This is a genomic window from Pseudomonas sp. P4795 (assembly GCF_048822895.1).
Lineage (GTDB): Bacteria > Pseudomonadota > Gammaproteobacteria > Pseudomonadales > Pseudomonadaceae > Aquipseudomonas.
In genome coordinates this window covers 173014-285612 of sequence record NZ_JBMFBT010000006.1, presented here as the reverse complement: position 1 = coordinate 285612, position 112599 = coordinate 173014, and the positions used below count along the sequence as shown (strand labels likewise).

The 112599-nt window shown below is 59.0% G+C and carries 107 protein-coding genes and 4 tRNA genes (2 of these 111 cut by a window edge); 47 read left to right on the top strand and 64 right to left on the bottom strand.

What is annotated here, in order from left to right; genetic code table 11:
• Positions 1-770, bottom strand: partial view of an efflux RND transporter periplasmic adaptor subunit gene (locus ACOI8A_RS19310; RefSeq protein WP_420648986.1) — the 5' portion only. 445 nt of this gene lie to the left of the window's left edge; only the first 770 of its 1215 coding nucleotides appear in the window; its start codon is at positions 768-770; its stop codon lies beyond the left edge, outside the window.
• Between the two features lie 48 nt (positions 771-818).
• On the bottom strand, positions 819-2090 hold the full coding sequence (locus tag ACOI8A_RS19305; protein WP_420648987.1) for a TolC family protein: 1272 nt from the start codon (positions 2088-2090) through the stop codon (positions 819-821).
• 372 nt (positions 2091-2462) lie between these two features.
• Here ACOI8A_RS19305 and ACOI8A_RS19300 point away from each other — a divergent pair, with 372 nt between their 5' ends.
• The 6 genes from ACOI8A_RS19300 to ACOI8A_RS19275 all read left to right on the top strand — a co-directional run bounded on the left by ACOI8A_RS19300 (position 2463) and on the right by ACOI8A_RS19275 (position 8172).
• Entirely contained in the window at positions 2463-3137 is a 675-nt protein-coding gene (locus ACOI8A_RS19300) for a heavy metal response regulator transcription factor (RefSeq protein ID WP_420648988.1), read from the top strand.
• Positions 3134-4567, top strand: coding sequence for a heavy metal sensor histidine kinase (locus ACOI8A_RS19295; RefSeq protein WP_420648989.1), 1434 nt, complete (start codon positions 3134-3136; stop codon positions 4565-4567). Before ACOI8A_RS19300 ends, ACOI8A_RS19295 begins: the two co-directional genes overlap by 4 nt.
• Positions 4568-4945: 378 nt before the next feature.
• Positions 4946-5074 (top strand): hypothetical protein, encoded by a 129-nt coding sequence (locus ACOI8A_RS19290; protein ID WP_420648990.1) that lies wholly within the window; start codon positions 4946-4948, stop codon positions 5072-5074.
• Positions 5075-5123: 49 nt separating this feature from the next.
• The gene (locus ACOI8A_RS19285; protein WP_420648991.1) at positions 5124-6347 is read left to right on the top strand and encodes a YcaO-like family protein; all 1224 of its coding nucleotides are present in this window, start codon (positions 5124-5126) and stop codon (positions 6345-6347) included.
• Complete coding sequence (locus ACOI8A_RS19280; RefSeq protein ID WP_420648992.1) at positions 6344-7297, top strand: class I SAM-dependent methyltransferase; 954 nt, start codon at positions 6344-6346, stop codon at positions 7295-7297. The genes ACOI8A_RS19285 and ACOI8A_RS19280 overlap by 4 nt, the downstream gene beginning before the upstream one ends.
• Positions 7298-7326: 29 nt before the next feature.
• On the top strand, positions 7327-8172 hold the full coding sequence (locus tag ACOI8A_RS19275; protein ID WP_420648993.1) for an alpha/beta fold hydrolase: 846 nt from the start codon (positions 7327-7329) through the stop codon (positions 8170-8172).
• 43 nt (positions 8173-8215) lie between these two features.
• Here ACOI8A_RS19275 and ACOI8A_RS19270 read toward each other — a convergent pair whose 3' ends face one another.
• The 6 genes from ACOI8A_RS19270 to ACOI8A_RS19245 are packed head-to-tail and all read right to left on the bottom strand — an operon-like array spanning position 8216 to position 14171.
• Positions 8216-9958 (bottom strand): extracellular solute-binding protein, encoded by a 1743-nt coding sequence (locus ACOI8A_RS19270; protein WP_420648994.1) that lies wholly within the window; start codon positions 9956-9958, stop codon positions 8216-8218.
• 47 nt (positions 9959-10005) lie between these two features.
• Entirely contained in the window at positions 10006-10278 is a 273-nt protein-coding gene (locus ACOI8A_RS19265) for a DUF2160 domain-containing protein (RefSeq protein WP_420648995.1), read from the bottom strand.
• Positions 10279-10288: 10 nt separating this feature from the next.
• Complete coding sequence (locus ACOI8A_RS19260) at positions 10289-11089, bottom strand: carbohydrate ABC transporter permease (protein ID WP_420648996.1); 801 nt, start codon at positions 11087-11089, stop codon at positions 10289-10291.
• A gap of 9 nt (positions 11090-11098) precedes the next feature.
• Positions 11099-11965 (bottom strand): carbohydrate ABC transporter permease, encoded by an 867-nt coding sequence (locus ACOI8A_RS19255; protein ID WP_420648997.1) that lies wholly within the window; start codon positions 11963-11965, stop codon positions 11099-11101.
• Entirely contained in the window at positions 11962-13077 is a 1116-nt protein-coding gene (locus ACOI8A_RS19250; RefSeq protein WP_420648998.1) for an ABC transporter ATP-binding protein, read from the bottom strand. The genes ACOI8A_RS19255 and ACOI8A_RS19250 overlap by 4 nt, the downstream gene beginning before the upstream one ends.
• A complete protein-coding gene (locus ACOI8A_RS19245; protein ID WP_420648999.1) occupies positions 13077-14171 on the bottom strand; it encodes an ABC transporter ATP-binding protein in 1095 nt (364 codons plus the stop codon). Before ACOI8A_RS19245 ends, ACOI8A_RS19250 begins: the two co-directional genes overlap by 1 nt.
• A gap of 248 nt (positions 14172-14419) precedes the next feature.
• Here ACOI8A_RS19245 and ACOI8A_RS19240 point away from each other — a divergent pair, with 248 nt between their 5' ends.
• Complete coding sequence (locus ACOI8A_RS19240; protein ID WP_420651408.1) at positions 14420-16315, top strand: sigma-54-dependent Fis family transcriptional regulator; 1896 nt, start codon at positions 14420-14422, stop codon at positions 16313-16315.
• 12 nt (positions 16316-16327) lie between these two features.
• On the opposite strand, the gene ACOI8A_RS19235 is transcribed toward ACOI8A_RS19240, so the two are convergent.
• The 3 genes from ACOI8A_RS19235 to ACOI8A_RS19225 all read right to left on the bottom strand — a co-directional run bounded on the left by ACOI8A_RS19235 (position 16328) and on the right by ACOI8A_RS19225 (position 20988).
• Entirely contained in the window at positions 16328-17533 is a 1206-nt protein-coding gene (locus ACOI8A_RS19235) for an MFS transporter (protein WP_420649001.1), read from the bottom strand.
• A gap of 351 nt (positions 17534-17884) precedes the next feature.
• Complete coding sequence (gene cysS, locus ACOI8A_RS19230) at positions 17885-19267, bottom strand: cysteine--tRNA ligase (RefSeq protein ID WP_420649002.1); 1383 nt, start codon at positions 19265-19267, stop codon at positions 17885-17887.
• Between the two features lie 20 nt (positions 19268-19287).
• Positions 19288-20988, bottom strand: coding sequence for a glutamine--tRNA ligase/YqeY domain fusion protein (locus ACOI8A_RS19225; protein ID WP_420649003.1), 1701 nt, complete (start codon positions 20986-20988; stop codon positions 19288-19290).
• A 249-nt stretch (positions 20989-21237) separates the two neighbouring features.
• On the opposite strand from ACOI8A_RS19225, the gene ACOI8A_RS19220 reads away from it, so the two are divergent.
• Together ACOI8A_RS19220 and lpxH are read left to right on the top strand one after the other, a co-directional pair.
• On the top strand, positions 21238-21744 hold the full coding sequence (locus ACOI8A_RS19220) for a peptidylprolyl isomerase (RefSeq protein WP_420649004.1): 507 nt from the start codon (positions 21238-21240) through the stop codon (positions 21742-21744).
• Entirely contained in the window at positions 21741-22487 is a 747-nt protein-coding gene (gene lpxH, locus ACOI8A_RS19215) for a UDP-2,3-diacylglucosamine diphosphatase (protein WP_420649005.1), read from the top strand. The genes ACOI8A_RS19220 and lpxH overlap by 4 nt, the downstream gene beginning before the upstream one ends.
• Positions 22488-22687: 200 nt before the next feature.
• Here lpxH and ACOI8A_RS19210 read toward each other — a convergent pair whose 3' ends face one another.
• The 9 genes from ACOI8A_RS19210 to ACOI8A_RS19170 form a co-directional block, all read right to left on the bottom strand.
• Positions 22688-24217, bottom strand: a complete 1530-nt coding sequence (locus ACOI8A_RS19210) for a DHA2 family efflux MFS transporter permease subunit (RefSeq protein WP_420649006.1) — start codon at positions 24215-24217, stop codon at positions 22688-22690.
• 174 nt (positions 24218-24391) lie between these two features.
• Positions 24392-25594, bottom strand: coding sequence for an efflux RND transporter periplasmic adaptor subunit (locus ACOI8A_RS19205; RefSeq protein WP_420649007.1), 1203 nt, complete (start codon positions 25592-25594; stop codon positions 24392-24394).
• A gap of 15 nt (positions 25595-25609) precedes the next feature.
• The gene (locus ACOI8A_RS19200; RefSeq protein WP_420649008.1) at positions 25610-27079 is read right to left on the bottom strand and encodes an efflux transporter outer membrane subunit; all 1470 of its coding nucleotides are present in this window, start codon (positions 27077-27079) and stop codon (positions 25610-25612) included.
• Positions 27069-27551, bottom strand: a complete 483-nt coding sequence (locus tag ACOI8A_RS19195) for a MarR family winged helix-turn-helix transcriptional regulator (RefSeq protein ID WP_420649009.1) — start codon at positions 27549-27551, stop codon at positions 27069-27071. The genes ACOI8A_RS19200 and ACOI8A_RS19195 overlap by 11 nt, the downstream gene beginning before the upstream one ends.
• A 245-nt stretch (positions 27552-27796) precedes the next feature.
• Positions 27797-29119: a hypothetical protein gene (locus tag ACOI8A_RS19190; protein ID WP_420649010.1), complete on the bottom strand. Its 1323-nt coding sequence runs from the start codon at positions 29117-29119 to the stop codon at positions 27797-27799.
• Between the two features lie 114 nt (positions 29120-29233).
• On the bottom strand, positions 29234-32908 hold the full coding sequence (locus ACOI8A_RS19185) for a translocation/assembly module TamB domain-containing protein (protein ID WP_420649011.1): 3675 nt from the start codon (positions 32906-32908) through the stop codon (positions 29234-29236).
• Complete coding sequence (locus tag ACOI8A_RS19180) at positions 32905-34632, bottom strand: autotransporter assembly complex protein TamA (RefSeq protein ID WP_420649012.1); 1728 nt, start codon at positions 34630-34632, stop codon at positions 32905-32907. The genes ACOI8A_RS19185 and ACOI8A_RS19180 overlap by 4 nt, the downstream gene beginning before the upstream one ends.
• 66 nt (positions 34633-34698) lie before the next feature.
• Positions 34699-35349: a GNAT family N-acetyltransferase gene (locus ACOI8A_RS19175; RefSeq protein WP_420649013.1), complete on the bottom strand. Its 651-nt coding sequence runs from the start codon at positions 35347-35349 to the stop codon at positions 34699-34701.
• A 24-nt stretch (positions 35350-35373) separates the two neighbouring features.
• Positions 35374-35652, bottom strand: a complete 279-nt coding sequence (locus ACOI8A_RS19170; protein ID WP_420649014.1) for a hypothetical protein — start codon at positions 35650-35652, stop codon at positions 35374-35376.
• Here ACOI8A_RS19170 and xthA point away from each other — a divergent pair.
• Both xthA and ACOI8A_RS19160 read left to right on the top strand, forming a co-directional pair.
• A complete protein-coding gene (gene xthA / locus ACOI8A_RS19165; protein WP_420649015.1) occupies positions 35651-36463 on the top strand; it encodes an exodeoxyribonuclease III in 813 nt (270 codons plus the stop codon). The two genes, ACOI8A_RS19170 and xthA, sit on opposite strands and share 2 nt — an antisense overlap.
• Before the next feature lie 80 nt (positions 36464-36543).
• Entirely contained in the window at positions 36544-37878 is a 1335-nt protein-coding gene (locus tag ACOI8A_RS19160) for a substrate-binding domain-containing protein (protein WP_420649016.1), read from the top strand.
• 152 nt (positions 37879-38030) lie between these two features.
• Here the strand turns inward: ACOI8A_RS19160 and ACOI8A_RS19155 are convergent, their stop codons facing one another.
• Positions 38031-39260: an acyl-CoA dehydrogenase gene (locus ACOI8A_RS19155; RefSeq protein ID WP_420649017.1), complete on the bottom strand. Its 1230-nt coding sequence runs from the start codon at positions 39258-39260 to the stop codon at positions 38031-38033.
• Between the two features lie 167 nt (positions 39261-39427).
• On the opposite strand from ACOI8A_RS19155, the gene ACOI8A_RS19150 reads away from it, so the two are divergent.
• From ACOI8A_RS19150 to ACOI8A_RS19115, 8 genes are all read left to right on the top strand, one after another.
• Positions 39428-40372 (top strand): LysR family transcriptional regulator, encoded by a 945-nt coding sequence (locus ACOI8A_RS19150; RefSeq protein ID WP_420649018.1) that lies wholly within the window; start codon positions 39428-39430, stop codon positions 40370-40372.
• Between the two features lie 55 nt (positions 40373-40427).
• Positions 40428-40829, top strand: a complete 402-nt coding sequence (locus ACOI8A_RS19145; RefSeq protein WP_420649019.1) for a MerR family transcriptional regulator — start codon at positions 40428-40430, stop codon at positions 40827-40829.
• Between the two features lie 147 nt (positions 40830-40976).
• Positions 40977-41876, top strand: coding sequence for a hydroxymethylglutaryl-CoA lyase (locus ACOI8A_RS19140; protein ID WP_420649020.1), 900 nt, complete (start codon positions 40977-40979; stop codon positions 41874-41876).
• Between the two features lie 928 nt (positions 41877-42804).
• Positions 42805-43704, top strand: coding sequence for an abortive infection family protein (locus ACOI8A_RS19135; RefSeq protein ID WP_420657799.1), 900 nt, complete (start codon positions 42805-42807; stop codon positions 43702-43704).
• A 113-nt stretch (positions 43705-43817) separates the two neighbouring features.
• Positions 43818-44111: a phage major tail tube protein gene (locus ACOI8A_RS19130; protein WP_420657805.1), complete on the top strand. Its 294-nt coding sequence runs from the start codon at positions 43818-43820 to the stop codon at positions 44109-44111.
• A 377-nt stretch (positions 44112-44488) separates the two neighbouring features.
• Complete coding sequence (locus ACOI8A_RS19125; protein ID WP_420657798.1) at positions 44489-44878, top strand: hypothetical protein; 390 nt, start codon at positions 44489-44491, stop codon at positions 44876-44878.
• A gap of 55 nt (positions 44879-44933) precedes the next feature.
• Positions 44934-45575 (top strand): hypothetical protein, encoded by a 642-nt coding sequence (locus ACOI8A_RS19120; RefSeq protein ID WP_420657797.1) that lies wholly within the window; start codon positions 44934-44936, stop codon positions 45573-45575.
• Between the two features lie 41 nt (positions 45576-45616).
• Positions 45617-46537 carry a hypothetical protein gene (locus tag ACOI8A_RS19115; protein WP_420657796.1) on the top strand — a complete coding sequence of 307 codons (921 nt, stop codon included), beginning with the start codon at positions 45617-45619 and terminating at the stop codon, positions 46535-46537.
• 15 nt (positions 46538-46552) lie between these two features.
• Here ACOI8A_RS19115 and ACOI8A_RS19110 read toward each other — a convergent pair whose 3' ends face one another.
• From ACOI8A_RS19110 to ACOI8A_RS19100, 3 genes are read right to left on the bottom strand one after another with little or no spacing between them, the layout of a single operon-like run.
• Complete coding sequence (locus tag ACOI8A_RS19110; RefSeq protein WP_420657795.1) at positions 46553-47056, bottom strand: hypothetical protein; 504 nt, start codon at positions 47054-47056, stop codon at positions 46553-46555.
• 42 nt (positions 47057-47098) lie between these two features.
• Positions 47099-47554, bottom strand: a complete 456-nt coding sequence (locus tag ACOI8A_RS19105; RefSeq protein WP_420657794.1) for a hypothetical protein — start codon at positions 47552-47554, stop codon at positions 47099-47101.
• 12 nt (positions 47555-47566) lie between these two features.
• Complete coding sequence (locus tag ACOI8A_RS19100; RefSeq protein WP_420657793.1) at positions 47567-47761, bottom strand: hypothetical protein; 195 nt, start codon at positions 47759-47761, stop codon at positions 47567-47569.
• Positions 47762-48388: 627 nt separating this feature from the next.
• Here ACOI8A_RS19100 and ACOI8A_RS19095 point away from each other — a divergent pair.
• Together ACOI8A_RS19095 and ACOI8A_RS19090 are read left to right on the top strand one after the other, a co-directional pair.
• Entirely contained in the window at positions 48389-48754 is a 366-nt protein-coding gene (locus ACOI8A_RS19095) for a DUF6124 family protein (protein WP_420650101.1), read from the top strand.
• Between the two features lie 88 nt (positions 48755-48842).
• Positions 48843-49202, top strand: coding sequence for a DUF6124 family protein (locus ACOI8A_RS19090; RefSeq protein WP_420650102.1), 360 nt, complete (start codon positions 48843-48845; stop codon positions 49200-49202).
• Between the two features lie 109 nt (positions 49203-49311).
• Here the strand turns inward: ACOI8A_RS19090 and ACOI8A_RS19085 are convergent, their stop codons facing one another.
• Entirely contained in the window at positions 49312-51000 is a 1689-nt protein-coding gene (locus ACOI8A_RS19085) for an AMP-binding protein (protein ID WP_420650103.1), read from the bottom strand.
• A gap of 201 nt (positions 51001-51201) precedes the next feature.
• Here ACOI8A_RS19085 and ACOI8A_RS19080 point away from each other — a divergent pair, with 201 nt between their 5' ends.
• Genes ACOI8A_RS19080 through ACOI8A_RS19065 form a run of 4 tightly spaced genes read left to right on the top strand, consistent with a single transcriptional unit; the run spans position 51202 to position 56763 of the window.
• Entirely contained in the window at positions 51202-52365 is a 1164-nt protein-coding gene (locus ACOI8A_RS19080; protein ID WP_420650104.1) for an isovaleryl-CoA dehydrogenase, read from the top strand.
• Between the two features lie 12 nt (positions 52366-52377).
• A complete protein-coding gene (locus tag ACOI8A_RS19075; RefSeq protein WP_420650105.1) occupies positions 52378-53985 on the top strand; it encodes a carboxyl transferase domain-containing protein in 1608 nt (535 codons plus the stop codon).
• A gap of 13 nt (positions 53986-53998) precedes the next feature.
• The gene (locus tag ACOI8A_RS19070; protein ID WP_420650106.1) at positions 53999-54814 is read left to right on the top strand and encodes a gamma-carboxygeranoyl-CoA hydratase; all 816 of its coding nucleotides are present in this window, start codon (positions 53999-54001) and stop codon (positions 54812-54814) included.
• Positions 54814-56763 carry an acetyl/propionyl/methylcrotonyl-CoA carboxylase subunit alpha gene (locus ACOI8A_RS19065; protein WP_420650107.1) on the top strand — a complete coding sequence of 650 codons (1950 nt, stop codon included), beginning with the start codon at positions 54814-54816 and terminating at the stop codon, positions 56761-56763. Before ACOI8A_RS19070 ends, ACOI8A_RS19065 begins: the two co-directional genes overlap by 1 nt.
• A 39-nt stretch (positions 56764-56802) precedes the next feature.
• Here ACOI8A_RS19065 and ACOI8A_RS19060 read toward each other — a convergent pair whose 3' ends face one another.
• A complete protein-coding gene (locus ACOI8A_RS19060) occupies positions 56803-57462 on the bottom strand; it encodes a LexA family protein (RefSeq protein ID WP_420650108.1) in 660 nt (219 codons plus the stop codon).
• A 129-nt stretch (positions 57463-57591) separates the two neighbouring features.
• On the opposite strand from ACOI8A_RS19060, the gene ACOI8A_RS19055 reads away from it, so the two are divergent.
• On the top strand, positions 57592-57930 hold the full coding sequence (locus tag ACOI8A_RS19055; protein ID WP_420650109.1) for a DUF6124 family protein: 339 nt from the start codon (positions 57592-57594) through the stop codon (positions 57928-57930).
• Between the two features lie 163 nt (positions 57931-58093).
• Here the strand turns inward: ACOI8A_RS19055 and ACOI8A_RS19050 are convergent, their stop codons facing one another.
• Positions 58094-58312, bottom strand: a complete 219-nt coding sequence (locus tag ACOI8A_RS19050; RefSeq protein ID WP_420650110.1) for a hypothetical protein — start codon at positions 58310-58312, stop codon at positions 58094-58096.
• 97 nt (positions 58313-58409) lie between these two features.
• On the opposite strand from ACOI8A_RS19050, the gene ACOI8A_RS19045 reads away from it, so the two are divergent.
• A complete protein-coding gene (locus tag ACOI8A_RS19045; RefSeq protein WP_420650111.1) occupies positions 58410-59561 on the top strand; it encodes a M14 family metallopeptidase in 1152 nt (383 codons plus the stop codon).
• Between the two features lie 66 nt (positions 59562-59627).
• On the opposite strand, the gene ACOI8A_RS19040 is transcribed toward ACOI8A_RS19045, so the two are convergent.
• Complete coding sequence (locus ACOI8A_RS19040; RefSeq protein WP_420650112.1) at positions 59628-60173, bottom strand: cytochrome b; 546 nt, start codon at positions 60171-60173, stop codon at positions 59628-59630.
• Entirely contained in the window at positions 60170-61264 is a 1095-nt protein-coding gene (locus tag ACOI8A_RS19035) for a catalase family peroxidase (RefSeq protein WP_420650113.1), read from the bottom strand. Before ACOI8A_RS19035 ends, ACOI8A_RS19040 begins: the two co-directional genes overlap by 4 nt.
• Positions 61265-61421: 157 nt before the next feature.
• On the opposite strand from ACOI8A_RS19035, the gene ACOI8A_RS19030 reads away from it, so the two are divergent.
• Positions 61422-61928, top strand: coding sequence for a sigma-70 family RNA polymerase sigma factor (locus tag ACOI8A_RS19030; protein ID WP_420650114.1), 507 nt, complete (start codon positions 61422-61424; stop codon positions 61926-61928).
• Positions 61925-62677, top strand: a complete 753-nt coding sequence (locus tag ACOI8A_RS19025) for an anti-sigma factor family protein (RefSeq protein WP_420650115.1) — start codon at positions 61925-61927, stop codon at positions 62675-62677. Before ACOI8A_RS19030 ends, ACOI8A_RS19025 begins: the two co-directional genes overlap by 4 nt.
• 4 nt (positions 62678-62681) lie before the next feature.
• Here the strand turns inward: ACOI8A_RS19025 and ACOI8A_RS19020 are convergent, their stop codons facing one another.
• The 7 genes from ACOI8A_RS19020 to ACOI8A_RS18990 form a co-directional block, all read right to left on the bottom strand.
• On the bottom strand, positions 62682-63647 hold the full coding sequence (locus tag ACOI8A_RS19020) for a spore coat U domain-containing protein (RefSeq protein WP_420650116.1): 966 nt from the start codon (positions 63645-63647) through the stop codon (positions 62682-62684).
• On the bottom strand, positions 63644-66001 hold the full coding sequence (locus ACOI8A_RS19015) for a fimbria/pilus outer membrane usher protein (RefSeq protein ID WP_420650117.1): 2358 nt from the start codon (positions 65999-66001) through the stop codon (positions 63644-63646). The genes ACOI8A_RS19020 and ACOI8A_RS19015 overlap by 4 nt, the downstream gene beginning before the upstream one ends.
• A 101-nt stretch (positions 66002-66102) precedes the next feature.
• Positions 66103-66885: a molecular chaperone gene (locus ACOI8A_RS19010; protein ID WP_420650118.1), complete on the bottom strand. Its 783-nt coding sequence runs from the start codon at positions 66883-66885 to the stop codon at positions 66103-66105.
• A 23-nt stretch (positions 66886-66908) separates the two neighbouring features.
• Complete coding sequence (locus ACOI8A_RS19005) at positions 66909-67409, bottom strand: spore coat U domain-containing protein (protein ID WP_420650119.1); 501 nt, start codon at positions 67407-67409, stop codon at positions 66909-66911.
• 4 nt (positions 67410-67413) lie between these two features.
• A complete protein-coding gene (locus tag ACOI8A_RS19000) occupies positions 67414-67950 on the bottom strand; it encodes a spore coat U domain-containing protein (RefSeq protein WP_420650120.1) in 537 nt (178 codons plus the stop codon).
• Between the two features lie 20 nt (positions 67951-67970).
• Positions 67971-68501, bottom strand: coding sequence for a spore coat U domain-containing protein (locus tag ACOI8A_RS18995; RefSeq protein WP_420650121.1), 531 nt, complete (start codon positions 68499-68501; stop codon positions 67971-67973).
• Positions 68502-68607: 106 nt separating this feature from the next.
• Positions 68608-69129 (bottom strand): spore coat U domain-containing protein, encoded by a 522-nt coding sequence (locus tag ACOI8A_RS18990; RefSeq protein WP_420650122.1) that lies wholly within the window; start codon positions 69127-69129, stop codon positions 68608-68610.
• Positions 69130-69401: 272 nt separating this feature from the next.
• On the opposite strand from ACOI8A_RS18990, the gene zapE reads away from it, so the two are divergent.
• Both zapE and ACOI8A_RS18980 read left to right on the top strand, forming a co-directional pair.
• Positions 69402-70526 carry a cell division protein ZapE gene (gene zapE / locus ACOI8A_RS18985; protein ID WP_420650123.1) on the top strand — a complete coding sequence of 375 codons (1125 nt, stop codon included), beginning with the start codon at positions 69402-69404 and terminating at the stop codon, positions 70524-70526.
• Positions 70527-70598: 72 nt separating this feature from the next.
• The gene (locus ACOI8A_RS18980; protein ID WP_420650124.1) at positions 70599-71912 is read left to right on the top strand and encodes a leucine-rich repeat-containing protein kinase family protein; all 1314 of its coding nucleotides are present in this window, start codon (positions 70599-70601) and stop codon (positions 71910-71912) included.
• Positions 71913-72038: 126 nt separating this feature from the next.
• Here the strand turns inward: ACOI8A_RS18980 and ACOI8A_RS18975 are convergent, their stop codons facing one another.
• Positions 72039-72743 carry a YebC/PmpR family DNA-binding transcriptional regulator gene (locus ACOI8A_RS18975; RefSeq protein ID WP_420650125.1) on the bottom strand — a complete coding sequence of 235 codons (705 nt, stop codon included), beginning with the start codon at positions 72741-72743 and terminating at the stop codon, positions 72039-72041.
• A gap of 220 nt (positions 72744-72963) precedes the next feature.
• On the opposite strand from ACOI8A_RS18975, the gene ACOI8A_RS18970 reads away from it, so the two are divergent.
• Positions 72964-74343, top strand: coding sequence for a type VI secretion system Vgr family protein (locus ACOI8A_RS18970; RefSeq protein ID WP_420650126.1), 1380 nt, complete (start codon positions 72964-72966; stop codon positions 74341-74343).
• Positions 74344-74346: 3 nt separating this feature from the next.
• Here the strand turns inward: ACOI8A_RS18970 and ACOI8A_RS18965 are convergent, their stop codons facing one another.
• Positions 74347-75738 carry an FAD-dependent oxidoreductase gene (locus ACOI8A_RS18965; protein WP_420650127.1) on the bottom strand — a complete coding sequence of 464 codons (1392 nt, stop codon included), beginning with the start codon at positions 75736-75738 and terminating at the stop codon, positions 74347-74349.
• Between the two features lie 72 nt (positions 75739-75810).
• The gene (locus tag ACOI8A_RS18960) at positions 75811-77136 is read right to left on the bottom strand and encodes an MFS transporter (protein WP_420650128.1); all 1326 of its coding nucleotides are present in this window, start codon (positions 77134-77136) and stop codon (positions 75811-75813) included.
• A gap of 280 nt (positions 77137-77416) precedes the next feature.
• On the opposite strand from ACOI8A_RS18960, the gene ACOI8A_RS18955 reads away from it, so the two are divergent.
• Positions 77417-78289 carry a LysR family transcriptional regulator gene (locus ACOI8A_RS18955; protein WP_420650129.1) on the top strand — a complete coding sequence of 291 codons (873 nt, stop codon included), beginning with the start codon at positions 77417-77419 and terminating at the stop codon, positions 78287-78289.
• Positions 78290-78406: 117 nt separating this feature from the next.
• Here the strand turns inward: ACOI8A_RS18955 and ACOI8A_RS18950 are convergent, their stop codons facing one another.
• Complete coding sequence (locus ACOI8A_RS18950; protein WP_420650130.1) at positions 78407-79267, bottom strand: LysR substrate-binding domain-containing protein; 861 nt, start codon at positions 79265-79267, stop codon at positions 78407-78409.
• Positions 79268-79380: 113 nt separating this feature from the next.
• Between ACOI8A_RS18950 and ACOI8A_RS18945 the strand changes: the two genes are divergently transcribed.
• Entirely contained in the window at positions 79381-80490 is a 1110-nt protein-coding gene (locus tag ACOI8A_RS18945) for a 2-aminoethylphosphonate--pyruvate transaminase (protein ID WP_420650131.1), read from the top strand.
• Between the two features lie 49 nt (positions 80491-80539).
• Complete coding sequence (gene phnX / locus ACOI8A_RS18940; protein ID WP_420650132.1) at positions 80540-81367, top strand: phosphonoacetaldehyde hydrolase; 828 nt, start codon at positions 80540-80542, stop codon at positions 81365-81367.
• Positions 81368-81488: 121 nt separating this feature from the next.
• Here the strand turns inward: phnX and ACOI8A_RS18935 are convergent, their stop codons facing one another.
• Entirely contained in the window at positions 81489-82136 is a 648-nt protein-coding gene (locus ACOI8A_RS18935) for a hypothetical protein (RefSeq protein WP_420650133.1), read from the bottom strand.
• Between the two features lie 315 nt (positions 82137-82451).
• Between ACOI8A_RS18935 and ACOI8A_RS18930 the strand changes: the two genes are divergently transcribed.
• The gene (locus tag ACOI8A_RS18930) at positions 82452-83000 is read left to right on the top strand and encodes a cytochrome b (protein WP_420650134.1); all 549 of its coding nucleotides are present in this window, start codon (positions 82452-82454) and stop codon (positions 82998-83000) included.
• Here the strand turns inward: ACOI8A_RS18930 and ACOI8A_RS18925 are convergent.
• A complete protein-coding gene (locus ACOI8A_RS18925) occupies positions 82997-83923 on the bottom strand; it encodes a 1-aminocyclopropane-1-carboxylate deaminase/D-cysteine desulfhydrase (RefSeq protein WP_420650135.1) in 927 nt (308 codons plus the stop codon). The genes ACOI8A_RS18930 and ACOI8A_RS18925 overlap by 4 nt on opposite strands.
• A 160-nt stretch (positions 83924-84083) precedes the next feature.
• The gene (locus ACOI8A_RS18920) at positions 84084-86123 is read right to left on the bottom strand and encodes an FAD-dependent oxidoreductase (RefSeq protein ID WP_420650136.1); all 2040 of its coding nucleotides are present in this window, start codon (positions 86121-86123) and stop codon (positions 84084-84086) included.
• A gap of 207 nt (positions 86124-86330) precedes the next feature.
• Here ACOI8A_RS18920 and ACOI8A_RS18915 point away from each other — a divergent pair, with 207 nt between their 5' ends.
• A complete protein-coding gene (locus ACOI8A_RS18915) occupies positions 86331-87461 on the top strand; it encodes a nitrilase-related carbon-nitrogen hydrolase (RefSeq protein WP_420650137.1) in 1131 nt (376 codons plus the stop codon).
• A gap of 3 nt (positions 87462-87464) precedes the next feature.
• A complete protein-coding gene (locus tag ACOI8A_RS18910) occupies positions 87465-88505 on the top strand; it encodes an AraC family transcriptional regulator (RefSeq protein ID WP_420650138.1) in 1041 nt (346 codons plus the stop codon).
• 288 nt (positions 88506-88793) lie between these two features.
• Here the strand turns inward: ACOI8A_RS18910 and ACOI8A_RS18905 are convergent, their stop codons facing one another.
• The 11 genes from ACOI8A_RS18905 to ACOI8A_RS18855 all read right to left on the bottom strand — a co-directional run bounded on the left by ACOI8A_RS18905 (position 88794) and on the right by ACOI8A_RS18855 (position 99193).
• Complete coding sequence (locus ACOI8A_RS18905; RefSeq protein ID WP_420650139.1) at positions 88794-89645, bottom strand: DUF2242 domain-containing protein; 852 nt, start codon at positions 89643-89645, stop codon at positions 88794-88796.
• Positions 89646-89868: 223 nt separating this feature from the next.
• Positions 89869-91740, bottom strand: a complete 1872-nt coding sequence (locus ACOI8A_RS18900; protein ID WP_420650140.1) for a SurA N-terminal domain-containing protein — start codon at positions 91738-91740, stop codon at positions 89869-89871.
• 231 nt (positions 91741-91971) lie between these two features.
• Positions 91972-92244 (bottom strand): HU family DNA-binding protein, encoded by a 273-nt coding sequence (locus ACOI8A_RS18895; protein ID WP_096822334.1) that lies wholly within the window; start codon positions 92242-92244, stop codon positions 91972-91974.
• Positions 92245-92392: 148 nt separating this feature from the next.
• The gene (gene lon / locus ACOI8A_RS18890; RefSeq protein ID WP_420650141.1) at positions 92393-94789 is read right to left on the bottom strand and encodes an endopeptidase La; all 2397 of its coding nucleotides are present in this window, start codon (positions 94787-94789) and stop codon (positions 92393-92395) included.
• A gap of 163 nt (positions 94790-94952) precedes the next feature.
• Entirely contained in the window at positions 94953-96236 is a 1284-nt protein-coding gene (gene clpX, locus ACOI8A_RS18885; RefSeq protein WP_007901798.1) for an ATP-dependent Clp protease ATP-binding subunit ClpX, read from the bottom strand.
• Between the two features lie 112 nt (positions 96237-96348).
• Entirely contained in the window at positions 96349-96984 is a 636-nt protein-coding gene (gene clpP, locus ACOI8A_RS18880) for an ATP-dependent Clp endopeptidase proteolytic subunit ClpP (RefSeq protein WP_122839346.1), read from the bottom strand.
• A 92-nt stretch (positions 96985-97076) separates the two neighbouring features.
• Complete coding sequence (gene tig, locus ACOI8A_RS18875; RefSeq protein ID WP_420650142.1) at positions 97077-98387, bottom strand: trigger factor; 1311 nt, start codon at positions 98385-98387, stop codon at positions 97077-97079.
• 323 nt (positions 98388-98710) lie between these two features.
• Positions 98711-98786: transfer RNA gene (locus ACOI8A_RS18870), tRNA-His, on the bottom strand.
• Positions 98787-98867: 81 nt separating this feature from the next.
• Positions 98868-98952: transfer RNA gene (locus ACOI8A_RS18865), tRNA-Leu, on the bottom strand.
• Positions 98953-99008: 56 nt separating this feature from the next.
• Positions 99009-99084, bottom strand: a tRNA-His gene (locus ACOI8A_RS18860).
• Positions 99085-99116: 32 nt separating this feature from the next.
• Positions 99117-99193, bottom strand: a tRNA-Arg gene (locus ACOI8A_RS18855).
• A 274-nt stretch (positions 99194-99467) separates the two neighbouring features.
• On the opposite strand from ACOI8A_RS18855, the gene folD reads away from it, so the two are divergent.
• A complete protein-coding gene (folD, locus tag ACOI8A_RS18850) occupies positions 99468-100322 on the top strand; it encodes a bifunctional methylenetetrahydrofolate dehydrogenase/methenyltetrahydrofolate cyclohydrolase FolD (protein ID WP_420650143.1) in 855 nt (284 codons plus the stop codon).
• Between the two features lie 228 nt (positions 100323-100550).
• A complete protein-coding gene (gene pbpG / locus ACOI8A_RS18845) occupies positions 100551-101489 on the top strand; it encodes a D-alanyl-D-alanine endopeptidase (protein WP_420650144.1) in 939 nt (312 codons plus the stop codon).
• A 66-nt stretch (positions 101490-101555) separates the two neighbouring features.
• On the opposite strand, the gene ACOI8A_RS18840 is transcribed toward pbpG, so the two are convergent.
• From ACOI8A_RS18840 to ACOI8A_RS18830, 3 genes are all read right to left on the bottom strand, one after another.
• Complete coding sequence (locus ACOI8A_RS18840; RefSeq protein ID WP_420650145.1) at positions 101556-101762, bottom strand: hypothetical protein; 207 nt, start codon at positions 101760-101762, stop codon at positions 101556-101558.
• Positions 101763-101774: 12 nt separating this feature from the next.
• Positions 101775-101981: a DUF6021 family protein gene (locus ACOI8A_RS18835; protein WP_420650146.1), complete on the bottom strand. Its 207-nt coding sequence runs from the start codon at positions 101979-101981 to the stop codon at positions 101775-101777.
• 93 nt (positions 101982-102074) lie between these two features.
• Positions 102075-102734, bottom strand: a complete 660-nt coding sequence (locus ACOI8A_RS18830) for a peptidase C39 family protein (RefSeq protein WP_420650147.1) — start codon at positions 102732-102734, stop codon at positions 102075-102077.
• Between the two features lie 236 nt (positions 102735-102970).
• Between ACOI8A_RS18830 and ACOI8A_RS18825 the strand changes: the two genes are divergently transcribed.
• Positions 102971-103138 (top strand): hypothetical protein, encoded by a 168-nt coding sequence (locus tag ACOI8A_RS18825; protein WP_420650148.1) that lies wholly within the window; start codon positions 102971-102973, stop codon positions 103136-103138.
• 78 nt (positions 103139-103216) lie between these two features.
• On the opposite strand, the gene ACOI8A_RS18820 is transcribed toward ACOI8A_RS18825, so the two are convergent.
• Together ACOI8A_RS18820 and ACOI8A_RS18815 are read right to left on the bottom strand one after the other, a co-directional pair.
• The gene (locus ACOI8A_RS18820) at positions 103217-103966 is read right to left on the bottom strand and encodes a TerC family protein (protein ID WP_420650149.1); all 750 of its coding nucleotides are present in this window, start codon (positions 103964-103966) and stop codon (positions 103217-103219) included.
• Positions 103967-103997: 31 nt separating this feature from the next.
• Positions 103998-104240 carry a hypothetical protein gene (locus ACOI8A_RS18815; RefSeq protein WP_420650150.1) on the bottom strand — a complete coding sequence of 81 codons (243 nt, stop codon included), beginning with the start codon at positions 104238-104240 and terminating at the stop codon, positions 103998-104000.
• Positions 104241-104385: 145 nt separating this feature from the next.
• Here ACOI8A_RS18815 and nhaR point away from each other — a divergent pair, with 145 nt between their 5' ends.
• Positions 104386-105285, top strand: coding sequence for a transcriptional activator NhaR (gene nhaR / locus ACOI8A_RS18810; RefSeq protein WP_420650151.1), 900 nt, complete (start codon positions 104386-104388; stop codon positions 105283-105285).
• On the opposite strand, the gene ACOI8A_RS18805 is transcribed toward nhaR, so the two are convergent.
• Complete coding sequence (locus tag ACOI8A_RS18805) at positions 105282-106442, bottom strand: MFS transporter (protein ID WP_420650152.1); 1161 nt, start codon at positions 106440-106442, stop codon at positions 105282-105284. The two genes, nhaR and ACOI8A_RS18805, sit on opposite strands and share 4 nt — an antisense overlap.
• A 294-nt stretch (positions 106443-106736) precedes the next feature.
• Between ACOI8A_RS18805 and sstT the strand changes: the two genes are divergently transcribed.
• Positions 106737-107969, top strand: coding sequence for a serine/threonine transporter SstT (gene sstT / locus ACOI8A_RS18800; protein WP_420650153.1), 1233 nt, complete (start codon positions 106737-106739; stop codon positions 107967-107969).
• Between the two features lie 64 nt (positions 107970-108033).
• Here the strand turns inward: sstT and ACOI8A_RS18795 are convergent, their stop codons facing one another.
• A complete protein-coding gene (locus ACOI8A_RS18795) occupies positions 108034-108543 on the bottom strand; it encodes a DUF1993 domain-containing protein (protein ID WP_420650154.1) in 510 nt (169 codons plus the stop codon).
• A 125-nt stretch (positions 108544-108668) separates the two neighbouring features.
• On the opposite strand from ACOI8A_RS18795, the gene ACOI8A_RS18790 reads away from it, so the two are divergent.
• Positions 108669-109316 carry a YceH family protein gene (locus ACOI8A_RS18790; RefSeq protein ID WP_420650155.1) on the top strand — a complete coding sequence of 216 codons (648 nt, stop codon included), beginning with the start codon at positions 108669-108671 and terminating at the stop codon, positions 109314-109316.
• A 24-nt stretch (positions 109317-109340) separates the two neighbouring features.
• Here the strand turns inward: ACOI8A_RS18790 and ACOI8A_RS18785 are convergent, their stop codons facing one another.
• Positions 109341-109859, bottom strand: coding sequence for a cupin domain-containing protein (locus ACOI8A_RS18785; protein WP_420650156.1), 519 nt, complete (start codon positions 109857-109859; stop codon positions 109341-109343).
• Between the two features lie 26 nt (positions 109860-109885).
• Positions 109886-110704, bottom strand: a complete 819-nt coding sequence (locus ACOI8A_RS18780) for a shikimate 5-dehydrogenase (protein ID WP_420650157.1) — start codon at positions 110702-110704, stop codon at positions 109886-109888.
• 254 nt (positions 110705-110958) lie between these two features.
• Here ACOI8A_RS18780 and ACOI8A_RS18775 point away from each other — a divergent pair, with 254 nt between their 5' ends.
• From ACOI8A_RS18775 to ACOI8A_RS18765, 3 genes are all read left to right on the top strand, one after another.
• Positions 110959-111312, top strand: a complete 354-nt coding sequence (locus ACOI8A_RS18775) for a hypothetical protein (RefSeq protein ID WP_420650158.1) — start codon at positions 110959-110961, stop codon at positions 111310-111312.
• 247 nt (positions 111313-111559) lie between these two features.
• A complete protein-coding gene (locus ACOI8A_RS18770) occupies positions 111560-111754 on the top strand; it encodes a hypothetical protein (protein WP_420650159.1) in 195 nt (64 codons plus the stop codon).
• Between the two features lie 103 nt (positions 111755-111857).
• Positions 111858-112040, top strand: coding sequence for a hypothetical protein (locus tag ACOI8A_RS18765; RefSeq protein ID WP_420650160.1), 183 nt, complete (start codon positions 111858-111860; stop codon positions 112038-112040).
• Here the strand turns inward: ACOI8A_RS18765 and ACOI8A_RS18760 are convergent.
• Positions 112037-112599, bottom strand: the 3' portion of a protein-coding gene (locus tag ACOI8A_RS18760; RefSeq protein ID WP_420650161.1) for an AI-2E family transporter. Its footprint extends 502 nt past the window's final position; the window shows 563 of its 1065 coding nt (coding positions 503-1065); its start codon lies beyond the right edge, outside the window; its stop codon occupies positions 112037-112039. The genes ACOI8A_RS18765 and ACOI8A_RS18760 overlap by 4 nt on opposite strands.

Genomic DNA, 112599 nt, shown 5'->3' with positions numbered 1-112599 from the left:
ACGCCAAACGTCACCCAAACGCGCGACAGATCGGAGAGCGTGAACGCGGCACTGGTTTCATCAACCACCTCCCCCGGCGTCAGGTGTTTTTCCACCACCACGCCGTCGAATGGCGCGCGCAGTTCATAGCGATTGCCGCCATTGGCGGCCGTGCTGCCACTGAGTACGCCGTTTTTTTGCCGGGCGTTGTTCAGGGCAATTTCCGCTTCTTCCAACGCTTGGCGCGCCTGCAGGAAATCCTGTTCGGCGGAGATCTTGTCCTGCCACAAGGTTTTCTCGCGCTCATAAGTCGTGCGCGCCAGCACCAATCGACGTTGCGCCGCAGCCTGCTCGCTGCGTTGATCGGAGATCTGCTGACTGGCGATCACCGCCAGCAACTGGCCCTTCTTCACCGATTGCCCGAGATTGACCGCCACCGACTCGACCACTCCCGGCACCCGAGGCACCACGTGCGCGGTGCGATCTTCGTCAAAGCGCACTTCGGCCGGGAACGGCAACGCCAGACTGATGTTCTGCGCCCGCGCTTGCGCAAGGCCAATACCGGCCGCCGCAATCTGTTCGTCAGTCAACGTCAGATGCCCTTCTTCACTGTCGCCTTCGACATGCTCTGCGCTTTGCGCTGCGTGCTCGTCGGCGTGATCGGCGTGCTCCGCTGCTTCATCGGCATGCGCGTCGCTGGAGGAATGCGCTGAATCGCCGAGCCACGTCGAGCCAATGCCAATCCCCAGCGCCAAAGTCGCCACAGCGACCACTATCAGTTTTTTGTCCATGCGAACTCCTCTGCGTCAGGCCAGCGCGCAGTGCTTTGAAAGTGAGATTCAGGGGCTGACGCCGAATGCGCCGAGGTCACCGAAGATGCGTTCGATGCGCACGCGGGCGTCAGTCGCTTCGGCGACGGCCTGGATGTATTGGGTACGCGCGCTGATCAACGTGCGCTGGGCGTCGAGTACATCGAGAAAGCCGAACTTGCCCATCTCGAAACCGCGTGTGGCGCTGTCGACGGCACTCTGCGCGGCCGGCAACACGGTCTGGTTGAATGCACTGGCCTCGCCATTGGCGGTCTGCCACTGCGCCAGCGTGGTCTGGATTTCAGTGCGCAGGCGCAGCTCGGTGGCGTTGCGCAGATCGCGCGCCTGATCGCTGCGTCGGGCGGCGGCCAGAACGTTGCCCTGATTGCGGTTGAACAACGGAATCGGCATCGACAAGCCGACCACGTTGACTCGCTCGCGCTCAAGTTCGCTGTACTGACTGCCGACGCTCACCGTCAGATCAGGAATCCGCTGGGCTTTTTCCAGTCCCAACGAAGCCTCGCGCTGATCAATCTGCAACGCCGCCAGACGCAGGTCGGCGGTTTGATTCAGACGTTCCAGCAAGGTTGTCGAGGACGGTGCAGCCGGAAGGCTTTGCGTAGCGCTCGGCACAACGGTCGACACCGCCAATGGCGCGCCCATGACTTGCGCCAATTGCTGATAGGCATTGGCCCGATCGCGCTCGGCCCGGCTCAACTCCAGCCGCACCTCGGACAGTTGCACTTGCGCCCGCGTGCCTTCGACCGGCGAGGATTTTCCTGCCGTGATTCGTCCTTGGGCCACACGCAAACTGTGCTCGGTCAATGCCAAAGACTGACGCGACAATTGCAGCCGCTGCTCAGCGGTTTGCACGCTGGAAAACGCTTGAATCACATCCGCGCGCAAGCCGTTGCGCTTGCGCTCCAGTTCAATCCCGGCGGCATCCTGTGCGCGACTGGCGACACCAATGCGCGCACCGCGCTTGCCGCCCAGTTCAAGCGGCTGGCTGAGCATTACCGTGGTGGTGCGCGATTCGCGGCGAGTGTCCTCGGCTTCCCAGGACACCTCGGGATTGGGGATCAAACCGGCCTGACGCCGCTCACCTTCGGCGATGCCGATCTCCCATTGCGCCGCTGCAAGATCCGGGTTGCCGGCGAAGGCCGTTTGCAACGCCTGATCGAGGGTCAATGTGGCGCCAGACGCAGCCGTCGGGCCGGCCAGCATTAACAGGCAGGCGACAGTTATCACCTGCCGCGTTTTTTTCAGGCGTGAGCGCGCCGTCAGTTCTATTAAACCGGGCAATGGCGTATTTCCTTTAGATCAGGATTCAATTGCCGCCACGGTAGAGTTTTGAACTTATCGACAAGGTGACTGCAACATTACAAATCCGTTATCCAGAGTTGCAGCGAACAGTTTTGCACTAGCATGCGCAGAGTTTGTCGAGCATTTGGCAATACAAAGAAACAAATGGATAGTCGCAGAGCGCTGATTTAACGGCAGTTCTGTTGACTCTTCTGTTGACTCTGTAGCCACTACAGCCTTTACCTTGCGCGCCTGTTATCGGAGAAACAGCTGTAGGACAACAGAACTAAACCGTTCGGAAGCCCATACAAAAACAATAACTTTCCCGACCACCTTAATTACTGACCCATTAAATAAAAGTGGTGATTGATCATGCGAATCCTTGTCGTCGAGGACGAGCTTAAAACTGCCGAGTATTTGCATCAGGGTCTGACCGAAAGTGGTTATATCGTCGACCGTGCAGCCACCGGCGCCGATGGACTGCATCTGGCGCAGCAGCAGGTATATGACCTGGTGATTCTTGACGTGAATCTGCCGGAACTGGATGGCTGGGGTGTGCTTGAGCAACTACGCCGCACGCGCTCCACGCGGGTGATGATGCTCACCGCGCGCGGGCGGCTGGCCGACAAGATTCGTGGACTGGATCTGGGCGCCGACGACTATCTGGTCAAACCCTTCGAGTTTCCCGAATTGCTCGCGCGGGTGCGCAGCCTGATGCGTCGCAGCGAAAACATTCCGCAGCCGCAAGTCTTGAAAGTCGCCGATCTGGAACTCGATCCTGGACGCCACCGCGCCTTTCGCGGCGAGCAGCGCATCGACCTGACCACCAAGGAATTCGCCCTGCTGCATCTATTGATGCGCCAATCCGGGGAAGTGTTGACGCGCACTCAGATCATTTCGCTGGTGTGGGACATGAACTTCGACTGCGACACCAACGTGGTCGAAGTGTCCATCCGCCGTTTGCGAGCGAAGATCGATGACCCGTTCGACAGCAAATTGATCCACACCCTGCGCGGCGTCGGTTATGTGCTGGAGGCGCGAGAATGAAGCCGGCCAGTCTGTCGCTGCGCCTGGGTTTGACGGTGAGTATTCTTGGGGCGCTGCTGGTGGTGTTCCTGGCGATCCTGGCGTATTTCGCCCTGACCCATGAATTGAATGCGCTCTCCAGAGACAGCCTGCAAAAGAAGATGGAGCAGGTCGAACACAGCCTGTCGCTGTACGCCGACGTCGGCGAAATCAGTGCGAAACCGCATATTCTGCTCGATCAGGTAATGGGCCACGACAACCTGACACTGACCATTTATGACCAGCACAAATTGCGCACGCCGCTGCTCAAATCCGGCTCCGGCATGGCCGATCCGCGCCTTGAATTGAAAGCGGTGCGTGCCTCATCCGAGCAACTGCTTTACACCAGCAGCACCGATGCCGAGGGCGCGAAATTCCTCACTGCCTCAAGGCTGATCGCCATCAAGAACGGCAGCCGCGTCGCGGTGCTGTTATCCACCGACAACGCTCATGATCAGGCCCTGCTCAGCGCTTATCTGCGCTCGACGCTGATTGCCTTGCCGTTGCTGCTGATCTTCATCGGCCTGAGCGCGTGGGGCGCGGTGCAGCGCGGGCTGGCGCCGTTGCGCGAATTTCGCAAAGTGGCGGCGCGGGTGACCACGCAGGATCTGGATCATCGGCTATCGATGGTGAACATGCCGCAAGAGTTGAGCGAGCTGGCACGCGGTATCAACTTTATGCTCGATCGCCTCGACAGCGGCGTGCAGCAGTTGTCACAGTTCTCCGACGACCTCGCCCACGAACTGCGCTCGCCGATCAACAACCTGATGGGCAAGGCGCAGGTGACGCTGTCGCGCGAGCGCACGCCGGATGAGTACAAAGACGTGCTGGTGTCGTGCATCGAGGAGTTGGAGCGCGTCGCACGGATCGTTTCCGACATGCTGTTTCTGGCGCAGGTCAGTCAGCCGATGGCGCTCGCCAGCTTTGAGCCGGTCGCACTGGAAGTGGAAACATTGAAGGTCGCAGAACTGTTTTCGCTGTCGGCACAAGACAAGCACATCAGCCTGAATGTGCAGGGCAGCGCATCGGTACGGGGGGATCGGTTGATGATCCAGCGGGCGATTTCGAATCTGCTGTCCAACGCCTTGCGCCATTGCCCGGCCGGACATGCTGTCTCATTGGTGATTGAACCCAGCGCTACGCAGATTTCACTGAGGGTGAGCAATCCCGGCCCAGGCATTGAAGCCGAACATCTGCCGCATCTGTTCGACCGTTTTTATCGGGTCGACAGCAGTCGCTCGCGCACTCAAGGCAGTACTGGCCTCGGTTTGGCCATCGTACGCTCGATCATGAGCCTGCATCAGGGAGAAGCACAGGTTGCAAGCGTGCCGGGCGGGATCACGGCGTTCACGCTGGTGTTTCCTGGCTACGAACAAGCCGATTTTTGTGCGCAGAACTCTCGCTCCCTATAGGAAAAATCATCGCGTACGCCGTCCGGATTCAGGTGCAAATGACTTCGCGCGATTCTGCTGCCCCCCTCAGCTGAAATGTCTTACGCACTTCGGAACCAAAACCGCGCCGGCAGTTAATCCTTGCGATGCAGCGGGGGCTTATTTGTCGCTCAACCGGATTCGCTGTTTACTCGCGGCAGCGTGCGCCAGAGAGGCTTCGAGCCACCCGAACCGGGCACCTGGCAAGCGTCAATTCACGGATTATCAGTACATATTTCGACATGCTGAAAATCCCGAAACTGAAACGTCTGGACATTTTTGACCGTTGCTCCGCTGCGCCTTTAGATTTGGCTCGTGCTTGAAACAGCACATCCAACCAACCGAAAAGGAGCAACACACATGGGCTACATGGGAAGCGCCAACGCCAATCCGATCGTTGAACTCGACGAGGAACAAACCCCGACACCGGAGCAGATCGAAGCGCTGCAACTGACTGAAGAAGAGCGCACCGAACTGGACGCCGAGTAACAAAAAACGGGGGCTTCACGCCCCCGTTTTCTTTTACAGGAAGGGAATCATGGACAACACAAGGATTGCCGAGCGCGAGCTGACGGCGGATCAGGCACAACAGCGTATCGATGCCGAGCTGTTCCGGCTGGGCATTGCTTCGACCACCCGGACACTCGGCCGTAATGTCGTCTGCGTACAGGCGATCTTGCGCGACAGCCATGGTCGCCAGGCCCGCGGAGCAGGCAAAGGCTATGCCGAACACGCACGCCTCGGCGCACTCTACGAAACCCTCGAACATTATTGGAGCGACGACCTGCGCCCTGCCGATGCGCACTATCAGACAGGCCGCTATTTTTCCGACACCCCGCTGTTTGCCGATGACTCGGTACTGCGTCTGGTTGCCGGGCAGCAAAACCGCGGGATTGCTTGTCGCACCTATACCTGTCCAGCACAAACAGTCGAGTTTTCCTATCCGCTGGCCCTTACCTCGCCTGCGTATATCCAGCAGCGCTTTACCCGAGACACCACCAACTACCGTGCTCTGCAACGCTACGCCAGCAACAGCGGCACCGCGATCGGCGCCAGCTATTACGAAGCGGTACTGCACGCTGCCAATGAATGCATCGAACGCGATGCGCTCTCGCTGTTCCTGCTGAATCACTTCTACTACCAGAACCATTTGCCGCTACGCCGGGTGGCACGCCTCGATCAGAGCGACAGCCTCGGCCGTTCATGGGCGGATGCCGAGCAAGAGATCGGCGGCTCTATCGTATTGCTGGATATCAGTAACGAATTCAAGGCGCGAACCTTTTTGGCCTTCTCCAGCGCAGCCGGCGCGCTGCCTCGTGTGTTTGGCACCGGTTGCTCACTCGATGCCCGCCACGCGGCATGGCGGGCGCTGAGCGAACTGGTGCAACTGCATCTCGCCGCGACGCAAACCGAATACCGAAAAGCTTTGGGCAATGCACAGCGGCATCTGGTGCCTTTCCCGCGACTGCTGCGCTGCGTACGGTTCGATCCGCATGCATTACTGCATGTGTGCCCACATCGCGAGGTGACACTGCGCGATCCCGTTGAACAAACGTCCCTGGCCGAGCAGGTTGACTACTTGTTGCGCGATCTGCACAACCACGGACGCACGCCAGGCGTCTGCATTCTCAAGCAGACCGAACTGGGCACCACGCTGGCCAACGTTGTCATTCCGGGCCTTGAGCGCTTCTTTGTGGTGTCCAGCGGCAACGTTGTCATCCCGCAAGTTCGCGGTCGCCGTCTAGAGGCGCACCGCCGATGAACGTGGAAATCGATCACGCTCGAGAGCATGCGCTGGGGCTGTCCATGGCAAACCACATCAAAAAGTCCGCTGCGTTGAGTTGCTATGTCGAGCCAGTGGCCAACGGGCTACACCAGGTGTTTTTCCTGCGCGTGGCGGGTCGCGACTGGGTAGGACGCAAAGTTCTTCAACGAGCGGACAACGGTCGTTGGCATTCGAGCAGTGCGCTGAAACCCTCGATGTTGCTGGGACCGCATGTCGAGTCGCAGTGGGGAGATGAAGGTCTGGCGATGTACTTTCAAACGGTCTCGCCAGCGGAAAAAATCGCGGCGCTGGATGCCGCACGCGGCACGCCTGGCAGTGAGATTCAGTTTCCCTTTGCATTGATCGACCGTGTTGACCGGGAGGCCATCTGCCCGCCCGGATTCTGGCAATGCAGCGAGGCGCTGGCCACTGGACTGAACGCTGACGAAGCCCATTTGCGCGAGTATTGCGCTGCGTTGCTGCGGACACTGGTGACGCCAGGTAGATTGATTTATGACCCGGCCTGCTCGACTGGCGAATTCATTGCGCACCTGGCAAGTTCGCTGCCCGACTGCCGCTTCCTCGCCTCTGACCGTTCAGCTTCGATGATCGAACATGCGCGACAGCAGCACGCGGCATTGCCGATCGACTTCCGCTGCCTGGATGCCGGTGATGCCGTCGATGCCGGCCTCCATTGCGACGTATTGATCCTGCGTTTCCTGAACGCCGAAGTCTTGACTCGCCGGCAAGCCCAGTCCGTATTCGAGTCGCTGGTCCACTGCGTGCGGCCTGGCGGCACGATCCTGATCTTCGGCCATACCCCGGTATTGATTGCCGTGTCCTGGCTGGCCGCGACACTCAATCTGCACTTGCAGTCGTGCGTCGCGGGGCGCTCTGGCCAGGCCGAACTGTTCCAGTTCTATCGCCTGACGGTGCCAACAACATGACCTGCTCAACGCACAGTCGAGGCTGCTACATGACCAGTGACCGCCATCAACTCTACTGGGAACGCCATGGAACACCTGGCGCCGAACCGGTGTTTTTCCTGCATGGCGGGCCCGGCGGTCGCTGCAGCCTGCATCATCTGCAATTCTTCGATTTGCGCTGCTTCGACATCGTCCTGAGCGACCAGCGCGGCTGCGGTCGATCAATGCCTTCCGGCGAACTACGCGATAACAACACCGGCCTCTGCGTCGAGGACATCGACGCCTTACGCGAGCATTTCGGCTTCGAAAAAATCAGCGTGCTGGGTGTCTCATGGGGCAGTTGGCTGGCGATTCAGTACCAACAGCGCTACCCGCACGCTGTGCTGAAAACCACGCTGGTGTCGCTGTTTGTACCGTTCCCGGCCAACGTCCGCGCATACGATCAAGCGCTTGATGCGGGGTTATCGGAAGTCACTCCGGGCTCCGCGCACCATCGTGCCAAAGACCTCTATCGGATACTCACCGACGGCTGCCCGACACAACAACATCAGGCCGCCATCGAATGGTTGAAGGCGATCATGCGCCGCTCCGGGCAAACCATCCAGGACAGCACCATCGAGGACTTTGCCGACGAACATGCCGTTCGCGCGATCCGTCTCGAATTGCACTATCACTTGAACGGTTACTTCTTCACCGCGAAGGACGAAGACCTGAGCCTCAACGACAACACCCTGATCATTCAAGGCATCCGCGACGTCCACGGCATGGCCAGCGTGCGCTGGTTGCGCCAGCGCATGAACATCCATTGCCGGTTGCTGCACGCAGGGCACAACGCCTTCGAGAACGCCATCCTGAAAACCGTGCGGCGAGCGTTGAAGCGTGAAATCGAGCGCTAAAAAAACGGCACCTCTCGGTGCCGTTCAGTCCCACAAAAAACGCTTACTTGCGCGCCGCCTCCCACGATTTCAGGAGTTCGTTGTAGCTCACGGTTTCGCCTTTCGGCTTCTCGTTGGCCAGTTTCGGTTTTGGTGCGCCTGGTTGATCGAACCAGTATTGTGCGTCGCGCTCGGGGTTCATTTTCGGACCGCAGGTCGGTTGCACTTTAGAGCGTTCCAGACGGGTCATGATCGCGTCCTGATCCTTGGCCAGGCCGTCGAGTGCCTGTTGCGGGGTCTTGTCGCCGCTGGCGGCTTCGGCGATGTGGCTCCACCACAATTGCGCCAGCCGTGGGTAGTCCGGCACGTTGGTGCCGGTCGGCGACCACTGCACGCGCGCGGGGCTGCGGTAGAACTCGACCAGACCGCCGAGCTTCGGCGCGAGGTCGGTCATGGCTTGCGAGTTGATGTCCGACTCGCGAATCGGCGTCAGGCCGACAATGGTTTTCTTCAGCGACACGGTTTTCGAGGTCACAAACTGCGCGTACAGCCAGGCCGCAAGTTTCTGTTTTTCAGGCGTCGATTTGAGGAACGTCCACGAACCCACGTCCTGATAACCGAGCTTCATCCCCTCCTCCCAGTACGGGCCTTTCGGCGACGGCGCCATACGCCACTTCGGCGTGCCGTCGGCGTTGACCACTGGCAAGCCGGGTTTGGTCATGTCGGCGGTGAACGCGGTGTACCAGAAAATCTGCTGGGCGATGTTGCCCTGAGACGGCACCGGGCCGGACTCGGAGAAGGTCATGCCCGCCGCTTCCGGTGGCGCGTATTTTTTCATCCAGTCGACGTATTTGGTGGTGGCAAACACGGCCGCCGGGCCGTTGGTGTCGCCGCCACGGGTCACGCTGGAGCCGACCGGATGGCAGTCCTCGACGCGAATGCCCCACTCGTCCACCGGCAAGCCGTTGGGCAAGCCTTTGTCGCCGCCGCCAGCCATGGAGAACCAGGCATCGGTGAAGCGCCAACCCAGCGACGGATCTTTCTTGCCGTAGTCCATGTGCCCGTAGATGCGTTTTCCGTCGATTTCCTTGACGTCTTCGCTGAAGAATTTGGCGATGTCTTCATAGGCCGACCAGTTCACCGGCACGCCCAATTCGTAGCCGTACTTTTCCTTGAACTTCGCCTTGAGGTCCGCGCGTTCGAACCAGTCGGCGCGGAACCAGTACAGGTTGGCGAACTGCTGGTCGGGCAATTGGTAAATCTTGCCGTCCGGCGCAGTGGTGAACGAGATGCCGATAAAGTCCTTGAGATCAAGTGTCGGAGAAGTGAAATTCTTGCCCTCGTTAGCCATCAGGTCGGTAATCGACTCGGTTTTGCCGTAGCGAAAGTGCGTGCCGATCAAATCCGAATCGTTGACCCAGCCGTCATAAATCGTCTTGTCCGACTGCATCGCTGTCTGCAGTTTTTCCACCACATCGCCTTCTTGCACCAGGTCGTGGGTCAGCTTGATCCCGGTGATTTCGGTGAAGGCCTTGGCCAGCACTTTGGATTCATATTCGTGGGTGGTCAGGGTTTCCGAAACCACCTTGATTTCCATCCCGCGAAACGGTTCGGCGGCCTTGATGAACCACTTCAATTCCTCAAGCTGTTGCTCGGCCGTCAGGGTCGAGGGTTTGAATTCACTGCCGACCCATTTTTTCGCCGCATCTTCGTAGGCATCGGCCCACGCGGATGCGCTCAAACCGCTGAGTGCCAGCATGGCTGCCAATGAAATGCTATGTCGCAGCTTATTGTTTTTGTCGAACATAGAGACCTCCTGTTTAAGTTGTGGAGCACAATTGCCGAGCGATTCGACTAGCCCCAACGCATCACAGCCAACAGCCACACCAGGGACAGCGCGGACGCGACCCAGATGCTCCAGTCGGTGACGCCGATTACCAGCAAATGCAGGTAGGCGCTGCCGAGAAGACCGATAAACAAGCGATCGCCACGGGTGGTGGCAATCGGCAAAAATCCGCGCCGCAGCACACTCGGCGAGCGCAGTTCCCAAGTGGTCATACCCACCAGGATCAAGCCAATCACAATGAAAAATATGGCCGTGGGGACGGTCCAGCTCATCCATTCCATCATCAGATCCTCAGACCCGGCCCAGGGCAAAGCCCTTGGCCACGTGGTTGCGAACAAACCAGATCACCAGCATGCCGGGGAGAATAGTCAACACTCCCGCCGCTGCCAGTACACCCCAGTCGATACCCGACGCCGAGACTGTGCGCGTCATTACCGCCGCAATCGGCTTGGCATTCACCGATGTCAGGGTGCGCGCCAGCAACAGTTCGACCCAAGAAAACATGAAGCAGAAAAACGCCGTCACGCCGATGCCGGAGCCGATCAGCGGGATGAAAATCTTCACGAAGAACTTGGGAAAACTGTAGCCGTCGATGTAGGCGGTTTCGTCTATTTCCTTGGGCACACCGGACATGAAGCCCTCGAGAATCCATACCGCCAGCGGCACGTTGAACAAGCAGTGCGCAAGTGCCACGGCGATGTGCGTGTCGAACAAGCCAATCGACGAATACAGCTGAAAGAACGGCAGCAGAAACACTGCCGGCGGCGCCATGCGATTGGTCAGCAGCCAGAAAAACAGGTGCTTGTCGCCGAGAAAGCGGTAACGCGAGAACGCATACGCCGCCGGCAATGCCACGCTCAGGGAAATCACAGTGTTGAGGGTGACGTAGTACAGCGAGTTGAGGTAACCGGTGTACCAGCTCGGGTCAGTGAAGATCACCTTGTAGTTCGCCAGCGTGAAATCCTGTGGGAAAAGTGTCAGACCGCTGAGGATTTCGGTATTGCTCTTGAACGACATGTTCAGCAGCCAGTAGATCGGCACCAGCAGGAACAGGATGTAGATCAGCAACGGAATAAGCTTTCTTTTGCTCATGGCCGGGCCTCAGCGGTTGGCATCGTTGTGGGTCATGGCGGTGTAGAACAGCCACGAAACCAGCAGGATGATCAGGAAGTACACCAGCGAGAATGCAGCCGCCGGTCCCAGGTCGAATTGCCCTACAGCCATCTGGGTCAGTGTCTGACTCAAGAAGGTCGTGGCATTGCCCGGCCCGCCGCCGGTGAGCACGAACGGCTCGGTGTAAATCATGAAACTGTCCATGAAGCGCAGCATCACCGCGATCAGCAGCACGCTTTTCAACTTGGGCAATTGAATGTGGCGGAACACCGCCCAGGCCGAGGCCCGATCAATCCGCGCGGCCTGGTAATACACGTCGGGAATTGCGCGCAGTCCGGAGAAACACAGTAGCGCCACCAATGAAGTCCAGTGCCAGACGTCCATCACCAGCACCGTCACCCAGGCGTCCATGGTGTTGGCCGCGTAGTTGTAGCTGATGCCCATCGCGTTAAGGCTCGACCCGAGCAAACCGATATCGGCGCGGCCAAAGATCTGCCAGATCGTGCCGACCACGTTCCACGGAATCAGCAGCGGAATCGCCAGCACGATCAACACCACCGACGACCAGCGGCCCTTGGTCGGCATGGTCAGGGCAATGCCAATACCCAGCGGAATTTCGATCAGCAGCACGCACGCCGAGTAGATGAACTGACGCAGCAGCGAATCATGCAGCCGTGGGTCGAGCAGCACCTGTTTGTACCAATCGGCGCCGACGAAGTAGCGGCTGGACTGGTCGAAGATGTCCTGCACCGAATAGTTGACCACGGTCATCATCGGGATCACGGCACTGAATGCCACCAGCAGGAACACCGGCAACACCAGCCACCAGGCCTTGTTGTTCTGCACTTTGTTCATGACAGCACCTCGTTGTCGCCGGCGGTATCGAGCAGGACTTCATCGGCATAGACCATCAGCCACTGCGCCGGAAAGCTGATATACGCCGTGCTCTGCGGCACCGGTTTGTCTTCGGCGAGACGTACTTTCAGCGGCGCGCCATCGAGGTCGAGGGTCATGATCTTGTAGGTGCCGAGGTCTTCGACGTGTACGACCCGTGCCTGCATCGCGTCATCAAACGGCTCGTCCCATACGTGAATGAACTCGGGACGGATGCCGACCTTGAGGTTTTTCCAGTGGCCGTGCTCGATATGCCTTTGCAAGCCGTCGGACAGTGGTAGATGCGTGGAGTTGAAACCGACACCACCCGGCTGCGGCTGCACCTCGATCAGGTTCATCCCCGGACTGCCGATGAAATAGCCGACAAAAGTGTGGCTCGGGCGCTCGAACAACTCCCGTGGCGTACCGAACTGCACGATCTGGCCGCCGTACATCACCGCGATCTTGTCGGCGAAGGTCGAGGCCTCCAGTTGATCGTGGGTCACGTAGACCATGGTGATGTTGAACTGCTCGTGAATCTGCTTGAGCTTGCGCCGCAGTTTCCATTTCAGGTGCGGATCGATCACCGTCAGCGGCTCATCGAACAGAATTGCCGAGACGTCGTCGCGCACCAGTCCACGTCCCATGGAGACTTTTTGCTTTTCGTCGGCCGTGAGGTTGCTCGCCTTTTTGCTCAGCAGGTTTTGCAGGTCGAGGACCTCGGCAATTTCCTGCACCTTGCTGTGCACTTTCGCCTCGGCCATGCCCTGATTGCGCAGAGGAAACGCGAGGTTGTCGAACACGGTCATGGTGTCGTAGACCACCGGAAACTGGAAAACCTGCGCGATGTTGCGCTTCTCCGGGGTCAGGTCGTTGACCTCTTTGCCATCGAACAAAACCTTGCCTTGAGACGGACTGAGCAGCCCGGAAATGATGTTGAGCAAAGTCGATTTGCCGCATCCCGAGGGGCCGAGCAAGGCATAGGCGCCGCCCTGCTGCCAGATGTGATCCATCTCGCGGATCGCATAATCCTCAGGTCCGGCCGGAGTTTTGCTATAGCTGTGGGCGAGGTGGTGCAAACGGATCTCGGCCATCAGGCAACCCTCGCGATACGCCGACCCGGTGCCTGCACCAGACGGCCCTGCGCATCGAACACAAACAGTTTATGAGTGGGAATGTAGATGCGAATCGGCGCGTCGACGTCGTATTCGTGGACGCCGGGCAGGTGCAACACCAGCAGGAAATGCTCGTTACGCACATGCAGGAAGGTTTCCGATCCGCTGATTTCCGCCACTTCGACGGTCACCGCCAGTTCCAGATCATCGTCGTTGCTCGGCACCAGCGAGATGTGGCTCGGGCGCACGCCAAAACGGAACTCGCCCTCGCCCACCGGGCGCAGATCGACGTTTAACGGGAAGTGCACGAAATTGGCGAAACTCACCTCGTTGCCGGCAATTCGGCCCGGCATCAGGTTGATCGGCGGCTCGGAAAACAACTCCGCCGCCAACACCGTTTGCGGCTGGTGATAAACCTCGGTCGATACGCCGCTCTGGATCACCCGGCCCTCGTGAAGAATGGTCGTGGTGCCGCCCAATGCCAGTGCTTCGTTGGGCTCGGTGGTGGCGTAGATGGCGATGGTGTGGCGCAGCTTGAACAGCTCGCGCATTTCCTGACGCAGCTCTTCGCGCAGCTTGTAGTCAAGGTTGACCAGCGGCTCGTCGAACAGAATCAGCTCGGCGTCCTTGACCAGCGCCCGCGCCATCGCCGTGCGCTGCTGCTGACCGCCGGAGAGTTCCAGCGGATAGCGCTTGAGAAACTTGTCGATGCGCAGCATCTTCGCGGTTTCCTGCACTTTGCTGTGGATCTGTTCATTGGAAATCCCGGCCTGACGCAACGGCGAGGCAATGTTCTCGAACACGGTCATGGTCGGGTAATTGATGAACTGCTGATAGACCATCGACACGTTGCGCAAACGCACCGGACGTTGGGTGACGTCGACGCCGTTCATCAGGACGCGGCCGCTGTCGGGCTTGTCCAGCCCGGCCATCAGGCGCATCAGACTGGTCTTGCCGGACAGCGTGCGCCCGAGCAAAACGTTGAACGAACCGGGTTCGAATTTCAGGCAGGCATCGTCGATCCAGATCTGGCCTTCGACGGTGCGGCTGACGTGCTCCAGGGTGAGTGACATGGCTCGGCCTTTTTATTATTGGAGTCAAGCGACCTGTGCACTAGAGCGAAATTCGTGCCAGAAATGCCAAGCTGTTGATTTGTCGTGAAAATCGCCGAAACGGCGGTTAAACCACCTTCATTGCTGAACACATTTGAACAGTTCAGCGATTGACAATGAACAATAGTGAACAACACTCTATGCACTGCCGCGCCCCGCAGGCGCTGTGCAATAACAATAATAAAAATGCCCATCAGAGGCTGACTGCCATGGTCGCACCCGCTTCCGCGTTATCCCACGACGCCATCGTCCAGGATTCCTGGTCACGTTGCCGCGCGTTCGGTCTCGATCATCAAAGCACGCCGTCGTTCGATCAACTGCCCGCCGCTGGCATCGCGCAGCTGCTCGAAAGCCATCACTCACTGGTGCAGACCACCCACCAGGAAGTGCTGCCCTACTACGAAAACATTCTGAGCAATTCCAACTGCCTGATCATGCTCGCCGACAATCAGGGCCAGGTGCTGACGTCGTGGGGCACCCAACGCTTTATCGAACCAAGCCTGGCGCGCGGGTTTCAGGCTGGTGCCAGTTGGATCGAACGCGCGAGCGGCACCAACGCGATCGGCACGGCGCTGGCCTGCGAGCAGGCGGTGCATATCGAACACGATGAACACTTTCTCAAGGCCAACCGCTTCATGACCGGTTCCGCCGCGCCGATTTTCGATGCCGAGCGTAAGGTCATCGCCGTTCTCGACGTGTCCAGCGACAGCTACCTGCCGCCCTCGCACACCCTCGGCATGGTCAAGATGATGAGCCAGACCGTGGAAAACCGGCTGATCCTCAACCTGTTCCACGGGCAGCACTTTCAACTGACCTTCAACACCGGGTTGAACAACCTCGACAGCCAGTGGGCCGGCTTGTTGATCTTCGATGAGAGCGGTCAGGTGCTTTCGGCCAACCGCCGAGCCGATAACCTGCTGGGCGTGCGGCTGTCGCGGGTCAGTGTCGAGAGCCTGTTCAAGGTGTCGTTGCTGGAATTGCTCAATCAGCCTGAAGGTTTGCCGTTCGCCTTGCAGACGTCTGGCCGCAACCGTTTTCAGTGCATGTTGAAGCGCCCTAAACAGGTGCCGATTCAACCGCGACTGTTTGTTGAACCGACGGTCGCTGCTTCAAACGCGATCAGCCTCAACACCTTGCATTTCGGCGACAGCCGCGTGGAAAAAGCCGTGCGTCAGGCTGAGCGTTTATTGGAAAAAGACATTCCGCTGTTGATCCACGGCGAAACCGGGGTCGGCAAGGAAGTGTTCGTCAAAGCCCTGCATCAGGCCAGCTCGCGCAGCAAACAGGCATTTATTGCGGTGAACTGTGCAGCGATCCCCGCCGAATTGGTCGAATCGGAGCTGTTTGGTTATGAGAAAGGCGCGTTTACCGGCGCGAATCAGAAAGGCAGCATCGGCCTGATTCGCAAGGCTAACAAAGGCACGTTGTTTCTCGACGAGATTGGCGATATGCCGTTGCCGACTCAGGCGCGGCTGCTGCGGGTGTTGCAGGAACGTTGCGTGCAGCCGGTGGGCAGCAGCGAGGTATTCGCGGTCGATTTGCGGATTATTTCGGCGACCAATCGCTCTTTGCGTGAACAGGTGCAGTTGGGTCGGTTTCGCGAAGATTTGTATTACCGGATTGGCGGTCTGACTCTGGAATTGCCGCCGTTGCGCGAGCGTTCGGATAAGGAAGCGTTATTTAAACGGCTGTGGGAACAACATCGCGAGCCGTCGCAGTGGGCGGGGTTGACTCGTGAAGTGCTGGACTTGTTCGAGCGGCATCCATGGCCGGGGAATTTGCGTCAGGTGAGTAGCGTGATGCAGGTGGCACTTGCGATGGCCGAAGAGCAACCGGTGCGGCCGGAGCATTTGCCGGATGACTTTTTTGTTGATCTGGAGATGGAGCCGCGGGAGGTCGCACAGCCGTTGGCGGTGGATCTGAATGATGTCGAAGCGTTGAATCGGCAGTTGCAGTTGGCGGGGGGGAATATTTCGCATCTGGCGCGGCGGTTGGGGGTTAGCCGGAATACGCTTTACAAGCGGTTGCGCCACCCTCACCCCAGCACTCTCCCCCAGGAGAGGGAGCCGACCGAGGTGTCTGGCGTTTTACATCGACCTGAATGACCGAGTTGATTATTAAAACGCGGGCTCGACCTCCGCAGCCGAGACCGCACTCAATGTACGCAAGCCCACCAGCACAACCACCATCATCATCACCCCTGCGCCAATGGCAACGCCAAATCCCGCCCGTGCCCCATAAGCATCGATCACCGGCCCCGAAAGCATGCCTCCCAGCGCCACGCCAATGCTGATGCCGGTGGTCATCCACGTCAGGCCTTCGGTGATTCGCGACGGCGGAAGAATGATCGTGCCCAGATTCATTACCACGACCATGGTCGGCGCAAACGACATGCCGGCAATAAACAGCATCAGCGACAGGACATAAACGTCCGTTGAGAAAATCGGCAATACACCTGTGACGGCGGTAACCAATATCCCGATGAAGAACTGCTTTTCTATCGGCAAGGAAATCCTCAACGCACCAAACGTGAGACCTGCGACCAACGAACCGAGCGCGTAGGACGCAAGGATGAACGTGGCGGATTCGGGCCAGCCCTGTGCATTGGCGAACGCCACAACCGCCACGTCGATCGCCCCACCAATCACCCCCATCGCCAGCAGCGCGAGAACGATGGTGCGCACGCCGGGAATAAGCAGCGTGGAGCCTTTGCTGCCGCGATTGCCCACCACCACTTTCGGTTCGGTCCGGCGCTGCATCAGAAATGCCGTCACCCCGACCGCCAGCAACACAACCGCTACCAGGGGCCCGGCTTCGGCAAAGAAGCTCACGCTCAAGCCAATCGCCAGCGGTGGGCCGATGATGTAAGCCAGTTCAGTCAGCACGGTGTCCAGAGAGAACGCCGTGTGCAACAGCGGCTTGCCACGGAACAGCTGCGACCAGCGTGCTCTGATCATCGACGGCATGCTCGGCATCGTTCCTGCCAGTGCCGCCAGAATAAACAGCAGTACGGTGGGCGCCTTGAGGTACACGGCGAGGATCAGCGCCAGCAACATGCCAATGCTGAACGCCGTCACGACGGGCAGCACGCGACTCTGGCCGCGTTGGTCCACCAGTTTCGAGATGTATGGGCCGAGCAGTGCATTGGCCAGGGTGAACACACCGGCGACCGCGCCGGCCAGCCAATACACACGGGTTTGTTGCACCAGCATGGTGATGATACCGATGCCGATCATTGCCTGAGGCAGACGGGCGATGGCGCTCGCGAGCACCAGCCCGGTGGCGCCGGGGGTTGCCAGAAGTTCGCGATAGTGATTGGCCATGATTTTTTTCCCTTTCATGATCGTCGCTGTTCAGCATCCGGCTGAACGCGTGGCCGACATCAAGACGTATGCGGACACCGAAAGCAACCCCCTCACCCCAGCCCTCTCCCGGAGGGAGAGGGAGCCGACCGAGGTGTCTGGCGCTATACATCGACCTGAATGACCGAGTTGATTATGGATTCAGCACATCAGTTTCAGGTCGATGTATTTCTGAAGCATCCCCCAATCAGTCCCCTCTCCTGGGGGAGAGGGTTAGGGTGAGGGCGTAATCTCAGAACAGCACAAATCCCCCAACCAGCAGAAAAACAAAAACCCGCACACGGCGGGTTTTGTCTTCAACAATCACAACAATCAGTCAGCCAGACGCCACGTCGTCCCGCCCTTGCCGTCTTCCAACACCACGCCCATGGCGGTGAGCTGGTCGCGGATGCGGTCGGATTCGGCCCAGTCTTTACCAGCACGAGCCGCCAGACGTGCAGCGATCAGCGCATCAACTTCAGCGGCATCAACCCGCCCTTCAGCGCCCGCTTGCAAGAAGTCATCAGCCTCAAGCTGCAACACACCGAGCACGCTGGCGAGTTCTTTCAGACGTGCCGCCAGACCGGCCGCCGCGTTCAGATCGCTCTCACGCAGACGGTTGATCTCGCGCACCATCTCGAACAGCACGGCGCAGGCTTCGGGTGTGCCGAAGTCGTCGTTCATCACGTTGGTGAAACGTTCGACGAACGCTTCGCCGCCGGCAGGCGCCACGTTCGGCAGGCCTTTCAACGCGTGGTAGAAACGCTCGAGTGCGCCTTTGGCGTCCTTGAGGTTGTCTTCCGAGTAGTTGATCGCGCTGCGGTAGTGGCTCGACACCAGCAGGTAACGCACGACTTCCGGGTGGTACTTGTCGAGCACGTCGCGGATGGTGAAGAAGTTGTTCAAGGACTTGGACATCTTCTCGCCATTGATGCGAATCATGCCGCAATGCATCCACGCGTTGGCGTAGGTCTTGCCGGTGGCCGCCTCGCTCTGGGCGATTTCGTTTTCGTGGTGCGGGAACTCAAGATCGCTGCCGCCGCCATGAATATCGAACGTCTCACCCAGGCAGCAGGTGGACATCACCGAGCACTCGATGTGCCAGCCCGGACGCCCGGCGCCCCACGGCGATTCCCAGCTCGGCTCGCCCGGCTTGACGCCTTTCCACAGCACGAAGTCCAGCGGATCTTCCTTGGCTTCGTCGACCTCGATCCGCGCACCGATGCGCAGGTCTTCGATCTTCTTGCGCGAGAGTTTGCCGTAACCCATGAACTTGCCGACGCGGTAGTACACGTCGCCATTGCCCGGGGCGTAGGCGTAACCCTTGTCGATCAGGGTCTGGATCATCGCGTGCATGCCCGGGATGTGATCGGTGGCACGCGGTTCCATGTCCGGCTTCTGGATGTTCAGGCGCGCTTCATCTTCGTGCATCGCGGCGATCATGCGCTCGGTCAACGCTTCGAACGATTCACCGTTCTCGTTGGCGCGATTGATGATCTTGTCGTCGATGTCGGTGATGTTGCGCACGTAGGTCAGGTCGTAACCGCTGAACCGCAACCAGCGGGTCACCAGGTCGAACGCGACCATGCTGCGGCCGTGGCCGAGGTGGCAGTAGTCGTACACGGTCATCCCGCACACGTACATGCGCACCTTGTTGCCATCCAGCGGCTTGAAAACTTCTTTGCTCTTGGTGAGCGTGTTGTAGATCGAAAGCACGTTCATTCCTTAAGACTGAATCACTGGCCCCACGAATCGCGCAGGGTCACGGTACGGTTGAATACCGGTGCGCCCGGTTTCGAGTCCTTGATATCCGCGACGAAGTAACCTTCGCGCTCGAACTGGAAACGGTCTTCCGGCTGTGCGTTGCCCAACGAAGGCTCGGCACGACAACCGGTGAGGACTTGCAGTGAGTCAGGGTTGATGTTGTCGAGGAAACTCGCGCTGTCTTCAGCCTTCTCCGGGTTCGGAGAACGGAACAGACGATCGTACAGACGCACTTCGCACTCGACGCTGGCAGCGGCCGGCACCCAGTGCACCACGCCTTTGACCTTGCGGCCTTCAGGATTCTTGCCGAGGGTTTCCGGGTCGTACGAGCAACGCAGCTCGACGATGTTGCCGTCGGCATCCTTTATCGCTTCGTCGGCACGGATCACGTAGCTGCCGCGCAGACGCACTTCGCCGTTCGGCTCCAGGCGCTTGTAGCCTTTTGGCGGCTCTTCCATGAAGTCATCGCGGTCGATGTAGATTTCACGGGCGAACGGCAGTTGGCGCACGCCGAGTTCTTCTTTCTGCGGATGACGCGGCAGTTCGAGGTTCTCGACCTGGTCTTCCGGATAGTTGGTGATCACTACCTTCAACGGACGCAGCACGCACATGGCACGCGGCGCGTTCTGGTCCAGGTCCTGACGGATGCTGAATTCGAGCATGCCGAAGTCAACCACACCGTCGGAACGGTTGGTGCCGACCATGTCGCAGAAATTGCGGATCGACGCCGGGGTGTAGCCACGACGGCGGAAGCCCGACAGCGTCGACATGCGCGGGTCATCCCAGCCGAACACGTGCTTTTCATCGACCAATTGCTTGAGCTTGCGCTTGCTGGTGATCGTGTAGTTCAGGTTCAAACGGCTGAACTCGTACTGACGCGGGTGCGCCGGGACTGGCAGCGCATCGAGGAACCACTCGTACAACGGACGATGGCTTTCGAATTCCAGGGTGCAGATCGAGTGCGTGATGCCTTCGATGGCGTCCGACTGACCGTGAGTAAAGTCGTAGTTCGGGTAGATGCACCACTTGTCACCGGTCTGATGGTGATGCGCGTGGCGGATGCGGTACATGATCGGGTCGCGCAGGTTCATGTTCGGCGAAGCCATGTCGATCTTCGCGCGCAGCACACGGGCGCCGTCCGGGAATTCACCGGCACGCATGCGGGCGAACCAGTCGAGGTTCTCTTCGACCGAACGGTCGCGGAACGGGCTGTTCTTGCCCGGCTCGGTCAGGCTGCCACGGTATTCCTTGGCTTGCTCCGGGGTCAGATCGTCGACGTAGGCTTTGCCGGCCTTGATCAGCTCGACCGCCCAGTCGTGCAGCTGGTCGAAATACTGCGAGGCGTAGCGCACTTCGCCGGACCATTCGAAACCCAGCCATTTGACGTCGCTTTCGATCGCGTCGATGTATTCCTGGTCTTCCTTGGCCGGGTTGGTGTCGTCGAAACGCAGGTGCGTGACGCCGCCGAACTCCTGGGCCAGGCCGAAGTTCACGCAGATCGACTTGGCGTGACCGATGTGCAGGTAGCCGTTGGGCTCAGGCGGGAAACGGGTGACGATCTGCGTGTGCTTACCCGAGTCCAGGTCCGCCTGGATGATCGGGCGCAGGAAATTGACCGGCGTGACAGGGCCGGTCTTGGAATTCGAGGTAGGGTCGACAGTGGGCTTGCTCATAGGATCCTTGAACGTACGTGCGCGGCCGGGACACAGGCCTGACAAAACAAAGCCGCTATCATAGCCGATGCTGTCAAGCACCTGACAGAGCAGGGCCTAAAAGGTATGCATTTAATCGCCGGGATTTGAAAAACAGCCTCGAAATTCGCGCCTGTCACGCTAAACTGCGCACCTTGGCCCTTGCGGGCTGAACCGGTAAAGGGCCTGTAGGTCCCAATACCCACGAATTCCTTATAAAGAGTAGCGATCATGACTCAAGTTAAATTGACCACTAACTTCGGTGACATCGTCATCGAACTGAACGACGAAAAAGCCCCGATCACCGTGGCGAACTTCATCGAATACGTTAAAAAGGGTCACTACGAGAACGTCGTGTTCCACCGTGTGATCAAGGGTTTCATGATCCAGGGCGGCGGTTTCGAGCCTGGCATGAAGGAAAAGAAAGACAAGAGCCCAAGCATTCAGAACGAAGCTGACAACGGTCTGAAGAACGAGAAGTACACCCTGGCCATGGCTCGCACCATGGACCCGCATTCGGCATCGGCGCAGTTCTTCATCAACGCCACCGACAACAGCTTCCTCAACCACACCGCCAAGACCGCTCAGGGCTGGGGTTACGCGGTATTCGGTAAAGTGGTTGCCGGCACCGACGTTGTCGACAAGATCGAAGGCGTTTCCACCACGTCCAAAGCAGGCCACCAGGACGTACCAGCAGACGACGTGATCATCGAGAAAGCCGAGATCATCGAAGCGTGATACTGCTGATTTCAGACTTGCATCTGGAAGAGGAGCGCCCGGACATTACCCGGGCGTTTCTGGATTTGCTCGCCGGACGCGCCCGCTCGGCGAGTGCGTTGTACATTCTTGGCGACTTTTTCGAAGCGTGGATTGGCGACGACGCCATGACGCCCTTTCAGCGTTCCATCTGCCAGGCCCTGCGCGAACTCAGCGACAGCGGCACGGCGATATTTCTGATGCACGGCAATCGCGACTTCATGCTCGGCAAGGCCTTTTGCAAACAGGCCGGCTGCACTTTATTGAAGGATCCGAGTGTCGTGCAGTTCTACGGCGAGCCAGTGCTGCTGATGCACGGCGACAGCCTGTGCACCCGCGACGTGGCTTATATGAAGCTGCGCCGCTACCTGCGCAACCCGCTCAGCCTGTTCATTTTGCGTAACCTGCCGTTGCGCACCCGGCACAAACTCGCGCGCAAACTGCGCAGCGAAAGCCGAGCGCAGACGCGGATGAAGGCCAACGACATTGTCGATGTCACGCCGGAGGAAGTGCCGCGGATCATGCAGGAATTCGGTGTGAAGACGCTGATTCACGGGCATACCCATCGGCCGGCGATTCACAAGTTGCAGCTTGGTGAACAGGCGGCGAAGCGGATTGTGTTGGGGGATTGGGATCGGCAGGGTTGGGCTTTGCAGGTGGATGAGAACGGATTTGCACTGGCGCCGTTTGACTTCTCGCCTCCGCTGGCTTTGTCTAACGGCTGAGAACCTACCCCCTCACCCCAGCCCTCCCGAAACGTCGGACCGCCCCCAAGGGGGCGAGGGGGAAAGGGAGCAGATCTTCACGCTATTCAAACCTGAGTTCGACTGAAGTCTGTCAGGTCGATGTAGCTCGAACATTCAACTCGGTCAGTCCCCTCTCCCTCCGGGAGAGGGCTAGGGTGAGGGGCTTTTAGCTTTTGACCTTAGTGCCCGGAAGCAGCCGGCCCTGCTTTAGCGGCAAACGGCGGCTTCGCCAGCCACACAATCAATATCAACCCCATAAAACCCCAGCCCAACAACGTGAAGTAATCCACGGTGGACAACATATACGCCTGACTGGTCAGAATATGATCCATCTGCGCGTAAGCCGATTGCCCTGCCCCACCCAATGAATTCAAAGTCTCCCGCGTCGCCGGCTCATAGGTGCTAATGCTTTCGCTCATGTACGCATGGTGCTGATCGGCCCGACGAATCCAGATCCAGGTAGTCAACGACGCCGCAAAGCTACCGCCCAACGTACGCAGGAAAGTCGCAAGCCCGGCACCGTCGGCGATCTGGCTCGGCGGCAAGTCCGACATCAGGATGCTCAGGGTCGGCATGAAGAACAGCGCCACGCCAATGCCCATGAACAATTGCACCAGTGCGATGTGCTGGAAGTCCACTTCATTGGTGAACCCGGCGCGCATGAAGCAGCTCAGGCCAATCGCCAGGAACGCCAGCCCGGCCAGCAGGCGCAGGTCGAATTTGTGCGCGTACTTGCCGACAAACGGCGACAGCAGCACCGGCAAAATGCCGATGGGCGCCACGGCCAGGCCGGCCCAGGTCGCGGTGTAACCCATTTGGGTTTGCAGCCACTGCGGCAGGATCAGGTTGATACCGAAGAACCCGGCGTAACCCAGCACCAACACAATCGTGCCGATGCGGAAGTTGCGGTGGGCGAACAGCCGCAGGTTGACCACCGGGTGCTGGTCGGTCATTTCCCAGATCACGAACACCGCCAGCGCCACCACCGAAATCGCCGCGCCAATGATGATGAAGTTCGATTCGAACCAGTCGAGGTCATTGCCCTTGTCGAGGATCACCTGCAACGCGCCGACGCCGATGATCAGGGTGATCAGTCCGACGTAATCCATCGGTTGATGGCTGGTAACCACCGGACGCTTGGCCAACTGCGAACGCACCACCATCACCGCGAAAATGCCGATCGGCACGTTAATAAAGAAGATCCACGGCCAGCTGTAACTGTCGGTGATCCAGCCACCGAGAATCGGCCCGGCAATCGGCGCGACCACCGTGACCATTGCCAGTAACGCCAGGGCCATGCCGCGCCTGGCGGGCGGATACACCGCGATCAACAGGGTTTGCGTCATCGGGTACAACGGCCCGGCCACAAGGCCTTGCAGCACGCGGAAGCCGATCAGTTCCGGCATCGATGTGGAAATACCGCAGAGGAACGAGGCCAGTACAAACAAGACGGTGGCCCATAGAAACAGCTTCACTTCGCCGAAGCGGCGGCTGAGCCAACCGGTCAGCGGCAGGGCAATCGCGTTGCTCACGGCAAACGAAGTAATGACCCAGGTGCCCTGCTCCGAACTCACCCCAAGGTTGCCGGAAATGGTCGGCAGCGCCACGTTGGCAATCGTCGTGTCGAGCACTTGCATAAAGGTCGCCAGCGACAGACCGATGGTGCTGAGCAACAGGCTGGGCGGCGTGAAAGAGGCGTTATTGCTCATCGCGAATCCTTTGGAACCGGGTTGGCGCTACGGAACGGACTTTTGTGGCGAGGGGATTTATCCCCGTTGGACTGCGCAGCAGGCCCTCTTTTCTGGATCAAAAGCGGGGCCGCTTCGCGACCCAACGGGGATAAATCCCCTCGCCACAGAAGTTCTCACTCACAGGAAGTGGTATCAGCGTTGCGCGGTTTTGCTGGCCGCTGCGCTGTTGTCGTGGATCAATTGGGCGATCATCGCGTCGGCTTCGGCCAGTTGGCGGTCGTAGACGTTGGTGCTGAAAGAGGCCTTTTGCGGTGGCTGTTGCGCCAGCACCGGGCCGCTCTGGTCGTGCAGGTTGACCTCGACCGTGGTCGACAAGCCGACGCGCAGCGGGTGTTTGGCCAGTTCTTCAGCGTTGACGTGAATCCGCACTGGCACACGCTGCACGATCTTGATCCAGTTGCCGGTGGCGTTCTGCGCAGGCAACAGAGCGAAGGCGCTACCCGTACCGGCGCCGAGGCTGTCGATGGTGCCGGTGAATTTCACGTCGCTGCCGTAGATGTCCGATTCGATGTCCACTGGCTGACCGATGCGCATGTCACGCAGCTGGGTTTCCTTGAAGTTGGCGTCGATCCACAGTTGATCCAGCGGAATCACCGCCATCAGCGCGGTGCCCGGCTGTACCCGCTGACCCAGTTGCACGGTGCGTTTGGCAACGTAACCGGTGACCGGCGCAATCAGAGTGCTGCGCGCATTGGTCAGGTAGGCCTGACGCAGTTGCGCGGCGGCGGCCATCACGTCCGGGTGCGACGAAACCACGGTGTCATCGACCAGTGCGCTGGTGGTTTTCAGTTGTTGTTTGGCGTTGTCCAGCGCATTTTGCGCCGAGGTCAGATCGTCGCGAGCGTGGGACAGTTCTTCCTGGGAAATCGCCCCGCCAGCCGCCAGATTTTTCCGGCGATTGAAGTTGTCCTGCGCTTTCTGCACTTCAGCTTGTTGCGCGTTGACCTGGGCTTTCATGCCATCCACGTTGCTGTACAAACCGCGCACCTGACGCACGGTGCGCGCCAGATTGGCCTGAGCACTTTGCAGACCGACTTCAGCGTCATTCGGGTCGAAGTTGATCAGCACCTGGCCTTCGTGTACCAGATCGCCGTCGTCGGCGCCGATGCTTACAACCGTGCCAGTCACCAGCGGCGTGATCTCGACCACGTTGCCGTTGACGTAGGCATCATCGGTGCTTTCGTTCCAGCGCCCGATAAATTCGTGATACGCCCACACGCCGGCAATGGCGAGCAGCACCACAACGGCCAGCGTCAGCAGCATCACTTTGCGTTTGCGCGGGTTGCCGGTGTCTGGCGTGTTGTCTTGAGCTTGAGTGTTTTCGGCAGTGGCCATGACAGATACCTTGAATTAGTTGTGCGGCGAGGCTGGGGTGGCATTGGCTGCGGTCAGGGTTTCACCCTGGAAGCCGCCGCCCAGCGCTTGCATCAGTTGAATCGACAGATCGATCTGCTCGGCATTCAGGGTGGCCAGTTGGCGCTGGGCCTGAAGCAGTTGCTGCTCGATGCTGAGTACGTCCAGGTAGTTGCCGATGCCGGAACCGTAACGCTGGACCACGGTGTTGTAAGAATCCTGGGCAATCTCGGTCGCGTGCTGCTGAGCGCCGATCTGCCGACCGATGTCACGCAACTGGTTAATCGTGTCGCTGACATCGCCGAGGGCTTTCACCAGGTTTTTGTTGTATTGCGCCACCGCCAGATCGTAATCGGCGTCACGCGCATCGAGGTTGGCGCGCAGGCGCCCGCCGTCGAAAATCGGCACCGAAATGGTCGGCGCGATGTTGAAGAAGCGATTGGCCGAACCGAACATCGCGTCACCCAACAACGATTCCGCACCAGCGGCAGCCGACAGGTTCAAGTTCGGATAGAACTGGGTCTTGGCCGAAGCAATGTCCTTGCTTGCAGCCTCGACCCGCCAACGCGCAGCGACCAGATCCGGACGTCGACCGAGCAGTTCTGCCGGCAATACCGACGGCAAGGCCACGGCGCTGGCCTGGAGGATTTTCGGCCGGGCGATTTCGTTGCCACGATCCGGGCCTTTGCCGAGCAGCACGGCCAAGGCGATCTTGGCGCTGTTCAGGCGTTTTTCCGCATCGATCAGGCTGGCTTCGGAGCTGGCTTCGAGACTTTGCGTCTGCTGGAACTGGTAATTGCTGTCGATCCCCGAGCTCAAGCGGCGCTGACTCAAATCGAGCATTTGTTTAGTGCGCTTGAGATCGTCGTTGGCCAGGTCATACACGATGTGCGCCTGACCGAGATCGCTGTAGGCTCGGGCGACGTCGGCGGCGAGCGTCAACTGCGCAGCCTGACGATCGACTTCAGCGGCACGCGCTTCACCGAGCGCGGCTTCCCACGCATCACGCTGGCCGCCCCACAGGTCGAAGTTGTAATTGAAACCGACGCTGACGTTGCGCACGGTGGCGTAAGCATCGCCCTGCCCGCGCGGGTCCTGATCCTTGGCCAGTCGCGAGCGGGTAATCCCGGCGCTGGCATCGAGGGTCGGATAGCGCGCGGCATCGGCGGCGTACGCGGCGGCGTTGGCCTGATGCGCGCGAGCGCTGGCGATCTGCATGTCCGGGCTGTCACGCAGGGCTTCGCGGATCAGACCGTCGAGCTGCGGATCGCCGAGGCTGGTCCACCAATCGCTTTTCGGCCAGGCGGCCGGCGACAGGGTTACGCCGCTGAGCGATTGCCCGGTTTTCAGGGTCTTCGCATCGAGGTTGCTGTTGCTGGTATCGAGGCCGCTGTAATTGGCGCAACCGGCGAGGATCATCGCCGACAGCAGCAGTGTCAGGCTGCTGCGCAAGGTTTTACCGCTCATTGTGTTCACCTAAGCGCTGGATAGTGATCGGGTCACCGGCTGCCAGCAGAATTTTCTTGAGGAGGTACTCCAGGGTCTTCAATTCTTCCCGGGAGATGGCGCCGGCCAGTTCATTCATGGCGTCGGCACCGATGTGCGGCAGGCGATCGGCCAGTTGCTGGCCTAGTTCAGTCAGTTTCAGCTGCACCTGACGGCGATCGCCTTCGCTGCGTTGGCGCACCAGGAAGCCCTTCTGCTCCAGACGATCGAGCATGCGCGTCATCGAACCGCTGTCCAGCGACAGGTGCCGGCACAGCTCGGCCGGGGTGTCGACGCCGAACTGGGCCATGATGATCAACACCTTGAACTGCGCGGCGGTGATGCCGTGGGGTTCCATGTGGGTGTCGATGATCCGGTCTTTGAGCAACGCCGCACGACCGAGCAGCAGGCCGAGATGGCAATGCTTGAATTCGTCTGGGGTGAAATGCTTCATGTGCGCACCTGATAACTGCCTAGGCAGTGAATGTATGTCGGGATGTTACTGCCTAGGCAGCGAATGTCAACGTAATAGTTAGCAGGCTTGGTAATTAGCTGGCTAATGGGCTGGGGTTTTGTGGTGCATAAGAGGACGCCATCGCTGGCAAGCCAGCTCCCACAGGTTTTTGTGGCGTACGTGAATTTTGCGTACGACACACACCCTTGTGGGAGCTGGCTTGCCAGCGATTGCAGCGACTCGGATCAGGATTTGTCGGAGGGATTGTCCACGGATGGCGGTTGCACGGGATGCACGTCGCGGCCACGCAACGCCGTTGCCACATAACCGCAAGCGCGCTTGGCTCCCGCGAAAATGCCGTGCCAGCCCGGCGGCGCCGGTTCGATGGCGGCGTGCAGCGCCCGCGCATAATCGAGCACCAGCCCCGGCGTCCACGCCATCGCTTCGGCGCGTTTGCGCACTTGCGCCGCGACCCAGAATTCCGGGCTGATGATGATCCGGGCGAAATCGAGCATGCTCGAATGACCACGATTCATCGCGCCTTCAAGGGCTGCTTCGAGGCTATGCGCAACAGCGCTGGAACAGTTACGGCTGGTCAGGTTGTAAGTGCTGTTCTGCCTGTAAACCGCCCAGAACACATTCAGTCGCCGGGCGTCGTAACGGGCAAAACTGACCTGCACCGATGACGGGCACCAGTCCCCGACCTCGCTGGCGTAGTCAGGCAAAAACCTGCCCGGCACATCGTTGTTCGGCGTGGCTCGCAGCAGCCGCACGAAATCCCCCGCCGAGCGATCGATGTCATCTTGCGGGTAGTGGCTGATGTAAATGTCCGGGCCACATTCCAGTGCCGCATGGCCGGCAGAAATCACGCCGTTGATATCGACCGCTGCGATATAGCGATTGAGCAGCCGATTGCGCACCAGCGTGTCGTCAACCGTGCCGCTGGGGGTCCAGACATGGATCATCAATGCATCGCTGCAAGCCGGCGCACTGATCGCGGAAGGCGTGACGAACGATTGCCAGTTCTTGAAGCGCCACGCCTGGCGCAACAAGGCGCAGCCCGAGAGAAAAATACTCATGCCAATGCAGAACGGCACCGTACCCTTGTACAGCGTCGGGTAGGGTTCGAGGATGAACAGGCCAAAGCCGATTTCGAACAATCCGGTCAGCAACGACACGGGCCAACCGACAAAACGCACCACCATCGCGGCTGCCAGCCGAAAGCCGCCATCGATCAGGAATGCCCCGCCAAACAGCACCGCCAGAATCAGGCTGGCGGCGTGTTGCCGGTCAACGATCAGCAGCCCCAGCACCAGGAACACCAGACCTCGCCCCTTGCGCAATGCCGCAGCCGTGCCGGTTCGCGGAGCCGGCACCAGCAGAATGATCAGCGCTTCAAGCAGCAACAGGTAGCCGAATACATGCAGCGGAAAGTACAGCACGCCGTCCAGCGCATCGATGAAGATCGCCACACCGGCCGCGCCCCAGACGATGCCGGTCAGGGCCAGCGCTGACCAGCGTTTGCGGACAAAGTCGTTGCCGAGCAAGACCATACTCAAGCGGATCATAGGCTCCCCGTAAGCTCCGGGCACCGGCAAGCGGCGCGGCTTTCACGCTGCGATGAGTCTAATACATCCTGCGAAAACCGGATCGCGACGGCGATCCGGTTATGGGAGCGCGCTCTAGAAATCCCGCTTGTAGAAGATATCCAGCGAACTGGCCACACCACTGGCAACCTCGACGTAAACCTTCTTGCTCAGCTTGTAGCGCAAGGCAATGGTGCTGGCCGGTTCGAACACACCGACGCCGTAACGCAGGCTGAGTTTTTCGGTGAGGTTACCGCTGGCTACCACGCTGGTGGTGTCGCCACTGCCCTGAGTATCGAGCTGGAAATCCTGAATCCCGAGGTCTTTCGCCAGGCCGCTAGTCACACCAGAACTGCCCATCAATCCCAGACCCAACGCCGCTTGCGCGAGCATGTTGTTGTCCTCGCCGGTGGTGCTCAGCGGACGACCCAGTACCAGATACGAGAGTGCCTGTTCCTGACTCATCGCCGGTTCGGAAAAGATCTGCGTGGTCGGCTGCTCGGCGCTGCCACTGAGGCGAATGCCGGCAATCACGTCGTCCGTCTGGCGAATCGCTTCAATGTCCAGATACGGCTGATCCAGCGGCCCGGCAAACAACAGCCGCGCACGACGCACGGTCAGACGCTGGCCGTAAGCGCGGTAGCGTCCGTCGTTGAGCCACAGCTCGCCGCGGGTGTCCATGTTGTCGCCGATGTGCACCTGACCTTGCAGATTGGCGGTCAGGCCGAAACCGGCGAAGCTCAGTTTGTCCTGACCGACCACCACGTCGATGTCCATTTTCATCGCCAGCGGCGGTTTGCCCTGCTCGGTCTGTTGGCCGACGATGATCGTGTCATCCGAGACCTTCACGGTAGATGGCGGCAGCTCGCGCACGGTGATTTCGCCTTTCGGCACCAGCACCTTGCCGGCGATTTTCAGTTCGTCGCCAGCCATGGAGATTTTCAGATCCGGCGCTACTTCGAGCTTGGCGTACGGCTCGACGGTGACTGGCAGTTGCGTGCCCTTGAGCGCCAGATCGACCACCAGCGCCTGCCCCCAGGCGATGTTGCCGTTAAGACTGCCCTGCCCGCTCTTGCCACTTTTCCAGCCGCCGTTGACCTGCACGGTCTCGCCGGCGATCACTGCTTGCAGTTGCAGCGCTTGCAGCTCCAGCGGCAGTTCCGGGCCGGAGACTTCACCGTCACTCAGTTGCACCGTGCCGTTGACCTGTGGCGCAAGCAAGCCGCCGGAAATCGTGCCGCTGCCGTTCAGGCGTCCGGTGAGTTTCTCGACCATCGGCACAAACGGCCGCGCCACTGACAAGTCCAGCCCGCTGAGGCGAAACGAACCGCTGACCGGTTTGTTGTTCGGCAGCGGATTGATCTGCGCCTGCACCCTCAACTCGCCGAGCTTGCCACCGACGAAATTGAGGTCGGTGTCGATGCGTTTCGGGGTGAGTTTGCTGGTGAGTTTCAGCGTCTGATACGGGAAATCCAGCCACTGATCTTTATCGCGCATGCGCAAAGTGCCGCCGCTGGCGTCGATGCTGACCTGGCCGTTGGGGCCGCTGGCCGGCAAGTCCAGTTGCAGGTCGGCGTTGAGTTTGCCCTGCCAGGCGAAATCCTTCGGCAGCCACTGCGCCAGGCTTTCAATCGGGAATTGCTTGAGGTGATAACGCAGCTTCGGCTCGGGCATCAAGCGCTGATCTTCGCCGCACAGGCTGGCGCCGTTGGACAACCAGCAATGCGCGCCGAAGTTGATCTTGCCGTCGGCCAGCCGTTCGAGCTTCGCCGGGTTTTGCAGTTTCCAGTCCTGACCGCCGGCCTGAATATCGCCGCTGGCCAGGCGTCCGCGCCAGTTGCCTTTGTCCAGATTGCCGTCCAGGCCCAACGCCAGTTTCAGCTTCGGCCCGAGCAAGTCGAGGTTGAGTTTCTGGCTTTTGATATCGCCCTGCGCGCTGGCAGTCAGCGTGCCCAGCGAGGTGTCGCCGGCCTGAATACCGCTGCCCTTGAGGTCGATTTTCGCGCGCTGCGCACTGTCGAGGGTGGCGTCGAGGTTGAGGCTTTGCAGGCGATTGTCCTGAAACGCCAGTTGCGAACCTTGCAGACCGAGTTTGCCTTGCGGCGCTTTCAGCGTGCCGGCGACATCGACGCGGCCGTTGATCTGCCCACGCAACTCAGGCCAGAGCTGGGCCAGACGCGGCAGTTTGATGTCGATCTGCCCGGTGAGTTTCTGTTGCAGGCTGCCCTTGCCGTTGATGCTGTTGTCGCCGAGGCGGATTTGCAGCGCGTTCAGATTCCACTGCTCGCCAGCACCGTCAGCCTTGGCTTGCAGCACCGCCGGTTGCCCGCGCAGTTTGCCTTTCAGATCGAGGTCGGCGTTGAGGCTCAGGCGTTCGTTCTTCATTTCGCCTTTGCTGCTCAGCGGCCCGGCGAGTGTGCCCGGCAGTTCCGCCAGCCAGTACGCCGGGTTGAGCGCCGAGAGTTGCAGCGCAGTGTCCCAGGCGATGCCATCAGTGAACTGCACATTCACATGCCCTTCAGCCTTGCCCTGCCCCGCTTCGAGCTTGAATTGCGGCAGGAAGATCTGCTTGAGATTGCCGCTGAACGGACTGCTCAAACTGAACGCACCGGCCGGGCCATCCAGCGCGGCGGCGAAGTTACCGAGGTATTGACCGTCGGTGTAGGAGACTTCGCCATTGAATGTGCGCAACGCGACTTGCGGCTCGTCGATCAGTGGGTACAGGCGATGCCACGGGAAATCCTGCCAATTGATATTGGCCTGTGCCGTGAGGCCTTTGCTCCAGTCGACATTGCCGGTGAGCTTGAGGCTTTGCTTGTCGTTGGCATTCAGATCAAGGCCGGCGATTTGCGCGCCGTTGGCGTCGACCTTGCCTTTGAGCAGCAACGCCACCGGGCCTTTTTCCGCCGGCAGCGTGGCGTTGCCGAGCAGTTGGTAACCGCTTTTCAGGTCGCCCTCGGCGGTCAGCAGCAATTGGTTGAGTTGCAGCGTGTCCGGCAGATCGGCGCTCGGCTTGAACGCATCGCTGGTGATGCGCACTTTTGCTGGCAGATTTTCCGCCAGCGGCTGCAGTTCACCGCTCAACTGGCCGTTGAGATAGCCGCGACTGTCAGCGTGCAGGTTGAGGGTTTTCAGCAGGTCGCCGTCGATCTTCAGCGCCAGCGTCCAAGGCTCGGGGGCCGGGGATGGCAAGGTCAACTGGCCTTCGATGTTCAGCGGCCAGTTGCCGGTCGGTTGCAGCAACCCGGAGAGGTTCAGGCTGAGTTCGTCGCGCTGCAATTTGACGCTGTCGATCTGCAACCCCTGCGCCGTCCAGTGCGCCGCCAGTTGCAGGCCTTTGAGTTGTTCGCTGCCGTTGAACAACAGGCTGCCGATTTGCACGTCACCCAGTTCAATGCCCAGTGGCAACTGCAGATCCGGCAGTTTGATCGGGCCGCTTTCGGTGGTTTCGGTACTCGGCGGAAATTGCAGGGTGACCTGATCGGACTTCAACTGATCGATGCACAACGTCATGCGCGTCAGACACAGCGGCGACCAGGCGAAGATCGCTTTGCTCAGCTCGACCCGGCTGGTGTCCTGCTCCCAGATCAGGTGATCGGCGCTCCATTGCCCGCCGAGGCGACCGTTGAAATTCTCCACGCTCAGCCCCGGAACAAAACCCAGCGCCCAGCGACTGCCGGCCTGGGTGCCAAGCACGCTTGCGACTATCAGTACAATCAGCAACACCAGCGCCAGCAGCACCAGCCCGGTAATTTTCAAACCACGCTTCACAGCTCAGGCCCCATGGAAAAGTGCAGCCGGATGCCGCCATCGTCATCCAGCGCATGGGCCAGATCGAGGCGGATCGGCCCGACCGGCGAGACCCAGCGCACACCGATACCGACCCCGGTCTTGAGGTCCGGCAATTCGAGTTTGTTGAAAGAGTTGCCCTGGTCGACGAAGGTCGCCACTCGCCATTTTTCCGCGACAGAATATTGATACTCAACGCTGCCAGCGATCATGTAACGGCCGCCGATGCGGTCGCCGTCGGAGTTTTCCGGGGACAGGCTCTGGTAGTCGTAACCGCGCACGCTCTGATCGCCACCAGCGAAGAAACGCAGCGACGGCGGCACCGATTTGTAGCCGTTGGTGGCGCTGCCGCCGACCTGCACCCGGCCGAGCAAACGGTGTTTGTCGAACACTGTGGTCAGGCCTTTGACCAGCGCTGTGCCATAGAGCAGGTTGGTGTCCGAACCCAGTCCCTCCTTGGCGACTTTGCTTTCGAAGGTCAGGCGATAGCCGTTGTGCGGGTCGATGCGGTTGTCGCTTTTCAGGTAGGAATAGCTGACGCCGGGCATCAACAGATTGCTCAGACCCGAATCGTCACCGAGTTTGTATTCTTCGCGTTGCCACTTCAGCGACACCACGCGCTGCCAGCCGCTGGGCAACTTGCTGTGCCACTCGGGGCCGAGGGTCAGCAGTTTGCTCAGGGTGTCGGTGCCGGCGATCTCTTCGTTCTGGTAGCCGCCGGCAAACCGCAGTTTGTCGGTCAGTGGCGGGTCGAGCGGGATGTCGTAGAACAGGCCTACGTTCTGCCGTGGCGCCGAAATCTCGGTTTCCCAGCCGTAACTGTGGCCCTGCGGGTTGACCCAATGGCGCGTCCAGTTGGCTTTGGCCCGCGGCCCGACGTCGGTAGAAAATCCGAGGCCCAGTCCCATGGTGCGCGGTTTGCGCGTGTCGAGTTTGACCGCGACCGGAATCACATCGTCCTTGGCGGCGGTCGGCGCAGCGTCCACGCGCACGCCTTCGAAATAACCGCTCGATTGCAGCGCCTGATTGAGCTCGGCGATCAGTTCCGAATCGTACGGCTCGCCGGCCTTGAACGGCACCATGCGTTGCAGCAGGTCTTCGTCGAACGGCGTGTCGCCCTCGAAACTGACCTTGCCCAGCGCATAACGCGGGCCGCTGTCGTAGATCAACTCGATATCGGCGACGCCAGCGCGCGGATCGACCAGCAGTTTCTGGCTGGTGAAATGCCCGCTGAAAAAACCGAAGCGCGAGGCCTGATTCTGGATCAGGCGTTTTGCGTCCTCGTACCGTCCATGATTAAGCGCCGCACCGGTTTTCAGCAGGTCACTTTTCGGCGTGCGAAAGGATTTCAGCGAGGCGGCCGGGCCGTCGATGCGGATGGTCACATTGCGCAGACGGATCGGCTCGCCGGGATCGATATTCAGCACCAGCCGTGGCGACTTGCCGCCCTTCACATCGCTGTCGATCTGCGGCTGGTAATAGCCCAAAGCCTGAGCAGCTTTGCGCGCCTGCTCCTCGGCACCACGACTGAAGCGCTGCAAAGCTTCTTCATCGCGATCGCCGAGGCTGCCGATATAGCCTTCTATATTGGCCTTCAGTTCATCGTTGGACGGTTTGATCCGCACATCCAATTCACTTTGCGCCAGCGCCGCGCAGCTGGATAACAGCATCAGCACGCCGCTGGTAAATCTTCCTGGAAACTTCATAGGCGCGGATGCTATCACGAGGGTGGGAGCGTGATAGAACAGGAAATTTCCCAAGAAGTTCGATGGTTATGCTGTTGCTGTTTGTAACACCTGCGGATTGGCGTGGAAAAACACGTGTTCACGCACCGGGCCGACTGCGACTTCGCCGACTTCCTCGTAGCCCTGGCGTTTGTAGAACTCCAGGTAACGCGGATTGCCGGTGTCGAGCACCACGCCTTGCGATGATTCGTCGACCGCGCACCAGTTGTGCACCGCTTGCAACAATTGCTCACCGAAGTGCTTGCCCTGAAATTGCGGATGCACGCCGAGCAGCGGCAGCATGTGCACCGAATCAGTCGGCACGCAGGCCTCAACTGCGGCGTGATATTCCAGATAGCGGCGGGTGCAGCGGAAACCGGTGCTGAGCACCATGCGCAGGCGCCAGGCCCAACTCTCGGTGACGCCCAGCCGCCGTTGCGGCGGCGCGATCAGGGCAATGCCGATCAGGCGGTCGTTGACCAGCAGGCCGATGGCTGGCAGATCTTGCAGAAAGTGTTGTTTGACCAGTTCGCGCACGGTGGCGCGCACGCGTTGCTCGTAACCGGGACGCTCGGCTTCGAACAGGTAGGCGAACGTCGGCTCGTGCCGGTAAGCCTGGTAAAGCAAGGATCGGGCTTCGCGCGAGTAACCACGGTCGAGCATGTGGATATCGGCGATGGCGGTCGAAGTTTCGGGCATGACGATGATTCTCCCCGGCGCGGCTCAAATGACTGCGCTCTTGTTGGTACGAACCTTTTGGCTACGGTGCAGTTCCCCACAGGTATAGCCCAACCACAGATCTTCATCGACTGCTCGGGCCTCATCGCTGGCAAGCCAGCTCCCACAGGGATTTTCGGCGAGCACAAAATTTATGTACACCATCAAACACTGTGGGAGCTGGCTTGCCAGCGATAGGGCCTGAGCAGTCAGCATATCCATTCCAGACTGGCCGACACCGGTCATGTCAGCTAGCATCGCCCTTTTGCCAGGACTGCCGACCATGAAGATTGTCTCCTTCAACATCAACGGACTGCGCGCCCGCCCGCATCAGTTGGCGGCGCTGATCGACAAGCATCAGCCGGATGTCATCGGTCTGCAGGAAACCAAAGTCCATGACGATCAGTTCCCGCTGGAAGAAGTGCGCGCGCTGGGTTACCACGTTTATTACCACGGTCAAAAGGGTCATTACGGCGTCGCGATGCTCTCGCGCAAAGAGCCGATTGCCCTGCACAAAGGTTTCGCCAGCGATGAAGAAGACGCCCAGCGCCGCTTCATCTGGGGCACCTTCGCCGACGCCAACGGCGTGCCGGTAACGATCATGAACGGCTATTTCCCACAGGGCGAAAGCCGCGACCACCCGACCAAATTCCCGGCCAAGCAGCGCTTCTACAGCGACTTGCAAACGCTGCTGGAAAGCCAGTTCAGCAACGAACAACCGGTGGTGGTGATGGGCGATGTGAACATTTCCCCGGAAGACTGCGACATCGGCATCGGCCCGGACAACATGAAGCGCTGGCTGAAAACCGGCAAATGTAGCTTCCTGCCGGAAGAACGCGAGTGGATGGCGCGCCTGAAGAATTGGGGTCTGACCGACAGCTTCCGCCATCTGAACCCGGATGTGACGGACACCTTCAGCTGGTTCGATTACCGCAGCCGTGGCTTTGAAGACGAGCCGAAACGCGGGTTGCGCATTGATGTGATTCTGGCTTCCCATGGCTTGTTGCCGAGGGTGAAGGCTGCCGGTGTCGACTATGAACTGCGCGCGATGGAGAAGCCGTCGGATCATGCGCCGATCTGGCTTGAGTTGAGTTAAAAGCAAAAGACCTGTCATCTTTTGGTCATGCGCCTGACTTAATCTCCCCGGCAATCCCCTTGTCTTCAATCGGTGCCGGCATGACCCTGCGCGTTCTGTGCGTTTTTCTGATGAGTGCGTGGCTGTCGGTGACGGCCGCCACCCTGCCCATTCCCGAGAACGGCGCGGTTTTGCGCATCCAGGGCTCGAACACCATCGGCGCGGCGCTCGGCCCGGCGCTGGTCGAGGGCCTTCTGCAAGAACAGGGCTTGCTGAAAATCCACCGCGAAGCCCCGGACAGCGCCAACGAACAGCGCATCGTCGGCCAGACCGCCCAAGGTAAACGCGTGGTGGTCGAACTCGCCGCTCACGGTTCCAGCACCGGTTTCAGCGCACTCAAATCCGCTACCGCCGACCTCGCCGCTTCATCACGTCCGATCAAGGACAGCGAGCTGCTAAGCCTGCAATCCCTTGGCGATCTGAAAAGCCCCAGCGCCGAACAAGTCATCGCCATCGATGGCCTGGCGATCATCCTGCACCCCGCCAATCCATTGCAGCAATTGAACACTGAGCAACTGGCGCGGATCTTCAGTGGCGAGGCCAAGACGTGGGAAGAAGTCGGCGGCAAGGGTGGGACGATTCATTTATATGCGCGGGATGATCAATCCGGCACCTACGACACGTTCAAAGAACTGGTCCTCAGTCGTCGTGGGAAAACGCTGAACAGCGCAGCGAAAAGGTTTGAATCGAGCGAGCAATTGTCCGACGCGGTGAGTGCTGATCCGCAGGGCATCGGCTTTATCGGCCTGCCTTATGTGCGTCAGGCCAAAGCTGTAGCGATTGTCGACGGGCAATCCCAGGCAATGCTGCCGCTGAACAGCTTGATCGCTACCGAAGATTATCCGCTGTCGCGACGGTTGTTCTTCTATCTGCCGCCGGACAGCAAAAACCCTTGGGCCAAGGCGTTGGTGGAGTTTGCGCAAAGCCCGCAAGGCCAAGTGATTGTCGCGAACAACGGGTTTATCGCGCAGACCGTGCAAGCCATCGCCGTCACGCCGAATGCGCTGATGCCCGAGGGTTACCAATCCCTCAGCCGTCACGCCCAGCGTCTGACAGTCAATTTCCGTTTTGAAGAAGGCAGCGCCAGCCTCGACAACAAGGCACGCCAGGATCTGGCGCGAGTGTTCGACTATATACAGCGCCATGACAAGACTGACCGCGCGGTGACTCTGGTGGGATTTGGTGATGCCAAGGATGACCCGGCGCGCGCAGATTTGCTGTCGAAGTTGCGGGCGATGGCGGTGCGCCGCGAGTTGGTCAAGGACGGCGTGGTGCTGCGCGAAGTACGCGGGTTTGGCGCGCTGATGCCGGTGGCGACGAATAGCGCGGATGAGGGGCGGATCAAGAATCGGCGGGTTGAGGTTTGGGTTTATTGAATTTGGTGTTGATGGGTTGCCTGTACTGACGCCATCGCTGGCAAGCCAGCTCCCACAGGTTTCTCTGGTGTTCACAAATATGCGTTCACTAGAGATCCCTGTGGGAGCGGGCTTGCCCCGGGCGGCGTTCCGACGATGCAGACGACTCGGTCTTAACGACCGCTACGCAGCATTTCCTTCGGCACATACTTGCCGATCTCGAACTTGCCGATCGCCGCGCGGTGCACTTCGTCCGGGCCGTCAGCCAAGCGCAGGGTGCGTTGCATGGCGTACATATAGGCCAGCGGGAAATCGTTCGACACCCCTGCCCCGCCATGCATCTGAATCGCCCGGTCGATTACGCGCAATGCGACATTCGGCGCGACAACCTTGATCTGCGCGATTTCACTCTTGGCGACTTTGTTGCCGACGGTGTCCATCATGTACGCCGCTTTTAATGTAAGCAGGCGGGCCATGTCGATTTCCATCCGCGAGTCAGCGATCTTGTCGACGTTGCCGCCCAGACGCGCCAGCGGTTTGCCGAATGCCGTGCGGCTCACCGAACGTTTGCACATCAATTCCAATGCGCGTTCAGCCATGCCGACCGAGCGCATGCAGTGGTGAATTCGGCCTGGGCCAAGGCGACCCTGGGCAATTTCGAAGCCGCGGCCTTCACCGAGCAGCACGTTTTCGTACGGCACGCGCACGTTGTCGAACAGCACTTCGGCGTGGCCGTGCGGTGCGTCGTCGTAGCCGAAGACTGGCAGCGGGCGCACAATTTTCACGCCGGGTGTGTCGACTGGGACCAGAATCATTGAGTGCTGAGCATGGCGTGGCGCGTCGGGATCGCTGAGGCCCATGAAGATCATGATTTTGCAGCGCGGATCGCAGGCGCCGGAGGTCCACCACTTCTTGCCGTTGATCACCCACGAATCGCCATCACGCACGGCGCGGGCGGCCATGTTGGTGGCGTCGGAGGACGCAACGTCCGGTTCAGTCATGGCGAATGCCGAGCGGATCTCGCCGCGCAGCAGCGGTTCGAGCCAGCGCTGTTTCTGTTCTTCGTTGGCGTAACGCACCAGCACTTCCATGTTGCCGGTGTCCGGCGCCGAGCAGTTGAACGGCTCCGGGCCGAGCAACGAGCGGCCCATGATTTCCGCCAGCGGCGCGTATTCGAGGTTGGTCAGGCCGGCACCCAGTTCCGATTCCGGCAGGAACAGATTCCACAGGCCTTCGGCTTTGGCCTTGGCTTTGAGTTCTTCCATGATCGCGGTCGGCTGCCAGCGGTCGCCTTCAGCAACCTGGCGTTCGAACACGGCTTCGGCCGGATAAACGTAAGTGTCCATGAACGCGGTTACGCGCTCACGCAGTTCCTGAACCTTGGGCGAATACGCGAAATCCATGAGCAGCTACCTTCTTCTGGAGAGGTTGTTTAGGTCATGCAATCGATGCTAGAACAGCGTTGATAATTTACCTAGCCTATTCTCGGCGTGTATTAACATTCATCACCGATATATGTTTCACTGATGTCAGCCGCCCTGGCCATCCCCCATAACAAGAGAAACGCGTCATGAATCTGAGCAAGGTCGACCTCAACCTCTTCATCGTCTTTGACGCGATCTATACCGAAGCCAACCTGACCCGCGCCGGGCAGATTGTCGGTATCACTCAGCCAGCGGTGTCGAACGCCTTGGCGCGATTACGCGAAACCTTCAACGATCCACTGTTCGTGCGCACGGCTCAGGGCATGGTGCCGACGCCGATGGCGCAGAACATCATCGGCCCGGTGCGCAACGCGCTGTCGTTGCTGCGGGTGTCGGTGCAGGAAAGCCGGATTTTCAACCCGTCGCAAGCGGCCAAGACTTATCGCATCAGCATGACTGACTTGACGGAGGCTGTGATTCTGCCGCCGCTGTTCCAGCGTCTGCGGCGTCTGGCGCCGACGGTGATCATCGAAAGCTTTCTGTCGAAACGCCGGGAAACCACCAAGGAGCTGGCGGCCGGGCGTCTCGACTTTGCCGTGGATGCGCCGCTCAACACCGACCCGCAAGTACGCCACGTCAAGCTGATGGAAGACCGTTACGTCTGCGCCATGCGCAAGGGCCATCCGCTGGCGGGCAAGGAAAAATTCACGCTCGATGATTATCTGTCGCTGACGCATATCCACATTTCCAGCCGCCGCAGTGGCCTCGGTCATGTTGATCTGGCGCTGGGCAAAATGGGCATTCAGCGCAAGATCGCGCTGCGTTCGCAGCATTATTTGATGGCTTCGCAGGTGTTGCAGCAGACCGATATGGTCATGACCGTGCCGGAACGTTTCGCCCGTCGTCATGAACTGCATGCGTTCAATCTTCCGGTGAATGATGTGCCGCCAGTGGAAACGCATTTGTACTGGCACGAAAGCACCGATCAGGACCCGGCCAACCGCTGGATGCGCGAACAGATGATCGAGTTGTGCCAACAAGTGACAGCGCACGAGAAGAAGCTCGACAAGCTGCAGGCGCCCGCGACTTGACGTAAACGTAAAGCAGCCATTAGCTTAGCGCCAAGACCTTTCTTCGAGCGCTTTCATGAGCAGTCAGACCTACAGCATTTCCGACCTCGCCCGCGAGCTGGACATCACCACCCGGGCGATCCGCTTTTATGAAGAGCAAGGCCTGCTCAGCCCTGAGCGTCGCGGCCAGGAACGCATTTATTCGCCGCGCGACAAGGTCAGCCTGAAACTGATTCTGCGCGGCAAGCGCATCGGTTTTTCCTTGGCTGAATGCCGCGAACTGATCGAGCTGTACGACCCTAGCAGCGGTAACACCAAACAGTTGAACAGCATGCTGGCGAAAATCACCGAGCGCCGCGAACAGCTGGAGCAGCAGTTGCTCGACATCGAACAGATGAAGCTCGAACTCGATACCGCTGAAGAGCGCTGCGTGCAGGCGTTGGAACAGACGCTGAAAAGCCAGCAAGTGGCGCAGTAGCCGCCATCCACACCATCCTGTGGGAGCGGGCTTGCCCGCGATGAGGCCGGATGATTCAGCATTGATGGTGACTGACCCAACGCCATCGCGGGCAAGCCCGCTCCCACAATGTCTTCCTCGAATTCAAAAAGTGAGCAGGTCAATCCCATGTCCCTCCCCTCCCAAGTACGCCTGATCGAAGTCGGCCCGCGCGACGGCCTGCAGAATGAAGCCCAGCCGATCAGCGTCGCTGACAAGGTGCAATTGGTCGACGCATTGAGCGCCGCTGGTCTTGGCTATATAGAAGTCGGCAGTTTCGTCTCGCCGAAGTGGGTACCGCAGATGGCCGGCTCCGCCGAAGTGTTTGCGCAGATTCAGCGCAAGCCGGGTGTGGTCTATGGCGCACTGGCGCCGAACCTGCGCGGTTTCGAAGATGCACTGGCCGCCGGGGTCAAGGAAGTCGCGGTATTCGCAGCCGCGTCCGAAGCGTTCTCGCAGCGCAACATCAATTGCTCGATCAGCGAGAGCCTGGCGCGTTTCGCACCGATCATGGAGTCCGCTAAACAGCACGGCTTTACCGTGCGCGGTTACGTGTCGTGTGTGCTGGGCTGCCCGTACGAAGGCACGATCGCGCCGGAACAGGTGGCGCTGGTAGCCCGCGAGCTGTACGCGATGGGCTGCTACGAAGTGTCGCTCGGTGACACTATTGGCACCGGCACCGCAGGCGCGACCCGCCGTTTGTTCGAAGTGGTCTCGGCGCAGGTGCCACGCGAGAAACTCGCCGGGCACTTCCACGACACCTACGGCCAGGCCATGGCCAACATCTACGCCAGCCTGCTCGAAGGTATTTCGGTGTTCGACAGCTCGATTGCCGGGCTTGGCGGCTGCCCGTACGCCAAGGGCGCCAGCGGTAACGTCGCCACCGAAGACGTGGTGTATCTGCTCAACGGCCTCGGTATCAAAACCGGCATCGACCTCGACGCGCTGATTGCTGCGGGCCAACAAATCAGTGCAGTGCTCGGTCGCCCAAGCGGTTCGCGCGTGGCCAAGGCGCGTAGCACACAGTGAGGACATGAGTGTTACCGCTGCGTTCGAAACGTGGGCGCAAGCGAGTAACACGGAAACAAATTGTCTGGGTTTTACCGAAGGGCAAATCCTACAAAATTTTCAAGGCATTGATTTTAAAGGTTTTTACAAAGTTGGCACGGCTCCTGCTATCTCTATGGCATAACAAGAATAAAAAGCCGCAAACCAATAAAAACAAAACGAAACGACTCTGACATAACAAGAACAACACGACAGAGACGCAGCTAACAGATTTTTTTGGAGAAGGTAAGCTTTTCAGGGTATTCCTCGGAATCACTCGCAACCGGGCAGAGAACAATAAAACTACCTTCAGGTAGCTCCCGAATCGGTTGGATCGTTAAACGAGAAAGCAGATCAGCGCTCAAAAAAATACGTTTGCTCTTGACCCCGCATGGGGGTCGCCAAAAACAGCTGTAAAGGGCCACGGTTGCCAAAAACAACAACAGACCGCCCCTCAATAATAAAAAAGAGCACGCAACGACAAATTAAAGGGGAGCTTCGGCTCCCCTTTGTGCTGTCTGGCTGTTCACGACTGACCTAAGCCATACCCCAAAAGCGACATAATCCTGATCCATCCCGGGCTACCCGACAGCCTCGAAGCCATGGTCCAGGGCGCCGTCGCCGCCATCCCCGACGACGCCAGCGTCCAAATCATCGAAGCCGCCGGCAGCGCCGACGTCAAAGTGTCTAGTAGCTAGACAACGTTCGAATCCCGGCAGAGAAAGTACGCATGCCGGCAAAATTAAAGGAAAGACGCTTATCCGGCTCCAGCATACGGATCGGGATACAGGCTATTGCCTCATGTGCAAGACGTGCCTAATGTTCCTTTGAAGTCATATTCTCAATCAGAGATATTGTCGAATCTTTTGGTACTCCCGTACAAAGCTGCTTTCGATTAAGGTAGAAAATCATGGCAAGCGACGATGGATTGGCAGGTTTGGCTGCCTTGTCAGCGAAGGTAAGAAGCGAGCGTCGGATACTGGTTGAGAGGCTCAAGGCATTCGAGAAAAAGCTATTGGAGGCAGCGGAAGGGATCGGATGCTATGCGTATAGCAAATCCGTGACGCTATCTACTTGGGATCATGAAGAAAGCGGCTTCAGTGGCGGTAAGGCAAGCTGGCTGGCCTTTGACGGCGAGAAACTCACTGTCAGAACAGAATCCTACTCAGATAGCGGCCAAGAATCGAAGTATGACGAACAGGATCTAGATAGGGTTCCGCCTGGCTGGTTAATCCAGCTAAGCGCGCCGAGGATTCTCGATTCTCTGGTAGTAAACATTTCTAAAACGTTGGAAGAAGAACACACCCTTTTTGCAACCGCCAACGAGTGGTTGACTAAATTCGTGGCCGTGGAAAAAGCTTTAATCGATGGGGATCTAGAAGAAAACTTCGAGCAGCATCCCAATCTGCTTGAGTCTTGGCAGAAGGCACGAAAAACCGTAGAAAGCGACCCGGAGGACTCCATAACTCGCAGCTGTTCGCACTTAGAAGCAGTTCTGAAAGCGTGCCTCGAGCAGCTTGGAGATACGGGCTATGAAACTCTGTCCGTGGACAAGCTCAATTCCCGCGTAATGAGAAAACTGCGTGATGCGGGGATCGTTGACGGAGGTGCCCTGCAGGCCCTAACAGGACTTGGAACCATCTTCCATGGTATCGCCACCATCAGAAACTCCAGTAGCACAGCCCACGGCAGAATCGGCGGGTATTCCCCTCCTGGAATTGATGTTGCGCAATTCATTAACCACTTGGCCGGCTGTGGCTCCGCGTTCGTGCTAAGACAAACGGCAAAAATTTTGGAGGGGAAAGGATAACCGGGTTACTCACCAACAGAAAATCGCCTGAATGCTGTTCTTTGGAAAGGTTCTATCCACCGCTAATACCTCAGGTGATTTTTCTCCTGTGACCCCAACATGCCCCCCTCCATATCTTCAAACCCGGCCTACACACCGCGTCCTGCGGCACCACCCTCAACTTCACCCAATCCGACCTCACCGCCACCGTAGGCAACCACAATCCGTGTGATCCGAGCAAGTACGAGACACCGTTTTCGGCGACCTACTTGCGGCAGATGATCAATGGTGAAGAGGTGGTGTTGCTGGATTACTTGGCAAATATTTTTTGGGTGAATGGGGAGGATCAGTTGAGAAGGTATCGCAAAAATATTGGGCAGGCTAAAACTCAATGCTCCATAGCGGAGGGAATCACTCACGGAGTCTGAGTATGTGCCGACATATAGCTCGAGTCTTTCTCTATAGGTAATCACTGATGGCTGATTTGACATGATCTCAAACACTTTCGGTTTCTTTTTTCACCGCTGCCCTTACCATTGCCGGCACGGCCTATCTTCAAATTGATCAAAATGATAGAGCCGAGAAGGTGAGATTTCTCGACGACGCCCAAACAACAGCACAAGAAACCAGTCGACTTTTGGACAATGGCTATCTTGCCTTGGCAAAGTTAGTGAAGGGTATGGATAAAAAGGGATGGGGAGAATTTTCCAACGGTTCGTGGAATGAATACATGGAATTTCACCGTGGCTGGCGTTAACAGCTAATCGCAGAGCATTTCAAGCTGTCGAGATATTTCGGAAAAGACATGGCAAATGACCTTGTTCACATAGACGAAATTGATATTCATCCAGTGGACAATCTTTCTTCACCAAACCCATGCGATCCAGCTGGGAATGAAAGCGATTTTGATATTGAAAAACTCGCTCCGCAAATAGAATGCTACGCTCGTTTTGTCACACTGAAACAAGACATACTCAACGAAGAAATTAAAAACAAGAAAACAGATGATCTGTTCGATGTCATGGACTCCATCATGAAAACAAAGAATTCAACTTGGGAACTACTCCTCCACTATGACAAATCCTCCGTTAGCTATTTGAGACGACTCGATGCACGCCTAACAGAGCTTGGCGTTTCCAAAGTAACGTTCATACCTCGCTCTGCTGAGAAAAAGCAGGATGGCAAAACACCATAAAAACAGATAGCTTTGCTCACTGCTGCCAAATCTATTTCGAGCTAGGGCACCAAATATGGATTTCACGAAAAAGCTTCATCCCAACCGAAATGCTTTTGCTGCGGACCCGTTTGGCTATAGCTCTTCAGCGTGGCTCAAGTGGGGGATAGCCCAAACGGTAGAAGGCTTCCCCGTAGACATCTCGAAGCCTCCAACAGCAGAGGATCTCAAATCTCCAATTCTGTGGCTGACCCAAGCAGAAGCACTGACTCAGGCAGCGGTTGCGCTGATAAAAAATCAGCCAGAGTTTGAAGCGATGCCAATCAATGTGAGGGGCATATGCGACAGCCAATATTGTGCAGTGGCTTTGATGCTAGTTGGCTACAGCTTGGAGGTCTGCCTAAAAGCCATGACGATCCTGCGCAGCGGCGTCGTAGCCTATATGGCAAATGAAAAATCTTTCTACCACCATAAGTTAGTAAAGCTCGCAGAGTTCATGCCAGGACTGAGCGCCAAGGATAACGCGATTTTACAAACGCTCACTCACTTCACCCTTTGGGCGGGCAGATACCCGGATCCGGGATCGGGTCGTGTGAATGATGTTGAGGAGGTGTTCAGTGTCGCAGAAGAAAACGAAATAGCGGCTAAGGATTTGTTTGAGCTAGCCGCAAGGGTGATGGGGCACACCAATTGTGTTGTTGCTGAAGCGACACGCTAAGCAGTCTGAAGCAACGAAGTCAACTAGGAAGACATAAGATAATGACCGGTTCTAAATTGCAGAACGCTTTTCGTATCAAGGCAGCGGGCAAGAAAGGCGAAATCCAGCTTTTTCAAGCTTTTATAGAAGCCTTTAACTCACTCGGCCGGAATGCATTAGCAACGGAATACCATGGAAACAAGTACCAAGTAATATTTGACGCTAAGAGGGGCACAGGGCGCCCCACCCCTCGCTGCGAGTTATGCGACGTCATGATTATTCAATACCCTGATGGAGACGCCAATTCAGCACGCGTAACATTCAACCAGGCCAAGGTCACTAAGAATGATTTAGGATGTGGCCGAGCAAAAACCACGGTCGGCTTCGAAAGTTTTAGCGCAAATCTAGAACAGTGGGATTTACTAGCAAATAGGCCACCCATTAGAAACGCGACAACCAAGTTTTACCCGCCTGTTAATTTATTGTCTGATGCCATTTTGAATTCCGTTGGAACGTTCGGCGTGTTTTATCCGTCAGGTTCAAGTTTCAATTTCGCATACTATGTCGCAAGCGGCCTTCAACCGCTTACGAATCATTATAGTCGGTCCGGAACGCTTCAATGGTTAGCACCCTCGCATTTGGTTATCGAAAAAGACGGATTTGAAGAGATTACGGGGACTTGTTGCCTAGAGACATTTGGTGACGCCTTGGAACTCGGGCTAGTAGGAACTCCCGTACGGCCGCTTTTGCATGGGAAAAATGGTTTGCAAATGCGAGAGTGGTTGAGAGAAGCGCTTTTATTACTTGCTGAGGAAAATCCGGACTCTTCGTTGCCGGAGGAACTTTTGAATGGTCTTGAGTTGGGAACAATGGAGAGGAGACTAGATCCCATGTTCCCTGATACTGCACCAGCTTTACCACGAGCTGTAATATTGGTAAAAACGGAACAGGAAAAAACGCCTTTGAACAACCATTCCAAATGACAACGAGTAGCTCAGCTATTTAAACCAGCATAAGGTACTGATCGCCTTAAACTGGCGTATCCCCAATGATCCGCGCTCATTACGGGCCTTAGATCCCGGCCGCTCAAGTGCTGCAGCCACTGCAGCACGACTGGCCTCATACATTGCAAACGCGTTGAACTCAGAATCCAGCAAAACCAACAGCACAGCATCAAAGGGCTTACCCAAATCAATACTGCCCACGCGACCATTCAGCTTGGCCGGGTCGGCGACACACCGCCCTTTAATCTGAATCTGCACTTCGTGCCCATTTCGCAAGGTGGTGGCGTCGTAACCTGCCTGTCTTGCGCCGTGTAAATCCAAGCCTAACTTCGTAGCAGCCTCATACTCAGCCACCTCACCAGTAATCCACAGTGGTTTGCCGGTAAGCCGGTAAAATCGTCGAGCGAGAATTTTGGCCTCTTGCAAGACGTCCAAAATTTCCGCGTTGATATCGACAGTTTGAGTTTGACCGTTATCAGCATTTAGGCTCGGATTCAAAGCTGCATCTCACTCATTGGGTGTCGATAAGTGAGGGTGGAGCTAGCCCACCCAATCCGTCGCTGCCCTGGTGCCAAAAACAACCGCCTTGCTCAAAAACTCGGAAGCAAGCTCTTTGACTTTCCCCGTCATACCGTCCTTCGTCGCACTGACCAATTGATCACCCAGCGACGGGGCCTTGCTCTCAAGATTCGAAGGCATTGCCTGCAAGAGCTCCAAGGTACGGGCAGTCATGACACAGCCCATCACCGTGCTATTGCTAAGTTGTGAGCCACTGTCCAAATAGCCGTGGTTACTCAACCAAATAACCGTCGAAACAAAAAATACTGCATCACGGCGATGGCGATAATCGTCAACCTCTTGCTCAGGCCGATTGACCGCCATCTGCTCCTCAAAGTCTTCCGGCTGCAACTCAATGGCAACCGGAAACTCTTGATAAAGCTTGGCGAAGATCGCCCCCACAAGCACGTTAAACCGTTCGATATTGCCCGCTGCCATGCGTGACTCTCCTTAGTTTTTCTTCCCTGCCACATTTAGTACATACGACTTCAGATGCACCATGGCGGCCGACTCAACCCCCAGCCCCCGCAACTCAGTCGACCGCGCTTCACCGTTAGGCAAGTAGACCGTCATCGTCTCCCCAAACACGTTATAGATAGCGGTGTATTGAACGCCTTCATGCTCAAGCGTGATTTCCTCATCCATCTGCAAAACCTCCTTCACGTTCATTGATTGTCATTCGCCAACTGACCAAGTGAAATCATGAGAGCTGACGCCGACATGGCAGCCACACTAACTGCCGCGCTCACGAAGGCCAACCCATAAAACTACTTTGACACACAGTCGCCAACGACGACCTCCCAGTAAGCACTCTATTGGCATCTGCTTGAGGTCAGAACCGCAGCATCCACATGCACCCGGCAAATGCATCAAAAACAAGACGAAGGTTTCATGGCTTTCGCAGTGTGTAAACACGACACCACATGGGCGTTTAAAGTACACGAACCGTTACGCCATAAGGGCTACAACACCTTGCGTCGTTGCCTACGCGTACGCCAGAATCCGCCGGCTTACGCGGCTATGGGGTGAGCTATATCGTTTCCCTGTCACTGAAAAACAGTGATCGGGTTTGGTAGCCCGTCTGTAATAGCTGTATGGCAACACCGTATGCAGTCCCTTTTGGGGGCTCTGTTTTATGGTGGTCATGCGTGGGGCTCATTCGTGAGCGCCGGGTTCCTATTGCAGCCGGTCTACCAACCCGCGTATGGCCGCCACCCATCGTTTGGTAGCGTGGGTGATGGCTCCTTGAAGTCTGCGATAGGAGTTACACGTATGTTCAAAGCCACACCAAACCCACCAGAAACCAATTCAATCCCCTACGACGCCGCACTCGAAGCCGAAAACATAAAAACGGCAACCGAGCGGGCGATCAATCATTACCTCGATCCTGGGGCGCAGAAGACGTCCAAGCCATCGCGCAAGCCCGGCAAGATCTATCTGGTCAATCCAACGATGGATGACGAAACGCTGCTGGTCGAAGCGTGCGAAACGTTGTCGTCGGCCAGTGACATGGCCAGGGATCTCGGTAACACCGTCGATCCGTCGCAGCGCAAGGCGATGCAGATGCTGCAGCAGGTCATCATGCTGAGTGAGCTGCTGGTCAATCGTGTGCTGGATAACCATCACGTCTCGCGGTAGTTGCCGCCTCGGTGAGGGGCTTGTCCCCTCACTGCCTGGCAGCCGTCTATAAAAATCCTCAAGCGACTCTTTTCCGGAGTTCCAGCTGATGTCCAAGACCGTCATTCCACCGGTAGAAGATCCGGTGTCCCCTTACGAATTTCCCGATTCAAGAAAACTCCACGACGCGGCCGAACGCGCCCTCGACTATTACCTGACACCCGCAGCCCAGATCATGGCCACGCCCTATACCCCAAGCCACATGTTCATGGTCAATCCGCAAACCGACACGGAGTCCTTGCTGGCCAACGCCTGCGAATCCCTCGCGTCAGCCACGGTCATGCTCGGCGACTTTGCCGGCCTGCTGGAAGGGCCGAACCGCAAGACCCTGTTGGGTATTGCACAAGTCGTGATGTTGGGGGAATTGGCAGTTAATCAGGCGTTGGAAAATGTAGAAGTAAAGCAATAAGCGCCGCTTTCGAAGCCAGGGTCCGCGCCCTGGCTTCGAAGGCTATGATCGATATAGAAGGTTAAAACTGTGGGAGCCAAGCCCCCACAGATCCGCTCTTCAGGCCTCGTTACTGCGCCAATTCCTCGATACTGATCTCACGCATCCTGAATTTCTGAATCTTGCCGGTCACGGTCATCGGAAACTCTTCGACAAACTTGAAATGACGCGGCGTCTTGAAATGCGCGATGCGTTCCTTGCACCACGTCTGCAACTCCAGTTCGTTAGCGCTGTGGCCGGGATGGAATTTGATCCAGGCAACGATTTCTTCACCGTAACGCGCACACGGAATGCCGATCACTTGCACATCCGCCACTGCCGGGTGGGTGAAGAAAAACTCCTCCAGCTCACGCGGATAAACGTTCTCGCCGCCGCGAATGATCATGTCCTTGTTGCGCCCGGCGATATTCACGTAGCCGTCGTCATTCATGCTCGCCAGATCGCCGGTGTGCATCCAGCCCGCTTCGTCGATGGCCTCAGCGGTGCCTTGCGGATTATTCCAGTAGCCGAGCATCACGCTGTAACCGCGCGTGCACAGTTCACCAATGGTGCCACGCGGCACCAGATTGCCCGCCTCATCGATGATTTTGCTTTCCAGTTGCGGCTGAGTGCGGCCGACTGTGGTCACGCGCAGTTCCAGTTCGTCTGACGGACCAGTCTGTAGCGACACCGGACTGGTTTCGGTCATGCCGTAGGCGATCTGCACTTCGCGCATGTGCATCTCGTTGTTCACGCGGCGCATCACTTCAATCGGGCAGGTTGCGCCGGCCATGATGCCGGTGCGCAACGTTGATAGGTCGAATTCGCCACGCTGCGGCTGATCGAGCATGGCGATGAACATCGTTGGCACGCCGTACAGCGCAGTAGCTTTTTCTTCGGCGACAGTACTAAGCGTCAGCAGCGGATCAAACGCGTCGTTGGGATAAATCATCGTGCTGCCGTGGGTGATGCAGCCGAGATTGCCCATGACCATCCCGAAGCAGTGATACAGCGGCACCGGAATCACCAAGCGATCAGCAGCCGTCAGACCGAGACTCTCGCCGACCATGTAACCGTTGTTGAGGATGTTGTAGTGGCTGAGGGTCGCGCCCTTGGGGAAACCGGTGGTGCCGGAGGTGTACTGAATATTCACCGGTTGATCGAAGTGCAGGCTGGCGCTGCGTTCGCGTAGTTGCTCGGGGGAGATGCTGGTTGCCAGATCCGCCAGTTGCGACCAAGGGAGAAATCCCGAGGGCGGCTGTGGGGCGAGGCTGACTACGCCGCGCAAATCCGGCAGGCGCTCGTTGCGCAACTGGCCGATGGACTGCTCGGCCAGCTCTGGCAGCAGGTTTTGCAGCATGCTGTGGTAGTCGGAAGTCTTGAACGACCCGGCGCAGACCAGCCACTGGCAACCGGATTGCTTGAGCACGTATTCGAGTTCGGAGCTGCGATAGGCCGGGTTGATGTTGACCAGGATCACGCCGATTTTTGCGCTGGCGAATTGGCTGATGCACCACTGCGCGCAGTTCGGCGCCCAGATGCCGAGACGGTCGCCGGCCTGTAAACCCAACGCCAGCAGTGCTCGGGCATGCACGTCCACCGCATCGGCGAGTTGCCGCCAGGTGTAACGCAGCTGCTGATGGCGCACTACCAGCGCTTCGCCATCCGGGTATCGCGCGACGGTGTCGTCGAACTTCTGGCCGATGGTCATCGCCAGCAAGGCTTTGTCCTGGGAACCGCGCGTGTAGCTGCGCTGCGGGTTTGCACTGGGTTGATCCATGACGACCCCTATTGTGTTTATTAGTGGGTGTTGGAACGGAGCAATGGCGGCTCCGAGCATTCAGAACTGGCCCTACTCTCGCCTAAGTTGACGTTAACGTAAAGGGTGATTGACAGCCATCCGCCGCAGGCTTACGTTAACGTAAAGGTGAGAGCCAAACTGCCGCCCTCCCCACCCTACAAAAAAGCTAAAAGGTGAACCATGAGCTACCCATCCCTGAACTTCGCCCTCGGTGAAACCATCGACATGTTGCGCGATCAGGTGCAGTCCTTCGTTGCCAAAGAGATCGCCCCACGCGCGGCGCAGATCGACATCGACAACCTGTTTCCGGCTGATCTGTGGCGCAAGTTCGGTGACATGGGCCTGCTCGGCATTACCGTGCCGGAAGAGTACGGCGGCGCGGGTCTGGGTTACCTGGCGCACGTCGTAGCGATGGAAGAAATCAGCCGTGGCTCGGCCTCGGTAGCGTTGTCCTATGGCGCGCACTCCAACCTCTGCGTCAATCAGATCAACCGCAACGGCACTCACGAACAGAAAAGCAAATACCTGCCGAAGCTGATCAGCGGCGAGCACGTCGGCGCACTGGCGATGAGTGAACCGAACGCCGGTTCCGATGTGGTTTCGATGAAACTGCGCGCCGAAAAACGTGGCGACCACTACGTACTCAACGGCAGCAAAACCTGGATCACCAACGGCCCCGACGCCAACACCTATGTGATCTACGCCAAGACCGACCTGGAAAAAGGCCCGCACGGCATCACTGCATTTATTGTCGAGCGCGACTCCAAAGGCTTCAGCCGCAGCAACAAGTTCGACAAGCTCGGCATGCGCGGCTCGAACACCTGCGAGCTGTTTTTCGATGACGTTGAAGTGCCGGAAGAAAACATCCTTGGCGTACTCAACGGCGGCGTGAAAGTGCTGATGAGCGGCCTCGATTACGAACGCGTCGTTCTTTCAGGTGGCCCGACCGGGATCATGCAAGCCTGTATGGACCTGATCGTGCCGTACATCCACGATCGCAAGCAGTTCGGCCAAAGCATCGGCGAATTCCAGCTGATCCAGGGCAAAGTTGCCGACATGTACACCCAACTCAATGCCAGCCGCGCCTACCTCTATGCGGTGGCTCAGGCGTGCGAACGCGGCGAAACCGCCCGCAAGGACGCCGCCGGCGTGATCCTCTACACCGCCGAATGCGCGACCCGAATGGCCCTCGACGCGATCCAGATTCTCGGCGGCAACGGCTACATCAACGAATTCCCGGCCGGTCGTCTGCTCCGTGACGCCAAGCTGTACGAAATCGGCGCCGGCACCAGTGAGATCCGGCGCATGTTGATCGGTCGCGAACTGTTCAACGAAACCCGCTAACCGGAGCTGACCATGGCCACCCTGCATACCCAGCTCAACCCGCGTTCAGCGGAGTTCGCCGCCAACAGTGCGGCGATGCTCGAACAGGTCGACGCGCTGCACACCCTGCTCGCCCAAGTGGCGCAGGGCGGCGGCGCGAAAGCTCAGGAACGGCACACCTCGCGCGGCAAACTACTGCCGCGTGAACGGATCAATCGCTTGCTCGATCCCGGCTCACCGTTTCTCGAAATCAGCCAATTGGCCGCGCACGCGGTGTACGGCGAAGACGTCCCTGCTGCCGGGGTGATCGCAGGCATCGGCCGGGTCGAAGGCGTCGAGTGCATGATCGTCGCCAACGATGCCACGGTGAAGGGTGGCTCGTACTATCCGCTGACCGTGAAAAAACACCTGCGCGCGCAGACCATTGCCCAGCAAAACCGCTTGCCGTGTATCTATCTGGTGGACTCCGGCGGCGCCAACCTGCCGCGTCAGGACGAAGTTTTTCCGGATCGCGAGCACTTCGGCCGGATCTTCTTCAACCAGGCCAACATGAGCGCGATGGGTATTCCGCAGATCGCCGTGGTCATGGGCTCGTGCACCGCTGGCGGCGCCTATGTGCCGGCGATGGCTGACGAAGCAATCATGGTGCGCAATCAGGCGACAATTTTCCTCGCCGGCCCGCCGCTGGTGAAAGCCGCGACCGGTGAAGTGGTCAGCGCCGAAGACCTTGGTGGGGCCGATGTGCACTGCAAGATTTCCGGGGTCGCCGACCATTACGCCGAGAGCGACGAACACGCGCTGGCCATTGCTCGACGCAGCGTTGCCAACCTGAATTGGCGCAAGCTCGGCGAACTGCAACAACGCGCGCCGATTGCCCCGCTCTACGCCAGCGACGAGTTGTATGGCGTAGTTTCCGCTGACGCCAAGCAGCCGTTTGACGTGCGCGAAGTGATTGCGCGATTGGTCGACGGCTCGGTGTTCGATGAATTCAAAGCACTGTTCGGCACCACGTTGGTGTGCGGTTTCGCCCATCTGCACGGTTACCCGATCGCGATCCTCGCGAACAACGGCATCCTCTTCGCCGAGGCCGCGCAGAAAGGCGCGCACTTCATCGAACTGGCTTGCCAGCGCGGGATTCCGCTGCTGTTTCTGCAAAACATCACCGGGTTCATGGTCGGTCAGAGATACGAGGCCGGCGGCATCGCCAAACACGGCGCAAAACTAGTCACCGCAGTCGCGTGCGCCAAGGTGCCGAAATTCACCGTGATCATCGGCGGCAGTTTCGGTGCGGGTAATTACGGCATGTGCGGCCGCGCTTACGATCCGCGTTTCCTGTGGATGTGGCCGAACGCGCGGATCGGCGTGATGGGCGCCGAACAGGCGGCTGGCGTGCTGGTCCAGGTCAAGCGCGAACAGGCCGAACGCAGCGGTCAGGCGTTCAGCGCCGAGCAGGAAGCCGAGATCAAGCAACCGATTCTCGACCAGTACGAAGAACAGGGTCACCCCTACTATTCCAGCGCACGGCTGTGGGACGACGGTGTCATCGACCCGGCGCAAACCCGCGATGTACTGGCCCTGGCCTTGTCCGCGTCGTTGAACGCGCCTATCGAACCGAGCCGCTTCGGCGTGTTCCGGATGTGATCGGGAGAACCTTATGAGCGATTTCAACACCCTCGAACTGCAGACCGATCCACGCGGTTTCGCGACCTTGTGGCTCAACCGCGCAGAAAAGAACAACGCGTTCAATGCCGAGATGATCCGCGAGTTGATCCTGGCCATCGACAAGGTAGCCGGCGACAGCAGTCTGCGTTTTCTGCTGCTGCGCGGACGTGGCAAACACTTCAGCGCCGGCGCCGATCTGGCGTGGATGCAGCAATCGGCCGAACTCGATTACCACACCAACCTCGACGATGCCCGCGAGTTGGCAGAGCTTATGTACAACCTCGCCAAGCTGAAAATCCCGACCGTTGCCGTGGTGCAGGGCGCGGCGTTCGGCGGCGCGCTGGGCTTGATCAGTTGCTGCGACATGGCGATTGGCGCTGATGACGCGCAGTTCTGCCTGTCGGAAGTGCGCATCGGTCTGGCGCCAGCGGTGATCAGTCCGTTCGTGGTGCAAGCCATCGGCGAACGCGCGGCCCGACGTTACGCGCTGACCGCCGAGCGCTTCGGTGGGCAACGGGCGCGAGAAATCGGTTTGTTGTCCGAGAGTTTTCCCGCCGCAGAGCTTGAGCAAAAAGTCGAACAGTGGATCGACAACTTGCTGCTCAACAGCCCCGCCGCGATGCGCGTCAGCAAGGATTTGCTGCGTGAAGTCGGCAACGGCGCACTGACCCCGGCCCTGCGCCGCTATACCGAAAACGCCATCGCCCGGATTCGCGTCAGCCCGGAAGGTCAGGAAGGCCTGCGCGCTTTTCTGCAAAAACGTCCGCCGAGCTGGCAAGCCGCAACCACCCCCAAGGAGCCGCGTTGATGAGCGCACCTGTTCTCACCACCCTGCTGGTGGCCAACCGTGGCGAAATCGCTTGCCGGGTCATGCGTACCGCCAAGGCTCTGGGCCTGACCACCGTTGCCGTGCACAGCGCTACCGACCGCAACGCGCGACACAGCCGTGAAGCGGACATCCGCGTCGATCTGGGCGGCAGCAAAGCGGCTGACAGTTATCTGCAAATCGACAAGTTGATCGCAGCGGCCAAGGCCAGCGGCGCGCAGGCGATTCATCCGGGTTACGGTTTTTTGTCGGAGAACGCCGGGTTCGCTCGTGCGATTGAAGCGGCTGGCCTGATCTTCCTCGGCCCACCGGCCTCGGCCATCGACGCGATGGGCAGCAAATCCGCCGCCAAGGCGCTGATGGAAACCGCCGGCGTGCCGCTGGTGCCGGGTTATCACGGCGAAGCGCAGGATGTGGAAACCTTCCGCGCTGCCTGCGAACGCATCGGTTATCCGGTGCTGCTCAAGGCTACGGCCGGTGGCGGCGGCAAGGGCATGAAAGTCGTCGAGGAGGTCAGCCAACTCGCTGAAGCGCTGGCCTCGGCGCAGCGTGAAGCGCAATCGTCGTTCGGCGACTCGCAGATGCTGGTGGAGAAATACCTGCTCAAGCCGCGTCATGTGGAAATTCAGATTTTTGCCGATCAGCACGGCAACTGCCTGTATCTGAACGAACGTGATTGCTCGATTCAGCGTCGCCACCAGAAAGTCGTCGAAGAAGCGCCGGCACCGGGCCTCAGCCCTGAGTTGCGCCGGGCAATGGGCGAGGCGGCGGTGCGTTCGGCGCAGGCGATTGGTTACGTTGGCGCCGGCACGGTCGAGTTTTTGCTCGACGCGCGCGGCGAGTTTTTCTTCATGGAAATGAACACCCGGTTGCAGGTCGAGCATCCGGTGACCGAGGCGATTACCGGGCTGGATCTGGTGGCCTGGCAAATCCGCGTCGCGCGTGGCGAAGCGTTGCCGATCACCCAGGAGCAAGTGCCGCTGAACGGGCATGCGATTGAAGTGCGCTTGTATGCGGAAGATCCGGCGAATGACTTTTTGCCGGCCACCGGACGTTTGGATTTGTATCGAGAGTCGTCTGAAGGCCCGGGGCGGCGCTTAGATAGCGGGGTTGAAGAAGGCGATGAGATTTCACCGTTCTACGACCCGATGCTCGGCAAGCTGATTGCCTGGGGTGAAGATCGCGAGCAGGCGCGTTTGCGGCTGTTGAGCATGCTTGATGAATTTGCGATTGGCGGGTTAAAGACCAACATCAACTTTCTGCGGCGGATCATTGCGCATCCGGCGTTTGCGGCGGCGGAGCTGGATACCGGGTTTATTCCGCGTTATCAGGAGCAATTACTGCCGGCGCCAAGTGCGCTGAGTGATGAGTTCTGGCAGGTGGCAGGACAAGCGTTTATGCAAAGTCTGCCTCATGTTGATCGAGCAGATGATCCAGCTTCACCGTGGGCGCTCAATAGTGGTTTACGCACCGGTCTGCCACGGGAAATCGCACTGCATCTGAGTTGCGAAGGTCAGGATCGGGCATTGACGCTTGGTGCTGGCACCGACGCAAAACTGCTCGGTGAGCACTTGCTGATTGAGCACGCTGGTGTGCGTCGTCAACTGCGAGCGATCCGTCACGGCAACGCGGTGTATTTGCAGTGGGACGGCGAACTGCGCCGCATCGAAAGCTACGATCCGATCAGCGCCGTCGAAGCCAGCCATAGCCATCAGGGCGGACTGACCGCGCCGATGAACGGCAGCATCGTGCGCGTGTTGGTGGAGGCCGGCCAAGCGGTCGAGGCTGGCGCACAACTGGTGGTGCTGGAAGCGATGAAGATGGAACACAGCATTCGCGCGCCGCATGCCGGAGTGATCAAAGCGCTGTATTGCCAGGAAGGCGAAATGGTCAGCGAAGGCAGCGCCCTGGTGGAACTGGAAGAAGCGTAAAAGGGAGATCGATCCTACGCCTGGCGAGGATCGATCTGACTAGAATCTGGCCGTTGCCTCCACCACAACACCGATGATCCGACACTCGTCGGTGAACAATGCCTTCGGCCAAGTCGGATTGAGCGGTACCAGATAACGCTGGCCGCCCTCTTCCACCAGCTTGCGAAAGATCGCTTCCTCGCTGTCCGGCCATTGGGCGATTACCAGTTTACCGGGCACGGCTTCAGCCGCAGGATCGACCAGAATCAGCATCCCTTCAGCGATGCTCTGACCGCTGGGCGCGGTCATCGAATTTCCGCTCACCATCAGCCAGAACGCTGCGCCGCCGGGGGCGTGATAACCCGTCAGCTCGAAACGCCGCTTGTCCTTCGCGCCTGAATACGCCGGCTCGCTTTCACGCACCTCGCTCGGCACGCTCCAGTCGCTGACCGGGTAGCGAAAGAACGGGTTGTACTTTTGCGCGAGGGGCATTTCGTCCTCCGCGTCCACCTGCGGCTCGCGGATCACCACCGCGACTTCGAGAAAGTCCATTCCCAAGGCTTTGAGCACCTTATTCATTTCGGTAACGCCCGGCTCGCGACGCTTGTTCAGCCAGTGGCCAATGCCACCCTGAGACATGCCGACGCGCTCGCCGAGCACGACTTGAGTGACTTTGAGTTCACTCATTTTGGCTTTGACCAACTCAATCCATTTATCCATGTGCCGCACCTTACTGCGCTGCCTTCGGCCAACAAAACACATACTGTAGTATTTAAATTCTGGTCACAACTACGATAGGTATTATGCTTGGGTCACGGATTTGAATCGACCAAGGAGTGACCTTTCACCATGAATATCACCAGCAAAGACTTGCCCGATCTGCAAATGGACACCACGTTCACCTCGCCACAAGGCAACGCCGCCGCGCAGCGAGCGATGGACTATTACTTGAAACCAGCTGTGTCAGAACCCGACGTTGACGAACGCTTCTTTGGCGTGAATCGCAACCTGAGCGGCGAAGAATCCCTGGTGCACGCATCAGATCTGTTGCGCTGTGCAGCGGCAACCGCGTTCAAGGCAGCTGACGGCCTGCAGGGCGTGAGTCGAGACCTGGCTTTTTCGGTGGTGCACATGGTGGACATGGCACGGGCGATGGTCGACCACTCGATTGATGGCGCTGGTCGCTGAGGGGAAAGCTGCGGACGTGCAGGAAAGAGTTTTCCAATCGCGCAGATAAAAATGTTTGACTTGCAAATGATAATGATTATTATTGCAGGCAGCTGGTCGCGAGATCAGTCGATGGACCAGAGACCTTAGGTCGGTCTTCTGGACTATCTCCTCATCAGGCTAATCACGGTTTTTGACCCGGCTTTTTGCCGGGTCTTTTTTTGCCAGTTTTTCTGGCTTGTGTCTTCAGGCTAATGAAGTCTTTGGGTGCTGCAAATTCGATGGCGCGGATAATAGCAAAAGAATATCGCTTGGCAATGGACACCCGGCTGCATTGGACCAAAGTAATGCCAAATAGCACTTGAGAATCAATCGCATAGACACTAAGCTGCCTGCGCGTCATGGAAGACGCCCCCCGCCACACCCCGCAATTTCCCTCGGTTTCACCCCTGCCTTGCGTGTAAAGTAGCCGCGATAAAAATCATATTCAGGAAGCGACTATGACCGTGGCCAAATCTTCGTTCGACATCAGCGCCAACTTCGACAGCGGCAACATTCAAGTGCTGGATATCAGCAATCCGCTGCAAGCCCTGCTGGCGATCAAGCCAGACACCCGCAGTCAGCATTTCCAGTGGTTTCACTTCAAGGCCAGTGGCCTGCATGTCGGCCAGGAACATTGGTTTCGCCTGAACAACGCCAGCCAGTCCTCATACAACAAAGCGTGGGATGGTTACCAGGCCGTTGCCTCCTACGATCACGTCAACTGGTTCCGCGTCCCGACCATTTTTGAAGGCGACTGCCTGCGCTTCAGCCTCGAGGCCACGGCCACTCACGCCTGGTTCGCCTATTTCGAACCTTACAGCCGTGGTCGCCATGACTGGTTGATCGAGCAAGCAGTAAGCAAGGCCGGCACCGAGCTGCTAGCGACCGGCAAAAGCGTCGAAGGTCGCGACATTCAGCTGCTGCGCAAAGGCACTGGCGCCGAAGGCCAGCGTAAAATCTGGATCATCGCCCAACAGCATCCCGGCGAGCACATGGCCGAATGGTTCATGGAAGGCGTGATCGAGCGTCTGGAACGGCACGACGATCCAGTGCTGAACAAACTGCTGGCCAGCGCCGACCTGTATCTGGTGCCGAACATGAACCCGGACGGTGCCTTCCACGGTCATTTGCGCACCAACGCTATGGGCCAGGATCTGAACCGCGCGTGGCAGAACGCGACCCAGGAAATCAGTCCGGAAGTACTTTTCGTACAGCAGCAGATGGAAAAGTACGGCGTGGATATGTTCATCGACGTACACGGTGACGAAGAAATCCCCCACGTGTTCACCGCTGGTTGCGAAGGCAATCCCGGTTTCACCCCACGGATCGAGAAGCTCGAAGAGCACTTCCGCAGCCACCTCAAGCGCACCACCAAAGACTTCCAGACCAAATACGGCTACACCCGCGACGAACCGGGGCAAGCCAACATGACGCTGGCGTGCAACAGCGTCGGCCAGAAGTTCGACTGCCTGGCACTGACGTTGGAAATGCCATTCAAGGATCACGACGATCATCCGAATGTAGAAACCGGCTGGTCGGGCAAACGCTCGAAACAACTGGGCAAGGACGTGCTGACCACCGTTGCCGACATGGTCGACACTCTGCGCTGACACCCCGCCCGCGCCGCACAAAAAATCGCAGCCAGTCTGCGATTTTTTGTGCGCGCGCAGAACCAATCAGTCGCGCGGCTTGCCGTGCAGCATGCTCTCGAGCACTTCATCGCGGCGCACCCAGCCATGGAACAGCGCCGCCGCCAGATGCAGCAACACCGTCAGAAACAGCAGATACGCCAGATAACCGTGAGCCTTGCGCAAAAACGCAAACACCTGCGCATCTGCCGGAAGAATCGACGGCAATTGCAACGAGTTGCCAAGCATCACCGGATCCCCCGCCGCACTGATCATCGCCCAGCCCAGCAGGGGCAAGATCAGCATCAACGCGTACAGCAAGACATGCGAAGCCTTGGCCGCCATCACTTGCCAGCCCGGCAAATCATCAGGCAGTGGCGGCTGACGGGTGAAAAAACGCACCAGCAGACGCACAATCACCAAAGCGAGAATCGCGATGCCCAGCGGCTTATGCAGGTTGATCAGCCATTCATGCCGCGCCGACACCGAAGCCACCATGCCCGCGCCAATAAACAGCATGGCGATGATCATCAGCGCCATCAGCCAGTGCAGAAGCCGCGCGAAAAGAGCGAAATGAGTTGGTCGCGGGCTCATGGGCGCGCCTCCTGTTTGGTGGCGGGCAATTGGCTGACTTCGCTGGTGCGACGCAGGTACGAATCGGCGTAACCGGCTGAACGCGCGGCGAGCAACGGGTCGTCGGAACCTTCGATACCGGCCGGCAAAACCAGCGGATCGTAGTTGATGTCGCGGCACTCACCACTGAGTTGCGGCTGAGTCTTCTCCAGTACCAGCGTGCCAGCATTGAGCACTTTGCGACCTTGCGGCCAGGCCTTGCTCGCGTCATTCACCGGATCGTCGGCGTTGGCCAAGGTGATGTTCAACTGAAAGCGCAACAGCCCGGAAGCCAGGCGTTTCACCAGATCTTTTTCGAGGAAGTCCGCGCCCTCCAGGGCAGTCGCGCCCGCCACGTCCTGCGCCAGTGGCGTCATGCTCCAGCGCACCGCTTGTTTCTTGCCGCTGGCATCGACCAGATAGAACGCGTTGACGCTGTTGTAGGTTTCCGTGGCATAGCTGGCCGATGGCTTGGCAGTCTTTATCCAGGTCAGGAACGGCACAGCTTCCGGATGACTGCCGAAAAACGCCGGCACCTTGGCCGGATCGGGTTTACCCGTGGCCGGATCCGGTGACTGCGCCTGCTGCAATTGATAGAACGCCTCAGGCGTACCCACCGGGAACACCGGCATGCTGTTCATCCCGGTGCGCCACTGCTGGCCGTTGGCTTGAGTGAAACGCAACGCGAGACTGCGGATCGGCACGCTGCTGTCCGGCGCGTAGGGGCTACCGGCCGGTAGTGCGAAACGTCCGACCACAGGCGTGCGCGACTCACTGAATACTTGCGCTACGGAAAACGAGCGCGCCTCGCCGCTGTTCTCGAAATGCCCGATCACGCACACACCTTTGGCGTGATTGCGGCGAAATCCCGCGTGCACGCCGCTGTTCTTTTCCAGCACATCGACCAACGCCTTGGGCGTCAGACGTAGTGGGTCAAAGGTGCCATGCACGTAGGCAAACGCCCCGGCCACCGCCGCGACAACCACGGCAATGCCGCCAAGGCGCAGCACCAGGCTCGCGGCACTCAGTGGCGGGCGTTGCGGCCCGCCAGAAGGTGAGTTGCGATCAACCATGAACGACTCCAGGGCCAGCGGCCTCAAGTAGGAAGAATCAACAAGACGCACGCCATGCGGATTTATTCCACGGCCCGGTTTTTATTTTTCCGAACCTGGAATAACCTCGAACGCCGAGCGTCTTCCTAGTCCACAGCGTAGTGACTAGCAGAACTTCATGAGCGAAATCGACGAACAACTGCGAGAAATCATTCCCGGCATGCGCCGCTTTGCCCTGTCGTTGACGCGCAACAGCAGCAGCGCCGACGATCTGGTGCAGGCCAGCCTGGAACGTGCCCTGTCGAGTTGGGCCGGCAAACGCGCGGACGGTGATTTGCGCGCGTGGCTGTTTTCGATCCTCTATCGGCAGTTCCTCGATGCCCATCGACGTTCCCGGCGTTATGCGCGGATGCTCGAATTTTTCACCGGTCGCGACGACGCCGAGCCCTCGGCGGAACGCACGGTGATCGCCCAATCGACCCTGCAAGCTTTCGATCGTTTACCCACTGAACAGCGCGCCCTGCTGCTGATGGTTTCAGTCGAAGGTTTGACCTATAAAGAGGTTGCCGAGATTCTCGACGTCCCCACCGGCACCGTGATGTCGCGTCTGTCCCGCGCGCGCCAGGCTTTGCGTCAGCTCAGCGACGGCGAAATCAGCAGCCCTTCCTTGCGGATACTCAAATGATCAGCCTGCCGCCCAACGAGCGTGATCTGCACGCCTACGTCGACCACCAACTCAGCACTGCCGACCGACTTGTGCTGGAAACCTGGCTGGCCAGCCACCCTGACCAAGCCGCGCAAGTGCGTGCCTGGCAACTGGATGCCCAGCACCTGCGTGCCGCACTCGGCGGTGCATTGCAGCAGCCGGCCAATCCGGAACTCGATCCGGCGCTGATTCGCCAGCGCCTCAAACGGCAGTCGCGCAAGGCCTGGGCCAGCGCCGCTGTGTTGCTGATTGCGGTCAGCGTCGGTGGATTCGGTGGCTGGCAGGCGCGTGACATGACCGTGGTGCACGCCCCGGCACCGATGACCGATGCCTTGCAGGCTTATCGCTTGATCGCCCAGCAAGGCATGCTGCCGGCCGACTATAAGGTCGATGGCGACGGCGACATGCAGCGCTGGCTCGACCGTTACTTCACTCAGGCCAATCGCCTGCCGGATCTGACGGCGGCCGGGTTTTCGCCGGTCAGCGGACGCTTGCTGAGTACCGATGAAGGCCCGGCGGCGATGGTCATGTATGAGGATCACGGCGGACACAAAATCAGCTTTTACGTGCGCCCACCGGGTCCGAAGAATACTTTTCTACCGCGCGGCAGTCGCAGTGACGGCGAATTGCGCGCGGACTATTGGTCGGGTAGCGGTTACAACTATGCGATGGTCAGCCCGACCGATACACCGGCGGCGCAGGTGCTCAAGCAATCGCTGCAATTCTGAGAAATCAGAACCCGACATCCAGCACCACATTGTCCACATAGGTCCCGCCCGGCGGCGTGGCCTGATCGGTATAAATCTTCGCGTTGTAATTGAAGATCTGACTGCCGGTGCCCAGTCCGTTGCCGGGATTGACTTCGGCATCCGTGCTGGCGCGGCGGGCGGCACCAACGCTGCCCCAACGCGTGGTGCCAGCGCTTTTGAAGATGTCGTAGGCCAGATAATTGCCCGATGACACCATGCGCCGCCGTCCGCCAACGCTCAGTGGATTTTGTCCGTCGCTCAAACCCACGGTGTAGGCGCTGCCCTTGGTGCACGCCAGATTGATCGTCTGCCCGGTCACCGGGGTAAACGCGCTGATCACCGGAGCGCTGCCGAACGCGATGTTCGGCGCGGTAATCGTGCAATCGTTGGACACCGTCAGGTTGACCGTCAGCGTGGTGGTGCCGCTGCCGATATCGCGACCCAGACAAATCGCGCCGATGCCGATTCCGGAGCAGTAATTCCAGTTCCAGAAGATGCTCAGAGTTTCGGTATACACCCCCGCCGCGACGTTGCTGCCGATGGTGGTGCCGAGGTACAGCGGCACGGTTTTCGGCACCGGCCCGGCGAGCAGGCCAAGAGCATCAATGATGCCGTTGCGGGCGAAGTCGTAAGCGGTGCCGCGTGTCAGCGGGTAGCTGGTGCTGTTGTTGGCGTAGATCGTGTAGCCGATCACATCACCGGTCGGCCCGAGCAAGCCGCTTTGACTGGAAGTGACAGTGGCCCAGAAACGGTCATTGCTGGTCAACAACGACAGCAATGATCCGGTACAACTCAAACCGCCGTTCAAGGTGGAGCTGTTTTGCGCCGTGGTGCGCAGCGCGATCGAACTGATCGAACCGAACGCCGCTGGCGTGGTGCTGACCACTGCACATGCAGCCTGCGCCGCCCCCGGTAACATCAGCAGCAGCCACAAATAAAACCTGCTCATCGGCACACCAACGGGCCAATCAGCGGCACTTGATCCTGATTCATATCGACGTCGAATTGCACCTGACAGGATTTGCCGTCCGCCAGACTCACTTGCAGCGAGTTATGCGGCTGGAGGTTTTCCAGATAGACCAAGCCGTCCCAGCCAACAACCGTGCGCGCACCGCTCTGCTCGTGCAGCACGCCACTGCCGAGGGGTAGTTCGCGCTGGTGCGCATCCACCAGCACGATGCTCGCGGCAATCACCCGGCTTAGCGGAAACTCCAGCAGATAGCCACTGCCACGCCGCACCGCGATGCGCTGTTCGACGTTCGGGCTGCGCACGTTGGCCGGCAGGTTCAGCGGATCGATTTCGTACTTGCCACGGTAGTAAGCGCTGCTCCACGGCACCAGCAAATGACCGTTGCGATCGGTCTGGCCGACTTGCTGATTCTCGTAGCGCACCGGAATGTCTGCATAGCCATCGGTACTGACCACCACAAACGCGTCGTCGATGCGGTTGGCGGCGAACATCTGCCGATCCATCCACACCAGCGAACCGCTGGCGTCGGCCCAACGGGTCTCGGCATCCGCTGAGCCATAGACCCCGGCTTGCAACTGCACCGACTGCAGGCGCCAGGTCACGTCAGCCTGACGGTAATCGGCGCCGTCACCCTTGGCATACCCCAGATTGAAACCCACCCCGCCTTCGGAAGGCACGGCGCGGCTGTAGTTGACCCGCTGCTGCGACTGCCCGGTTTTGCTGCGCTCGCTGCTGATCGCCAGACTCCCACGCAGGTCGAACGGGACCACCAGTTGCGCCTGCACCGCCCAGTTGCTGTCGCCGATCTCGCGGTTGGCCGACAGGTAGAAACTGCTGTTGCGCCACAGCGGTTTGCTCCAGCTCAGGTTGAGCAAGCGGGTGCGTGAATCGTCCGCCGCGCGAATGTCGAAATAACCTGCGCCAAGGCTGCCCCAGCGCTCGAGGTTGACGCTCAGGGTCGCCTGTTCGCTGCGCCGACTGAGGCTGATGTAATCGCTGTCGACTACGGTCAGATCGGCGTACTGATCGCGGCGTTGCAAGCGTTGATACGAGAAGCTGAAACGCTGGTTGCTGTACTGATAGCCGAGGCTCAGTTGCTGGCCGCTGTCGCCATCGAAACGGCTCTGACTGAGCGCACTGTTGAGCACGCCGAAATTGCCCAGCCGCAGATTGCCGCCGAGCCCGCCAAGGGTCAGGGTATCGGCCGCTTCGGCGTGGCTCTCGAGGGTGAAGCTGTCGCTGATGCCGTAGCGCAGACTGGCCGAGGACACGCCCGGCCCGTAACTGAAATCCTTCAAACCGTAATCCCGGCGCAAGGTACCGGCCGCCACCGAAAAATCGCTCAGGCCTTTTTGCAACAGGTTGCTGGTGACGTAGAACGGCACAGTGGTCGACACCTGCCGACCGAGTGCGTCAGTGGTGACGACGACCGCTTCGCCCGCGCCGTTGATGAACGGAATATTGGTCAGGGTGTACGGTCCCGGTTGCAGATCGGCGCTGCTGGATTTGTAGCCGTTGATGAACAGATCCACCGAGGACGGCACCGCCGCTTCCCCGGCGAATTGCGGCAGCGGATAGGTCACCAGATCCGGACGCATCGCAAAATCTCGGGAAAACTGCACGCCGCCGAGTCGCACCGAACTGCTCCAGGGCAAGGCGCTACTGATCACGTCGCCCGCCTCGTAGGTGAGCATCTGTTCGTCATCGGAATAACGCCACGTCGTGTCGTAGCGCAGATAACCGTTGCTCAGCGTACTGACGGCATCGCCGGATAACGTGCGGCGGTACTGCCCGGTGTTGGACAGCGTGCCCCAACTGTCGAAGACCCGCACTTCGTTCCACGCCGCGAGGTAGGTGCCGGCGTCATCGGTGTCGTTGAGGTACAGGTCGTAGTTGAACAGCGCGCCGAAACTGCTCAGCGCCGGGGTGCGCGGGTAGACCTCGCGGTTGCCGATGAACTGCTCGGGCAGCCAGTCCGGCGGCACATCCAGCAGCACGCGTTGGCCGACGCTGTCGTAATCGCTGTGCAGGCCCGGCAAGCCGTCGAGATCGACTTCGGCGCCGAGCGTGTCGGGCAGTTGCATGCCGGTATCGCGCAACACACTGGCCGGCAGAAACAGCCGCCCGCCGCGCTGCGCCACCGCCACCACGCGCCCGGTATTCATCTGATTGACCACCAGCTCCAGAAACAACTGTACATCGCTCACGGCCTCCATGCCGCTGGGCGACGGCGGCAGATCGCCAGCCCCCGATGGATGAACAAACACCAGGCAACACGCGCCGGTCATGAGCCACAACGGACGCTGAATACGACGAGCCCATCCCGAACTCATTAGCGCTGTACGTCCATCAATGGACAGAATCCTCCTGATCCCGCTCGCAGCCGCCCGGTCAACTGCCTGCCCTGGCGGTCCCGTATTGCTTGTTTAGCTGGCTAGCGTGCAGGAGCGATGCTCTGTACCTGCGGCGCGCCATTGACCCGCCCCGCCAGTTCGCCTGCCACCGGCCCCGGCGCCGGCCAACGCATCACCGCACCCGGCAGGACGTAACCCAGCAACCCTTCGGCCAGCGGTTTGCTCTGTCCACCCTGCTTGAATGCCACATCGGTCAACCGTGCATGCACCGCGCCCTGATTGCGCACTTCCACATACGGCCGGCCATCCACTGCAACGGTGCGCCAGCTCAATTGCGGCAGGCCGATGCTCTTGGGATCGCGCTGGCGGGTGCTGTCTTCCTTGCTCCACAGCCCGGCGCCATAGGCGAACAGCGGCACTGAATAGCGCATCTGAAAACGGATCGCTGCGGCGGTCTTGCCGCCCTCGGCGGCGGGCGGTTGGGCGGAAGGGATTTCATCGATGATGATTCGGTAGGCGAGTTCCTGTCCCGGTGGCACGTCCCGGGTTCGGGTCAGCCGTACCAGTTGCTTTTGCCCCGGCTCGATCTTCGCCACTGGCGGGCTGCCGATCACGTCGCGCTGATTCTGGTATTGCTCGGCGAAGCCGCTCTGGTTCCAGGCGAACACGCGGATCTGCAAGTTGGCGGTTTCCGTGCCGCGATTTTCCAGCCACAGCGCACTGGCCTGTTGATCGGCCTCGAGCACCGGATCGATCGGCCAGATCAGCACCGAACTCGCCGCCTGCGCATTCACCTCGGTAAACACGACCAGCGCCAGCATCGCGCAACGCACGAACATATGCCGTGACGTGGAAAACCCCATAAAACCACTCCTTGTCGTTCACATCACCACGACAGCTGCACCTGCAACACGTCGCTGTACGTCCCCCCAGGCTGATTGCCCGGCAATTGCACCTGACCGTAAATCGGCAGGCTGATGTTGTTGGCATCGCTGTAGGCCACCGCCACGCTCTGGCCGATGCCCAGGCTCTGGCTGTAAGCAGCGTCGCGAAACAGCGCATACGCCACCCGCGCGCTGCCGCTGTTGAGCTGCATGTGCCGGCCACTGCTGTTGTACTGGCCGCCGTCGACGGTCATGTTCAACGTCACGCCCGGCGTGCATTGCAATTGCACGCCGCCGGTCAGCGCGACTTGCACGGTGTTGGTGGCCAGTGCCGAGCGTGTGCCGAAATTCAAGCCGCCGTAATTCGACACCCCGCCCACCACCAGACAACCCGGCGTCACCGTGGCGCTGACCTGAAAACTCTGGCTGGTCACCGCCGCCAGCGGCAATGGCACGCTGCACGCGCACAGCACAAGCAGCGCCGCGCAACCTGATCGGCGCATGGCACTAGAACGTCAGTTCAACAGCAATGGTGTCGGTATAGGTCCCGGCTGGCAGCCCGGCCTTGCCGACGGCCTGACCGTAGAGATTCACCGTTTGCGCCACGCCGGTACTCGCCGAGAGGTTGACCACCCCGTCGATGGCCAGCAACTGCGAATGCCCGGCGTCGGTGTACAAGTCGTACGGCACGTAGTTGGCGACGCCGTCGTACAGCGCGCGCGTGCCGCCGGGGGACAGCCCGTCATGCGCACCGGCGCGTACCTTGACCGTCGGCGTGGTGCCGGCCGAGCACAGAATCGACAACGCCCCGCCGCCACCGCCAAGCACTTGCCCGGTGGCAGTGGTGAACAGACTGTTGGCGGTGCCGAAGTTCAAGGCACCGAAGTTCAGCCCGGTGGAACCGCCGGATCCGTTGACCTGGCAACTGCTGGTCAGAATCAGGCTGGAAGTGATCTGCCCGGTGACCGTGGTGGCGGCGTTGACGCTGGAAGCCAGCGTCAGGCCGAGCAACGACAAACCAATCCTTGATGCAATCGTACGCATGGTGTCCGTCCTCTACGGGGTTACCAGTCGAGCGTTACCGTCAGGGTGTCGGTATAGACCCCGGCCGGTACCGCGCGGGTGTTCGCCACCACCGAGCCAAATACCGGGATCGGTATTTGCGCGCCGTTGGTGACAGCGAAGTTGTGTTGTTGACCGATGCTGTAGCTCTGCATGCCCGAAGGATCGAGGGAGAGCTGATAGGGGATGGTCTGGCGCCCGTTGCTCAGGCGCCGGGTGGTGCCGTCGCCATGCGCGCCGCCGTCGATGGTCACAATGAAACCGGTGACTGAAGGATTGCACGCGACATTCAGCTTGCCGCTGCTGTCAGTGCTGAGGCTGGCCTTGATCGGCGCGTACCAGGTCGGGCCTTGCTGACCGAAATCGAGTTTGCCCAGATCGCCGACCGGGCCCGGGCTGGCGCCGTTGGTCACTTCGCAGCCTGCGATCAGCACCAGCCGCGCGTGGATTTGCCCACTGACCGCCGCTCGTGCGTGTTCGGTGAGCAACAGCAGCGCGCCCGTGGCGATTACCAGCCAGTGCTTGCTTGTCATTGCGCTTGCCCTACTCCTTCAGGATCACTCGACCATCGCGCTCGTCATCGAGCGCCCCTTCCTTGCGCAACCCGAATCCAGCGGGTTGCCGACTGACCCGATGCAATCACCAGGTCACAGTCACTTTGACCAGATCCGAATAACGGCTGACGCGCGGCACTTCGGCCATGCGCTCAATCCGCGCGTATAACGGCAATTCCACTGTGCCGGTGTCCGGCACTCGGCCACTCACTGGCACATCCACCACCAGCGGCACCCGCCGCGCGGCATCTTGATACAACCGATACGGAATCGGTTTGCTGCCCGCCTCGCCCGCCATGTAGCGCACTTCGCCGACGCCGCCGTGCAAGCCACCATCGACACGCATCTGATACGGCGTGTCCGGGTTGCATTCCAGCCGTGGCAGGCGCTGGTTGGTCAGTGCCGCACCGAGCGGCCCGGCCGGGTCATCGAGCCGCGCGGTGCTGCCAAAGTCGAGCACGCCCAACTGCTCGATTCCGGCCTCGCGCTGCTGGCCGACCAACTGGCAGCCGCGCTGCACATCGACTCGCACCTCGACCTGCAAGTCGGCGGCGAAGACTGGCGCTGCGAGCCCGCCGAGCAATGCCCAGACCAGCCTTGTGTTCACTGCGCGTTCCTTGTGTGCGGTGGTTACTGTGTTCCAGATTAGCAACGGACGGCGATTGCGCCAGTCGATTGGATCCAGTGTTCTGCCGGGATATGTTTCGAAAGGTTGACGAGACTGCCGCTTATGCCGCTGAGAAAAGCTGTACGCGCCGCAGATTGTTGTCCAGCCACAGCCCGGGTGAGCAACCGCAGTGGAAGGCAAACTACCCATCTGGTTACACTACCCCGCCGCGCTCGGGGGAGCCGGTCTGCCGCCATCGGAGTAACCTTACAGTGCCCGCTCGACCACCCAAACGCCCGCCCCTGACCCAGCGCTTTTCAGTGTTGGGCCGACTGCTCGGCAAAAGTCGCCCGTCCAGTGCGGGGCATTGCGTCAGTGCACAAGCGATCCGTGATTACTTTCGCAACCAGGCCCACGCGCAGGGCTACACCCTCAGCCATAGCCAGCAACGCGTCATCGATTGCCTCGCACAACAAGCCGGACTTTTGCTTGGCAACAAGCCGCAGATACCACCAAGCCTGTACCTGCACGGCGCCGTCGGGCGCGGCAAGAGCTGGCTGCTGGACGGTTTTTTTCATGCCCTGCCAATCGAGCAGAAACGCCGCCTGCACTTCCATGAGTTTTTCGCCCAATTGCATCAAGGCATATTCCGCCATCGCGACCAGGACGATGCGCTCGCCGTCACCCTCGATGCATTGTTCGAGGACTGCCGGGTGCTGTGTTTCGACGAGTTTCATGTGCATGACATCGGCGATGCGATGCTCATCAACCGGCTGTTCAAGGCGCTGTTCAAGCGCGGGATTTTGTTGCTGGTAACGTCCAATTATCCGCCGGAAGGTTTACTGCCGAATCCGCTGTATCACGCGCGGTTCAAACCGGTGATCGATCTGATCAACGCGCGCATGCAGGTCATGGAAGTCGGCGGCCCGCACGATTACCGCAGCCAGGTGCGCCACCACGCGCATCAGGTGTTCACCCACGGGCATTACGTGTGGCCAGCCAGCGCCGAGCAACGCCGGGCCTTGAAGCTGCCGCAAAGCAATGCCCCGGCGCAGCAGCTCAAGGTCGGTGCACGAGAACTGCAAGCGCGGCTGTGTGAAGAGCGCCGCGTCGGTTTCACCTTCGCCGATCTGTGCGAACAACCGACAGCGGTGATGGACTATCTGGAATTGTGCCGGCAGTTCGACCGCTGGATCATCGACGACCTGCCGCAACTCGGGGAATGCTCGATCGCCGCTCAGCAGCGCTTCATCAACCTGATCGACGTGCTTTACGATCAGGACAAACACCTGACCCTGCTCGGCCAGCTACCCTTGGGCGAAAGCCTTGCCGGTGACGCCATCGACCTCGCCCGCACCCGCAGTCGCTTGGGGCAACTGTCAGAAGTGCGCGAATAGCCAACCGTCTGGCGCTATCATGTCGCCCAACTTCCGGCGCCTCGCGCCTATCTGTCTAAAGCGAACACCTTCATGCACACCCTTGCTCAATTGCGCGCCGGCGAGTTGTCGGGCATCACTCGTCTGGATCTGGCGGAAGGCCTGAGCGAATTTCCGCGGGAAATTTTCGACCTCGCCGATTCGCTGGAAGTCCTCAACCTCAGCGGCAATGCCTTGAGCAGTCTGCCGGATGACTTGCATCGGCTGACGCACCTGCGGGTGCTGTTCTGTTCGGATAACCTGTTTACCGAGTTGCCGGCGTGCCTGGGTCAGTGCCCGGCATTGACGATGATCGGCTTCAAGTCCAACCGCATCTCCCATGTGCCCGGCGCGGCGCTGCCGCCGCTGTTGCGCTGGTTGATCCTGACTGACAACTGCATCGAAACCCTGCCCGTCGAACTCGGCGAACGCCCGCAGTTGCAGAAACTCATGCTGGCGGGCAATCGTCTGCAAACGTTACCGCCATCGTTGAGCCAATGTCACAGGCTGGAGTTGCTCAGGATCGCCGCCAATCGGATGACCGAACTGCCGCAATGGCTGCTGACCCTGCCGAGCCTGACCTGGCTGGCCTATGCCGGCAATCCGCTGGAGACCGAAGCAGACGCGGCGGCACTTGAAGCGACGCCGATCATTGACTGGTCGACCTTGCGTCTGGAACAGCAACTCGGTGAAGGCGCTTCCGGGGTGATTTCCCGGGCGATCTGGCAACCTGCCGATCAGCCGACCACGCAAGTGGCGGTAAAACTCTACAAAGGCGAAATGACCAGCGACGGCTCGCCGCTGCACGAAATGAACGCCTGCATCACCGCTGGATTGCACCCGAATCTGATTCGCGTCGAAGGACGCATCGGCAACCATCCGGATGGTCAGCAAGGGCTGGTGATGCAACTGATCGACCCGAGTTATCTCAATCTGGCCGGATTGCCAAGCCTGGTGTCCTGCTCGCGGGATGTGTATGCCGAGGACTGCCGTTTTACGGCCGAGGTCGCGTTGCGCATTGCGCGGGGCATCGCCGCAGTTGCCGAGCATTTGCATCGACAAGGCATCACTCACGGTGATCTGTACGGGCACAACATTCTGTTGAATGAGCGTGGTGATTGTCTGTTGGGGGATTTTGGTGCGGCATCGTTCCATGCCACCGAAGACAGTCGGGAAACCCGTGCCTTGCAACGCATTGAAGTACGCGCGTTCGGGGTGCTGCTGGGTGAATTGCTGGCGCGCATCGACTCGGGGTTGAGCGATGGGCAGCGTGTGGCACTGGAAGATCTCGAGCGGCGCTGCTGTCAGCCGGATGTGCTGGGGCGGCCGGGGTTCAGCGAGGTTGTGCAGTTGCTGCATAACCTGTGATCGCCTGGATTCTGTGGCGAGGGAGCTTGCTCCCGCTCGGCTGCGTAGCAGTCGTCTGATTGGGACGGCTTCGCCATCCAGCGGGAGCAAGCTCCCTCGCCACAGGTCGATCACATCTGCCGCAGGTTAGCCCGCCAATCCGACAAACATATCCTGCACGTCGTCATGGTTATCGAGGCCTTCAAGGAACGCCTCGACTTCAGCCATCTGCTCATCACTCAAACCGCTGACCGGGTTCTTCGGCTGGTAGCCCAGCTTGGCCGACAACACGGTGAAGCCCTGCTCCGGCAGTGCTTTCTGCACGGCATCGAGGTCAGTCGGATCGGTCAGGAACAACGTCGCGCCGTCTTCGCCCGCCTCGAAATCCTGGGCACCGGCTTCAATCGCAGCCATTTCCGGATCGGAATCCGCGCTGTCCGCCGAAGCTTCGATCATGCCGACGTGGTTGAAGTCCCAGGCCACCGAACCGGACGCACCCAATTGTCCCTTGCGGAACGCCACGCGGATTTCCGCCACGGTGCGGTTGATGTTGTCGGTGACACACTCGACGATCAACGGCACCTGATGCGGAGCAAAACCTTCGTAGGTCACGCGATGGTATTGCACGGTTTCGCCAAGCAGGCCCGCGCCTTTCTTGATCGCGCGGTCCAGGGTTTCTTTCGGCATCGAAGCTTTTTTGGCTTGTTCGACCACCAGACGCAAATGTGCGTTGGTCGCGGTATCCGCACCGTTGCGCGCAGCAATCGTGATTTCCTTGACCAGTTTGCCGAAGATCTTGCCCTTGGCGTTGGATGCCGCTTCTTTGTGTTTAACCTTCCACTGTGCGCCCATTACTCACTCTCTTGATCTGTGGCGCCGAGACATTTATTGGCCGACGCGGTGGCGCCAAGTTTATACGGCCTAAAGTCGGCAATCGACCAAAAATTCGGTTGCCGAATCGACATCTTCTACGCGGCTTGTAGGGCAATGCTGAAAACCCCCTATGCCATGCCTATTTCGCGCTGCGGTTTCGTACCCTCTGCCGTCCGTATTGCCTGACAGAGCCGCGCGAATGCTCAATGACAAGGAAAGCCCCTTCACCCTGACCCTGCTCGATGGCGGCCTCTGCCTGCCGGTGCTGCGTTTCAGCGGTCATGAAGCGCTGAATCAGTTGTATCGTTTCGAGATTGAAGTCATCGGCCTGGCCCCGGCGCAACCGCCGGGTAGTCTGCTGCACCAGGCAGCGTTCCTGCAGCTGGATAACGATCAGGGGATTCACGGCATCATTCAAAGTGCCAGTTGCGAACATCGCGGAACGCATCGGATCGGTTATCAACTGGTGCTGATGCCGCATTTGAGCGCGCTCGACCTGCAGCCGCGACGCCGAGTGTTCACGCGCTCGGACGTGCCGGCAATTATTCAGCAACTGCTGACCGAACATTGCCTGGCACCGCACAGTTACCGAATCGAGATGAACGTCGGCCACTATCCGCCCCGACCGTTCTGCATCCAGTACGACGAGAGTGATCTGGCGTTGTTGCAGCGCCTGTGCGAAGAAGAAGGCATCCACTATCACTTTGAGCACCAGCCCGACGGGCATGTGGTGGTGTTCGCCGATGACAGCCTGAGTTTGCCGCAACAACCGACATCGATCGGATTCAGCAACGAGAATGACGCGCCGTCGCCCACCGTCAGTGCACTGTTCCAGCGGCATAAAGCAGTGATCCCGATGCTTGCGCAAAGCTTTCGCGAACGTGGGCAAGTGCAAAGTCATGAGGAAGCGGCCAACCATTCAGTGCCCGCCAACGAACCGGGATTAGTGCCGAGCGAACAACGCCATGCCGAGCAGCGCAGTCGTCGGCAACTGGAGCGCCAGCGTTGTGAGTATCGCTCGATTCACGGCCGCAGCGATTGCCCGCGTCTGCGAAGTGGCCAACTGCTGCAAGTGGCCGATCACCCGGTCAGCGGCTTCAACGAGCAATGGCTGATCACCGAGTTGCGCCATCAGGGGCAACAGCCGTCAATCCTCGAGCCGATGCCCGCAACCCGCCGCTATCACAATGAATTTACCGCGCAACCATGGTCGACCGACTTCCGTCCGCCACTGCGCCACGCGCGCCCGAGCATTCCCGGGTATCAACTGGCGCGAGTGCGCGGTACACCCGGCCAGCCGCCGCAACCGGATGACCAGGGCCGCATCGCCGTGCAGCTATGGCCCGCGCTCGGCGAGACTGAAAATTTGTGGCTACCGATTGCCACCAGCGGCCGACTCGCAGCAGACGCATTGCCTCGTGCCGGCAGTGAGGTCTGGGTGAGTTTTCTCGACAGCGATCCGGATCGACCGATCCTGTGCCTCGACGCCTGTGGTTCCCGACCACTCCGGCAAACCATGCCTGAGCCCGACACGGACGACCCTTTACTCAACTGGCTGCTCAACCGCGCCGCGCCTTGAGCTTTAGCCTTTGTCAGCCTTGCCCGCCGCTGCGGCAAACTTCGCCAGGCGCACATCCAGATGCCGTGGCCGGCGCTCATGGTCTTCGGCGCGCTCCTTGCGCCGGATCGCGTTGCGCACCATCAGCGAACCTAGATAGCGGATCGGCTCGGGTGGAAAATAGCCGAGCGGCCCGTTGACCAACGGCGAGCGCGTCCACGGGTTGTCGAGGCCGAGCACCAGTGACGCGAGAATCTGCCCGCCCATATGACACGGACCGACGCCGCTGCCGGAATAGCCAAAACCGTAGAACACATTGGCGCTGACACCCATTTGCCCGAAAAACGGCAGACCGGTGACCGAGCGATCCGAAGGACCATTCCACGTCGCATCGATTTTCACATCGGCGAACGCCGGAAAAAAATCGCCGAGGCTGCGCTTGAGCAATCCGGCGTACGGCGATGGCTGATCGAACACCGGCAGCATCCGCCCGCCATAAGCGAAGGTGTTGCCGCCCTTGCCAAGCATGATTCGGCCGTCCGGGGTGTTGTGGTAGTAGTGCACGAAGATCCGCGAATCGAGCACCGTCACCCCGCTGGTCAAACCGATTTGCTGCAAGAGGTCAGGGCGTGGCTCGGTGATCAGCATGTCGCTGGAAACGATCGCCACGCTGCGCTCGAACTGCGGGAAAGCGCGGGCCATCCACGCGTTCATCGCCAGCACCACACGGTCGGCAACCACGCAACCGTCCGGTGTGCGGATGCGCGCCGGGTGGCCCTCTTCGAGCCCGGTCATTGCGCTGTTTTCGTGGATTCTCACGCCCAGTTGCAATGCGACACGGCGCAAACCGCGCACCAGTTTTCCCGGTTGCACACTGGCTGCGGCCGGGGAAAACCAGCCCTCCAGATGTTTGTCCGAACCGGCCATGCGCTGCACGTCGGCAACCGGGCGTTGGGTGAACGAGTTGATGCCGTTGCGCTCCAGCGCGGCAATCACTGCGTCGGTCGAACCGCATTGCGCGCGATTGGTCGCGGTGTACAAGGTGCCGTCGAGTCGGTAATCGGCATCCACGCCGTATTGCTCGCAGAATTCGCCGATGGCATGGATGCTGCGTTCCGACTCCTTGACCAGCCGCACCGCTTCTTCAACACCGAACAAGCGCTCGAGCGTGAAGTACTTGGCCGACCATGACAGCGCGCAGCCGCCATTTCGCCCACTGGCGCCGGCGCCGCAGATGTCGGCTTCGATCAACACCACATCCAGTTGCGGGTTGTGCTGCTTGAGCATGATCGCTGTCCACAGCCCGGTGTAGCCGCCGCCGACAATGCACACATCGCTGCGGATTTCGCCGTTGACCGGCGGACACGGCTCGCTCGTTTCCGTGAGCAAGGCTTGCTCGAGCCAAAAAGGTCGCATGGTTTTCTCCAGTCAGTTGGCCACGCTACAGCCTGCCGCGAGCGTCGCAGCAGGCCGCGAGGCACGGAATGTTCAGTTGCGTAAAGGTTTGATCGTCATGGCCCGATTGGGCACGAAGGCGCGCAGCTCGTTTAATGCATCCGGTCGACTGTTCCAGTGCGGGATCAGCACCAGCGCCGAGAACAGCGCGCAACCGGCGAACACGATGAACACCGTCACTGAGTCGAAGTAGCCGGGTAACAAGCCACCGAGCACCGCACCCACCGAGCCGCAGCCGTTGACGAATCCGGCCGCCGTGGCGCCTGCCTTGGCAGTACCGAAATCAATCGCCGCCGCACCGCTGATCATTGAGTCCGGGCCATACAAAGTCAGGCCCATCACGAACAGTAGCGCCACCACCAACAGCACGCTGCCAGTGTTCAGCGCGGCCATGAACAGCGCCAACGTCACGGTCAGCGCCAGCAGGCTGATAACGCAGGCCGGCATGCGCCGAGCGCCGAACAGTTTGTCCGAGGCCAGCCCGAGCATGATCGGCCCGAGCAGCCCCGCCAGTTCAAAAGCGGTGGGAATGATCGCCGCACCGACTTTGCCCACGGAAGGCATCTGCTCGAACACGATCACCGGCCCCCAGAGCAAAATCGCGTAACGCGCGGGCTTCAGCAGGAAGTAGGCAAGGCCGAGCACCAGCACCGTACGGTTGTGCAATATTTCCTTGAGCGGTTCCCAGATTCTCAGTTTGCCGTTGGCGGCGGTCTGTTCGGCGCTGAGCTCCGGCTCCGGTTCCACTGCGGGCAGGCCGACGTCTTCCGGTTTATCGCGCTGAAAGATGAAGAACAACAGCGCCACCACCGCCACCACCACCGCGCTGGAAATAAACGCCGCGTGCCAACTGCCGATCAGCGTGTAGGCCCACCATCCGGCAAACGGCGATGCCACCAGCCCGCCAAATGCGTAACAGGAACTCCACAATCCGAGCACGCGCCCGCGCTGCCGGGCGGGAAAGAAACTGCCGAGGTTTTTGCACAGCCCCGACCATCCGGTGGACTGCGCCAACCCCTGAATCAGCATGCAAGTGGCGAAGATCGGCAACGTCGCAAAGCTGCCCATCACCAGTGCCGCCGCTGCGGAAATCAACAACCCGCCGAGCACTACCACCCGCGGGCCGAAGCGGTCGGCGAGCATGCCCCAGGTGAACTGGCCAATCGCATACGCCGCCAGATAAATCGCATCGAGGTTGGCCATGGCCATTTTGTCGAGGGTGAAGCTCGGGTCTTCGGCGATGCCCAGTTTGGCCACCGCGAACGCTTTGCGAGTGAAGTAGAACGCGGCGTATGCAAGCCAGGTAATCGCGAAAATCTGCACGCGCCAACGTGCGATGGTGCCGATGTGCTTGTTCATTATGGTTCTGACCTCAGGGTGTGAGTGTGCCGGCAGAATTGGTAAAAAACGCCTGTGTTTTTATTGTTGAGCACTGCGATATCACTCCATCCCTGAGGCGCTATCGGTCAGATGAACCTGGTATTGCACACCCAGGCTCATGGCCAGCGCCGCTGCTCGAACGAGCAGTCAGCGTTGGCGTGAGCCGATCAAAACAATTACGGTGTGATAAATAAAATCGATTTATCGTATTTCACCCATAAGCTCAGCTTGTACTTGCATCGTTGCAGCAGGAGCCAACATGTCCGTGTCCCATGCCCAGCTCAAAGCCTTCCACGCCGTGGCCGTGCATGGAAGCTTCACCAAAGCCGCCCAGCGGCTATTTCTGACGCAACCGGCGATTTCCGACCAGGTGCGCAAACTCGAAGAGCGTTTTGGCGTTTTGCTGTTCCATCGCAACAAGCGCGCGGTGCGCCTGACCGATCTTGGTGAGCGCTTACTGGCGATCACCCAGCGGCTGTTCGTGGTCGAGGCTGAAGCGCAGGAGTTGTTGCAGGAGTCGCAGGCATTGCAGACCGGCAGCCTGATTCTGGCGGTGGATGCACCGGTGCATGTGCTCCCACAGATCGCCCGGTTCTGCGAGCGCTATCCGGGGATCAGCGTGAAGATCGAGACTGGCAACACCGATGAATCGCTGTTCCGTCTGTTCAACTATCAGGCCGATCTGGCGCTGCTCGGGCGCGATGTCAGCGATGAACGCCTACTGTGCGTGCCGCTGCGCGACGATCCGATGGTGGCATTCGTTTCGCGCACTCATCCGTGGGCGGAACGCGATTCGATCTGCCTCGCAGATCTCGATGACACGCCGCTGGTCTTGCGCGAAATGGGCTCGGTGACTCGCCAGACGCTGGAAGAAGAAATGGCCCGCGCCGGATTTCGTATTCGTCCGGCGATTCAGGTCGAAGGTCGAGAAGCGGCGCGCGAAGCGGTGGTGGTAGGCATTGGTGTGGGCGTGGTGTCGGCGGCGGAGTTTGGCTCGGATTCACGGGTGTGTGCGCTGCCCATCACCGATTGCACCCGGCGCTTGACCGAGACCCTGGTGTGTTTGCGCGAGCAGAGTTCGCGGCGGGTGGTGGCGACTTTTCTCGAGATGGTGCGCGAGAGTCTGGCTTAGGCTACCGGCCTCATCGCGGGCAAGCCCGCTCCCACAGGATTTATGTCGGTCACACAGTTTTGCACGACACATACCTTGTGGGAGCGGGCTTGCCCGCGATTGCGGCGACTCGGTATTTCATGAAGGCGCCAAATCGAAAAACGCCTGAATCAGGCGCAACTCCCGGCGCCGCTCGATGCATCCGAGCATGTGCCGGTTGACCAAGCCGTCGCCGGCAAGCGCAATCGCCACCACGCGCGGGTCATGGCTGACCTCCACCGAAGACACCACGCCGACGCCGAGCTCGGCCGCCACGGCTTCGGTCACTGCCTCGCGACTGTCCAGCTCCAGCAGCACCCGTGGATTGACCGCCGCCTGCGCACAGGCCTGATCGAAGGTGCGCCGGGTGATCGAACTGGGCTCGCGCAGCACCATGATCACTTGATCGAGTTCCTTGAGCTGCACTTCAGACGTACGCGCCGCCCAAGGATGCCCGGCCGGCACCAATGCGCAAATCCGCGATTCGCTCAGCGCTTGCAAGTGCAGCCCCTTGCGCGGCTCGACCTCGGTCAACACCGCCACGTCGGCATGCTCGGACATCAGCGCGGCGAGGGTTTCCTGCGCGTTGCCCAAACGCAGATTGACGGTGATCCCCGGATACCGCGCGCGCAGGCTGGCGAGCATCGGCATGACCATGTGCGGGCCGTCAGCCGCTACTTCCAGCCGGCCGCTGAGCAACTGTCGATTAGCTTCGAGCAACGCCTGCGCCTCTTCGGCCATGCCGAACATCGCCCGGGTGATCGCTGCGAGTTTGGTGCCCTCCTCGGTCAGCTCGACCCGCCGCGCGGTGCGCCTTAGCAGAGTGATCTGGTAGTGCTCCTCCAGCGCCTTGATGTGCCCGGTGACCGCCGGCTGACTGATGAACAGCCGCGCAGCAGCGCGGGTGAAGCTGCCTTCTCGGGCGACAGCATCGAAGGCGCGCAGCTGAAACAGATTCATGAATAACTCTCACTGATGGCTGGCATAACAACAAACAATTTGATTGATGGCTCGCCGAATTGCAACTTAGGCGCCGTAGCTTCATCCCCCAGCGCTTTCGCGAGGACACACGAATGAGTATCGCCGCCCCCATCCTGCTCACTCCCGGCCCGTTGACCACTTCGGCGCGAACCCGCCAGGCGATGATGGTCGACTGGGGTTCATGGGATGACCGCTTCAATCAACTGACCGCCAGCCTCTGCGAGCAATTGCTGGCGATCCTCAACGGCGCGGCGACGCACCACTGCGTGCCATTGCAAGGCAGCGGCACCTTCGCCGTCGAAGCCGCGATCGGCACCCTCGTGCCGCGTGACGGCAAGATTCTGGTATTGATCAACGGCGCGTACGGCAAGCGTCTGGCGAAGATCTGTGAAGTGCTCGGCCGCTCGTTCAGCACCTTCGAAACCGCCGAAGATGAGCCGACCACCGCGGCCGACGTGGACCGCCTGTTGCGCGCCGACGCTGATATCACCCACGTCGCACTGATTCATTGTGAAACCAGCACCGGCATCCTCAATCCACTGGCAGAAATTGCTCAAGTTATTGCGCAGCACGGCAAACGCCTGATCATCGATGCAATGAGTTCTTTCGGCGCCTTGCCGGTGGATGCGCAACAAGTGCCGTTCGATGCGCTGATCGCCGCTTCGGGCAAATGCCTGGAAGGCGTGCCGGGCATGGGTTTCGTATTCGCCCGCAAAGAGTCGCTGGCCGCCTCCGCCGGCAATTCGCACTCGCTGGCGATGGATCTGTTCGATCAGCACAGTTATATGCAAAAAACCGGGCAGTGGCGCTTCACCCCGCCGACCCACGTAGTCGCGGCGCTGCACGAAGCGCTGCTGCAATACCACGAAGAAGGCGGCCTGCCGGCGCGGCATGCGCGTTATGCGGCCAACTGTCAGGCGCTGATGGAAGAAATGGCCGCGCTTGGGCTGCGCAGTTTTCTGCCGGCAGACATTCAGGCGCCGATCATTGCCACTTTCCATGCGCCCAACGATCCGCGCTACCAGTTCAAGGACTTTTACGAACGGGTCAAGGCCAAGGGTTACATCCTCTACCCCGGCAAACTGACCCAGCTCGAAACCTTCCGCGTCGGCTGCATCGGTCACGTCAACCCGGCGCAAATGCGCGAAGCCGTGGCGGCGATTGGCGAGGCGCTGCGCGAGATGGAAGTCCTCGCTATCTGATTTCCCGGCACACAGCTTTTTCAGTCATTTACCACAGGATTTGATCAGCATGAACTACAGCAACCCAACCCAGCTGCAAGCCGCGATCCTCGACTGGGCCGGCACCGTAGTCGATTTCGGCTCATTCGCACCCACGCAGATTTTTGTCGAAGCCTTCGCCGAGTTCGACGTCCAGGTCTCCATCGAAGAAGCCCGCGGGCCGATGGGCATGGGCAAGTGGGATCACATTCGTACTCTGTGCGACCAACCGCAGGTGGCCGAGCGTTATCGCAAGGCGTTCGGCCGTACTCCGACTGACGACGACGTTACTGCGATCTACCAGCGCTTCATGCCGTTGCAGATCGAAAAAATCGCCGAGCACTCGGCACTGATCCCCGGCGCACTGGAGACCATCGCCAACCTGCGCCAGCAAGGGATCAAAATCGGCTCGTGTTCCGGGTATCCGAAGCAAGTCATGGACAAAGTCGTCGAATTGGCCGCGAGCAACGGCTACGTCGCCGATCACGTAGTCGCCACCGATGAAGTGCCAAACGGCCGCCCTTGGCCAGCTCAGGCATTGGCCAACGTGATTGCGCTGGGCATCGATGATGTGGCTGCGTGTGTGAAAATCGACGACACCGTGCCGGGCATTCTCGAAGGCCGCCGCGCCGGGATGTGGACGGTCGCGCTGATCTGCTCAGGCAATGCGCTGGGGCTGGATTACGCTGGTTATCGCGCGCTGAGCAGTGACGCACTGGCCAGCGAACGCGAGCGCATTCACGCACTGTTCGCAGCCTCGCGCCCGCACTACATGATCGACACCATTACCGATTTGCCAGAAGTGATTGCCGATATCAACCAACGTCTGGCAAATGGAGAAATGCCGCAAAGCTTTTAATCACACTATAAAAACCGCCAACCCGGAAAGGGCTGGCGGTTTTTTTATTGCGTCTGACAACTAACAAAACTCAGCCAATAGTAAAAAAACAATATCACTCATTATTGGCGAACCTTGTTATTCACTCAGAAATCAGATTACCGTCAGCATCGTATGCCAGTCCGTCCGGGTATTTAATCGAACCGTCACGCAGTTGCACGGTTCCGTCCGGCCAGACAATACGTCCATCGGGATATTCGACGGCATCACTCGGCCAGACGATGCGTCCGTCTGGATGCTCCACTCGACCATCCGCATGCTGAATGATCCCGTCCGGGCGCGTCACCGCAGTCTGCTCGGCGTTGATCAGACTGCCATCCTGCAACGACGTGGTTCCATCAGGATTACGAGCGCTGCCAAGCGCATTCAGCAGGTTGTACAGCGCAACCGGATCGACGTTGATATTCAGCGTAGGCCACGGCATTGGCGGCCTGACACCTGCTACGGGCTTGACCGGAGGTGTGCCTGGCGGCACTGGAGGCTTGACCGGTGGCACGGGCGGCTTGACGGGTGGTTTGACCGGCGGCACTGGCGGTTTCACCGGAGGTTTGACCGGCGGTACCGGTGGCTTCACCGGCGGTTTGACCGGCGGTACTGGTGGCTTCACCGGCGGTTTGACCGGCGGCTTTGGCTTCGGCACGGAAATCCCGGGTTTCGATACCGGAGGTTTGGCCATGGCCTTGCGCACGATATATCCAGATTTGTTATCCAGCAAAATACTGAGAGCCATATATACATCCATTTATTCAAGCAGCTGATTTATTGCTGCCGTTGATTTAGGCAATCAAATAAAACTTCAATCACCGACTGCCAACAACAATAACCACTTGACTAAAAACACTCAAACTTTCGCAAATACAAGATACAAACAACACTCGGTTACAGCGTTGCATTCAACATATTGAACACTCTGAAAACATCACCTCCCGAACGCCGTAAAAAAAGATGACCTCGATCAGGAAGAAAGTCCGCAACGGGATTACAGTTAAAGCTTGCCGTCGCTCAAGAACGGCACGCTTGGCCCCTGACCCGTGAGGAACACCGTATGCCGTGGACAAATTCCGCCTCTCGTTACAGCACTGTGTCGATCCTGCTGCACTGGCTGATGCTGGTGCTGTTGGTACTGGTGTACGCCAGCATGGAACTGCGTGGTTTCTTTCCCAAGGGTAGCGGAGGGCGCACGCTGATCCGCGAAGTGCATTACCTGCTGGGGCTGACGGTATTCGTGCTGGTGTGGTTGCGCCTGTTTGCCCGCAGCCTGGGGCCGGCGCCGCAGATCTTTCCGGCATCACCGCAATGGCAAACGGTCTTGGCGCGGCTGATGCATTGGGCGTTGTACCTGTTCATGATCAGCATGCCGATTCTCGGCTGGCTGATCACCAGTGCCGAGGGGCATCAGGTGATGTTCTACGGTTTCGACCTGCCGCTATTGGTGAGCGAAGACAAGGCGTTCGCCAAGCAGATCGAATACTGGCACGTGCTCATCGCCACCATCGGCTATTGGCTGATCGGGCTGCATGCGCTGGCGGGGATTTATCATCATTATGTGGTGCGCGATAACACCCTGCTGCGGATGATGCCCAAACGCGGCTAGTGCCTGCCATCGAATCCCCGGCGGCCCTGCAAGCCGCCGGTATGGATGAAGATCAGGCGAGTACCGCGAGCGAATTTGCCCGCCTCGACATGCTGCTTGAGCGCGAGCAACGCCTTGCCGGTGTACAGCGGCTCGAAGGGAATACCGCTGGCCTGTTCGGTGTGTTCGATGAACTCCAGCAATTGCGCATCGACTTTGGCGAAGCCGCCGCGGCTGGCGTCGAGCAGTTCGTAGGCCGGATTGGACATTCCGGCTTCATCAAGAATCGCCTCGACCTGCGGTGCGACACCGTGATCGTCGGGCACTGCCAGTGCGCCGTAAACCCCGTGCTTACCCGCCTCCGCCAGGACCATGCCGGCCAGCGTGGTGCCCGTGCCACACGCCAGCCACCAGCCGTGAAAATCATCCCAACCCAACGCTTTTAACTGCGCAACCGCCTGCTGCTTGATCGCCGAGCAGCCCAGCGCACCGGGCAATCCGCCACCGCCCTCAGGCACTGGATGCAGCTGGGGATACTGCGCTCGCCACGGCTCCCAGAATCCCGACTCATTACGCGCCCGATAGCCGCCATAGCCGAGCCAGTGCAGATGCATACCGAATGCTTGCAGATCCCGCACCGTCGGCGTGTCCTGCGGATGCCCGCGCAACAGGCCGACCGTGCTGAAATCCAGCCGTTTACCTGCCGCCGCCAATGCATGCAGATGATTGGAATGCGCGCCGCCGAGGCTGATGATGCCTGTGGCCCCAGCACGGTCTGCTGCCTTGAGGTGTTCGACGAGTTTGAACCACTTGTTGCCGCTGATCAGCGGATCGATCTGATCCAGACGCAGGATCGCCACTTCGATATCGGCGGCATGGAGCCAGTCCAGATCAAGTGGTTGCAGAGGGGCTTGAGGAAGCCAATCGGTGAGGGGCAAAAGCATAGGCGCAACATGATCTGCAAAAAATCGCAGTCTACCAGCCACCTCCCTGTAGGAGCTGCGGCACGCTGCGATCTTTTGACTTTGGCTTTTAAAAGCAAGATCAAAAGATCGTCCGATCGCGGCCCGAGCCTTCGGCAGCTCCTACAGGGGAGCGGTGTTTTTAGAGTTCGGCAGCCAGACGCGAACCCTGATTGATCGCGCGTTTGGCATCCAGCTCCGCCGCGACGTCGGCGCCACCGATCAGGTGCACGCTCTGCCCCGCTTCAACCAGACCATCATGCAGCTCACGCAGCGGATCCTGACCGGCGCAGATGACGATGTTGTCCACCGCGAGCAATTGCGGCTCGCCGGTTTCGCCAATGCGAATGTGCAGGCCTTGGTCGTCGATCTTCAGGTACTCGACACTGTTGAGCATCTGCACTTGCTTGTTTTTCAGCCCGGTGCGGTGAATCCAGCCCGTGGTCTTGCCCAGACCGTCGCCGACCTTGGATTTCTTGCGTTGCAGCAGGAACACCTCGCGCGCCGGCGCGTGCGGTTGGGCCTTGATCCCGGCCACGCCACCGCGCGCTTCCAGTTGGGTATCGATGCCCCACTCTTTCCAGAACGCCGCGCGATCCTGGCTGGTGGCCACGCCTTCATGCACAAGGAATTCCGAAACGTCGAAACCGATCCCACCCGCACCGATCACCGCAACACGCTTGCCGACCGGTTTGCGTTCGAGGATCACATCCAGATAGCTCAACACTTTGGCATTCTCAACGCCGGGAATCGCCGGCAAACGAGGAGCGATACCGGTGGCGAGGATGATTTCGTCATAGCCGCCATCAACCAGTTTCGCCACGTCGACGCGGGTGTTCAGACACACCTCGACATTCGTGGTCTGCAACTTGCGGTTGAAGTAACGCAGGGTTTCGAAAAACTCTTCTTTGCCCGGTACACGCTTGGCGATATTGAACTGGCCACCGATTTCGCTGGCCGAATCGAACAGCGTCACCTGATGCCCACGCTCGGCGGCAACGGTAGCGGCGGACAGACCGGCAGGCCCGGCGCCCACCACGGCAATCTTCTTGATCTGCTGCACCGGCAGATAATTGAGTTCGGTTTCATGGCAGGCACGCGGGTTGACCAGGCAACTGGTGAGCTTGCCGCCAAAGGTGTGATCAAGGCAGGCCTGGTTGCAGCCGATGCAGGTGTTGATTTCGTCGGCCCGCCCTTCGGCAGCCTTGTTGACGAAGTCCGGGTCGGCGAGGAACGGCCGCGCCATCGAAACCATGTCGGCGTCGCCCTCAGCGAGGATCTGCTCGGCGATTTCCGGGGTGTTGATGCGGTTGGTGGTGATCAGCGGAATGCTCACCGAACCACGCAGCTTGGCCGTGACTTTACTGAACGCCGCACGCGGCACCTTGGTGGCGATGGTCGGAATGCGCGCTTCGTGCCAGCCGATGCCGGTGTTGATGATGGTCGCACCGGCCTGCTCGATGGCTTTGGCCAGGGTGACGATCTCATCCCAGGTGCTGCCGCCTTCGACCAGATCGAGCATCGACAAGCGGAAGATGATGATGAAGTTCGGGCCGACTGCTTCACGCACACGGCGGACGATTTCCACCGGCAGGCGCATGCGGTTTTCGTAGCTGCCACCCCAACGGTCGGTGCGATGGTTGGTGTGCGCGGCGAGGAACTGGTTAATGAAATAACCTTCGGAACCCATGATTTCCACGCCATCGTACTCGGCGGTTTGCGCCAGCACCGAACAGGTGACGAAATCGCTGATCTGCTTCTCGATGCCTTCCTCGTCCAGCTCTTTGGGCTTGAACGGGTTGATCGGTGCCTGGATCGCACTCGGCGCGACCTGCTTCGGGCTGTAGGCATAACGCCCGGCGTGCAGGATCTGCATGCAGATCTTGCCACCCGCCTCGTGTACTGCGCGGGTGACGATCTGGTGCTTGAGGGCTTCTTCCTCGGTGGTCAGCTTGGCCGCGCCGGAATACACGCCGCCCTCATCGTTGGGGCCGATGCCGCCAGTGACCATCAGGCCAACACCACCACGCGCGCGCTCGGCGAAGTACGCCGCCATGCGCTCGAAGCCACCCGGTTTCTCTTCAAGCCCCGTGTGCATCGAACCCATCAGGGTGCGGTTGCGCAAGGTGGTGAATCCCAGGTCCAGCGGGGCCAGCAGGTGCGGGTAATGGGCGGCGGTCATCGGTAACTCCACAACGAGCAATCACGGAAAATATGCGGGAGCTCTGCGTCCCCCGTCAGTCATGTTCGACAGCCTAAGAGTCGCGTCGCTGTCACTCAATGACCGTAACTGACAACTTATTGATCCAAATGCGCAGCGCCCCTTGGCAAGCCTCGGCATGCGCCCTACCCTAGGCCCACACTCTGTACCCGGTTTTTGTTGGTTTTCATGCGCAAACTTTTGTACCTGACTTTTTCCATGGCCCTCGTGGCGGTCCTCACTTCCTACGCCATGTGGGCGGCAGACCGGCCGGCCGGCCATTATCTCTCGGACTTGCGCATCAAACTGGCGGTCGACCAAGGCACGCCCGGTGATCGTGGCAATCTGCTGGGCATCCAGCCAGAACTGTATCCCACCGACTATCAAAGCCCCGCACGGCTGCATCGCAAACTCGCTGCTTATCTCCAGCAAGCGCAGGATCAGGGACTGCTCAGCGAAAAAACCGTGGTGGTGCTGCCGGAACACATCGGCACCTGGTTGATGATCAGCGGCGAGAAAGACGAGCTGTATCAGGCGCCGACCCTCGCCGAAGCGATGAACTGGCTGGCGGCGAGCAATCCGTTGGAGTTTGCCCGCGCCTGGCTGCGCGCCAAGGGCGAAAACCGTCTGGATGATGCGCATCTGCGCATGAAAGCCAAGAGCATGGCCAAGGACTATCAGGCGTTGTTCGGGGGGCTGGCCAAAGAGTTTCACGTCACCGTCGTGGCCGGTTCAATCGTCTTGCCCGAACCGAGCGTGATCGACGGCAAACTCAAGCCCGGCAGCGGCGCACTGTTCAACAGCAGCGTGGTGTTTGGCAGCGACGGCGCACCGCTCGGCCAACCGCAGCGGCAGATGCACCCGATCTTCGATCAGCGCGAAGTGCTAGCAGCCAGCGACGAGCACAGCCTCAACGTGGTCAACACCCCGGCCGGACGCCTCGGCGTGCTGATCGGCAGCGACAGCTGGTATCCGGACAACTACCACAAACTCGACGCGCAAGGTGCGCAACTGGTTGCGGTGCCAGCGATCATCGTCGGGCATGGTGCGTGGGACAAGCCGTGGCGCGGGTACAAAGGTTCGAGTACGCCGAGTTCGGTCAGCCTCAAACCCGGCGAAGTCAGTGAAGGTCAGGCCTGGCACCGTTTGACCCTCACCGCGCAACCGCCGAGCAGCCAGGCGATTGGCGGCGTCAGTGTATTCATGCGCGGGCAGTTCTGGGACAAGCCGAGTTCGGGCCAAAGCTTTCTCAGCAGCAACGGCCAGCAGTTCGCCGACGGCGAGGCGCGTGGCGCGCGCTTGCTCAACCTCTGGTTGTAAATCGTGAAACCATTGCCGATGCGCCTCGGGGATCTGTCGGTAGGCTTTGTGCATAGCCTTGCCGATGCGGTGCGCAGCCATGGCGCTGATCCGCAGCCGCTACTTGAGCAATACGGCCTGGACGCGGCGCGGCTGGCTGAGGCTGGCGCGCGCTTGTCGATCCCACGTTATATGCGCCTGGGTCACGGCGCGATTCAATTGACCGGGGATCCGGCGCTGGGTCTGCGCATGGGTCAGCTCAGTCGCCTGAGTCAGGCCGGGCTGGCCGGCGTTACCGCCGCTCAAGCACCCACCGTGCGTGAAGCCGCGCGCTGTCTGATCCGCTTTGAAGCGTTGTATGGTTCCAATTATCGTGGTCAGTCGAGTTTCCACGAAGACGCCTCCGGCGCGTGGCTGCGCTTCTATTCGATCAGCCCGTATAACGCCTACAACCGCTTCGTGGTGGATTCGATCATCGCTGGCTGGCTGCATCAACTGTCGAGCATCAGTCCCGAGCCATTGCGCGCGGAGCGGATCGAGATCGAGTTCGATGCGCCGGATTATCGCGACGCTTACAGCGCGCTCGGTAACTGCCCGATGCAGTTCAGCGCCGAACGCAATCAACTGCGCCTGGATTTGGCGAGTCTTGCGCAGCGCAACCCGGAGCATTGCCCGAGCACCTGGAAGCATCTGTTGGCGTTGTGTGAGCGCGAACTGGAACAACTGACGCGCACCCGCAGCCTGCGCGAGCGCATCACGCAATTGCTCGGGCCGTTGCTCAATGGTGGCCGGGAACCCGACCTCGAAGAAGTGGCGGCACGCCTGAAGCTGCCAACCTGGACACTGCGGCGCAAACTGACCGAGGAAGGCACGCAGTTTCGCGCAATCCTCAATGACACTCGGCGTGATCTGGCGATGACCTACATTCGCGACACTGAACTGGCGTTCGGTGAAATCGCCTACCTGCTCGGTTTTGCCTCAGCCGAGGCGTTTCAGCGCGCATTCAAGCGTTGGAGCAGCCAGACCCCGGGCGAATTTCGTCGTAGTCATCGCAAGACCGCTTGAGCATTTACAGCTCGGTCGCGTCTTCTGCCGGTTCCGGCGAATCCAGCTCGTAAGCCTGATACTCGAGCAGTTCTTCTTGATATTCATCCATCGTGTAATCCCCCCTACTCGTTCGCTTTGAAATGGCCTGAATCAAATGACCCGCGCCTCGAGCATAAAGTGCCCGTGTGAAGGAAAAATGAAATCTCGCCTTCATCAAATAAACGTAGCAGGTGGTCAGGAATTTATCGTGAGGGATTTGCAGAATGTGTGAGCTGAGGTTTCAGCTCACACATTCGCCTGAAGCGATCAGTAACTGGCAGGCATCGCCGGGATCGGCTCGGACGGTGGCGGCAGATCGGAGGGATTGGCTGGCGGGGTAATGGTTTCTGCGGCTGGTGCAGGCTCTGCGGCCGGCTCAGGAGTGATCGGCGCGGCCTCGGCAGGTGGTGCGACCGGTTGCGAGACTGGAACAGCTTCAACTGGCGCTGGTACAGGTTCGGCCGCCGGAGTCGGCGCGGGAGTTGCTGCCGGAGCTGCTGCTGGCGCTGGTACTAAAGCTGCCGGAGCAGCCTTGGCTTCAGGCACACCCAAGTCGGTCTTGGGTTTCTCTTCGATGTGCGCAGCCTTCTTCGTTTCAGCTGGCAGGAACAACTCGACCAAGGTAAAGAAGCGCTCGTAGAACTTCTGTGAAGACACAGTTTCACTGGCGACCTTGACCATCGAGTCGTCCGAAGAGCCGATCGGCATCGATACCGATCCGAGCACACCAACGCCAACGCTCGCGGAATTATTGGTCTTCTTCAGCGCGTAACGGTCCTGCAAGGCATTGGCGAACATCGTGGCATGGTGGCCGGCGCTGCCGTCATCGGCACACACGATGTTGAAGCTGATTTCCAGGTGCGTCTCACCAGTCTGCTGGAAGCTCTTGTGACCACTGACCTGCTTCGGGTCGTTGCTGGTGATGATGTAACCCTGACTGAGCAAGGCACGGCGTGCCGCTTCGCACGTCACGGCGTCGGTCACCGGGTATGTGCGCGAGAAGGTGCCAGAGTCGTCAAAGTTCTCATGCTCGTACATTGGCTTGTCTTTGGTGCAGCCGGCAGCGGCGGTCAGCACCAGCGCCAACCCGATGAAACGCACGGGAATAGAATTCAACATTAAACATCCTGAGGGAAAACGGTCCGGGGCGTATTGTGCAACAGATCGCAGGTCGACGGAGCATGGATTAGTGTCTTAAAACAGTTACAGCTGTACCGACCGTGAATATGCAGAAAAGATCGCACAGCTCGATGACTGGTATAGCCCCGCCCTGCAGCAATCACCAGAAACAAAAAAGCCCCGGATTTGCATCCGGGGCTTCATTTTGCAGCTCAGTCAACCATCAGAAACGCTTGATGTCGGCTTCGCTTTCCAGCTGTTTGCGATACGCCGCGAAGTCCTGCTGACCCACACGCGACGCGAGGAAGCGACGGTATTGCGCTTTCTCTTCGTCAGTCGGCGCAGCGGCTTCGTTGACAGCGTTCAGACGCACGATAGTCAGGCTGCCGTCTGGCAAAGTTACGCTGCTGAACGACGGCTTGTCCTTGGCAGCTGGCTTCGGCATGCGGAACAGCGCTTGCAGCACGGCCGGGTCAACGCCTTCCTGAGCGCGAGTGGCCGCCGCAGTGGCTTTCCAGCTTTGACCGTCAATAGCCTTGTCGAGCGGAGTCTTGCCGTCACGCAGACCGGCGATCAGTTGATCGGCCTTGGTCTTGGCAGCAGCGCTGGCGTGCTCTTTGGCCAACTGAGTGCGAATGGCGGTTGCCACGCTTTCCAGCGGCAGTTGAGCAGGCTTCAGGTGCTCCTTGGCGCGCAACACAATCACGGTTTCCGGGTCCAGTTCGATGGCGGTGCTGTTGGCGCCTTCATCGAGGACTTCGGTACTGAACGCAGCAGTCACCACGGCACGGTTGGCCGCAATACCTTCGCCGCCTTCACGACCAAACGGCTTGGTGGTGTGCACGGTCAGCTTCAGATCCTGCGCTGGCTGGGCCAGGTCGGATGCTTCGAACGAAGAGTCTTCCAGTTGCTTGGTCGCCTCGACGAAACGCTGCTCCACTTGCTGGGTTTTCAGCTCGCGGGTCAGTTTGTCTTTCAGGCTGGCAAAAGTCGGGACTTCCGGCGCTTCGACGCCCAGCAACTTGATCAGGTGAAAACCGAAGTCGGTGCGAACCGGCTCGGAAACCTGGTCTTTAGCCAGCGAGTACAGCGACTTTTCGAAAGCCGGATCGTAGACGCCAGGGCCTGCGAAACCAAGATCACCGCCATTGCTGGCCGAACCCGGATCCTGCGAGAACTCCTTGGCCAGCGCTTCGAACTTCTCGCCCTTGGCCAAGCGTGCCTGGATCTCTTCGATCTTGGTCTTGGCCTGAGCTTCGGTGGTCTTGTCGTTGACTTCGATCAGAATGTGCGCCGCACGACGCTGTTCCGACAGGTTGGCGATCTCTTTCTGATACGCCGCTTGCAGATCCTCGTCTTTCACGCTGACCTGATCGAAGAACGAAGCCTTTTTCAGCTCGAGGTAATCGATGATCACCTGATCCGGCGTCATGAATTCCTTGGCATGCTCGTCGTAGTAAGCCTTGACCTCATCGTCAGTCAGTTTGACTGCGGCAGGGTCAGCCTTGACGTTCAGGGTAGCGAAGTCGCGCGTCTGTTTTTCCAGACGGGCAAATGCCAGCACTTGAGCGTCGGTCACGAAGCCACTGCCGGCAACACCGGCGCGCAGCTGACCGATCAGCATTTCCTGAGCCAGCATCTGGCGGAATTGCATGCGGCTGTAACCCAGTTGACGGATCACCTGGTCGAAGCGCTCGGAGCTGAACTTGCCGTCAACCTGGAATTCAGGTGTCTGCAAAATCACTTGGTCGAGTGCAGCTTCGGAGAATGCGAATTTCGATTTTTCTGCGCCTTGCAGCAGCAGTTTGCGATCGATCAGGCCTTTGAGAGCCGAGTCGCGCAGCATTTTTTCGTCGAGCAAAGAAGCGTCGAAGTCTTTGCCCAGCTGTTGCATCAGCTGACGGCGTTGCATATCAACGGCCTGGCTCAGCTCGTTCTGGCTGATTTTTTCACCATTGACCTTGGCCGCATCCTGGCTGTTGGTAGTGGCCTGGAAAATCGCCTCGATACCGGTGAAAGCCATCAATACAACGATGATCCCGATGATGGTTTTGGCAATCCAGCCTTGTGAATTGTCCCTGATATTCTGCAGCATGCGTCCCCCAGAAACGGTTGAACTTCAAAATTAGGCAACCGTGGAGCGTGGGTAGAATCCGGATAGAAGAAAGGCGCATCCGAGGATGCGCCTTCTCGTAACTGGCGGAGCGGACAGGGCTCGAACCCTCGATCCCGGTGTGACAGGCAGCTATTTCAACCACCTGCTCTACCGCTCCGCTGCCAAGTCAGGCTTGACCCCGACCCGGATGGGTAAAAACTTGAAAGAGACTTAGTTGACGGCTTCTTTCAGGGCTTTACCGGCTTTGAAACCTGGTTTTTTAGCCGCTGCGATTTCCAGCGTCTTACCGGTCTGTGGGTTACGACCAACGCGAGCTGGACGATCAGTTACGGAGAAAGTACCGAAACCCACCAGAACAACGGAGTCGCCAGCCTTGAGAGCGCCAGTGACGGATTCGATTACAGCGTCCAGCGCACGGCCAGCAGCAGCTTTCGGGATATCAGCGGATGCAGCGATAGCATCAATCAGTTCCGACTTGTTCACTCTAAGTCCCCTTATATCTATTTGAGTTTGATTCTAAGTTTTTTGGTGAAAGCAAAAACCAGTGCTGAATGGCCTACAGACACTTAAGAGCCGCTTTATAACAAGGGCTCTAAAAAGCTGTCAAGGAAGCCCCTCAGGCAAATGCATACTAATGCGTGCTAATTCTTTCCTTAGAGTCAGACTCACGTTTTTCGTCCTTGGCAACTATCTCGGGAGCCACATCCGGCAAGGGCTCCGGCGCGTATTGCAGCGCAATTTGCAGGACCTCGTCAATCCATTTAACCGGTTTAATCTGCAGATCCTGCTTGATATTGTCAGGAATCTCCTTCAAATCGCGCACGTTCTCTTCCGGAATGATCACAGTCTTGATCCCGCCGCGGTGTGCCGCGAGCAGTTTTTCCTTCAGACCGCCAATCGCCAGCACCTGACCACGCAAGGTAATTTCACCGGTCATGGCTACATCGGCGCGCACCGGAATCCCGGTCAACGCCGAAACCAGCGCCGTGCACATGCCTACGCCAGCGCTCGGACCGTCTTTCGGCGTCGCGCCTTCCGGCATGTGGATGTGCGTGTCGCGCTTCTCGTGGAAGTCCAGCGGAATGCCCAGGCTCTTCGCACGGCTGCGCACAACAGTCAGCGCCGCAGTGATCGATTCGACCATTACATCGCCCAGCGAACCGGTCTTGATCAGCTGACCTTTACCCGGCACAACCGCAGCTTCGATGGTCAGCAATTCACCGCCAACCTGAGTCCAGGCCAGCCCGGTCACTTGACCGATCTGATCCTGTTGCTCGGCCAGACCGTAGCGGAATTTACGCACCCCGAGGAAATGCTCCAGCAGATCAGCTGTCACTTTTACCGAGAAGCGTTTTTCCAGCGCATGCTCTTTGACTGCCTTGCGGCAGACTTTGGCAATCTGCCGTTCGAGGCCACGCACACCGGCTTCACGGGTGTAATAACGGATGATGTCGCGGATTGCTTCAGCGTCGAATTCCAGCTCGCCCTTCTTCAAGCCGTTGGCCTGAATCTGTTTTGGCGACAGGTATTTAACGGCGATGTTGATCTTTTCGTCTTCGGTGTAGCCCGGCAGACGGATCACTTCCATCCGGTCGAGCAGCGCCGGAGGGATGTTCATCGAGTTCGAGGTGCACAGGAACATCACATCCGACAGGTCGTAATCGACCTCCAGATAGTGGTCGTTGAAGTTGTGGTTTTGCTCGGGATCGAGCACTTCCAGCAACGCCGACGCCGGGTCACCGCGCATGTCGCTGCCCATTTTGTCGATTTCATCGAGCAGGAACAGCGGGTTGCGCACACCCACCTTCGTCATCTTTTGAATCAATCTTCCTGGCATCGAACCGATGTAAGTCCGACGGTGACCACGGATTTCCGCTTCATCACGCACACCGCCAAGGGCCATGCGCACGAATTTGCGGTTGGTGGCATGGGCGATCGACTCGGCCAGCGAGGTTTTACCCACGCCCGGAGGACCGACCAGGCACAATACCGGGCCACGAATTTTCTTCACACGCTTTTGTACGGCGAGGTATTCAAGGATGCGCTCCTTGACCTCATCGAGGCCGTAATGGTCGGCGTCGAGAATGTCCTCAGCGCGCGCCAGATCCAGGCGCACTTTGCTCTGAGCCTTCCACGGCACCTGCACCAGCCAGTCGATGTACGAGCGCACCACGGTGGCCTCAGCGGACATCGGCGACATTTGCTTGAGCTTGTTCAGCTCGGCGGTGGCCTTGGCCAGAGCGTCTTTCGGCAGGCCCGCAGCGTCGATACGCTTTTTCAGGTCTTCGATTTCGTTGTGGCCTTCGTCGCTGTCGCCGAGTTCTTTCTGAATGGCCTTCATCTGCTCATTCAGGTAGTACTCGCGCTGACTGCGCTCCATTTGTTTTTTGACACGACCGCGAATGCGTTTTTCGACTTGCAGCAGGTCAATCTCGGCATCCAGCAACGCCAGAACGTGCTCGACCCGGGCCGACAAATCAATGATTTCGAGGATTTCCTGCTTCTGCTCGATTTTCAGCGCCATGTGCGCGGCCATGGTGTCGACCAGACGACCCGGCTCATCGATGCTGTTGAGCGAAGACAGGACTTCAGCCGGGACTTTCTTGCCCAACTGCACATATTGTTCGAATTGCGACAGCAGTGTGCGCACGAACACTTCGGATTCGCGCTCTGGGGCGTCGACTTCGTCGATCAGCGACACTTCCGCACGGCAATGGCCATCGACTTCGCTGAAGCGCTCCACGGCGCCCCGCTGCTCGCCTTCGACCAGAACCTTGACGGTGCCGTCCGGCAGCTTGAGCAATTGCAGAACAGTGGCGATTGTACCTACGCGATAGAGTGCATCTTCACCGGGATCATCGTCAGCCGGGTTTCTCTGGGCCAACAGCAAGATCTGCTTGTCGCCCGTCATCGCAGCTTCGAGGGCTTCGATGGATTTCTCGCGCCCCACGAACAGCGGGATAACCATGTGCGGATAAACCACGACATCACGCAATGGCAGGAGAGGCAATTCGATGGTGGTCTTCATGATTTCGCCTCTACGGCGGCCGTACGGCCGTAATCGGATGGAATTGAGCTTGAAACCAAGATGGGGGCTGCTTTGGAAAAAAACAAGCGCTATGAAGATGTTAAAACCTTCTTAAAAAAAAAGAGGCCCGAAGGCCCCTTCTTTACTCCAGCAGGCTGAACGCTTAAGCGTCCGGCGCTGCCTTGGCAGTCGGCTCACTGTTTTCGTAGATATACAGTGGCTTGGACTTGCCTTCGATCACGCTTTCATCGATCACGACTTTGCTCACCTCGGACTGCGAGGGGATTTCATACATCGTGTCGAGCAGCACACCTTCGAGAATCGAACGCAGACCACGGGCACCGGTTTTACGTTCCAGGGCACGCTTAGCGACGGATTTCAGTGCGTCGGCACGGAATTCCAGGTCGACGCCTTCCATCTCGAACAGCTTGGCATACTGTTTGGTCAGAGCATTTTTCGGCTCGGTGAGGATCTGCATCAACGCAGCCTCATCCAGCTCATCCAGTGTCGCCAGAACCGGCAGACGACCAACGAATTCCGGGATCAGACCGAACTTGACCAGATCGTCAGGCTCGACTTCACGCAGGGATTCACCGACCTTCTTGCCTTCTTCCTTGCTGCGAACTTCGGCGTTGAAACCGATGCCACCTTTGGTGGACCGATTCTGGATGACTTTCTCCAGACCGGAAAACGCACCACCGCAGATGAACAGGATATTACGGGTGTCAACCTGCAGGAATTCCTGCTGCGGATGCTTGCGCCCACCTTGCGGCGGAACGGAAGCGACCGTGCCTTCGATCAACTTGAGCAAGGCCTGCTGCACGCCTTCACCGGAAACGTCCCGGGTGATCGACGGGTTGTCGGACTTGCGTGAAATCTTGTCGATTTCATCGATGTAGACAATGCCCATCTGGGCTTTTTCTACGTCGTAGTCGCACTTCTGCAGCAGCTTCTGAATGATGTTCTCGACATCTTCACCCACGTAACCCGCCTCGGTGAGGGTGGTTGCGTCGGCGATGGTGAACGGAACGTTCAGCAAGCGCGCCAGAGTTTCGGCAAGCAGGGTTTTACCCGAGCCTGTCGGGCCGATCAGCAGGATGTTGCTCTTGCCGAGTTCGACGTCGTCATTCTTTTTGTCACGCTGGTTCAAGCGCTTGTAGTGGTTGTACACCGCTACGGCCAGAACCTTCTTCGCACGCTCCTGACCAATCACATACTGATCAAGGATGCCGCTGATTTCTTTAGGCGAAGGCAATTTATGCGCGCTGCTTTCGGCCTGGGCTTCCTGCACCTCCTCGCGGATGATGTCATTGCACAGGTCGACGCACTCGTCGCAGATAAAGACCGAGGGGCCGGCAATCAATTTGCGCACTTCATGCTGGCTTTTGCCACAGAAGGAGCAATAGAGCAGCTTGCCGTTGTCCTCGCCGTTGCGGGTGTCAGTCATTCGTTCGATCCAAATCCGATAGGCTTGCAACACAAGATGAAGGCTATTGCGGGCTTTTTCAAGCCCGCAGGTGATCGGACAAGCCGACCAGCCCTATTTTGAGCTGCTTATTTTAAGCTGGACGCTGGGCGATCACTTCATCGATCAACCCATACGCACGCGCGGCTTCAGCACTCATGAAATTGTCGCGGTTGGTGTCGCGCTCGATTTCTTCGAGCGTATGCCCGCTGTGCTTGGCCATCAGCGTGTTGAGGCGCTCACGAATGAACAGGATTTCCTTGGCATGGATTTCGATATCCGAAGCCTGGCCCTGGAAACCGCCCAATGGCTGGTGAATCATCACACGCGAGTTCGGCAGGCAGAAGCGCTTGCCCGGCGCACCGGCGGTCAGCAGGAACGCGCCCATGCTGCACGCTTGACCAATGCAGGTAGTCGATACATTCGGCTTGATGAACTGCATGGTGTCGTAGATCGACATGCCCGCTGTCACCGAACCGCCTGGCGAGTTGATGTAGAGATGGATGTCCTTGTCCGGGTTTTCCGCTTCAAGGAACAGCAATTGCGCACAAATCAGGTTGGCCATGTAGTCCTCTACCGGACCAACCAGAAAGATCACTCGCTCCTTGAGAAGGCGCGAATAGATGTCATAGGCGCGTTCGCCACGAGCGGATTGCTCGACAACCATCGGGACCAGGCCGCCTGCGGCCTGGATATCAGAGTTCTGCTGAATATAAGAATTACGGAACATGCTCTGCAGTCGCTCCCAAATAGTTATGTCTTGAATACGCATAAGCCAGCTCGAGAGCTGGCTTATGGTGTGTTCTTCTAACGCAAAAACAATCAGTCGGCTGTTGGAGCTTCTACCGGCTTGACCGCTTCTTCGTAAGAGACCGATTTGTCGGTCACGCTAGCTTTCTGCAGAACAGTATCCACAACTTGTTCTTCAAGCACAACCGAACGGACTTCGTTCAGCTGCTGCTCGTTCTTGTAGTACCACGATACGACCTGCTCAGGCTCTTGGTAAGCCGAAGCCATTTCCTGAATCATTTCGCGAACGCGAGCGTCGTCAGGCTTGAGGTCGAATTGCTTGACCACTTCAGCCACGATCAGACCCAGTACTACACGACGCTTGGCTTGTTCTTCGAACAGCTCGGCCGGCAGTTGATCAGGCTTGATGTTGCCGCCGAATTGCTGAACAGCCTGCACGCGCAGACGGTCAACTTCGTTGGACAGCAGAGCTTTAGGCACTTCGATCGGGTTGGTGGCCAGCAGACCGTCCATTACCTGATTTTTTACTTTCGACTTGATTGCCTGACGCAGTTCACGCTCCATGTTCTTGCGAACTTCGGTGCGGAAGCCGTCGATGCCGCTTTCCTTGATGCCGAATTGCGCGAAGAACTCTTCGTTCAGCTCAGGCAGTTTTGGCTCGGAAACGGTGTTGACGGCAACGGTGAACTCGGCGGTTTTGCCAGCCAGGTCCAGGTTCTGATAGTCCTCTGGGAAGGTCAGGTTCAGAACGCGCTCTTCGCCAGCTTTAGCGCCAACCAGGCCTTCTTCGAAGCCCGGGATCATACGGCCGGAACCGATTACCAGCTGAGTGCCTTTGGCGGAACCGCCAGCGAACACTTCGCCGTCAACCTTGCCGACGAAATCGATGTTCAGCTGGTCTTCGTTCTGGGCAGCGCGATCGGCCACTTCAAAACGGGTGTTCTGCTTGCGCAGGATGTCGAGCATCTTGTCCAGATCGGCGTCAGCCACGTCAGCGCTCAGGCGCTCAACGGTGATGGCGTCGAAGTCGGCAACTTTGAACTCTGGGAACACTTCGAATACAGCAACGTATTCCAGGTCTTTGCCTTCAACGATCGACTTAGGCTCGATCGACGGCGAACCAGCCGGGCTCAGTTTCTGCTCAACCACAGCTTCGTAGAAGGAGGACTGGATCACGTCGCCTACAGCTTCCTGGCGCGCATCAGCACCGAAGCGGCGCTTGATTTCGCTCATTGGCACTTTGCCTGGACGGAAGCCAGCGATCTTGGCCTTTTGGGCGGTCTGCTGCAGACGCTTGGTTACCTGGCTCTCAATTTTCTCCGCCGGCACGGTGACACTCATGCGGCGCTCAAGAGCAGTAGTATTTTCAACAGAAACTTGCATGGATATTCCTCGTTGCACAGACGTTAGCCGGCCGTTTCCGACCCCAGAATCAAGGGCATGCATTCTAGTGGGTCAAACTCAAGAAGTCACCCTACTGAAAACGGGTAAAAAAACAGCAGGCAATTTGAAGGCAGGGACAAACGGTTTGCGCCCTGTCCTGTTCGCAATACAGCTAATCTCGCCAAGGCTCTGCAGCGACCTCTTCTATATATAGAAACGCCAACGCATCGCCCTTTCTGCAACCCGAAACCGGCGATCGCCGAATTTCGAATCCGTAAAACAAAAAAGGCGCCAGACTGTTAAATCTGGCGCCTTTCGAAATATGGGGTGGACGATGGGGATCGAACCCACGACAACGGGAGTCACAATCCCGTGCTCTACCAACTGAGCTACGCCCACCATATTGCGTTACAAAGAAGACAGACAACTTCACTTCTTTGTTGAACCTCACCAGGCCTGCGGCTTGAATGAAGCTTTAATTGGTGCGGATGAAGAGACTCGAACTCTTACGTCTTGCGACGCTGGAACCTAAATCCAGTGTGTCTACCAATTCCACCACATCCGCAGATGAAGCTTTAAAACAAAAACGCCAGACCGTTAAATCTGGCGCTTTTCGAAATATGGGGTGGACGATGGGGATCGAACCCACGACAACGGGAGTCACAATCCCGTGCTCTACCAACTGAGCTACGCCCACCATATCGCGCTACTTGTGCCAATGCTGCCTAATGGCGCACCCGGCAGGACTCGAACCTGCGACCATCCGCTTAGAAGGCGGATGCTCTATCCAGCTGAGCTACGGGCGCCTTGTTAGCTGTACCCTTGGAGGACTACAAACTAAGTGCTTTCCAGTTTCGCAGAACGTTAATCCTGCTCGACCTTCTTAACCAGTGCTAGGCTGTGCCCGACAAGTGCGACGAATAGTATAGAGCGCTCCCAAGGTCGTCAAATCCTTTTTAAAAAAAATTCATTTAATTAAAGGGCTTAGGGGAATTTGCTGACCAAGCGCCTTTGCCCTCACCGCCTGACATGCGAGAATGCGTTCTCTTTTTTTCCCCTCTCGATGGTTAATCACGCGCAATGACTGCACAACTAATCGACGGCAAATCGATCGCCGCCAGCCTGCGTCAGCAGATCGCCAAACGAGTTGCCGAGCGTCGCCAGCAAGGTCTGCGCACTCCAGGCCTCGCGGTGATCCTGGTCGGCAGCGATCCTGCCTCTCAGGTTTATGTCTCGCACAAGCGTAAAGACTGCGAGGAAGTCGGCTTTATATCCCAGGCCTACGACCTGCCCGCCGAAACCACTCAAGACGCGCTGACCGATCTGATCGATCGCCTCAACGAAGACCCGGCAATCGACGGCATCCTACTGCAGCTTCCGCTGCCAGAACATCTGGACGCCTCGAAACTGCTCGAGCGCATCCGCCCGGACAAAGACGTCGATGGCTTCCATCCTTATAACGTCGGCCGTCTGGCTCAACGCATTCCGCTGCTGCGCCCGTGCACCCCGAAAGGCATCATGGCGCTGCTGGAAAGCACTGGCGTCGATCTGTACGGAATGGACGCAGTCGTTGTCGGCGCTTCCAACATCGTCGGTCGCCCGATGGCCATGGAGTTGCTGCTGGCCGGTTGCACCGTGACCGTCACTCACCGTTTCACCAAGGATCTGGCGGGCCACGTCGGCCGTGCTGATCTGGTGGTGGTTGCCGCCGGCAAGCCGGGCCTGGTCAAGGGCGAGTGGATCAAGCAAGGCGCGATCGTGATCGACGTCGGCATCAACCGTCAGGACGACGGCAAACTGGTCGGTGACGTCGTCTACGAAACCGCCCTGCCCCGCGCCGGCTGGATCACTCCAGTACCTGGCGGCGTTGGCCCGATGACCCGCGCCTGCCTGCTGGAAAACACCCTCTATGCAGCGGAAACACTGCACAGCTGAGTCGTGTTTTTGACACCACAAGAACCCCGCCCCGTGCGGGGTTTTTGATGTCCTCGAAAAAACCTTTACCGTTCGCCGGAAACCTCTCTTTTTACAGGGCTTTTCACAAGTTTTTCATGCCTTTCGAACAACCATCGACAGTTCTTCGACCATACTTCTACAATGCGGCGCTTTGAGACATATACCGTTACAAATAACGGCATTTCCAACCTTTATGAGTTCGCCTGCGTGAATATTCGTCTTTCTCTCCTGAGCCTGGTTTTCGTCTTGTCAGGCACGCTCATCACGCCAGCGGCCAATGCCGCCGAAACCACCGCTGCGCCTCGTGATGCCAAGCAACTGAAAATCGCCTCGGGCAGCGCCCTGCTCATGGACCTGCAGACCAACAAAGTCATTTATTCCAGCAACCCGGACGTGATCGTGCCGATTGCCTCAGTGAGCAAATTGATGACCGGCCTGGTGGTTGCCGAAGCCCGGCAGAACATGGATGAATGGATCAACATCGATATCAGCAGTACCCCGGAAATGAAGGGTGTGTTCTCGCGGGTCAAACTGAAAAGTGAACTGCCGCGACGCGAGATGCTGCTGATCGCCCTGATGTCCTCGGAAAACCGCGCCGCTGCCAGCCTCGCCCATCACTATCCGGGTGGCTATGCAGCCTTCATCGCCGCGATGAACGCCAAGGCCAAGGCGCTGGGGATGACCCATACGCACTTTGTCGAACCGACCGGCCTGTCACCACGCAACGTCTCCACCGCCCGCGACCTGAGCAAGCTGTTGATGGCGGCGCAAAAGCAACCGCTGCTCGTTCAATTGACCAGCACCAAAGAAAAAACCGTGGCGTTTCGCAAGCCCAATTACACCTTGGGTTTTCGCAACACCAACCATCTGGTGAACAAGGACAACTGGGACATCAAGATCACCAAGACGGGCTTCACCAACCAGGCCGGACATTGCCTGGTACTGGTGACCAAAATGGGCAACCGCCCGGTGGCGCTGGTGATTCTCGATGCATTCGGCAAATACACACACTTCGCCGATGCCAGCCGCATCCGTAGCTGGGTGGAAACAGGCAAGAGCGCCACTGCGCCGGCCGTGGCGCTGCAGTACAAGTCCGACAAGAACCTCAAGAGTCGCCAAAGCGGTGTGATCGAAGCGTCCAAGTAAGAAGCTTCCAGATAAACTGCGGCAAAGGAAAAAGCCCCGAATTCGGGGCTTTTTTTCGACTCGACTTTAGTCGTTAGGCAGCGGCATCTTGTCGTCATCCGGAATGCCATCGCCCGCGCTCGGATCACGCGGATGCTCGGTGGTCACGACTGCCGGGCGCGCCATCGGATCGCGCATCGGACTGTCCGGATCGAGTACTGGATCGACGTCGGACTCCGGCGTGGTCGGCACGCTGTCAGGTTTTTTATCATCGAAGCTTGAATCGGTACTCATACGCACCTCCCATCAAGGTTTCAGATTGGCCAACGGGTCGTAGGGCTTGGCTGGACGCTTGCCGTCATCATCCGCTTCCACGTCCTTCGGTGCCTTGGCCGGGCCGATGGGATCGACTTGCGGATCGTCGACATCCGGCGAGTCCGGATCGAATCCGAGATCATTTCCGGAGGAGTGCTCCGATGAGTGCGGGCCGCTGGGGGATTGGGGATTTGCCATGTTCGCCTCCTGGGACATGGCCCGGAAATGCCGGGCGCTTCCTTATAGGAGACTTGCCACACAGCGGGGTGCCCGGCAAACGACGAACGGGGTTCAGTGAGTCGCCAACGCCTTGCGTGCCTGCGCCGCTTCGCGCTCCTGGCCAGCCTGCGCCAGGTCATCAGCGGCTTTCAGCCAACGCTGCTGATCGACTGCCGCCGGAATCTGCGAGGGCTTCTGGATCAGCACCGCCCACTCCAGCGCTGACTCGAAACTGCTGAAATTCATCAACGTACGCCGGTTCATCCCGGCCCGCAGCAGCACGGTCTGCTTGTTGCGATCGTAGCCGGACAAGATCGCGTAGCGCGGTTCAGCCCAGAACGCCGAGCCTTCCTTGAAACGCACCATCACCGGATATCCCGCTGCCACCTGAGTCAGCAACGCCGGCAGCGTTCCGTCCAGCGGGTAGACGACCATGCCGTATTCACGGGCAAGGCTCTGCAAGTTCTGCTGCAACTTATCTTCCGCGCCCGGCAAGTGCAGCGGTTTTTCCAGCATTCCCGGGGTAATCGATATGCCCTGTTGCGCCAACAAGCTTGCCAGTACCTGCGGCCCGCTCTGATTGGCCTGGCCGCGATAAAACGTGCCACTGAGCTCGACCCGTTCCGGCAGACGCTGTACCTCTGGGGTCACGCTGCCGGCACAACCAGCCAATGCCACCACGCACCCCGCCACCAACGTTGCCGCACGAATTCGAGAAAATAGCTGCACCATCGTCGCTCTCTGTTCAGGCGCCGGTCATCGTGTTCCGGCTTGGGCCACGATCATAGGACGGCTCAAGCCTGCGGTATAGCCCGAAACACCAGACGCATCGATTACATAGAGCAAAGTGATTGGTCGCCCGCGACCTTTGGTCAATAGCCTGAAACACAGCAACGACTAGACTGTCGTTATTAAAGACTGAATGAAGAACAAGCGTGCGCCCGATGCAGGGCGAAGAGGAGGCACAGATGAGCCTGACCATGACCATCGTAATGCTGATCGCCGGCTGGCTGGCCGTGGCCGCCGCCATGTTGTGGGGAGTGCTGCGGATTTCTCGACGCCACCATCATCCGGTGCAATCGGCACCGGTCGACAAAAGCCAGGAGCACCATGTGCGCCCTGTCACTGCGCACTGATTTCCTGCAAAAATCCACATAAACAAAAAAGGCCGCCTGAGCTCTTGCGAGTTCAGGCGGCCTTGTGGTCTTCAGCGATTACGCTTGAGCAGTCAGCTTCTTCTGCCGGGCGCGCCGCGAGAGCATGTTCAGCACTTCAATCGCTGCCGAGAACGCCATGGCCGCATACACATAACCTTTCGGGACGTGGGCGCCGAAGCCTTCGGCGATCAGCGTCATGCCGATCATGATCAGGAAGCCCAGAGCCAGCATCACCACCGTCGGGTTGTCGTTGATGAACTTGGCCAGCGGATCAGCCGCCAACAGCATCACCAGTACCGATACCACTACCGCGATGATCATGATCGGCAAATGCTCGGTCATGCCGACAGCGGTAATAATGCTGTCGATCGAGAACACCAGGTCGAGCAACAGGATCTGACCAATCGCCGCGGCGAAACCCAAGGTCACGGTCGAAGTAGCCGACTTCGGATCGTCCGGCGCCGGGTCCATGCTGTGATGGATTTCGGTGGTGGCTTTCCACAACAGGAATAGACCGCCGGCAATCAGGATCATGTCCTTCCACGAGAACGCATGGCCGAGGATTTCCAGCACTGGCGCGGTCAACTGCACGATAAACGCGATGGTACTGAGCAACGCCAGTCGCAGGATCAGCGCCATGCCGATACCAATGCGCCGCGCTTTCTGCCGGTGCTGCTCGGGCAGCTTGTTGGTCAGGATCGAGATAAAGATCAGGTTATCGATGCCGAGCACGATCTCCATCACCACCAGTGTGGCCAAAGCTACCCAAGCAGTGGGGCTGCTGGCGAGTTCAATCAGATATTCCATGGGTCAGTCCTGACTCTCTGTTTAAGACGATTTAGATTTCTTGGGAGGACGATTCGGATTTCTCCGCATCTTCTTCCGATTGTTCTTTTTTGCTGATCAGGCCGCCAGTAGCGTCGCTGAGCGCCGATTCTGCAGCTTTATGCGTGTCGTCGATGGCTTGCTTGGCCGCGTCAGCCGCTTGCCCCATGAGTTGCTGGGCACTCTTTTCAGCCTGATCGCAACCGGCCAGGACCAGTAAAGACGTAAACAGCAAAGCAGTCATTTTGAGTTTCATCATGCATCCCTTTAATAGACCAGACGGGCCATCCAAACCGGCCGTTGATGGCTGGGCATTCTAGGGAGATGAACAGTTCAGGAAAATTCGTATTTTTAGCGGCTATACTTCGGTTTATACGAACTGTACTCGCGGACTGAACGCCATGCTCAATTACCGACAACTGCATTACTTCTGGGTGGTAGCCAAGACCGGCAGCATCGTGCGCGCCTGCGAACAGCTGAACCTGACGCCGCAAACCATCAGCGGGCAGATTTCCCTGCTCGAACAAACTTATGGAATCGAGTTGTTTCAGCGCGTTGGCCGGCAACTTGAGCTGACCGAGGCCGGGCGCCAGGCCCTGCCCCTTGCCGAGCAGATGTTTCAAATCGGCGGCGATCTGGAACTGATGCTGCGCGCGCAGCCCAACGAGCAGCAGATTCTGTTCCGGGTAGGCGTGGCAGACGTGGTCCCGAAATCCATCGTCTACCGCCTGATCGCGCCGACCATGGAGCTCAGCGAACCGCTGCGCATTACGTGCCGCGAGGACAAACTCGAACGCTTGCTGGCGGATCTGGCGATCCAGCGCCTCGACCTGGTGATCTCCGACAGCCCGATGCCCTCGCATTTGGACATCAAGGGCTATAGCCAGAAACTCGGCGAGTGCGGCATCAGTTTTTTCGCCACGACCGATCTGGCGGCGCACTACGGCCAGGATTTCCCACGCAGCCTGCACGGCGCCCCGTTACTGATTCCCGGCGCGGAATCGGTGGTGCGCAGCCGCTTGCAGCGCTGGTTCGCCGAGCTGCAGATTCAGCCAAGAATTGTCGGGGAGTTCGATGACAGCGCCCTGATGCAGGCGTTTGGTCAGTCCGGCAGCGGGATTTTCATCGGCCCGAGCGTGATTGCCGATGAGGTGCAGCGCCAGTACAACGTGGAGGTAATCGGCCAGACCGATGCAGTGAGCGAGTCGTTCTATGCGATCTCGGTGGAGCGCAAGGTCAAGCACCCCGGCATCGTTGCGATTACCGAAGGTGCCCGACGCGAACTGTTTACTGCTGTTTAGGCCGCCGCGCAGACTTCACGCGGCTTCAACGCCATCAACACCATGGCGAGGAAGATCGACAACAGAATGAAGCCGGACGCAGCGAAACCGAGGAAGCCCAGACCCGCGCTGTCGATCACTCGGCCGCCGATCATCGCGCCCAGACCAATCCCGAGGTTGGCCCCGGCAATGTTCAACGACGCGGCAAACGCCGGCGCTTCAGGTGCAGCTTTCATTAAACGCACATGGCTGACCAGAAACAGCGCTGCCTGAGTCACACCCCAGATAGCCATCGCCGCCGCGAGACCCAGCGACGAATGAATGTTCGGCACCAGCGCGACCATTCCCGGAATCATGAACGCACAGAACATCACCGACGCCATCAGCGGGTGACGATCCACCGCGCGCCCGCCCAGTGAGTTGCCGATCAAGCCCACGGCGCCGAAGCCCATCAGGCACCAGCCGACCACGGTGCCATCGAAACCGGCCAGCCGCTCAAGGATGTCCGCCAAATACGTGTAAGCGGTAAACATGCCGCTAAACACCAGGATCGACAGCACGACATGGCCGATCATCAGCGGGCTGCGCAGGATTTTGAACTGCGAGCGGAAGCTGACCTGATGTTGATGCAGACTGGTTTGCGGCAGATAAACAAACAGCAATAACGCTTTGGCAAACGCGATCACCGCCAGAATGCCGAAGGCACTGCGCCAGCCGAACGCATCGGAAATCAGCGTGCCCACCGGGATGCCGAAAACCGTAGCGCAGACAATGCCAAAGCCGATCTTGGCAATCGCGCGGCCGGCGAAATCCGGGCCGGAGATGTCTACCGCCGTCTCACTGGCCAAGGCCCAGAACACGGGCAAGCCCAGCGCCGGAATCAAGCGGGCAACCGCCATCACCCAGATATTCGGTGCCAGCGCCGCCACCGTGTTGGCCAGACCAAACATGATCAGGATGCTGATAAACAGTTTGCGCCGTTCGAAGCGGGCGAAATATGCGGTCAAAAATGGACCGAACAAGGCCACGGTGAAAGCGAATAGAGTCACCAGCAATCCGGCTTGCGGGATGGTGACTTCCAGGTCTCGGGCAATCGCCGGCAGCAGGCCGACGATGACGAATTCCGTGGTCAGCACCGTAAACCCGGCGGCGGACAACAGAAGGATGGGCAACAGCATGAGGAACTCCAGCAAAACGACTACACCAGCGCTGACCCGAAGGGTGCGCTGGCAGAACTTGAAAATGAGGATGGCGAATCTTAACAGAGTGTTTCCAGGCTGACTTGCACAAACCTGTCTATGTTGTAGATCAATCAAGTGGCAGATCGTCACATGCCTGAAGGATCGGGATGACGCTGTGATAAAGTCCGCGCCCTGCAAAACGTACACCTTTCGGGGCTGATCCGTGGCCCGCCCTGATTTCACCGCCCGGATCACGCACCTCGCACCCTATAAAAAATCAGAGACGCCGTTATGACCGCTGCATCCCCTTCTTTATTGCTACGTCTGAAAAACCTCAGCCTGGTCGCGCAGATCCTGATCGGCCTGATTGCCGGCATCGCTCTGGCGCTGTTGGCCCCGGAAGCAGCCAAAGCCACTGCGTTTATCGGCAAGGTATTCGTTTCGGCACTCAAGGCCGTGGCGCCGATTCTGGTGTTCGTGCTGGTGATGGCTTCGATTGCCAACCACAAGCACGGTCAGGAAACCCATATTCGGCCGATTCTGTTCCTGTACCTGCTGGGGACTTTTGGTGCTGCGGTGGTCGCCGTGGTAGCCAGCACGATGTTCCCGTCGCATCTGGTGCTCTCCACTGACAATGTTGCGGTGACCGCACCCGGCGGCATCGGTGAAGTATTGCAAAGCCTGTTACTGAGCGTGGTGGATAACCCGGTGACTGCGTTGATGAACGCCAATTTCATCGGCATTCTGGCCTGGGCGATCGGCATGGGCGTGGCGATCCGGCATGCCGGCGACACCACACGCGAAGTGGTCAGCGACCTGTCCAATGGCGTGACCCTGATCGTGCGCGTGGTGATCCGCTTCGCGCCGCTGGGTATTTTTGGTCTGGTGGCTTCGACCCTGGCCACCTCGGGTTTCGGCGCGCTGCTTGGTTACGCGCACCTGTTGGCGGTGCTGCTCGGCTGCATGCTGTTCGTGGCGCTGGTGATGAACCCGCTGATCGTGTTCTGGAAGCTGCGTCGCAACCCGTATCCGCTGACCCTCAAGTGCCTGCGCGAAAGCGGTATCACCGCGTTTTTCACCCGCAGCTCGGCGGCGAACATTCCGGTCAATCTGGAATTGAGCAAACGCTTGGGTCTGCATGAAGACACTTATTCGGTGTCGATTCCGCTCGGCGCGACCATCAACATGGCCGGTGCGTCGATCACCATTACCGTGCTGACGCTGGCGGCAGTGCATACGCTGGGGATCGCGGTGGATATTCCGACGGCGATTCTGCTCAGCGTTGTGGCGGCGGTCTGCGCCTGCGGCGCGTCGGGTGTGGCCGGTGGTTCGCTGCTGCTGATTCCGTTGGCGTGCAGCTTGTTCGGCATTCCGAGCGAGATTGCGATGCAGGTGGTGGCGGTCGGTTTCATTATCGGCGTGTTGCAGGACTCGGCGGAGACAGCGTTGAATTCGTCGACCGATGTGCTGTTTACCGCGGCGGCTTGTATGGGTGAAGAAGAGAAAGCTCAGCGGATGGCGTAAACCGCATCCAGTAAAAAGCCCGCCAAGGCGCGAACCTTGGCGGGCTTTTTTGTGCCTTGGCGGTTTAGAACGCGCCCATGTAATCGCGCTTGCCCACTTCCACACCGTTATGACGCAGCAATGCGTATGTCGTGGTGACGTGGAAGAAGAACTGCGGCAGGCCGTAGCTCAGCAGGTAAGACTGGCCCGAGAAGCGTTTTTCTTTAGGCGTGCCCGGACGGGTAACAATCTCGATGCCTTCCTTGCCATCGATCTGCTCAGGCTTGATCTCGCCGATGTAGGCCAGCACTTTGGTAATCAGCGCTTGCAGCTCGGCGAAGGTGGTTTCTGTGTCGTCGTATTTCGGAACTTCTATTTCAGCCAGACGCGAAGAAACGCCTTTGGCGAAATCCACAGCGATCTGCACCTGACGCACCAGCGGGAACATGTCCGGGTACAAACGTGCTTGCAGGAAGGCGTTCGGGTCGATGTTTTTCGCGGTGGCGTGGGCTTCAGCCTTCTTCAGCACATCGCTCAGGGCGTTGAGCATTTGTTGAAAAACCGGGACGGATGCGGCGTACAGGGAAATGGTCATGGCAGTCTCACGTGGTGGCAGGGTCAATCGTGGGGCGATTATAGCCATGCCGCGAGACGCCTGCGGCTTGTCTTTTATCCTGCAAGGATTAGGCTAGGCGCCTTCGACTGCTGAGGGAACGCGCGATGACCACCGAACAACAAACCACCTTCGACGAACCACGGCTCAACGCCACGGAAATCCGCATTCTCGGTTCGTTGATCGAAAAGCAGGCCACCAGCCCGGAAAGCTATCCGCTGACCCTCAACGCGCTGCTGCTGGCGTGCAATCAGAAAACCAGCCGTGAACCGGTGATGAACCTGACGCAAGGCCAGGTCGGTCAAAGCCTGCGCGCGCTTGAAGGTCGTGGTTTTACCAAGCTGGTCATGGGCAGTCGCGCCGACCGCTGGGAGCACAAGGTCGACAAGGCTCTGGAACTGGTGCCGGCGCAGGTGATTCTGACCGGGCTGATGTTTCTGCGCGGTCCGCAGACCATCAACGAGCTGCTGACCCGCAGCGGGCGTATGCATGAGTTTGAGGACGCCGAGCAGGTGCTGCATCAGCTGGAGCGCTTGATTGCTCGCGGGCTGGCAGTGTTGATTCCGCGTCAGGCGGGTCAGCGGGAAGATCGCTATACCCATGCACTGGGCGATCCTGCGGATATCGAGGCAATCATGGCAGCGCGACAGAATCCTGCAGATCGCGGCGCGGCCAGCGGTGTTTCCGTGGAACGCATAGAAGAACTGGAGGCGCGGATCGCAGCGCTGGAAGAGCGCCTGTCGCGCCTGGAGTAAAGCCGCTACATAACCGGGGCGGTGTTATTCACCGTCCCAGTAATCCACCCCATCCGCCTGCCGCGCCACCGCTACAAAACCTGAAGCATTGCCCTCTGCGTCCACGTTGAAGTTATCCATCACCGCGTATTTGTTCGAATCCGGGTACTCGCAGATCTCCGGTTGCTGCTGGGTACTGACCGCCAGATATCGCAACTCAGCCTGACTGGTATTGATGATTTGATGCGCTTTCTCCGGACCACCCGACGGGCAGGCAATCACGTCGCCAGCGCGGATCGGAAAACGCTCGGCACCCAGCCGAACCTCGCCCTCCCCGGCCACCACGTAAAACATTTCCTCATTGACCCGATGACTGTGAAACGGACTGCCGCGCATTCCCGGTGGCAACGCATACAGACGGTAACCAAGTTTCTGCGCGCCCAATTGCTGACCGACCCGGGCCAGACGCTGCTGATAACGCCCGGCGGTTTCGCCTTCGGGCGCCAGCGCTTCAGGCAATGTTTCGAGTTCGACATCGTTCAGGTTGAGTATCGGCGGATGCATACAAACCTCGTTTCAGTGGTAGGTAATCAGCTACGAGCAAACGCCACCGCGGCCTGAAACTGTTCTTCTGTGGGACGCACGCCGGTGTACAGCACAAACTGCTCCAGCGCCTGAATGGCGATCACTTCCAGCCCGGTGATCACGCGTTTGCCTTCAGCGCGACCACGCATGATCAGCGGCGTCTCCGAGGGGATCGCCACCACATCGAACACCGTCTCCGCCGACTCAATCACTTCGGCGGCAAACGCCAGTTGATCCGCCTCCGGCCCGCCAGTCATGCCGATCGGCGTGACGTTGATCAGCATCTGTGAGCGCTCTTCGCCCAGTTCAGCCTGCCAACGATAGCCCAGCGAATCCGCGAGTGCTCTGCCGGCGCGCTCATTACGCGCAACAATCAAACCGTTTTTGTAACCGCCATCGCGCAGCGCACTGGCTACCGCTTTGGCCATGCCGCCGCTGCCGCGCAAGGCGAAGGTCGATTGTTGCGGAACTGCGTGCTTTGCGAGCAACTGCTCGATGGCGATGTAATCGGTGTTGTAGGCCTTGAGATGGCCGTCGGTGTTGACGATGGTGTTGATCGACTGGATCGCCGCAGCGGATGCATCCAGCTCATCGACCAGTTCAATACAGGCTTCCTTGAACGGCATCGACACGCCGCAGCCACGAATGCCCAACGCACGAATTCCGCTCACTGCGCCGGTCAGATCCTTACTGCTGAAGGCTTTGTAATAGAAGTTCAGGCCCAACTGCTCATACAAATGATTGTGAAACCGCAGACCGAAATTCCCCGGACGCCCGGAAAGGGACATACACAATTGGGTGTCTTTGTTGGGATTCATCTGCATGAAAAACTCCTTCGAATGCACTTTCGGATGGACGGGATTAGCCAGACCATCAGGTTCTGGAAGATGATTGAACGGCCTGCAACGGGCATCGCAATATTGACCCGCAGACCGGTAAAGAAACCGCTACAGACCTTACACAAAATTTACCCAGCCGCCGTGCTGTTTTGCAAAATGTTGCTGTCTTAGAAGTATCCCCGCGCGAACGCAAGCCTGTTGCAGGCCGGACGCCCGGGTCGAAGAACCGAGGAATTATCATGATTCGTAAACTCTCCATTGTCGCCCTGCTGATCGGTGCATTTGCTGTCACAGGCCAGGCCGAAGCCGGAGGTCATGGTTGGCAAGGCCCGGCAGTGTTTGGTGCGATCGTCGGCTCGGCCATCATCGGCTCGGCGCTGATCAATCAGGACCGGCCGGTCTACGTGCAGCAGCCGGTTTACGTTCAGCCGCAACCGGTCTATGTGCAGCAACCGCCACCACCGGTCTACTACCAGCCGGCGCCGGTTTATGTGCAACAACCGGTTTATTACCAACCGGCCCCCGTGTATTACGGCCCACCGCGCGGCTACTACGGCCCTCCACGTCACTACTACGGCGGCCCGCGCTGGTAATCACAACAACACTGAGCCTCGCTTTGATAGCGGGGCTTTTTTTCGCCAACAAAGTGCGCCGTTCGTCGGGCCGAGTCTGAAAAAATCGCGTGAACGTCGCTGTGAGGACAGTTTCCCCGGCTAAAGTCGGCATGATTGATTCGAGCGTCGTGAATTCATTCACACAACGGTCATCCATTTGTCATGACGGAACCGCAATCTGAATCCGTCCGCATACAACAAATCGATAACAACAAGGACGACAGGAATGCCAACACAGAACCCGCACCGCATTGTCGGTTTGTGCACCTCGAGCAAGGTGTACAACACATTGACCGAGCTCAAGCACCTGGAAGGCCATCGCAGCGCCAAGTTTCTCTCGCTGCTCGCGGAAAACCTGGTGCGCAAGGGGCTGCTCAATGAGCACGAGATTGTGCACATGCTCGATCAAGTGGTGGATTGACCCAGCTCTCACTGGCGTCAATGACCACTATCGAAAGCGTTGATTGTCCCCGCCGCTGACAAATCCTTAAGGTAGCCCCACAGATTCAGTGGAGGTCCTTGTCATGGCTCAGGTTCAAATCATGTCGGTTATCGGCAGCGCCGTTCCCGCCCCGCTCCGCGCGCTGGGATTGCTCGCCTGCTGGTATCTGGTGCGCGATGGCGAGCCAATCAGCGGCCCGCTCACCTCATTGCCCGATGCTCAGGCATTGTCGCTGCAGATTGGCAATCAGCCGTTCAACGCCTAAGAAGGCAGCTGCACTTTCGGCTTGGTTTCGACGAACAGCGCCCAGCTCGACATGAACAGCGCGGCAATCAACGGGCCGATCACGAAGCCGTTCAGACCGAACACCGCCATACCGCCCAGCGTCGAGATCAGGATCAGGTAATCCGGCATCCGCGTGTCCTTGCCCACCAGAATCGGGCGCAGCACATTGTCCACCAGGCCGATCACGAAGACCCCGAACAAGCCCAGTACCACGCCTTCCCAGATCATCCCGCTGAGCAGGAAATACACCGCCACCGGCGCCCAGACGATCCCCGCGCCCACCGCTGGCAGCAGCGACAGGAACCCCATCAGCACCGCCCACAGCAATGCGCTGGGAATATCGAGAAACCAGAATATCGCCCCGCCCAACGCACCCTGAGTGATTGCCACCACCAAATTGCCTTTCACCGTGGCACGCACCACGCGGTTGAACTTGAGCTGTAAACGACGCTTGTGGTTTTCCTCCAGCGGCACCGCCGTGCGCATCTTGCGCGCCAGCTCGGGACCGTCGCGCAGGAAGAAAAACAGCAGATACAACA

What these genes read in the sequence shown, in the direction of transcription:
- ACOI8A_RS18820 (WP_420650149.1), bottom strand. Translation starts at nt 103,966, where the DNA reads ATGGAATATCTGATTGAACTCGCCAGCAGCCCCACTGCTTGGGTAGCT.
- lon (WP_420650141.1), bottom strand. Translation starts at nt 94,789, where the DNA reads ATGAAGACCACCATCGAATTGCCTCTCCTGCCATTGCGTGATGTCGTG.
- ACOI8A_RS18965 (WP_420650127.1), bottom strand. Translation starts at nt 75,738, where the DNA reads ATGCGACCTTTTTGGCTCGAGCAAGCCTTGCTCACGGAAACGAGCGAG.
- ACOI8A_RS19145 (WP_420649019.1), top strand. Translation starts at nt 40,428, where the DNA reads ATGAGCAGTCAGACCTACAGCATTTCCGACCTCGCCCGCGAGCTGGAC.
- ACOI8A_RS19200 (WP_420649008.1), bottom strand. Translation starts at nt 27,079, where the DNA reads ATGAGCGGTAAAACCTTGCGCAGCAGCCTGACACTGCTGCTGTCGGCG.
- ACOI8A_RS18915 (WP_420650137.1), top strand. Translation starts at nt 86,331, where the DNA reads ATGCGCAAACTTTTGTACCTGACTTTTTCCATGGCCCTCGTGGCGGTC.
- ACOI8A_RS19210 (WP_420649006.1), bottom strand. Translation starts at nt 24,217, where the DNA reads ATGAGCAATAACGCCTCTTTCACGCCGCCCAGCCTGTTGCTCAGCACC.
- ACOI8A_RS19100 (WP_420657793.1), bottom strand. Translation starts at nt 47,761, where the DNA reads ATGGATGAGGAAATCACGCTTGAGCATGAAGGCGTTCAATACACCGCT.
- ACOI8A_RS18920 (WP_420650136.1), bottom strand. Translation starts at nt 86,123, where the DNA reads ATGACCGCCGCCCATTACCCGCACCTGCTGGCCCCGCTGGACCTGGGA.
- ACOI8A_RS19205 (WP_420649007.1), bottom strand. Translation starts at nt 25,594, where the DNA reads ATGGCCACTGCCGAAAACACTCAAGCTCAAGACAACACGCCAGACACC.
- ACOI8A_RS19290 (WP_420648990.1), top strand. Translation starts at nt 4,946, where the DNA reads ATGGGCTACATGGGAAGCGCCAACGCCAATCCGATCGTTGAACTCGAC.
- ACOI8A_RS19245 (WP_420648999.1), bottom strand. Translation starts at nt 14,171, where the DNA reads ATGTCACTCACCCTGGAGCACGTCAGCCGCACCGTCGAAGGCCAGATC.
- ACOI8A_RS18840 (WP_420650145.1), bottom strand. Translation starts at nt 101,762, where the DNA reads ATGAGTACCGATTCAAGCTTCGATGATAAAAAACCTGACAGCGTGCCG.
- ACOI8A_RS19255 (WP_420648997.1), bottom strand. Translation starts at nt 11,965, where the DNA reads ATGAACAAAGTGCAGAACAACAAGGCCTGGTGGCTGGTGTTGCCGGTG.
- ACOI8A_RS19270 (WP_420648994.1), bottom strand. Translation starts at nt 9,958, where the DNA reads ATGTTCGACAAAAACAATAAGCTGCGACATAGCATTTCATTGGCAGCC.
- ACOI8A_RS18960 (WP_420650128.1), bottom strand. Translation starts at nt 77,136, where the DNA reads ATGAACAAGCACATCGGCACCATCGCACGTTGGCGCGTGCAGATTTTC.
- tig (WP_420650142.1), bottom strand. Translation starts at nt 98,387, where the DNA reads ATGCAAGTTTCTGTTGAAAATACTACTGCTCTTGAGCGCCGCATGAGT.
- ACOI8A_RS19065 (WP_420650107.1), top strand. Translation starts at nt 54,814, where the DNA reads ATGAGCGCACCTGTTCTCACCACCCTGCTGGTGGCCAACCGTGGCGAA.
- ACOI8A_RS19050 (WP_420650110.1), bottom strand. Translation starts at nt 58,312, where the DNA reads ATGACGCGCAGGCAGCTTAGTGTCTATGCGATTGATTCTCAAGTGCTA.
- ACOI8A_RS18975 (WP_420650125.1), bottom strand. Translation starts at nt 72,743, where the DNA reads ATGGGCGCACAGTGGAAGGTTAAACACAAAGAAGCGGCATCCAACGCC.
- ACOI8A_RS18835 (WP_420650146.1), bottom strand. Translation starts at nt 101,981, where the DNA reads ATGGCAAATCCCCAATCCCCCAGCGGCCCGCACTCATCGGAGCACTCC.
- ACOI8A_RS19085 (WP_420650103.1), bottom strand. Translation starts at nt 51,000, where the DNA reads ATGGATCAACCCAGTGCAAACCCGCAGCGCAGCTACACGCGCGGTTCC.
- ACOI8A_RS18935 (WP_420650133.1), bottom strand. Translation starts at nt 82,136, where the DNA reads ATGGCTCTCAGTATTTTGCTGGATAACAAATCTGGATATATCGTGCGC.
- ACOI8A_RS19170 (WP_420649014.1), bottom strand. Translation starts at nt 35,652, where the DNA reads ATGGTCGGCAGTCCTGGCAAAAGGGCGATGCTAGCTGACATGACCGGT.
- ACOI8A_RS19300 (WP_420648988.1), top strand. Translation starts at nt 2,463, where the DNA reads ATGCGAATCCTTGTCGTCGAGGACGAGCTTAAAACTGCCGAGTATTTG.
- ACOI8A_RS19180 (WP_420649012.1), bottom strand. Translation starts at nt 34,632, where the DNA reads ATGAAGTTTCCAGGAAGATTTACCAGCGGCGTGCTGATGCTGTTATCC.
- ACOI8A_RS19000 (WP_420650120.1), bottom strand. Translation starts at nt 67,950, where the DNA reads ATGCGTACGATTGCATCAAGGATTGGTTTGTCGTTGCTCGGCCTGACG.
- ACOI8A_RS19095 (WP_420650101.1), top strand. Translation starts at nt 48,389, where the DNA reads ATGTTCAAAGCCACACCAAACCCACCAGAAACCAATTCAATCCCCTAC.
- ACOI8A_RS18770 (WP_420650159.1), top strand. Translation starts at nt 111,560, where the DNA reads ATGCCAACACAGAACCCGCACCGCATTGTCGGTTTGTGCACCTCGAGC.
- ACOI8A_RS19295 (WP_420648989.1), top strand. Translation starts at nt 3,134, where the DNA reads ATGAAGCCGGCCAGTCTGTCGCTGCGCCTGGGTTTGACGGTGAGTATT.
- ACOI8A_RS18805 (WP_420650152.1), bottom strand. Translation starts at nt 106,442, where the DNA reads ATGCTGTTGCCCATCCTTCTGTTGTCCGCCGCCGGGTTTACGGTGCTG.
- ACOI8A_RS19090 (WP_420650102.1), top strand. Translation starts at nt 48,843, where the DNA reads ATGTCCAAGACCGTCATTCCACCGGTAGAAGATCCGGTGTCCCCTTAC.
- ACOI8A_RS18925 (WP_420650135.1), bottom strand. Translation starts at nt 83,923, where the DNA reads ATGCTTTTGCCCCTCACCGATTGGCTTCCTCAAGCCCCTCTGCAACCA.
- ACOI8A_RS19030 (WP_420650114.1), top strand. Translation starts at nt 61,422, where the DNA reads ATGAGCGAAATCGACGAACAACTGCGAGAAATCATTCCCGGCATGCGC.
- ACOI8A_RS19070 (WP_420650106.1), top strand. Translation starts at nt 53,999, where the DNA reads ATGAGCGATTTCAACACCCTCGAACTGCAGACCGATCCACGCGGTTTC.
- ACOI8A_RS19025 (WP_420650115.1), top strand. Translation starts at nt 61,925, where the DNA reads ATGATCAGCCTGCCGCCCAACGAGCGTGATCTGCACGCCTACGTCGAC.
- ACOI8A_RS19105 (WP_420657794.1), bottom strand. Translation starts at nt 47,554, where the DNA reads ATGGCAGCGGGCAATATCGAACGGTTTAACGTGCTTGTGGGGGCGATC.
- ACOI8A_RS19125 (WP_420657798.1), top strand. Translation starts at nt 44,489, where the DNA reads ATGGCAAATGACCTTGTTCACATAGACGAAATTGATATTCATCCAGTG.
- ACOI8A_RS19115 (WP_420657796.1), top strand. Translation starts at nt 45,617, where the DNA reads ATGACCGGTTCTAAATTGCAGAACGCTTTTCGTATCAAGGCAGCGGGC.
- ACOI8A_RS19010 (WP_420650118.1), bottom strand. Translation starts at nt 66,885, where the DNA reads ATGGGGTTTTCCACGTCACGGCATATGTTCGTGCGTTGCGCGATGCTG.
- ACOI8A_RS19155 (WP_420649017.1), bottom strand. Translation starts at nt 39,260, where the DNA reads ATGGATTTCGCGTATTCGCCCAAGGTTCAGGAACTGCGTGAGCGCGTA.
- ACOI8A_RS19280 (WP_420648992.1), top strand. Translation starts at nt 6,344, where the DNA reads ATGAACGTGGAAATCGATCACGCTCGAGAGCATGCGCTGGGGCTGTCC.
- ACOI8A_RS19075 (WP_420650105.1), top strand. Translation starts at nt 52,378, where the DNA reads ATGGCCACCCTGCATACCCAGCTCAACCCGCGTTCAGCGGAGTTCGCC.
- ACOI8A_RS18970 (WP_420650126.1), top strand. Translation starts at nt 72,964, where the DNA reads ATGCTCAATGACAAGGAAAGCCCCTTCACCCTGACCCTGCTCGATGGC.
- ACOI8A_RS18945 (WP_420650131.1), top strand. Translation starts at nt 79,381, where the DNA reads ATGAGTATCGCCGCCCCCATCCTGCTCACTCCCGGCCCGTTGACCACT.
- ACOI8A_RS19055 (WP_420650109.1), top strand. Translation starts at nt 57,592, where the DNA reads ATGAATATCACCAGCAAAGACTTGCCCGATCTGCAAATGGACACCACG.
- ACOI8A_RS18795 (WP_420650154.1), bottom strand. Translation starts at nt 108,543, where the DNA reads ATGACCATTTCCCTGTACGCCGCATCCGTCCCGGTTTTTCAACAAATG.
- ACOI8A_RS18825 (WP_420650148.1), top strand. Translation starts at nt 102,971, where the DNA reads ATGAGCCTGACCATGACCATCGTAATGCTGATCGCCGGCTGGCTGGCC.
- ACOI8A_RS18830 (WP_420650147.1), bottom strand. Translation starts at nt 102,734, where the DNA reads ATGGTGCAGCTATTTTCTCGAATTCGTGCGGCAACGTTGGTGGCGGGG.
- ACOI8A_RS19135 (WP_420657799.1), top strand. Translation starts at nt 42,805, where the DNA reads ATGGCAAGCGACGATGGATTGGCAGGTTTGGCTGCCTTGTCAGCGAAG.
- ACOI8A_RS18785 (WP_420650156.1), bottom strand. Translation starts at nt 109,859, where the DNA reads ATGCATCCGCCGATACTCAACCTGAACGATGTCGAACTCGAAACATTG.
- sstT (WP_420650153.1), top strand. Translation starts at nt 106,737, where the DNA reads ATGACCGCTGCATCCCCTTCTTTATTGCTACGTCTGAAAAACCTCAGC.
- ACOI8A_RS19190 (WP_420649010.1), bottom strand. Translation starts at nt 29,119, where the DNA reads ATGATCCGCTTGAGTATGGTCTTGCTCGGCAACGACTTTGTCCGCAAA.
- ACOI8A_RS19045 (WP_420650111.1), top strand. Translation starts at nt 58,410, where the DNA reads ATGACCGTGGCCAAATCTTCGTTCGACATCAGCGCCAACTTCGACAGC.
- ACOI8A_RS18900 (WP_420650140.1), bottom strand. Translation starts at nt 91,740, where the DNA reads ATGCTGCAGAATATCAGGGACAATTCACAAGGCTGGATTGCCAAAACC.
- ACOI8A_RS19240 (WP_420651408.1), top strand. Translation starts at nt 14,420, where the DNA reads ATGGTCGCACCCGCTTCCGCGTTATCCCACGACGCCATCGTCCAGGAT.
- ACOI8A_RS19260 (WP_420648996.1), bottom strand. Translation starts at nt 11,089, where the DNA reads ATGAGCAAAAGAAAGCTTATTCCGTTGCTGATCTACATCCTGTTCCTG.
- ACOI8A_RS18930 (WP_420650134.1), top strand. Translation starts at nt 82,452, where the DNA reads ATGCCGTGGACAAATTCCGCCTCTCGTTACAGCACTGTGTCGATCCTG.
- phnX (WP_420650132.1), top strand. Translation starts at nt 80,540, where the DNA reads ATGAACTACAGCAACCCAACCCAGCTGCAAGCCGCGATCCTCGACTGG.
- xthA (WP_420649015.1), top strand. Translation starts at nt 35,651, where the DNA reads ATGAAGATTGTCTCCTTCAACATCAACGGACTGCGCGCCCGCCCGCAT.
- ACOI8A_RS18995 (WP_420650121.1), bottom strand. Translation starts at nt 68,501, where the DNA reads ATGACAAGCAAGCACTGGCTGGTAATCGCCACGGGCGCGCTGCTGTTG.
- ACOI8A_RS19250 (WP_420648998.1), bottom strand. Translation starts at nt 13,077, where the DNA reads ATGGCCGAGATCCGTTTGCACCACCTCGCCCACAGCTATAGCAAAACT.
- ACOI8A_RS19160 (WP_420649016.1), top strand. Translation starts at nt 36,544, where the DNA reads ATGACCCTGCGCGTTCTGTGCGTTTTTCTGATGAGTGCGTGGCTGTCG.
- ACOI8A_RS18780 (WP_420650157.1), bottom strand. Translation starts at nt 110,704, where the DNA reads ATGCAGATGAATCCCAACAAAGACACCCAATTGTGTATGTCCCTTTCC.
- ACOI8A_RS19120 (WP_420657797.1), top strand. Translation starts at nt 44,934, where the DNA reads ATGGATTTCACGAAAAAGCTTCATCCCAACCGAAATGCTTTTGCTGCG.
- ACOI8A_RS18950 (WP_420650130.1), bottom strand. Translation starts at nt 79,267, where the DNA reads ATGAATCTGTTTCAGCTGCGCGCCTTCGATGCTGTCGCCCGAGAAGGC.
- ACOI8A_RS19175 (WP_420649013.1), bottom strand. Translation starts at nt 35,349, where the DNA reads ATGCCCGAAACTTCGACCGCCATCGCCGATATCCACATGCTCGACCGT.
- ACOI8A_RS18765 (WP_420650160.1), top strand. Translation starts at nt 111,858, where the DNA reads ATGGCTCAGGTTCAAATCATGTCGGTTATCGGCAGCGCCGTTCCCGCC.
- clpX (WP_007901798.1), bottom strand. Translation starts at nt 96,236, where the DNA reads ATGACTGACACCCGCAACGGCGAGGACAACGGCAAGCTGCTCTATTGC.
- ACOI8A_RS18775 (WP_420650158.1), top strand. Translation starts at nt 110,959, where the DNA reads ATGATTCGTAAACTCTCCATTGTCGCCCTGCTGATCGGTGCATTTGCT.
- ACOI8A_RS19235 (WP_420649001.1), bottom strand. Translation starts at nt 17,533, where the DNA reads ATGGCCAATCACTATCGCGAACTTCTGGCAACCCCCGGCGCCACCGGG.
- nhaR (WP_420650151.1), top strand. Translation starts at nt 104,386, where the DNA reads ATGCTCAATTACCGACAACTGCATTACTTCTGGGTGGTAGCCAAGACC.
- ACOI8A_RS19035 (WP_420650113.1), bottom strand. Translation starts at nt 61,264, where the DNA reads ATGGTTGATCGCAACTCACCTTCTGGCGGGCCGCAACGCCCGCCACTG.
- ACOI8A_RS19285 (WP_420648991.1), top strand. Translation starts at nt 5,124, where the DNA reads ATGGACAACACAAGGATTGCCGAGCGCGAGCTGACGGCGGATCAGGCA.
- clpP (WP_122839346.1), bottom strand. Translation starts at nt 96,984, where the DNA reads ATGTTCCGTAATTCTTATATTCAGCAGAACTCTGATATCCAGGCCGCA.
- ACOI8A_RS19225 (WP_420649003.1), bottom strand. Translation starts at nt 20,988, where the DNA reads ATGAGCAAGCCCACTGTCGACCCTACCTCGAATTCCAAGACCGGCCCT.
- ACOI8A_RS19220 (WP_420649004.1), top strand. Translation starts at nt 21,238, where the DNA reads ATGACTCAAGTTAAATTGACCACTAACTTCGGTGACATCGTCATCGAA.
- ACOI8A_RS19020 (WP_420650116.1), bottom strand. Translation starts at nt 63,647, where the DNA reads ATGAGCAGGTTTTATTTGTGGCTGCTGCTGATGTTACCGGGGGCGGCG.
- ACOI8A_RS19080 (WP_420650104.1), top strand. Translation starts at nt 51,202, where the DNA reads ATGAGCTACCCATCCCTGAACTTCGCCCTCGGTGAAACCATCGACATG.
- ACOI8A_RS18980 (WP_420650124.1), top strand. Translation starts at nt 70,599, where the DNA reads ATGCACACCCTTGCTCAATTGCGCGCCGGCGAGTTGTCGGGCATCACT.
- ACOI8A_RS19275 (WP_420648993.1), top strand. Translation starts at nt 7,327, where the DNA reads ATGACCAGTGACCGCCATCAACTCTACTGGGAACGCCATGGAACACCT.
- ACOI8A_RS18815 (WP_420650150.1), bottom strand. Translation starts at nt 104,240, where the DNA reads ATGAAACTCAAAATGACTGCTTTGCTGTTTACGTCTTTACTGGTCCTG.
- ACOI8A_RS19040 (WP_420650112.1), bottom strand. Translation starts at nt 60,173, where the DNA reads ATGAGCCCGCGACCAACTCATTTCGCTCTTTTCGCGCGGCTTCTGCAC.
- folD (WP_420650143.1), top strand. Translation starts at nt 99,468, where the DNA reads ATGACTGCACAACTAATCGACGGCAAATCGATCGCCGCCAGCCTGCGT.
- ACOI8A_RS19150 (WP_420649018.1), top strand. Translation starts at nt 39,428, where the DNA reads ATGAATCTGAGCAAGGTCGACCTCAACCTCTTCATCGTCTTTGACGCG.
- ACOI8A_RS19060 (WP_420650108.1), bottom strand. Translation starts at nt 57,462, where the DNA reads ATGGATAAATGGATTGAGTTGGTCAAAGCCAAAATGAGTGAACTCAAA.
- ACOI8A_RS19005 (WP_420650119.1), bottom strand. Translation starts at nt 67,409, where the DNA reads ATGCGCCGATCAGGTTGCGCGGCGCTGCTTGTGCTGTGCGCGTGCAGC.
- ACOI8A_RS19265 (WP_420648995.1), bottom strand. Translation starts at nt 10,278, where the DNA reads ATGGAATGGATGAGCTGGACCGTCCCCACGGCCATATTTTTCATTGTG.
- ACOI8A_RS19015 (WP_420650117.1), bottom strand. Translation starts at nt 66,001, where the DNA reads ATGAGTTCGGGATGGGCTCGTCGTATTCAGCGTCCGTTGTGGCTCATG.
- ACOI8A_RS19140 (WP_420649020.1), top strand. Translation starts at nt 40,977, where the DNA reads ATGTCCCTCCCCTCCCAAGTACGCCTGATCGAAGTCGGCCCGCGCGAC.
- ACOI8A_RS18905 (WP_420650139.1), bottom strand. Translation starts at nt 89,645, where the DNA reads ATGTTGAATTCTATTCCCGTGCGTTTCATCGGGTTGGCGCTGGTGCTG.
- ACOI8A_RS19195 (WP_420649009.1), bottom strand. Translation starts at nt 27,551, where the DNA reads ATGAAGCATTTCACCCCAGACGAATTCAAGCATTGCCATCTCGGCCTG.
- ACOI8A_RS18955 (WP_420650129.1), top strand. Translation starts at nt 77,417, where the DNA reads ATGTCCGTGTCCCATGCCCAGCTCAAAGCCTTCCACGCCGTGGCCGTG.
- ACOI8A_RS18790 (WP_420650155.1), top strand. Translation starts at nt 108,669, where the DNA reads ATGACCACCGAACAACAAACCACCTTCGACGAACCACGGCTCAACGCC.